The organism is Polaromonas sp. P1_F9 (genome assembly GCF_056405615.1).
In genome coordinates, this window is sequence record NZ_JBFUBT010000009.1 from 7501 (window position 1) to 102649 (window position 95149).

Here is a 95149-nt window from a genome sequence, read left to right on the forward strand (position 1 = left end):
CAACCGGACATCGAGGCCAAAAACGGCCGTGCCATTGACTTTGGCCGGTATATCCAGCCGCGGGGCACTGCGCCCGATCAGTTTCCAGTCCCCACGGCTTTTGAGTGTCACGTCGCCCGGGGGCGTCGCCGCGGCAAATTTCGCCAGCTCGCCGTAATGGGACGAAGGCCCCGAGGGATGCGAAATCACGCCATTTCTGACGCTGAGCTCGTCCACCGGCAACTTCCAGTCCAGCGAGGCCGCTCCCAGAAGGGACGCACGGGCAGTGGCAGCCGCCAGCCGCACCACGTCCCAGGCATCCGCCAGGCTTGAGGAACCCCCTGTCGCGTTAATGCCGAGCTCACGGGCAACCTTGCCCATCATCCACTCGCCGATCCTGACCGGGGTGGGGCGAACCCTGGGGGCGCCTTCTTTGGCAAAGTCATCGACGTCCAGTGGATGAAAAGGCAGGCTGCCCACCAGCATCGCGACATTACCGTAAATGGCGTCGGATCCCGCCTGCGCCACGGTTACCCGCTGCAGCGGCACATCAAGCTCTTCGGCCACCAGCATGGCCAGCGCCGTGTGCACGCCCTGGCCCATCTCGCTGCGCGGCATGGCCAGCACCACGCCGCCGTCCGGCCGGATCTTGATCCAGCCATTGAACACCGCGCCATCCAGCTCGGGAATGCTCGCAGGCCAGGGTTTGGCCGGGCTGCCCAGCCGGGAGCGCGCCGGCAACAGGCTCCAGCCCACCAGCAATGCGCCCGCCGCACCGGTTGCACTGAGCAGCCAGGCCCTTCTTTTCATGAGGACGTGGCCCCCACGCTTTTCGCTTCGCGTAATGCGCTGCCCCTTTTTTGGATATTCCGGGGCTCGTTTCCTTGGGGCGGCCCGGCGGAAAATTGAGCCTTAGGTGTTGGGACCTTGCCGCCGGGCGTCATGCCGGCCGCGCGCTTGATGGCCACCCGGATCCGCTGGTAAGTGCCGCAGCGGCAGATATTGGTCATGGCCGCGTCAATGTCAGCGTCGGTTGGTTTCGGGGTTTTGTCGAGCAGCGCCGCCGCCGCCATCAACATGCCGGACTGGCAATAGCCGCACTGGGGCACCTGCTCCGCGATCCAGGCCAGTTGCAGGGCATGGGGTTTGTCCGCCGTACCCAGCGCCTCGATGGTCTGGATGCGTCTGCCAGCCACAGCGGAAACCGGCACCACGCAGGACCGCACGGCCTGGCCGTCCACCCGCACCGTGCAGGCGCCGCAGGCCGCTACACCGCAGCCGAACTTGGTGCCGGTCATGTTCAGCACATCGCGCAGCAGCCACAGCAGGGGCATGCCGGGGTCAGCGTCAACCTGCACGGTCCGGCCATTGAGGTCCAGCTTGATCGGTGACTCCACGCAACGCTCCCTGAAAGCCAAAGGAGAGGCCACTATAGCGATTTGGCCTGCACCGGGGCGCAAAAGCCTGCGCTCTGCCTTCTTCCAAACCCCGGCAAACCGCACACCAGCGCCGCCACGGGATAATCAGCTACTTATATGGCACTTATTACCCTCCTGGACGCCCAACTCGCTTTTGGGCACGTCGCACTGCTGGACCACGCAGATTTTTCCCTTGAAACCAACCAGCGCATCGGCCTGATCGGCCGCAACGGCACGGGCAAGTCATCCCTGCTGAAGATTCTCGCCGGCCTCGAAAAACCCGATGACGGCACGCTGCAGCTGCAGCAGAACCTGCGCATCGCCTACGTGCCGCAAGAGCCCAGCCTGGATCCGCATGCTACTGTTTTTATAGCTGCCAGCGCAGGACTGGCGCGCACAAGGCACGTGGTTGAGCAATATCTCGCAGCCGACGAAAACACCGACCTGGACGCCCTGCAATCGGAAATCGAGGCGCTGGACGGCTGGACCTGGGAGCAACGGGTGGAAGAAACACTGCACCGCCTGCACCTGGACAAGGACGCCATCGTCGGTTCGCTCTCGGGCGGCACGAAAAAACGCGTGGCGCTGGCCCAGGCGCTGGTCGCCAAACCCGACGTGCTGTTGCTGGATGAGCCGACCAACCACCTGGACCTCGACTCCATCGCATGGCTGGAGGACCTGCTTGTCAATTTCAACGGCAGCATCATCACCATCACGCATGACCGGGCCTTCCTGGATCAGGTCGCCACCGTCATCGTCGAACTCGACCGCGGCAAACTGAACAGCTACCCTGGCAACTTTGCCCAGTACCTGGTGCAAAAAGAAGAACAGATGGCGCAGGAAGCCGTCATCAACGCCAAGGCCGACAAGCTGCTGGCGCAGGAAGAGGTGTGGATCCGCAAGGGCGTGGAGGCGCGCCGCACCCGCAGCGTGGCCCGCATTGGACGCCTCGAAGCCCTGCGCGACAACCGTGCGGCCCGGCGCGATGCGGTCGGCCGCGTCAACCTGGATGTCTCCAGCGGCGAGAAAAGCGGCAAGATCGTGGCCGAGCTGACGGACGTGAGCAAAAGCTTTGGCCACCCCGGGTCGGAAAAAATCATCGTCAACAAATTCACCGGCACGTTGCTGCGCGGCGACAAGGTCGGCCTGCTGGGCCCGAATGGCGCCGGCAAGACCACACTGCTCAAGCTGATTCTGGGTGAGCTGCAGCCCGATGTGACCACGCCGCCCGGCAAGATCCGCCAGGGCGCCAACCTGCAGGTGGCGTACTTTGACCAGATGCGCGACAGCCTGGACCTGGACGCCACGCTGGAAGACTTCATCAGCCCCGGCAGCGAGTGGGTCGAAATCAACGGCCAGAAGAAACACGTCAAGAGCTATTTGACGGACTTCCTGTTCTCGCCCCAGCGCGCGAACTCACCCGTGCGCACCCTGTCAGGCGGCGAGCGCAACCGCCTGCTGCTGGCGCGCCTGTTTGCGCGGCCGGCCAACGTGCTGGTGCTGGACGAGCCCACCAACGACCTGGACATCGACACGCTCGAATTGCTGGAAGACCTGTTGCAAAACTACGAAGGCACGGTGTTCCTGGTCAGCCACGACAGGCGCTTCCTCGACAACGTGGTCACCAGCACCATTGCTTATGAAGGTACACCCGAGAACCCCGGCTTCTGGCGTGAGTACGAAGGCGGCGTGACGGACTGGATCACGCAGTCCAAGCGCGCAGCGCAGATCACCGGTGCCAACAAGCCCGCCAGCAGCCCCACCGGCAGCAAAATTTCGAGCAAAACAAGCCCGCAGCCCAATAAGGACGAGCGCGAGCAGCTATCAAAAAAGAAGCTGAGCTACAAGGAGCAGCGCGAGCTCGACGGCCTGCCGGCGCTGATCCAGCAATTGGAGTCGCAGCAAAAAGCCATCGAGCAGGAGCTCTATGACGGCACGCTCTACACCACGAATGCCAAGCGGGCGGCGGAACTCAACGCGCGCAACAGCAAAATCGAGGAGGAGCTGATGGCCGCACTGCAGCGTTGGGAAACGCTGTCGTCTTGACGCGCCGGCTTCGCGTCTTTCCGGCGCGGTCAGTGTAATCAAGCCTCGCGCCTACAAGAAAAATAGGCGCGAACGCAGGGACCGGCGGCACCAAATACATCTCCTTACGCTAAAGTGACCTGCACCATGCAGACCACTTCCAGTACCCTTTCCGGCACCCGCCTGATCCCGCACACAGGCTGGCGCGCGTTGCAGGGGCTGGCCATGGCCTTCGCCGCTCTTTGGATAGCGGGTTGCGCCTCGCTGCCCAGCGAGGTCGACCGCCCGGTCTCCACCGCGCTGGCCAATCCGGCCGAAACGCGCCTGGGCAGCCTGGTGGCAGCCCGTGCGGCCAAGGCCGGCACGCGAAACGATTCGGGGTTTGCGCTGGTCGGCGACGCAGAACTGGCTTTCACCAGCCGCATGACGCTGATCAAGGCCGCCCAAAAAACGCTGGATATCCAGTATTACGCCATCTTTGCCGACGAAACCACGGAGCGCATGTTTGACGCGCTGCGCGAAGCAGCTGGCCGCGGCGTGCGCATCCGCATCCTGCTGGACGACTTCAACACCTCGGGGAAAAACGCACAGGTGCTGAAGCTGGCTTTTGAAAAAAACATCGAGCTGCGCCTCTTCAACCCCCTGCCGGGCGGCCGTGGCTCGCTGATGTTCCGAATCCTGGGCAACCTCAAGGACACGGCGCGCATGCAGCGGCGCATGCACAACAAGATTTTTGTGGCGGACAACGCCGTGGCGATCACCGGCGGGCGCAACCTGGGCGAAACCTACTTCGGCCAGAGCACCGGTACCAATTTTGTCGACATCGACGTGCTGGCGGCGGGCCGCATCGCGCAGGATTTGTCGCGCAGTTTTGACCAGTACTGGAACAACCCGCTGGCTTACCCGGTGCAGTCGCTGATGACCGAGAAGGAAATCGACGCACTCAAGCGCAAGCCGCCGCCCCCGGAAAACCTTTCTTCTCCCGCAGGCACGGCGCAGGCCGCTACCCTCCAGGCTGGTGACGGCGCCGTACCCTCCCCTACCAAGCCGGAACGTGCCACCACCACACCGCCAGCATTGCCGGATTCGACCGACCTGCGGCTGTTGACCTGGACGTGGGCGCCCTCGGTGCTGCTGGTGGACAAGGCCTCCAAGATCGCCGCCGACGCCGACACCACTGAAGAGTCGCAGGACACCACGGTCGACGGGCTGCTTCAGCTGATGTCGCAGGCCAAAAACAACCTGCTGATCGTTTCGCCCTACTTCGTGCCCGGTGAACGCATGATGAAACAGTTTGCCGACCTGCGGCAACGCGGTATTCGTGTGCGGGTGCTCACCAACTCGCTGGCATCCAACGATGCACCGGCTGCCCACGTCGGCTACGCCCGCTACCGCAAGGCCTTGCTGGAGATGGGTATCGAAATTTACGAGATGCGTGCCGAGCAGGAAGGCTCTTTCAGTAGCTTCGGCTCGGCCGCCATTGCCGGCGGCTCGATCGGGGGATCAACCGGCGGGTCGCGCGCCAGCCTGCATTCCAAGGTCGTTGTCATGGACGACCGGATGCTGGTCGTGGGTTCGATGAACCTGGACCTGCGCTCGCAGCTGCAAAACAGCGAAGTGGCCATCGTCATCCGCAACCGCGCCATCTCGGCCGAAGCCACCCGGCTGATCGAACCCACGCTGGCGTCGGGCGCCTACCGGGTCGAGCTGGAGAACGGTCGGCTGGTCTGGCGTGCGCCGCAAGGTTCGCCACTGAAAGACTCCATGATCGAGCCAGACGCGAGTTGGGGACTGCAACTGATGCTCAAGCTGATCGGGCCCTTTGCACCGGACGAAATGCTTTAAAGACAGGGCCTTTGGCCCCGTCAAGCCGCTGCAGCAGCTTTCTGAATAGCTTCCCGGTGGGCGCCCACCTCGTCCTGAAGACCGGATTGTTGGCTCACATGGCGCCCTTGCCGCGCTGCGCCTTGTCGGCTGGAACGCACGGGTGCAACCGGCTTGGCGGCACCCAGCAAATCGGCCAGGCAATGGGAACGGCCACGTGCGCCGCTGGCCAGATAGTCGGCCAGCAGGGCGCTGCGCACATCTGCGCCGGCCAAACCCCGCACCGATGTGAGGTGCTCAAACAGCAAATCCACCAGTTTCTCAGGTGCGAACTCATGGGTTTTACCGGTGCTGGCCCAGAGCCAGTCGCTGAAATGCAGAAAATGGCCGAATGCCGAGCCCGGTGCCAGGAGCAGCTGGAGCCCCCGTGCAAAACGCCCTGAGTTGGCCAGCATTTCCCAATACCTTGCGAAGCGCTTGATGCGCTGCATGGTGACAAAGTCAATCGTGGAGTTTTGCAGAATCGTGTACGGCGTCTGCGGGTCATACGCCATGGCAAACTCCGCCGTGTGCCGGGTAATCGGAGTGCCGCGCAGGCGCTTGAGGATGCCGAACTGGATTTCATGCGGCGCCAGTTCATGCAGGCGGTCAAAACCCTCAGCGAAGCTCTCCAGCGTCTCGCCGGGCAAACCGAAGATCAGGTCTGCGTGCACATGGGCCTGGCTTTCGTTCACCAGCCAGCGCAGGTTGTCCGCGGTCCTGGCGTTGTCCTGCTTGCGCGAAATGCGCTGCTGCACCTCAGGGTTGAAGCTCTGGATACCGACTTCAAACTGAAGCGAACCTGCCGGGAACTGCGCAATCAGCGCTTTGAGCCGGTCGGGCAGGCTGTCGGGCACCACTTCAAAATGCACAAACAGGTCAGGCGCCATCCGGTCCAGGAAAAACTGCAGGATACGCACCGAGTTCTCGACCTTCAGGTTAAACGTGCGGTCCACAAACTTGAAGTTGCGCGCGCCGCGCCGGTAGAGCGCGTCCATCCCGGCCATAAACGCGTCCAAGTCAAAAGCCCAGGCGGTTTTATCCAGGGAGCTCAGGCAGAACTCGCACTTGAAGGGGCAGCCGCGCGAGGCTTCGACATACAGCAACCGTTTGGCCAGGTCTTCGTCGGTGTATTCGCCATAAGGCAGGGCCAGCGCCTCCAGTGCCGGCTGCTCCCCTGCAACGACCTTCATCAGCGGTTGCGGGCCATCGAGCAAGGCACGGCAGAGCTTGGGAAAACTCACATCGCCCCAGCCGGTGACCACATGGTCGGCCAGGCGGCAGATTTCCTGTTCGCCCGTCTCATAACTGACCTCAGGGCCGCCCAGCACCACCTTGATGCCGGGCCTCAGGGTTTTGAGCAGGCGCACGACCTGGGTTGTTTCCACCACGTTCCATATATAGATGCCGAGGCCGATAACTTCAGGATCGAGCGCCAGCAGTTCCTCAACGATCTGCATGGGCCGTTGCTGGATCACAAATTCGCGCAGCAACGTTTGCGCACGAAGGCCGGGGCCGCCATGCAGGTCCATATTGGCCAGCAGGTAGCGCAGGCCCAGCGAAGCGTGGATGTACTTCGCGTTGAGGGTGGCGAGGACAATGCGCGGCATACCCCTATTATCTGGGCTGGACCTGAAAACGGCTGTAATAAGGCGGCGTGAAAACGGACTAACCATCATCGAGCGATGCCCGCACGCTGTCTTGCCCCCTGGCCTTCCAGGAACTAATCTCTGCACCACCCGCTCACACTTGCACAATGAATTCCCTGCGTTTTCCGTTTGCCAAGCTTGCTGCTACATTTTTGATAGCTGCTTGCGCAATCCCCGTGCCGGCCAGCGCCCAAAAGGCCTTTAGCGACATTCTGGGCAAGGGCACCCCGGGCACAACCGGTGCGGTGGTCACAACGGAGCAGGTCAGTGCCGAACTGCTGGCCTGGGCGCCGCAAGGCGTGGAGCCCGGCAAGCCGGTCTGGGTGGGGCTGCGGCTCACGCACCAGCCCGAATGGCATACCTACTGGAAAAACTCCGGCGACTCTGGGCTGCCGACGCAGCTCGACTGGCAATTGCCCGCCGGCATCACTGCAGGCGATATCGCCTGGCCCACACCGAAAAAAATCCCGATTGGCACGCTGGCCAACTACGGCTATGAAAAGGCGGTGCTGCTGCCTGTGCCTTTGACCGTGGCGCCCGGTTTCGCCGCCAGGCAGCTGGACGTCAAACTCAAGGCGTCCTGGCTGGTGTGCCGCAAGGAATGCATTCCGCAAGAGGGCGACTTTTCACTGAGCATCCCGGCAAGAAGCTCGACCGCTTCCAGTGGCCAGTTGTTTCAGGACACGTTCGCTGCCACGCCCAAAGCACTGGCGGCCGGCGCCAGCAAAGTGGCAGTCGAAGGCAAGGCGATCAGCATCTCCCTGGCCGGCTTGCCCCCCGCCCTGCAGGGAAAAACACTGGCGCTGTACCCCGAAACCGGTAGCGTGATCGAGCCCGCCGCCCCCTGGCAGCAGGCTTGGCATGGCGCGGTATGGACGGCCCAGGTGCCCCTGTCGGGTCAACGCACCGAAAGCCCGGCCAGCATGCCGCTGGTCGTGGCCCTGGAGAACGCTGCCTATCGCATTGACGCGCCGGTCAAAGGCCCCTGGCCCGCGCCGGCAGCTGCCACCGTCGTGCCGCCGGCACTTGAAGCGGCCTTGCGCGCCAATGCGTCGGCCGGCGCAGCGCCCGTGCAAACCAGCGCACCACCGGTCGGCCTCATCGCCGCCATGCTGGGTGCGTTGCTCGGCGGGCTTATCCTCAATCTCATGCCCTGTGTGTTTCCGGTGCTGGCCATCAAGGTGGTGGGTTTTGTGCAGGTGAAGGACCAGGCCACGCGCCTGACCACTGGCCTGGCTTACACCGTGGGCGTTGTGGTGTCTTTCCTGGCGCTGGGTGCGCTGCTGCTGGGCTTGCGCGCAGCGGGCGAGCAGCTCGGCTGGGGCTTTCAGCTGCAAAACCCGGCGGTAGTGGCGCTGCTGGCGGCACTGTTCACCTTGCTGGGGCTGAACCTGGCGGGCCTGTTTGAATTCGGCAACGTCCTGCCGGGCCGGCTCGCCGGCTGGCAGGCGAAAAATCCCACCGTCAACGCATTTTTGTCGGGTGTGCTGGCCACCGCCATTGCATCGCCCTGCACCGCTCCTTTCATGGGCGCCTCGCTGGGCTATGCGGTGGGGCTTCCGGCGCTTGAAGCGCTCGCGATTTTCGCGGCCATCGGCGTGGGGATGGCGTTGCCGTATCTGGCGGCGAGCGCCATACCGGCCGTGGCAAGAATGTTGCCGCGTCCCGGCCCCTGGATGGTGACCTTCAGGCAGCTGATGGCTTTCCCGATGTTTGCCACGGTCGCCTGGCTGGTCTGGGTGCTGGGCCAGCAAAGCGGCATCGACGGCGCAGGTGCGCTGCTGGCCCTGCTGGTGTTGATGGCGCTGGCGATCTGGGCCCTTACGCTACGCGGTACGGCACGCACGTTGCTGGCCACTTTTTCGGTGGCGTTGGGCGCGTTGGGGCTGTGGGCCATTGGCCCGAACATCACCAAACCCGCGGCCCTGGTGTCGGCAACACCGGCAGCAGGCGGTTGGCAAGCCTGGGAGCCGGGCCGGGTTGACCAGCTCACCGCGCAAGGGCAAAGTGTGTTCGTGGATTTCACCGCCGCCTGGTGCGTGACCTGCCAGTACAACAAAAAGACCACCCTCTCGAATGCGTCGGTACTGGCCGACATCGAAACGAAGAACGTGGCGCTGCTGCGCGCCGACTGGACGCGGCGCGACCCGGCAGTGACAGCGGCACTGAAGCAACTGGGCCGCAACGGTGTACCGGTATATGTGATTTACAAGCCCGGCCGCGCGCCGCTCGTGCTGTCGGAGATTCTGTCGGTGGACGACGTGAGGGCCGAACTGGCCAGGCTGTAAGGAACCTGTGGTCGTGTTGTTGTTTTCTTCCTGAAGGAGTTCAAGCCATGTTGAATACCCCTCTGCAGCCCATCCGGGCACTTACCCGCCGCAACTTTTCTGGGGCTCTCGTTGCCGCCCCCTGGCTGGCGTCGGCCGCTTTTTCCGCGCAGGCGGCCACAGCAAGTGTCGGCCAGGCAGCCCCTGACTTTTCGGCCCCCGACACGGCTGGCAAGACCCGCAACCTGGGCGATTACAAGGGCAAGCTGGTGGTGCTGGAATGGACCAATCCGGGCTGCCCTTTTGTGCGCAAGCACTACAGCGGCAACATGCAAGACCTGCAAAAGGAGTTCACCGCCAAAGGCGTGGTGTGGTTGTCCATCAACTCCACGGAGGCCGAAAGCAGCGACTACCTGGCGCCGGCCAAACTGGCCGGCTGGATGGCCGAAAAACAGGGCCAGCCGACTGCGACACTGATGGACGAGTCAGGCAGGATCGGCCAGCTTTACGGCGCCAAGACGACGCCGCACATGTACATCATCAGCCCGCAGGGACAGCTGATTTACGCGGGAGGCATTGACAGCATTCCTTCCGCCCGTGTTGACGATATCAAGACCGCCACCAATTACGTACGCCAGGGCCTGACCGAAGCGCTGGGCGGCAAGCCCTTGAGCGTAGCGACCAGCCGGGCTTATGGCTGCTCCGTCAAATACAAGGCATAAACCCGCTTGAATAGATAAACAGCGCCTGAACCGTGTCCGGCAACGCCGGTCCAAGCCAGGCCAACACAAAGCCCAACCATGAACCCCTTGCCCCCTGCAGAGCGCATGCCGCACATCCTCAACCACTGCCGCACCATCGCGGTAGTGGGCTTGTCGCCCAAGCCTCACCGCGCCAGTTTTGATGTGGCGCGCTACATGCAGGCCAATGGCTACCGCATCATCCCGGTCAACCCGAACGCCGCCGAGGTGCTTGGTGAAAAGGCCTATTCGACGCTGACCGAAGCCGCGCAGCACGAAAAGATCGACCTCGTGAACTGCTTTCGCAACAGCGAAGATATTCCGCCAGTGGTCGACGAAGCCATTGCGATTGGCGCCAAGGCCGTGTGGATGCAGCTCGGAATTTCCAATCCGGCAGCCGCCGCCCAGGCAGAAGCAGCAGGCTTGCTGGTGGTACAGGACCACTGCCTCAAGATTGACCACCGCGTGTTGCTATCTCGCGGACTGTTGCACCCGATTGCCCAAGTGGGCGCGGCCTCCGCCTGAGCTTGCCACTGCGGCCGGCGCCAGCCCGGGAAAGCCATGCTTGCGCGGCGCGACGCAGCCGCTGAAAATGCCCCATGTCCCTGCGCACGGCACCCATCTCCCTTCCCGCACCAGCCATTTCTCCTTCCATTTTTTCATTCTTCCGCCTGCCCTTGCTGCTGGCCCTGGCTGCATTGGCCGGCTGCGCCAGCCAGGCACCCACGCACAAGGGCGAAGCACAGGCCGCCCCGATGGCCGCCAGCGAGGTCGGCCAGTCGGACGTGAACCGCATGGCCACCCTGGGCATGCGCGACAACCTGGAAAGCTTGCTGCGCCTGGCCGACAAGCTGTACCGGCGCAACCCGGCGGAATGGCGGAAAACCAGCACGCTCAGACGCGACGCGGCCCTTGCCCAGCTGCGCGTGGCGGTCGACACCCGCACACCCTGGCCCGAACTGCAGGGCAAGCGCGATATCGCCGCGCTGTCGCTGGCGCTGGGGCCCGACTTCAAGGGCGACCGCGTGGCGGCGTTCATTTATGCCAGCGCCGACATGGTGGTCACGGCCCACGGCGGGAAAACAGCGTATTACCTGACCGACAGCCTGGACGCACAATACATCTACAACGCCGCCCGCAACATTGAAATCGCCGTATGGATGCTGTCCAACCGGCGCAATGCCGCAGGCCAGCCCTTGCTGCTGGCCGATGAAATCACCGAGCGCGAGCGCAACCTGAGCTTTGAGCGCGAGTTCGGCAAAATCATTGGACGGCTGGACCTGCTGGCCTCTGTTCTGACCGAGAAATACCGCCGCGCCGTCATCACTTACGTTCAGAACCTGCTGGGTGGCACCTTCCTCCAGTTCTTACCCGTCAGGTAGCCTCTGTCTTAACCAGGTGACAGCACGGAACCGGCTTCGCCGGGCCGTAGATGTCGCCCCCTGAGGGGGGATCCCGCTACACGAAGTGAGCGGAGAAGGGGGGAAACACGTCTGCGGGCGGAGACAATACGTGTTTCGCCGTTTGTTTTCCGGAAGATGCCATGCCCGACAACTATTTGCCCGAAGTCAGAAACCAGTACGAGGCGCTGCCTTATCCGCCTTGCAATCCGCAGGACGACCACAAGCGCCTGGTGCGGACCTGGCTGGAAGACCTGCCCATGATCAATCACTACTGCTTTGCGGGAAAGCAGTCGTTCCAACATGGCTTTCGTGCGCTGGTGGCGGGCGGTGGCACCGGCGATGCCACCATTTTCCTGGCCGAGCAGTTGCGCCATACCGACGCACAAATCGTTCATCTCGACATGAGCGGAGCCAGCATCGCACTGGCGAAGGAGCGCGCACAGATTCGCGGGCTGGCAAACATCACCTGGGTCCATGATTCATTGCTGAACCTGCCCGCCCTGGCGGCAGAGCTCGGCACCTTCGACTACATCAATTGCAGCGGCGTGCTGCACCATCTGGCCGATCCCGATCTGGGATTCAAGGCGTTGCGCAGCGTACTCAAGGACGACGGCGCCATCGGACTCATGGTGTATGCCACCACGGGCCGCACCGGCGTGTACCAGATGCAGGAACTCATGCGTCTGGTCAACGGCGACGAGGAGGATGCGCAGCGGAAAATCGCCAACACGCGCGACTTGCTGGCCAGCCTGCCCGCCACCAACTGGTTCAAGCGCAGCGAAGACCTGCACCACGACCACAAGATGGGCGACGCAGGCATCTACGACCTGCTGCTGCATTCGCAGGACCGCTCATACAGCGTGGGCGAGCTGTTTGACTGGCTGGGCGACGAAGCGGATGGCGCAAAGAGCGGACACGGCATGCACCTGGAGTTCACCGATGTACAGCGCGGCCTTTCGCCTTATTTACCGCACATGGTGCTGGGAAGCAAGCCGCCGGCCATGGCCGCGGCATTGCGCAGGCTGCCGCGCAGGAAGCAATATGAAATGGCCGAGCTGATGGCCGGCACCCTTATTACCCATTCCCTATACGTCACACGCAACGGCCGTTGCAAGGCCCCCTACGGCGATCCGGAGTACGTGCCTTTCTTCTACCATGAGCCCTTGACCGGCGAACTTGCCGCGCAGGTGTTTGGCAGCAACAAGGGCCAGCCCTTCATGCTCAGGCATCAGCACTCAGGCGCCTCGGTGATGGTGAATCCCGGCAAGTACGGCGCAAAAATTCTCGCGTTGATAGACGGGGAAAAAACCTTTGGCGAAATATTCGACCAGTTCCGCGCGGCCTGGCAGGGCAAAGCGGCTGCGCCTGACAATGCCGTTCTGTTTGGCGACTTTGCCGAGTCGTTCGACGTTCTCAGCGCCCTGGATCGGCTTCTGCTCAGGCATCCCTCGGCCGAAGCCACAGCCGCGAAATAGGAGCCGGAGGATTTTGAGGCTCTCAGGCGAGAGAGCCCCACGCACTCTCAGTTTGGGCCGACCCGGCCACAAGCAGATCCACAACGACCACCAGCTCGCCGCCGAAGCGGCCTATGCCCAGGCCGCTCATGAGCTTTTGCTCTTCCTCGTCGGAAGCCATGCGCAAAAAGCACAGGGCCTGCTGCTTGCCGGCATGGGCGGCCGGCAGGATGTTGAGCTGTGTGACCGAGCCGAAGCGCTCGCACATGTTTTTCAGAGCCTTCCGCAAAGCAGGGATGTCGGGGCATTGCTGAAGCTGGTCGAGTTCGAGTGGGCTCATGGATTCTTGCGTGAAATAGAACAACGGAAACAAATACAAAAAACGCGAGATAGCCGGTGAGTGCTGCAGGATGAAGGGTGACGCAGTAACCCGGCGTGAGGGGCCGCGTGCCTGAAGCGTAGGACAAAATCCTGTACAGGTAAGTGACGGAACGTTTTGCAACGCTTTATGCCCAATGCTTGCAAATCTTGCGTAAAAAAAATGCCGCTATGCGTCAGCATCGTCTACTGAATGTCTGAAAAGCAGGTGTTTGCCCGTGTCCGTTTCCGTTCCCGTCATTGATCCTGCGTTCGCGCTCCATGTCCTGCCCCATTCCGGCGCCGACCGGCTCGCCCGGCTGGCCGCGCGCGCTTGCGACGCCCCCATCGCCATCGTGGTGGCCCTGGAGGGCGGCGAGGCAGCGCTCAGCTCTGGCACCGGCTTTTCACCGCAAGAGCGCGAAGGGCTCGTCGCGCTGTGTGAAGCCACACTGGACACACCACCCCGCCAGCCGCAGTTGCCGGCCCGCAGCGCGCCCGACATTCTGTTTTATCGGGGCTTGCCGCTGACACGGGAAGACGGCACGCTGCTGGGCGCGCTAGCGGTCATGGACAAGGTCGCACGAAGCCTCAGCGCCGACCAGGAAGAGGATCTCGAAACGCTGGCGGGCCTTGCTGCCGGGCAACTTGTCGCGCAGCACAGCCACGCACTGCAGGCCACGCAGCAGACTGAAGAAGATGCCCAGCGGCTGGCCACTCGCCTGGGTATCACCCTGGAGAGCATCACCGAAGGGTTTTATACGCTGGATACGCAATGGCGCTTTACCTACCTCAACCGGGAGGGTGCCCGGCTGCTCCGCCGCCCCAGCAAAGACTTGCTGGGCAAAAGCATCTGGAAGGAGTTTCCGGGCGCCATCAACACCTCGTTTTCCGAGCAGGTCCGGGCCGCGGTTGCGGGCAACTACCAGGTGGAATTTGAAGCCCTCTATGCACCGCTGGACAAATGGTTCGAGATCCGCGCCTACCCGTTCCCCGACGGAGTCGCCATCTACTTTCGTGATATCAGCGAACGACGCAAGGCCAGGGAACAGCTCATGCTGCTGGAGACAAGCATCTCCCGCCTTAACGATATCGTGCTCATCACGGAAGCGGTACCTTCCGGAAAACCGGGCTTGCGCATCATCTTTGTCAACAACGCCTTCGAACAACATACCGGCTATAGCCCGGAAGAGGCCCTCGGCCATTCGCCGCGCCTGCTGTGCGGGCCGTTAACCCAACGCAGCGAACTGGAGCGCATCAGCGCCGCCTTTCAGAAAGGCGAACCCGTCCAGGCCGAACTCATCACCTACAAGAAAAACGGCAGGCATTTCTGGATGGAAGTCGACATCGTGCCGGTCGCCGATGACGCCGGCGTTTTCTTTACCCATTGGGTTGCGGTAGGGCGCGACATCACGCGCCGCAAGGTGGCGGAGAGTGAAATCAAGCACCTGGCCTTCTACGACCCGCTGACGCAGCTGCCCAATCGCCAGCTGCTGATGGACAGGCTGCAAAAAGCACTCACCCACAATTACAGGCATCCGCGCGAAGCCGCGCTGATGTTCATCGACCTGGACAATTTCAAGACGCTCAACGACACCATGGGCCACCAGAAGGGAGACCTGCTGCTGCAACAGGTGGCCAAGCGCCTGGCGGCCTGCCTGGAGCAGCCCGACACGGTGGCACGGCTGGGCGGGGACGAATTTGTGGTCATGCTGGAGGACCTGGGCCAGGATCCTCGCGAAGCGGCCGCAAAAGCTGAAGCGGTGGGCACGCGGATTCTTGCCGCGCTGAGCGAGCCCTATAACCTGGCGGGCTACCAGCACTACAGCACCTGCAGCATCGGCATTACCTCGTTCAACCAGACCCTGGACAACATCGGGGATCTGCTCAAGCAGGCCGACCTGGCCATGTACCAGGCCAAAATGTCGGGGCGCAATACCATCTGCTTTTTCAACCCGGCGATGCAGGCCGCCGTCACCGCCAGTGCCGCGCTGCAGTCGGACTTGCGCCAGGGCCTGCGTGAAAAGCAGTTCCTCCTGTACTACCAGCCGCAGGTGGGGCGTGACGGGCGCATGACAGGCGTCGAGGCGCTGCTGCGCTGGCAGCACGGCAGGCGCGGCCTGGTACAGCCGTCCGAGTTCATTCCGGCGGCTGAGGAGGCCGGGCTGATACTGCCGCTGGGCCAATGGGCGCTCGAGACTGCCTGCCACCAGCTCGCAGCGTGGGCCCATCGCCCTGAAACCGCGGCCTTCAGCGTGGCCGTCAATGTGAGCGTGCGGCAGTTCCGTCATCCGGAGTTCGTAGACCTTGTCATGGCCGCGCTCAAGGAAACGAAAGTCAGCCCGCACAAGCTCAAACTGGAGCTGACCGAAAGCCTGCTCGCCGAAAACATGGATGTCACCATCACAAAAATGGCCCGGCTCAAGAAGATGGGCGTAACCCTTTCCATTGACGATTTCGGCATGGGCTATTCCTCACTCTCATGCCTGAAGCGCTTGCCGCTTGACCAGCTGAAAATCGACAAGTCTTTTGTGGAAGACATCCTGCGCGACCCCAACGACGCGGCCATCGCACGCACCATCATCGGACTTGCGCAAAGCCTTGGGCTGGGTGTGGTGGCAGAAGGCGTTGAGACCGAAGCCCAGCGCGACTTCCTGTCGCGCCACGGTTGCGACTGCTACCAGGGCTATCTGTTCTGCAAGCCCCTGCCCATCGACGAGCTCGAAGCCTTCATCAAGACACTTCGGATTTAAGGGTGACGGCAGGCAAAGGCGCGGCCCTGTGGTGTTCCAGCCGGAAGATCACCTCCTTGACGATGCCGTACATCACCGCGCGGTCACGGCCGGGGTGGTCCGCGAAATGCACCGACGTGGACCCGAGCGTCGCGCCCTCGACGTCATAGCTCACCGTGATGCCGTAGGCCGTCATCAACGGGCCGCAGGCACGCCAATCGCGCGTCCACTGCGGCAAGGCCTGATTGCTGTCCCAGAGGGTGCCTGCGCTTTCGTAGCATTCCTCGATGTGCGCATGGCCCAGCAGTTGCGCAAGGTGCCGCTCCTTGGCGATGCAACTGCGGAAATACTCCTGGTCGTTCATGCGCATGAAACACCTCTTTCGGACCCGGCGGGGCCTATGAGGCCATGGTAAATCCGAACCCGCTCAAGTGCCAGCCCTGCAGATATCCCGCGATGGGAGGGCTCGCCTCACACCTGAGACAATCAGGGCATGTTCGCACCCCTTCAAAACGACACCTTTTTGCGCGCCTGCCTGCGCCAGGCCACCACCCACACTCCCGTCTGGCTGATGCGCCAGGCCGGCCGCTATTTGCCCGAGTACCGCGCCACGCGCGCCCAGGCCGGCAGTTTCATGGGCCTGGCCACCAACACCGACTACGCCACCGAAGTCACGCTGCAGCCTCTTGAGCGTTACCCGCTGGATGCCGCCATCCTGTTCAGCGACATCCTGACCGTGCCCGATGCCATGGGCCTGGGCTTGTCCTTCGCGCTGGGCGAAGGCCCGCGCTTTGCCACGCCGGTGCGCGATGAGGCGGCTGTGGCGAAGCTTGAGGTGCCCGACATGAACAAGCTGCGCTATGTGTTTGACGCCGTGACGTCAATCCGCAAGGCCCTGAACGGCCGCGTGCCGCTGATCGGCTTTTCGGGCAGCCCCTGGACGCTGGCCTGCTACATGGTCGAAGGCGCGGGCTCCGACGACTATCGCCTGGTCAAGACCATGCTGTACCAGCGCCCGGACCTGATGCACAAAATGCTTGCCGTGAACGCCGACGCGGTTGCCTCCTACCTGAACGCACAGATTGAGGCCGGGGCCCAGGCCGTAATGATTTTTGACAGCTGGGGCGGAGTACTGGCCGACGCGGCCTTCAAAACCTTCAGCCTGGCCTACACGGCCCGCGTGCTGGCCCAGCTCAAACGCGAGCACGAGGGCGTCAAAATCCCGCGCCTCGTCTTCACCAAAGGCGGCGGCCAGTGGCTCGAAGCCATGGCGCAGCTCGATTGCGAGGTGCTGGGACTGGACTGGACGGTCAACCTGGCCAGGGCGCGCGCGCTGGTCGGTGAAAACGGACCACATGCCAAAGCCTTGCAGGGCAACCTGGACCCCAACGTGCTATTTGCCAATCCGACCCAGATAGAAGCTGAAGTGAAAAGCGTTCTGGACAGCTTTGGCAAGCCCCATATTGATGCCAGCGAGCCAGGACCGGCCCATATTTTCAACCTGGGGCATGGCATCAGCCAACACACGCCACCCGAAAGTGTGGAAGTGCTGGTGCGCGCAGTACACGCTCACTCTCGCAGCATGCGCGCCGCTGGTACCTAAACTTTCCGCCTACGTCCATAAAAGGCCACGGGATGAATGATTTCAACCATGGCTAGCACAAAACCGGGCGATGGCGCCCGGACTTATGCACAAAATTCGTGTTGCGGTGCCGCAATGGTGAACGCAGGCGGCATGCTTCGCTATCAAAGCAATAGCGGACGTAAGTTGTTGATTTATATAGAGACTTTAAATTGCTTTTTTTCCGGGCAGTTTAAGAAAAGCCTTGATTTACAAGGCTTCGCGACGCGCCACAGCAAGCTATCAACAAAGTTATCCACAGAAAATCTGGAAATCTGTAAAGCGATGGTAAATCAAGGACTTAGCGCACTATCTGGATGTACTTCTCAAGAAGTAAACACATTTAGTTACTCCAAATGAGCTATTGGCTTCAAGTTGCCGTTGCCGCGCCCGCGCACAGTTCCATTGCCGGGCCACTGACCTACCAAAGCGAGTTGCCGCTTGCCGTGGGTGCCCTGGTGCGCGTGCCGCTGGGTAAACGCGAAGTCCTTGGGGTGGTGTGGGAAGTCGTACCTGACAGTGGAACGCTGCTGGAAATACAGACGCGTCATGTCACCGGTGTGCTGGAAGGGCTGCAGCCTCTTTCGGCGACCTGGCAAAAACTGGTGACGTTCACCGCCGCTTATTACCAGCGCTCCCTGGGCGAGGTAGCGCTGGCGGCATTGCCGCCGCAACTGCGCGACCTGAGCAATGTTCAGCTGGCGCGGCGGCTCAAGCGCCCGGTTGCGGACACCAGCGGCCAGCAGGACACCGCGGCGCTGATGCCGCTCAGTGCGCAGCAGGCTCTTGCCCTGGCTGAATTTGACAACGATACCCGGCCCGCGCTGCTGTTCGGCGCCACCGGCAGCGGCAAAACCGAGGTCTACCTGCGCGCCGCGGCCCGCGTGCTGGAGCAGGACCCCACAGCCCAGGTGCTGGTGATGGTGCCCGAGATCAACCTCACGCCCCAGTTGCAATCGCGCTTTGAAGAACGGTTTGCCCACCTGGGCAAAGAGCGCGTGGTGGCCTTGCACAGCGGCCTGACCCCAGCCCAGCGGCTGAAAAGCTGGCTGGCGGCCCACGCCGGCCATGCGCGCCTGGTGCTGGGCACGCGCATGGCGGTGTTTGCCTCCATGCCGAATCTGCGCCTGCTGGTGGTCGACGAGGAGCACGACCCAAGCTACAAGCAACAAGAGGGCGCACGCTATTCCGCCCGCGACCTGGCGGTCTACCGCGCCAAGATAGAGACCGAGGACGCCACGCATGACCATGGTCCTTGCCGCGTGCTGCTGGGCTCGGCAACACCGTCGCTGGAAAGCTGGCAGGCTACCTTGGCTGGCCGTTATCAACGCCTCACGATGAGTGAACGCATCGGTGACGTGGCCCCCACGCTTTTCGCTTCGCGTAATGCGCTGCCCCCCGAGGGGGCCAATTTTCCTAGGGGCGGCCCGTCGGAAATTTCGGCCCCCACGCTTTTCGCTTCGCGTAATGCGCTGCCCCCCGAGGGGGCCAATTTTCCTAGGGGCGGCCCGTCGGAAATTTCGGCCCCCACGCTTTTCGCTTCGCGTAATGCGCTGCCCCCCGAGGGGGCCAATTTTCCTAGGGGCGGCCCGTCGGAAAATTCCTCAGCAACGATCTCCTCAGGAGGCCTGCCCACAGTTCGGCGCGTGGACATGAACCACCAGCCCAAGCACTGCGTGATTGCGCCGCCGCTGCTGGATGCCATCGCACAACGGGTGGCGCGGGGCGAGCAGTCACTGATCTTCCTGAACCGGCGCGGCTATGCACCTGTGCTGGCCTGCCACGACTGCGGCTGGAAAAGCGAGTGCCCGCACTGCAGCGCCTACCGCGTCTTCCACAAGATAGACCGCACCCTGCGCTGCCATCACTGCGGCTTCACCGAACGCGTGCCACGCGCCTGCCCGGCCTGCGGCAACATCGACATCGCACCCGTTGGGCGCGGCACCGAGCGGCTGGAAGAACATTTGGCCGAATTGCTGGCCGCCGTGAAGCGACCGGACGGCGAGCCGCCGCGCATCGCCCGCATCGACGCCGACACGACGCGGCTCAAAGGGGCGCTCGAATCGCAACTGGCCAGCGTGCATGCCGGCGAAGTCGACGTGCTGGTCGGCACGCAGATGATCGCCAAGGGCCACGACTTCCGGCACATCACGTTGGTGGCGGCCATCAACCCTGACGGGGCGCTGTTCTCCAGCGACTTCCGCGCGCCTGAGCGCCTCTTCAGTCTCTTGATGCAAGCCGGCGGCCGCGCCGGCCGCGACGCCCGGCACAGCGACGCCAGCGAGATGTGGGTGCAGACCTTTCACCCCACCCATCCGCTGTTTGAAGCGCTCAAAAAACACGACTACCCGGGTTTTGCCGACCAGCAACTCGCAGAGCGCGAGGCAGCAGGGATGTCACCCTTTGGCTTTTCAGCGCTGGTCCGCGCCGAGGCACGCGCGCAGGATGTGGCGCAAGGATTCCTGAACGCAGCAGCGGCCCAGGCTGAAGCGCAGCAGCTCACAGGCCACGGACAGGTCACCGCTTACCCGGCCGTGCCGATGACAATACAGCGCGTGGCCAATATCGAGCGAGCGCAAATGCTGGTCGAAAGCCCATCACGCGCAGCCCTGCAGCGCTTCCTGGCGGCGTGGCAGCCGGTGCTGTTTGAAACGCGCCAGCAGACGGAATTCAAAAGTCTGATTCGCTGGGCGATTGATGTGGATCCGATCGCGATTTGACGGAGTGGCGGGCAGCGCATGCTTGTCTGCTCGATGGAAGGACTAGGCGGCATCTTTCACGACATGGTGCTCCATGCGTGAGCCCCAAACTTCTGGCCGACCCACCAGGCGACCGCGGCGCAGCCATAGGCCAAGAGGATGAGCGGTGGGCTATCACCCGAAAGACGCGTGGAGGCGATGGCCGGTGCGGCAACGAGGCCAAAGAAGACAGCCAGCCAAACAAGCATGAGGAGCAGGAAGACAATTGCTTCCAAAAGCTTCATTTCGCGCGTGGGGCGTGCCAGGAAGAGGATCAGCCGATTCTTCGTTGTTGGACGGACGCCTTGCAAGACATCTTTGTGCGACGCTGCGGAAAACCCAAGCACCACACCGAGGCAGCCGCCTGCAAAAAATCCGACGAGAGCGACAAGAATGGCGGCGATCATGAGTGAATGATAGCTCTGACGGCTCTTGCGAAGCGCACGGATCCGCACATGTGACGGGTTCAGGCGGCCATGGGCCGCGGCACTTGCCGCGCAGGAAAAGCATCGCCCTCGGTCACCTGCCGCCAGCTCTCCTGCCCCATCCAGCCACGCAGCGCCATCACACCCCTGGGCGTGATCTCCAGCGCGCGCAGGCCCTGGCGGCGCATTAGCCAGCCACTGTCCAGGCAATGCACGCAGATCAGCGTACCCAATTGCCCGGCCACATGAAAACGGCGCTCGCTCCAGTCGAGGCACGGCCGGCAGTAAGGCCGCTTGGTGTTGATGCTGGTTGGCGAAGTCGATAGGTCAATGCCCAGGCGCGCCAGCACGCTACCAGCCTTGGCGGTCACGTGGCCAGCTTCGCCATCAAACGTGATGGCGCCCTCGGCCACCAGATGGTGGGCAATGGCCACGCCGAGGCGGCCGGCGATGTGGTCATAGCAGCTGCGGGCCATGCGCATGGCGGCGTCTTTGGGGCCGGGCACTACGGCGCGGCGTGGCGCGGGCGCGTTTTGTGAGGCGAGCTGCGTGATGCCTTCGAGCACGCGCGCCACCTCCACCGAGGCCAGGCGGTGGTAGCGGTGGCGGCCGTGTTGCTCCACGCGCAGCAGGCCGCCTTCGACCAGCAGCGCGAGGTGGCGGCTGGCGGTTTGCGGCGACACGTTGCCGACGCCGGCCAGTTCGTGGGCGGTGAGCGAGCGGCCGTCCAGCAGCTCCATCAGCATGGCGGTGCGGGCCGGCTCGCCGACCAGCGAAGCGATGTGCGCAATTTGGTTGGTATTCATCATGATGTTTGACGCCTTGTAGGGTCAACCTTAGCAGCATCGCGCGACCCAAGCTTCGCTCCGTGACGAAGCATCACAGTGGGGCATCGCCGCACCATGAAGGCCATGCAGCAGCCGCTGCCTTCTGACAAGGAGAACTTCATGGAACTGCCAATGAACCCAGCCCTTCAGCCGCCGGCGCCACGCGCCTTCTACGGAACCACCGTCGTGCGCGCCGCCTTTGTGCTGGCCATCTTCGGCTGGGGCGTGGGCTTTTACAGCCCGGCGATTTTTCTGCATGCGGTGATCGCGCGCACCGGCTGGGCGTTGCCGCTGGTGTCGGGTGCGGTGACGTTTCACTTTCTCTTTGGCGCGGGGGTGGTGGCCTGCCTGCCGCGCATCCACGCCCGGCTGGGTGTGGCGGCCACTACCGCCGCAGGCTGCGCAGCGCTGGCCGTCGGCCTGTTGGGCTGGGCGCTGGCTGTGCAGCCCTGGCAGCTGTTTGTGGCGGCGGTGCTGACGGGCGGCGGCTGGGTCACCATGGGCGCGGCGGGGATCAACGCCATCATCTCGCCCTGGTTTGTGCGCGGCCGGCCCATGGCCTTAGCCAAGGCCTATAACGGCGCCAGCCTTGGGGGTGTGATTTTCTCGCCGCTGTGGGGCGCGCTGATCGCCGCGATGGGTTTTACCGCCGCCACCTTGCTGGTGGGCGCGGCCATGCTGGCCGTGGTGGTCTGCCTGTGTTTTTACGTCATCACGCAAACGCCGGAACGCATGGGCCAGCAGCCTGACGGTGACGCACCGGGCACACCCTCGCGCACCGTCACCTCTGCGCATGCCAAACCCTTGCCGGGCCGCCTGTTGTGGCGCGACCGGAGCTTTCGCACACTGGCTGCGGCGATGGCGCTGAGCATGTTCGCCCAGGCCGGTTTGATCACTCATTTGTATTCGCTGCTGGTGTCGGCCATGGGGGCTCAAGGCGCGGGTCTGGCGATGGCGTTGGCTACCGCTTGTGCCATCGGCGGCCGTACCATCGTCGCTAAATGTATGCCGACCGGTGCCGACCGGCGCCTGATCGCCAGCATGAGCTACGCGGTGCAGATCACCGGCTCACTGTTACTGGCCTGCGCGGCAGAACACCAGACCACGCTGATCCTGCTGGGCGTTGTGCTGTTTGGCGTCGGCATCGGCAATGCGACCTCGCTGCCGCCGCTGGTGGCACAGGTGGAATTTGTCAAGGAAGACGTGGCGCGCGTGGTGGCACTGATCGTCGCGATGTCGCAAGGGCTGTGGGCACTGGCGCCGGCCACCTTTGCCCTGCTGCTGGTCACCGCCAGTGGGAGTCCGGTGCATCTCGGTGCGGGCACAGGCCTTTACTTCGGCGCAACGGTGCTGCTCCAGCTGTCGGCCATCGCCTGCATGCTGGGCGGCCGCAGACCGGCACCGTAAACACGCGTCAGGAAAGGCGCGGTGTGGAGCCCGGCGCGCAGGCTGCGGCGCGCGCCAGCAGCAGCTCGCGTTCGCGCAGGTTGCGCGTGAGCGACGCGGCGCGTTCGAACTCCGCATGGGCTTCTTCGAGCCGGCCGAGCTTGAACAGAAAGTCGGCACGTACGCTGGGCAGCAGATGGTAGTTTTTCATCAAGGGCTCGGCCAGCAGCGCATCGGCCACCTCCAGCCCCGTCGCAGGGCCGAAAGCCATCGCCAGCGCGACGGCGCGGTTGAGTTCCACCACCGGTGACGGCATGAGCTGCGCCAGCGCGTCGTAGAGCGCGGCAATTCGATACCAGTCGGTGTCGGCGCCGGTGGGCGCGCGCGCATGGCAGGCAGCGATCGCGGCCTGTAGCGCGTACGGCCCCAGCGCGCCGCCCAGTGCCTCTGCACGCGCCAGCGCCGCAAGGCCGCGGCGTATCAGGATGTGGTCCCAGCTTGCGCGGTTTTGTTCCAGCAACAAGATGGGCTCACCCGAAGGCCCGGTGCGCGCCCTGGCGCGCGAGGCCTGGATTTCCATCAGCGCCACCAGGCCATGAACCTCAGGCTCCTGCGTCGCGAGTTCGGCCAGCACGCGCCCCAGCCGCAAGGCCTGGTCGCACAGCGCGGGCCGCATCCAGTCGCCGCCCGAGGTGGCTGAATAGCCCTCATTGAAGATCAGGTAGATAACTTCCAGCACCGAAGCCAGCCGGGCGCCGCGCTCTTCAGGGCCGGGCACTTCAAAGGGCACACGCGCCTCGGCCAGCGTGCGTTTGGCGCGCACGATGCGCTGGGCCACGGTGGGTTCGGGCACGAGGAAGGCACGCGCAATCTCGTCGGTGCTCAGGCCGCCCAACAGCCGCAGCGTGAGCGCGATGCGCGCCTCGGTCGAGAGCACCGGGTGGCAGGCGGTGAAGATCAGGCGCAGCAGATCGTCGCCGTAGTCGTCGGCGCCGTCGTCGCCGGAGCCGGACTCGTCTACGTCGGCGAAAGCCATTTCCTGCTCCAGCTCGAGTTCATGGCCCAGCTCTTCATGCTTGAGCGCCAGCAGCTTGCGCCGCCGCAAGTAATCAATGGCACGGTGCTTGGCCACGGCCATAAGCCAGGCGCCCGGGTTGTCCGGCACGCCCGTCTTGGGCCAGCGCTCCAGCGCCGTGACCAGCGCGTCCTGCGCGATCTCTTCGGCCAGGCCCACCTCTTGCACCATGCGCGCAACCTTGGCGATGACCTTGGCCGATTCGATGCGCCATACGGCGTCGATGGCACGGTGGGTTTCATGCGACGCCATGCGGCTTCAGGCGCCCTTGCTTCCGATTTTTCCGCTCGGCGCTTGCTGCATCTCGGTGAAGCCAGCTGCAGCTTCCTGCACGTCGGGCGGGAAGTCCGACATCTCCTGCACCTGGCGCACTTCGATCATTTCATTTTCACCACCGGGGCAGCGCGAGGCCCACTCGACGGCCTCGGCACGCGAAGCCACATTGATCATCCAGTAGCCCCCCAGCACTTCACGGGCTTCGGCAAAAGGGCCGTCTTTGACATGGGCCTTGCCACCGGGAAAGGTGACGCGAGCACCCATGGAAGGCGGGTGCAGGCCGTCCAGCGCGAGCAGCACGCCGGCTTTTTGCAGTTCTTCGTTGTACTTCATCATCGCGGCGACGGCGTCGGCACTGGGCATGGTGCCTGCAGTGGCGGTTTCGTAGCCTTTGGGGATCATCAGCATCATGAATCGCATTTGAATACTCCTTGAGTGTGGGGCGGGTGAGCCGGGCTTACTTTTCTGCAGCAGCCTTCAGGTCGGCCAGGCCGGCTTCGAAATCCTTGCCCACCATCTTGTCGATGTTGAAGAAGACATGCATGACCCGGGAAATCAGCGGCGCGGGGCCCGCCATCTCCCAGTTCACGACGCTGCCGCCGGCCTGCGGCTGGATGGTGAAGACCACCTTGTTGTGGGCCTCGAAGGGCTTGGTGAAGTTCAGGTCAATCTTGATCAGGGAGGACGGCACGGACTCGGTGACCAGCATGTCGCCGGAGCCGACTTCCTTGCTTTCCCAGGCGTAAGCCGAGCCCTTGCCGGTGGCCGGGCCACTGAAGCTGCGCTTCATGGCCGCGTCTTTCTTCTCCCAGGGCGACCAGGCGCCCCACTGTTTGTAGTCGTTGATCAGCGGGAAGATTTTTTCAGGCAGCGCCTGGATCGTGGTCTGGCGCTGCACGCGGAAGGTGTCGGGCTTGTTGGAGGCAAGCACCAGCACTGTCACGACAAAAAGCACGATAACGACGGCGGCAATGATGGCAATGGTCTTGAACATATAAATCCCTTTTTAGTGTTCGTTCACTTTGATAAATGGCGAGCGCCGGGTTTATCGGGCCGGTCTGGCCCCCAAAAAACGCCTGCTCACCGGTACGACGAACGAAAACCGCGAAATCGACATGCCCAGCCAAAAAAATCAAAAATATTTTTGACCACCGTTCCCGGGCGTCAGGCCTGTGCGAAATCGGCAGCTTCATACAGCAGCCGGATTTCCACCTCAACCTCTTCCGTATCGCGAAACGGGAAGGGATAGGCCAAGGCCCAGTCCACCGCAGCCTGCAGCGAACGCGCCTGGATGATCCAGAAACCGGCCAGCAATTCCTTGGCCTCGGCAAACGGTCCGTCCATCACGCTGGGTTTGCCCCGGGTGAATTTCATGCGGGATGCGCTGGCACTGGGCTTGAGCCCTTCGCCCATGAGCAGCACACCGGCCTTGACGGCGTCGTCGTTGTGTTGGGCCATGCGCCCCAGCCACTGGCTGTCGGGCACGATGCCGGCCTCGGCCCTGTCGTTGGCCTTGAGCAAAATCATGAAGCGGCGCAAACCCTCGGGCAGCGGCGGCGCGCCTTCCCCGGCGACGCCGCGCAGTCCGCCGGGACAACCGCCCTCGCGGATTTCCAGCGAGGTATTGCCATCCGCATCCTCTTGAGGCCAGCGCTTGAGCCATTCCAGTGCTTCATCTCTGGAAGCCGCCTCAATCATGGTGAAACCGGCGATCAGCTCTTTGGCTTCGGTGAAGGGGCCGTCGATGACCGTGGGCTTGCCACCGGAAAACCGGATGAGCGCGCCCTTGGAGCTTGCCTGCAGGCCCTCGCCGCCCAGCAGCATTCCGGCCTTGGCGAGTTCTTCGTTGTAGGCGCCCATGGCGGCCAGCAGTGCGGGGCCGGGCAGCTCGCCGGCTTCAGTGCTCGCGTCGGATTTGCGCAGGATCATGTATTGCATGCGTGGGATCTCCTTGGAACCCGGTTTTTACCTCAAACGCGGGCCCAGAGGATTTCAGCCCCGCGCGCCGGCCTGGGCTTCGACCTGCTGGCGCAGGCGTTCTTCGGCTTCTCGCAGTTCAGGCGTGAACTCGGCGCCGAAGTCTTCGGCCGAGAACACCTGGCGGATTTCGATTTCAGCTTCGCTCTCAGGCGGCAAGGGGCAGCGCTTGATCCACTCAATCGCCTCTTCTTTCGACGACACCTGCAGCATCCAGAAGCCGGCCACCAGTTCCTTGGTTTCAGGGAAGGGCCCGTCCACCACGGTGCGTTTGCCGCCAGAGAATTTGACGCGCGCGCCTTTGGAGCTGGGGTGTAGCCCTTCGCCCGCCAGCATGACGCCGGCCTTGACCAGCGATTCGTTGAACTTGCCCATGTCGGCCAGCAGTTGTTCGGTGGGCATTTCGCCGGCTTCGCTGTGCTTGTCGGCTTTGATGAGAACCATGAATTTCATTTCGGACTCCTTTAGGGTTGCGTTGGGAGCGGAGAGCCCGGACAACCCGGGCAGAAACATCCTGCTCTTACCGGTACGACGAACGGAAAGAGCGGAATCGACAGCGCGGGGCCTTTTTTTTTCAGGCTTTTTGTAACGACAGCCGAAAAGGCCTGGTACCCGGCTCAGGTCAGCAGGGTCACTGCTGCCGAAAAGCTGAAAAAGGCCAGCACCGTCGACAACAGGATGATGCGCGCGATGCGGCCGTTGTCGGCACCGAAACGCTCGGCCAGCAGCGCCACATTGCTGGCGCTGGGCAACGCCGCCACCAGTACAATGACGGTGAGCGCGAAGGGTTGCAGCGGCACGCCCACAGCGATGGCACCCAACCCGACGAGGCCCACCAATACCGGGTGCACCACCAGTTTGATGAGCGCAACCGGCACATACTCCTTCAGGGATGTGGCAGCCATACTGTTCATCTGCGAGCGCGCCAGCACCGCGCCAATGGTGAACAGCGCTACCGGCGAGGCCGCATCGGCCAGCAGCCCGACGGTCTGCATTACCGGCCCTGGCAACATCACACCAAAGCCGGACGACAGCGCGCCCAGCACGATGGCCCACGGCATGGGATTGAGCGCCACGCCCTTGAGCGCATTCTGTGCGGCAACCTCGGCGCCATGAATGTCGGCCGAGTCCAGCCGCGACAGCGCGATGCACAGCGAGCTTGTCACGAGCAAGTCAACCAGGATGGTGACAATGGCCGGGCCTGCCGCCTGCGCGCCCAGCAGCGCCACCAGAAGCGGCACGCCCATGAAGCCGGTATTGGGAAAGGCCGCCACCAGCGCACCGAAAGACGCATCGTTCCATGCAATACGGCCCTTGCGCGTGAGCATCACGGTGAAGGCCACCATCAGCAACGCGCACACCAGGTAGACGGCGACCAGGCTCGCGTCCAGCAGCTGCGCAATCGGCGTGCCGGCGCCAAAACGGTACAGCATGCAGGGCAGTGCGAAATACAGCACGAAGGTGTTCAGCCCGGGAATGGCCAGCTGCGGGAGCAGGCCCCGGCGTGCAGCAAGGTAGCCGCACAGCACCAGGGCGAAAAAAGGGAAAGTGACGAAAAGAATGCGGAGCACGGCGCTGATTGTCGCCCAGCCCTTGCGTGCGAGTGGGCAGCACGGTCCCGTTTGCACGTCGATTGAGCATAAAAAATAGCTGCGGCGCAGGCATCGCCTGCGCGAGCAGCTATGTTTTTTATAGCAAAAGTGGCTGGCCAGCGGGTCCGCGTCAGGTGATCCCGATCTGAACCTGTCAGCCTGCCGCCGAACGCATGGAGCTCGTTCGGCAGCGTTGCCCTTTAAAAGCTGTGCGCAATACCCGCGTAAACGGTTCTTTGCCCCTGGTTGACAGCCGGATTTCCCGAGATTCCCCCGTCCACCCCGAAGTTGGCGCCACTGGAGTTGCTGACGCCACCGAATGACGCGTACAGCAGTGTGCGCTTGGACATGCTGTAGTCCGCACCCACCATGCCCAGCGTGGCCTTGCCGGCCACCCGATCAGATTTGACGTGGAAGACCGAACCGATCAACGTGAGCGCCGGCGTTACATCGTAGCGAACGCCAACCCAGGCATGCTTGAGCTTGGTCGCGGCGGTGAGGGCCGCGTCGGGTGCGGTGATGTAGTCGTAGGCCGCATACAGCTTGGCCGGGCCGAACTTGTAAGTGCCGCCTATGATGGTTTCCTTGGAGGTGCTGAAAACATCCGTGAAGGTGGCGGTAGCATTACGGCGCGCGGAATAGATGGCGCGCAGCATCAGGTCCTGGTTCGCATAGGTCATCGATATGCCTTCGCCGCGGAGGGCCTTGCTGTTGCCAGCCTGTTCGCCGAACGAGATTTGCCCGGTGGCGCTAAAGCCGCCCATATCGGGTGTTGAATACTCCACCACATTGTTGGCTTGGGGCCAGCTGCGGCCCCTGACCAGGGTGGCGCTACCCACCCACTGCTGGCCGGTCGGGTCCAGGTCCCACACGTCATTGCTGATGAACAGGTTCTTGCCGACGCGGAAACTGCCCCAGCTGGCGTTGGACAGACCGACATAGGCGCGGCGGTTGAACAGTGCCCCGCCGGTCGACCCGTTTTTAAGTTCAAAACCGCTTTCGAGAAGGAAGTTGGCCGCCAGGCCGCCCCCCAGGTCTTCTTTGCCCTTCATGCCCCACATGCTGGTGCCCCACTGGTTGCTGGCCACCATGGCTTTAGAGAAGCTGGCATTGGCCACCGGGTCATACACCTTGTCGATATAGGCCAGGCCGGATACGGCACGTCCGTACAAGGTGACGTTGGACTGGGCCGAGGCGAACTGCGGAGCCAGCGCGGCCGCGCAGGCCACACCGACGTACACACTACGGAAAGCAGCTTTCATGATTTGTCTCTCTTTGCTATGGTTAGGTTGAGTCAGTTAAAAAGTCCGGATATGCCCATTCGCCGGCATGGCTGCCCAGAGCGAACCCGGTTCGGGCGGGGAAAATCTTGGCTGCGGGCTTTCATCGTGCTTTTCAGGCCCGGCCGTTTGGGTATCGTGTTCATTGCGATCAGCGGGTCAGCAGGGCCCGGTCCAGATGCACATAACCACCATCAGGATGAATCCACTGGCCGGTGGTATGCGAAGCGCGGTCGGACAGCAGGAACACCACCGTGTCGGCAATTTCGCGGTCGGTCGTCATGCGCTGGCCCAAGGGAATCCGGGCCGTGATGTTGGCCAGCGCCGCTGCAGGGTCGGCAAAGGTCTTGAGCCATGTTTCATAGAGCGGTGTCATGACTTCGGCAGGCAGCACTGCATTGACCCGTACGCCATGCGGCGCCAGCGCGGCAGCCCATTCGCGTGTCAGCCCCAGCTGGGCCGCCTTGGCCGCGACATAGCCGCTGGTGTTGCCCTGCCCGGTGAGCGCCGTCTTGGAGGAAATGTTGACGATGGCGCCGCGCCTGGCCTTGAGCTGGTCCAGGCACAGGTGCGCCATCAGGTAGTAATGCATCAGGTTGGACTGCAGCGATCGCTCGAAAGCCTCGGGGCCGGCGTCCAGGCCGACGCTGTCGTTGACGCCGGCGTTGTTGACCAGCGCATCAATGCCACCGAATTCGGCCACGGCGCCCTGCACCGCGGCCCGGCAGGCCGATTCGCTTTCAAGTTCGAGCTGGAAAAACCCGTGGCGTGCACCGAGCTCCCCCAAGGCCGCGGAAAATTCAGGCAGCAGGGGGCTGCGGCCGAAGATCACCGGCACGGCGCCCTCCCGCGCCAGCTGCAGGCTGATGGCCCCGCCAATTCCGGCGCCCCCGCCGGTGACAATGACAATCTTGTTTTGAAGGTGCAAATTCATCAAGTGCTCCTGTCTCGGATGTTGGTTGTGGTCAGGTTCAGCCAAGAGGGGTTAGCAGCCATCAGCCCTTGAAGGCGTACTGCGCCAGCGATTCGCGCTTCATCTCAATCGAGTAACCTGGCCGCTGCGGAGGCATATAGGCGGCATGGCGAATCACGCAGGGATCCACGAAATGCTCGTGCAGGTGGTCCACGTATTCGATCACCCGGCCTTCCTTGGTACCGGCGATGCAGAGGTAATCGATCATCGACAGGTGCTGCACGTATTCGCACAGGCCAACGCCGCCGGCATGCGGACAAACCTTGAGCCCATATTTGGCCGCCATCAACATCACGGCCAGCACCTCGTTGACGCCGCCCAGGCGGCAGGCGTCGATCTGCACCACGTCAATCGCGCCCTGCATGATGAGCTGCTTGAACATGACGCGGTTCTGGCACATCTCGCCGGTGGCGACCTGCATGTCGCCCCTCACCGCCTCGCGGATGCGGCGGTGACCCTCGATGTCGTCGGGGCTGGTGGGCTCCTCGATGAACCAGGGCTTGGCAAAGCCCAGGTGCCCCAGCCACTCAATCGCCTCATTGACATCCCACACCTGGTTGGCGTCAATCATCAGGGTGCGGTCGGGGCCGAGCACCTCGCGGGCGACGCGCACCCGCCGGATGTCGTCCTGCAGGTCGCGGCCCACCTTGAGCTTGATGTGCGAAAAACCGGCGTCCACCGCCTCCTGGGCCAGGCGCCTGAGCTTTTCGTCGTCATAGCCCAGCCAGCCGGCGGAAGTGGTGTAGCAGGCGTAGCCTTCCTGCTCGAGCGTCTTCATGCGCGCGTCCTTGCCGGCAGCCTGGCGCGTCAACAGCGCCAGCGCTTCGGCCGGCGTGATGCAGTCGGTGATGTAGCGGAAGTCGATCAGCCTGACGATCTCTTCCGGGCTCATGCGGGCCACCAGCTTCCACACCGGCAGGCCCTCCTGCTTGGCCCACAGGTCCCACACCGCATTGACCACGGCGGCAGTCGCCAGGTGGATCGCGCCCTTGTCGGGGCCTATCCATCGCAACTGGCTGTCCGAGGTGATGTAGCGCCAGAAGCGGCCCATGTCTTCGGTCACCCAGTCCATGTCGAGACCGACCACCAGGTGGCGCATGGCTTCGATGGCGGCACGGCAGATTTCATTGCCGCGGCCGATGGTGAAGGTCAGGCCATGGCCTTCAAGCCCCGGCTCGCCGGTTTCCAGCACCACATAGGCGGCCGAATAGTCCGGGTCCGGATTCATCGCGTCCGAGCCGTCGAGATGCCGCGACGTGGGAAAGCGCACGTCGATGACACGCATGGATTGGATGGTGCTCATGAAGGATTGCCTGCCCCGGGATTGCTGTTTGCCTGGTGAGGAAGCGCCTGAGCGCTTGCCAGCTGCATAAAACCCGGTGAGGCCACGTTGAAGAAAATCAGCAAGCCCAGCAAGCTGGCAAAGGCCAACAGCTTTTGACGGGTGTTGCTGCTAAAAGCCGCAGTGGTGAAACCTTGCAGCCCCTTGGAGATAGTCATGGAGGATGGTTCCGGTGCCTGTATGGCGGCGGGCTTGAGGATGAACCCCAAGCTCAGGAAGCGCCGCAGGGTCGCCAGGATCATCATCAGGGTCGACTTGCCGCCGTCGTTCTCGCCCATCAGTGCATGCACTTCGCCCGCAGTGATCTCAAGCCGGGCGTTGTGCAGGGCGCCCCCTCCCGGAAAGGATTTGCACAGGTTGGTGATGACCACAAGAGGTGTCATGAGCGGTTCCGGGCAGTTGCGCTGTCACTCAGATCGTTGCGCCACCGTCGACCCGTAGCGGCTGACCGGCGACAAAGCGAGGCTCGCCGTTGGCCGGTTTGCCCGTTGGCTGGCGTCTACAGGCCGGTAGTCCGGGCGCCGGCGCCAAGACCGATATCGTTTTCTTCTCAAATCGTCCTGGGCGCATAACAAAACCTTTTCTAGCTGACGGGACCATGGGCGAGGGCGCCAAAATCAGGAAACTTATTGTTACAAATAGTTCATTGATGAACAATCTATTCACTTATGGATCGAAGCGGTGTGAATCATAGAAATTTGCTCATCTTTCCAAGCTCCGGACTTTCCCTAGGTCAGGATTTAATTTATTGATGAACATTAAGTGCAAAAGTAAATAAATCGAAAACATGAAGGCGAAAGTCTTCGCGAACGCCGCGTGCCATACCAAGAGCGCCGCTTTACATATCAAAATTGCAATGCCTTTGACTTCACCTACCCTGCCGCCATGACATCAAAATATTCTTTTCCTCCCCTTGCCGACCAGAACCAGAACGACGATGGCGCCACCGCATCCCCGCCACTGGCGGAGGACCGCTACCGCGCACCGGCACTCGACAAGGGTCTGGACATCCTGGAATTGCTGGCCCGCCAGCCGCAGGGCCTGACGCGCGCGGAGATCGTCAAGGAAATGGACCGCAACGCAAGCGAGATCTACCGCATGCTGGAGCGGTTAGTGGCACGGCAATATGTCATGCGTTCGCTCTCGGGCGACCGCTATTCGCTGAGCCTGAAACTTTTCACGCTGGCGCACATGCATCCACCGCTTAACCGGCTGGTGACCCAGGCGATTCCCGTCATGGAGGCCTTCGCACAGAAGGCGGAGCAGGCTTGCCACATGGGCGTTTACGACCACGGCAACGTGCTGATCACCGCGCAGGTCAACGGCCCAGGCACCTGGAGCATGACGATCCGCGTCGGCGTGCACGTCGGACTGGTCGATACCGCCTCGGGCCGGGTGTTGCTGGCTTTCGCGGATGCCAGCCGGGCCCAGCAAATGCTGGCCCAGCACACGGCACTCGAGGGCGAGGTGCCGATCGAGTCCGATGCGCTGGCTGCCGCGCTGGCCGTCATCCGCAAGCAAGGCTATTTCGAGCGCGACAGCCTGCAGTCTTTCGGTGTGGCCGATATTTCCTGCCCCGTCTTCGGGCCAGACCACAGTGCACTCGCTGCGCTGACCTGTCCTTATGTACGGCGCATAGACCGCCATGTCGGCCCCGACCAGAAAACCGTGCGCCTGCTGCTGCAGCAGGCAGCCCAGGCACTGTCATTGACGCAGGGCGGGTTCGCCCCCGCGAGCCGGCAGGCATGAAGCCACGCCAACTCGAATGCTACTAATTTAATAGCTACCCGCGCTGGTGGATATTGCCCTTCAGGCCTTTATTGCCTGAATCCGCAGTTGAGGCCGGTTCCATCCGGCGGCAGTTTTTCACCCGGCCCGACCGACCGGCATGAAACCTGCTGCGCGGCAGAGGCCTGCGCTGCAGGCGCCAAAGAGGGCAGCCGCTATGATTTGCCGTTCACCGGCAGCACCTGACAAGGCCGGTCCCGCGCATTTTTCCCCTGGAATCGATTCTTTTTCATGACCCACGGCCTGAACCTCGCCCAACAAGAAGCCGTGAACTACCTGCATGGTCCCTGCTTGGTACTGGCGGGCGCCGGTTCCGGCAAGACGCGGGTGATCACGCACAAGATAGGCCGGCTGATCCAGTCAGGGCTCAAGCCCGAACAGATTGCCGCGATCACCTTCACCAACAAGGCCGCCGCTGAAATGCGCGAGCGGGCCAAGGCGCTGATCGGCAAAAGCGCCAAAGGCGTGCTGGTCTGCACCTTCCACGCCTTGGGTGTGCGCATGCTGCGCCAGGACGGCGCGGCGCTGGGCCTCAAACCCCAGTTCTCGATTCTGGACAGCGACGATGTGACCAGCATCATCAAGGACGCAGGTGGCAGCACCGATGCGGCCACGGCCCGGCAGTGGCAATGGACCATCAGCCTGTGGAAGAACATGGGCCTCAATGCGGCTGAAGCCCTGGTGCAGGCCAATGGCGACGAAGAGCGCGCCATTGCCCGCGTCATGGCGCACTACGAAGAGCGCCTGACGGCCTACCAGAGCGTCGACTTTGACGACCTGGTGGGCCTGCCGCTCAAGCTGCTGCGCGAGCACGACAGCGTGCGCGAAAAATGGCAGCAGTCGCTGGGCCATGTTCTGGTCGACGAATACCAGGACACGAATGCAACGCAGTACGAGATGCTCAAGCTGCTGGTAGGCCCGCGCGGCCGCTTCACCGCGGTGGGCGACGACGACCAGTCGATTTACGGCTGGCGCGGCGCCACGCTGGACAACCTGAAAAAGCTGCCGCAGGACTACCCCAACCTCAAGGTCGTGAAGCTCGAGCAGAACTACCGCTCCACCAGCGCCATCCTGCGCGCGGCCAACAACGTGATCGGCCCCAACCCCAAACTCTTTCCCAAGACGCTGTTCAGCGAGCTCGGCGAAGGCGAGCCGGTGCGCGTGATCGACTGCGACAGCGAAGAGCACGAAGCCGAACGCGTGGTGGCCCGCATCCAGAGCCTGCGCGCCGAAGGCAGTCTGCAGGCCGAGGGTGGGCAGTTCAAGGAGTGGAAAGATTTTTGCGTGCTGTACCGTGCCAACCACCTGGCCAAGCCTTTCGAGAAGGCCTTTCGCAAAGCCAACATTCCGTACAAAGTCTCGGGCGGCCAAAGTTTTTTCGATCGCGCCGAGATCAAGGACCTGTGCTGCTGGATGCGGCTGCTGGTCAACAACAACGACGACCCGGCGTTCATGCGCGCGGTGACCACACCCAAGCGCGGCATCGGCCACACCACGCTGGGCGCACTCGGCACCTTTGCGAGCCAGTCGAAGCAAAGCCTGTTTGAGGCGCTCTTCAGCAACTCGCTGGGCTCAGTGCTGCCGGCCAAGGCGGTCGGTTCGCTGCATGAGTTCGGCCGCTACCTCAACGACCTCGAATACCGGGCCAAGCGCACCGTGGGCGCGGAGGACGCGCGCGTTTTCCTGAACGACTGGCTCAAGGAGATCGACTACGAGAAGCACCTGTACGACGGCGAAGACAGCGAGAAACTCGCGGCCGCACGCTGGACCAACGTGATGGATTTTTGCGACTGGGTGGCCCAGCGCTGTGGCGGGCAGATCGACGATGCCTCGGGCGCCGTAGTTGCCGCCGAAACCAAGACCATGCTCGAAGTGGTGCAGACCATTGCGCTGCTCTCCACCATCAGCGAACGCGAGGGTGACCAGAACGTGGTGACGCTCTCTACCCTGCATGCCGCCAAGGGCCTGGAGTGGCCACACGTGGTGCTGGCCGGCGTGAACGAGGGCCTGTTGCCCTTCAAGCTGGAAGACGATGACGGCGTCAACACCGACAGCATCGCACTGCGCCTGCAGGAAGAGCGCCGCCTGATGTATGTGGGTATCACCCGCGCGCAGCGCACGCTGGCTGTGAATTGGCTGCGCAAGCGCAAGAAGGGCCGCGACATGATTCCCGGCGCCCCCAGCCGCTTCATCGCCGAGATGGCACTGGACAAAGCCACCGTGAAGGAAGACCCGCGCGAAAAGCTCAAGGCCTTGCGTGCGGAGTTTGCAAAGAAGTCAGCGGACGGGATTGCGGCGGCAGCAGCGGCGGCAGAGACGCGCTAGCGCAGCCCTGTTCCATGGTTAATTCGGCGCGAGATCAGGTGCCGGGCCGCATGAAGGCGTTTTCAGTGACGTGGTTACAAACCGTTTCAGGCCACGGGTTTTTGCCGGTGCTTTACCTGATTGAGATGTATTCATGAGATAGTGCGCAAGCTCCACGGCCTGCGCGTTGCATCAACCCCGCACTCGCGGGCCCGAGTTTTCCGTTTCACCTCCTGCACTGCAGTCTTGGCCGCTCCGTCCGCCTTGCTGCGTTGCTACAGCCCGTACCGCGCGGCCAGGCCGTGCACTCACTTGTTCATGACTTTGCTTTTTCTTCGACCCGCTCTTTTTTTAATCGCCGCTTGCGCAATATCCGCTAGCGCTACGGCCCAACCCAAACCCGACGCCGCGTGCCCCGCCGCTACGGAGATGAAAGCCGCACAACTCCATGGTCTGTGGGCCGTGCGCTTTGACCCCCCACCCGCCGGCCTGCCGGCCCGCGCCACCATGCTGCTGGAACGCCACGCCGAATTCGCCGAAAGCCTGGCCGGCATCGTGAGCCGCGACCTGGGGCCGGCCGCCGGTTCCAAAGCCATTGCCGGACATGCGGCCAAGGCCGCATTGGCCGGTGACCTGGAGGGTGGCATGTTGCTGCTCGACGAATCCTCCGACAATGTCAGCATCACCGGCACCTGGAACGGCGAAATGGTCGAAGGTTCTTGCGGCAAGGCCTTCAAGGGCACCTGGAAAGACACCAGCAGCAGCGCCCCGGACAATGCACCCGATGTGCCCTTCACGCTGACCCGGCTGCCCTGAACAGCGCAATTTTCAAGACCGAGCCATGCCACTGAAATCTCTCCATCCTGCTGCTGCATCGCTTTGCACGGTGCTTCTGGCCTTCCTGGGTCTTGGCGCCGCGGCTGCGGCACATGCACAGGCAGCGCCAGCAAACCGCCCATCCAGCACAGGCTGGCAAACCTGCCAGGCCATGAAGGGCGACCCTGCGGCGCAGCTCACCTGCTTCCAGCAATGGGCCGATGCGCAAACGCCGGCCAACACGCCCGCACCCAGCCTGACCACTGCGCCGGCCAATGCCCAGACCGGCCAGCCGGCTACCCCGGTGCTGCTGCTGCCATCACTGAACACCGAAGCGCCGGACGGCAAGCCGATCGGCTGCAAAAACACCAGGTACTCGGAACTGTCCCGTTTCTGGGAGTTGCAGCGCGGCACCGACTGCGATACGTTCTCGCTGCGCGGCTACCGGCCGATCACGCTGGCCGTCTCCACCGCCGACAGCGTGAACACGCAACCCTCGTCACCCTCCGCAGGGCATACCGCGCTGACCTCTGTGCCCTACATGCGCACTGAAAACAAAATCCAGCTGTCGGTGCGCACCAAGGTCGCCAAAGGCCTGCTGAAAAGCGGCGACAACGATGACGACGACCATGACTCGATATGGTTCGGCTACACACAGCAAAGCTATTGGCAACTGTTCAACGGCAGCATCTCGCGGCCGTTTCGCACCACCGACCACGAGCCCGAGGTGATCTACATCTACCCGCACCAGATCCCTTTGGCCGGTGGCTGGAACTACCGGCTCTCGGGCCTGGGGCTGGTGCACCAGTCCAACGGACAGTCGCTGCCGCTGTCGCGCAGCTGGAACCGCGTCTACCTGATGGGCGCCGCCGAGAAAACACTGGGCCAGGACTCGGGCCTGATCCTGCAGGGGCGTATCTGGGACCGGCTCAAGGAGTCCTCGGGCAATGACGACAACCCCGGTATCGAAAACTATGTGGGCCGCGCGGAAGTCACTGGCAGCTGGCAGATCAACAAAGCCAACACGGTGGGCGTCACGCTGCGCCACTCGCTGCGCAAGGAAGCCCGCGGTTCGGCCCGGTTTGACTGGATGATGGCGCCGGCCTCGTCGCCCAACTACACCGGCCTGCGTTATCACGTGCAGCTGTTCAGCGGCTACGGTGACAGCCTCGTGGACTACAACCGAAAGCGCAATGTTCTGAGCATCGGCCTGAGCCTGGTGGACTGGTAGGCGCTGAAACGGCGTCGCGCATATTTGCTATGCTTTTTATAGCTGCTCGTGCTGGTACTGATTAGCCCCAGAGCGTTTTCGCTTGAGAAATCGGACACAAACGTGTCTGCCGGACGCATCCAGCCACCGCGGCAACGGCGCGTCGGCTGATACCGCAACGCCCCCGCTTGCCGTAAGGTGGGGCGATGACTTTTGCCGAGCCCACCACTTTCACGCTGGCCTGCATCGTGGCCGGTGCGCTGCTGATTGCCATGACACTGGGCGGCTCTTTCATAGCACGGTTGCCTCTGAGTGCCGCCATGCTGTACCTCGGCGTTGGTGTGGCGGTCAGTCCCGTCGGGCTGGGGCTGCTCAAACTCGACGCCCTCAAGAACACGGTGCTGCTGGAGCGCCTCACGGAGGTGGCGGTACTGATCTCGCTGTTCACCGCCGGCATGAAGCTCGAGTTCCGCGTGCGGGATGGCCGCTGGCGCATTCCGGTGCAACTCGCAACCGTGTCGATGGTGGTTACCGTGGCCGCCATCACCGCACTGGGTGTTTATGTGCTGGATCTGCCCGTGGGCGCCGCCGTACTGCTGGGCGCCATCCTCGCACCGACCGACCCGGTGCTGGCCTCCGACGTGCAGGTGGCCAACCCGGGCGACCGCGACCGCCTGCGTTTCGGCCTCACCGGTGAAGGCGGCCTGAACGACGGCACCGCCTTTCCGTTTGTGATGCTCGGGCTGGGCCTGCTGGGCCTGCATGAACTCGGCGAAGGCGGCTGGCGCTGGTGGGCCGTCGACGTGCTGTGGGCCGTGGCTGGCGGTCTGGCCCTGGGCTGGCTGCTTGGCACGCTGGTGGGCCGCGCCATCCTCTACCTGCGCATGCGCCACCGCGAAGCGCTGGGCTCGGACGAATTCATCGCGCTGGGGCTCATCGGGTTGACGTACGGCCTGGCGTTGCTCTTTCACACCTACGGCTTCCTGGCGGTGTTTGCGGCGGGCCTGGCGCTGCGCCGCATCGACGAGCCCGATGCGCGGCCCGCGCCCCCGGCAGCAGCCGCGCCCGACGAAACGCTGAGCCCCGATGACCAGGAAGCCTCGGGCGCGGAAGCCCCCGCCCACATGATGCGTGCAGTAGAACGCTTTAACAGCCAGCTGGAAAGCTTCGTGGAAGTTGCCATCGTGCTGGCCGTGGGCGTGCTGGTGGCCACCACACGCTTTCGCAGCGAAGTGCTGTGGTTTATTCCCGCGCTGTTCCTGGTGATCCGGCCGGCGGCGGTTTTTATCGGGCTGCTGGGAACCCCGGTCAGGGGCTCGCAGCGCCGCCTGATGGCCTGGTTCGGCATTCGCGGCATCGGCTCGCTGTATTACCTGCTCTATGCCATCAACCACCACCTCCCGCCCGCGCTCGCGCAGCGGCTGCTGTCCATCACGCTCGCGGTGGTCGTCGCGTCGGTGATTGCCCACGGCATTTCGGTCACGCCGTTGATGAAGCGCTATGAGGCGCGCAAACCGGGAAAACGCCGCAGGCCCTGAACAAGCGGTCCGGCGGGCGTCCGCACAGCCTCACAGAATGTCACGTTATTGATAACGATAACGATTCTCATTTGTATAATCGCACTTTGACCGATTAACAAAGACACAGGAGTCGTCGTGAAACCAGCCATCAAACCCGCCATCCTTGCCGCCCTGGTGGCCCTGCTTGCCGTGCCGGCCATGGCCCAGCCCGCAGCAACAGCATCGGCCGGTACCGCGCCTGGCACAGTGGCAGCGCCGGCCACCACGGCAGCCGCCGTGGCAAAGCATTACGCCCACCTGGTGCAGTCAAACTATGACGACACGCTGGCCAGCACGCTGATCCTGCAAAAAGCGGTGCAGGCTTTTACCGACGCACCTTCGGACGACGGCCTCAAGGCCGCGCGCAAGGCCTGGCTGGACGCCAGAGAGTTTTACGGCCAGACCGAGGCCTTCCGTTTTTACGGCGGCCCGATCGATGACAAAAACGGGCCCGAAGGCCGCATCAATGCCTGGCCCATGGACGAGTCCTATGTCGACTACGTGAAGGACGCGCCCAACGCCGGCATCATCAACAACCGCAAGGCCGTGATCAACAAAAAACGGCTGGCCAGCCTGAATGAGCGCAACGGCGAAGAAAACATCGCCACCGGCTGGCACGCGATTGAATTTTTGCTGTGGGGCCAGGACCTGAGCACCACCGGCCCGGGCAACCGTTCGTTTGAAGATTTTGTGGACGGCAAGAAATCCAACGCCGACCGCCGCCGCCAATACCTCAAGGTGGTGACCGAACTGCTCGTCGACGACCTCGGCAGCCTCTCAAAAGCCTGGGCGCCCACGTCGACGTCTTACCGAGCGAAGTTCGAACGCGGCGGCCTGGAATCCGTGCGCAAGATGTTTGTCGGCCTGGGCTCGCTCTCGCGCGGCGAGCTCGCCGGTGAACGCCTCGAAGTCGCCCTGGCCAGCCAGGACCAGGAAGACGAGCACTCATGCTTTTCCGACAACACGCACCGCGATGTGGTGAACAACGCCAAAGGCATCCAGAACGCCTGGCTCGGCCAGTACAAACGCGCCGACGGCACGACGCTGGCCGGCCCGTCGCTGCGTGACCTGGTGGCGGTGAAAAACCCGGCACTGGCAGACCGCACCAGCAAACAGATCGCAGCATCCGTCGCCGCCGCCGAAGGCATCCAGGCGCCGTTTGACCGCGAAATCGTTGGCACCAAAGACGCGCCCGGCCGGCTGCGCGTGCAAAAAACCGTCGACAGCCTGGTGCAGCAAAGCAAGGACCTGGTGGAAGCCGCCAACGCCGCCGGCATCACCAAGCTGACCCTGGCCAAACCTTAATGGTCGACGCCGCATTGTCCTGGAGGGTCACGCGCCCTGCGCGTGCAGTGCTTGCCTGCGTGGCCGCAGCGGGACTGGCGGGGCTGGCCTTCTGGGCGTCGGCAGGGCCGGGTGCGCAAGCCGCCGGCCCGGCGCCCGACGACGAAAAAACCGGCGGCGACACCACGGTGTTTGCCACCGGCCACAACGCGTTTTCATTTCCGCTGGCCAACCTGGGCGATGAGGAACGCACGCGGTTTGTCATCGGCAATTCTTTCTTCAAGCGCAACTGGGTACAGGCGCCATCCTCCACCACCGCGCGTGACGGCCTGGGCCCGCACTTCATCGCCCGCTCATGTGGCGGCTGCCATGTGCAGGACGGGCGCGGCGCACCGCCCGACTTCAACCGCGGCCTGGCCGACCAGCCGGTCGGCCTGCTGCTGCGCCTGTCGGTGCCGGGCAAGGGCGCGCACGGCGGGCCGCTGCCGGACCCGGTATACGGTGACCAGTTTTCCAATTTCGCGGTGCAGGGCGTGATGCCCGAGGGGCAGATCTCGCTGCGCTACGACGTGGTGCGCGGCAAGTTTGCCGACGGCACACCCTACCAGCTGCAAAAGCCCCGCTACGGTTTCAGCAAACTCAACTACGGCCCGATGGCCAAAGATGTGATGGTGAGCCCGCGCATCGCGCCGCAGATGGCTGGCGTGGGTTTGCTCGAAGCGATTCCCGAAGCGGAAATCCTGCGCAATGCGCGCGAGCAGGCCGCCTCCGACAGCCCGGTGCGCGGCGTCGTTAACCAGGTGTGGGACGCGCCGACGCAGCAGATGCGCACAGGCCGCTTCGGCTGGAAGGCCAATGTGGCCACCCTGGCGCACCAGACCGCCGGCGCTTTCCTCGGCGACATGGGCATCACCTCGCCAGTCTTTCCGAAAGAGACCTGCACAGCGGCCCAGAAAGACTGCCTGGCGGCGCCGCGCGGCGCACAGGGCAAGGCGAGCGAGATCGACGAAAAAACATTCAACGACGTGGTGTTTTATGAAACCACGCTGGCACCGGCGGCGCGCCGCAATCCGCGCGATGCCCAGGTGGTGCGCGGCCAGAAACTGTTTGCCGAAGCCCAGTGCGCCGCCTGCCACCGCCCGAGCTACGTCACCGGCGAAAGCCCATTTCCGCGGCTGGGCAGCAAGGCCGTGCAGGGCCAGACCATCTGGCCCTACACCGACCTGCTGCTGCACGACATGGGCGAAGGCCTGGCCGACGGCCGGCCCGACTTTCTGGCCAACGGCCGCCAGTGGCGCACGCCGCCGCTGTGGGGAATCGGCCTGGTGCCCGACGTGAACGGCCACAACCGCCTGCTGCACGACGGCCGTGCGCGCGGCGCGCTGGAAGCCGTGCTGTGGCACGACGGCGAAGCCAAGGCCAGCAAGGACAAAGTCCTGCGGATGAATGCGCAGGAGCGCGCTGCGCTGGTGAAATTTCTCGAGTCGTTATGAGCCTCATGAATACGCTTCGCTCTCCATGCCGGCCTGCCCTGCTGGCTGTAGCTGGCGTGCTTTCCCTGCTGGCCTGCGGCGCCCTGCACGCGCAAACCGTCGCGCCCAACGTTGCCGTGCCGTTCTATACGGCGGGTGATTTCATGCGCGGCGTCTATCGCTTTTGGTACGCGCCGCAGGCCGCTGCGTTTGCCGAACAGGCCGGTGCCTTGCCGTCAGCGGTCTCTGCGGTGTGCGATGCGAATGCAGACACTGCCGCTGCCCGACTGGAGCAGGCCCGCGATCGCTGGAAAACCACTGCGCTCGCCTGGGACCGCTTGAGCGGCGTGCAAATCGGCCCGCTGGTGCAGCGGCGCTCCGCGCGGCAGATCGACTTTTCGCCGACGCGGCCCGAGCTCATCAAGCGGGCGATTCAGTCAGCGCCACAAGATGCCGCCGCCATGGAAAGCATAGGCACGCCGGCCAAGGGCTTGCCGGCGCTGGAATGGCTGCTGTGGAGCCAGCCTGTTTCGTCGTCAGTACCCGACACGCCGGCGTGCCGCTACGCCGTGCAGGTGGCTGCCGATATCCAGCGCGAAGCTGACACGCTGGCCAAAGCCTTCGGCGAGCTGGCAGCGCGCCAACCCGGCGAGTCGGAAGAAAGCAATGGGCCGGCGATGAGCGAGCTGGTCAACCAGTGGACCGGCTCGCTGGAACGCCTGCGCTGGGCCGAGATGGAAAAGCCCCGCATGGCCGGGGCGCAAGGTAACCGCAACGCCGCTTATGCGCGCAGCACCAGCGGCCAGACCGCGGCGCGCTGGGCCGCGCAATGGCAGGCGCTGCGCATACTGGGCGCGTCACAGGCGCGTGAAGCACCGCTACCCGGTGCCGGCCTGGCGCCGCTGGAAACCTATTTGCGCGGACTGGGCCGCAACGAGCCGGCCAACCAGCTCGCGCAAGCGGTGAACAAAACCGACAAAGCCATGCAAAGCGCATCGCCCGCCAACAAAGCCGGCATGGGCAGCGCCGGGCGCTCGCTGGCCGACCTGAAAAAACTCGCCGAAGCCGACATCGCGCCCGCGCTGGAAGTGAGCATCGGCTTTTCAGATGCTGACGGCGATTAGGCATTTGCATGAAAGAGGCTGAGGCTCTGACAACACTGCGGCGCCGGCAATGGCTGGCGCTGGCAGCGGCCGGCACCAACGCCTGGCTCAATCCCGCCCTGGCAGCTGCCACCGCTACTAGCCGGCCGCAGCAGCTGGCCGCCGCCTGGGAGGCAACGCACGGCTACCAGGTCGGTGTGCTGGCGTACCACGGCGCCGCGCTCCGGGTCAGCGCCGCACTCGACGTACCGACGCGCGCCCATGGCGTGTGGGTCGAGCGCAGCGGCACGCTGCTGGCGGTGGCCCGCCGGCCAGGCGACTGGCTGCTGCGCTGGAAGCCCGAAAGCAACGGCACCGGCCAGGCCATCGCCTGGGGTTGGGCCGAGCCCGACCGCGCCTTCAACGGCCACGTGATCGCCAGCCCCGACGGCAGAACGCTCTGCACCACCGAAACAAACCTGGAAACCGGCGAAGGGCTCATCGGCCTGCGTCATGCCGCCACGCTGGAGAAATTTGCCGAATGGCCGACCCACGGCATGGACCCGCACGAACTTTTGCTGGACGACGACGGCAGTTTGGTCGTCGCGAACGGCGGCATTCCCGCGCTGCCTGAAACCGGCCGGCTGAAAATTCACATGGACCGCATGGACGCTTCGCTGGTGCGGCTGGACGCACGAAGCGGCGCGCTGCTGGGCCAGTGGCGCCTGGCCGACAAGCGCCTGAGCCTGCGTCATATGGCGTGGGGCCGCGCGCCGGTAGCGGGCGGCGCGCGTGTCTTGGGCATCGCGCTGCAGGCCGAGCATGACGACACCGCGGCCAAAACCGCCGCGCCCGTGTTGGCGCTTTTTGACGGCCGCAAGTTGCAAACCTGCGCTGCAGGCGCCGGACAGGTGCTTGCGGGTTACGGCGGCGACATCGCCTGGGCGGCCGGCGGTTTTGCCGTGGGTTGCCCGCGCGCCAACGGCGTGGCTGTGTGGCAGGCCGATGGACGCTGGACAGGTTTTTTTCCGCTGGAAGAAGCCTGCGCCGTCACGTCGGCCCCCGCGGCGGGCCAGGCTGACGCCATGTTGTGGGCCGGCGGACGGCTCGCCGCACTGACACGCGACGTCGCGGGCCGCACGGCTTTGCCGGCGCTCAAAAATGTGCGGCTGGACAACCACTGGGTGCCGCTGGCGGGTTAGATAACGGTTGGGTTGGCCGAAGGCATCGATGAATCGCTATCTTTTTGATAGCTGCTCGCGCAGGTTCTTATTGGGCTGCCGGCACATTTGGCACATAAAAAGGCCCTGAAACCGCGTCCTGGCAGGGATTTTTGCCGTCCCCGGACAACAAAAAACGGCTATTTTCAAAGCAAAACCGGCTTTGACCCAAGCAGATCCTGCGCAAGCAGCTATTATTTTTATAGCAACCTGACGCCCTGCGGATTCGAACGCAGCTTGTTCGGCGCCCTATTCAGCACCGTTACTCGGCGGACTTCACAGCTTCTTCCACAGCTCACCGTCCCTGGAGCGGTAAGTGCCACCCGTGGCGCAGCAGCCCCCCGCACCGAAGGCGATGCGCCCGAGGGTAACGGTGACGACACCGTTGTCTGCCTGCAGCGACTGCCGCTCGCAATACGTGAAGAAGGGATAGAGATCGGGTTCGAGCACCATCTGCCAGTCGCCCTCGCCGCCCTTTCCGGGCTCCCTGGCCCCCTTGGGCTCCTTTGGTATGGCGCGGTAGACCTTGCAGTCATGCACCGCGAGGTGCACCGGCTTACCCTCCAGCAGTCCCTTGAATACGCGCTCCGGCGGTATCGCTGCCATGGGGTCCGGCTCGGCAGGTGGCGGAGCAGGGAGACTGCCACCGCCTGCCAGCCCCAATCCAATCCCAAGCCCGACAGCCAGCAGGAGCTGGCCCCACAGCATGTTCCGCTCAGGCCTTGTCACCGGCGAAAACGCCTGCCACGCCAGCGCCGCCGCAGCCGCGGCTGACAGCACTGTGGCAACCCAGACCAGCAGCTCCGCGGCGTCGGTGAAGGGACTGATCGCCCAGGCAACAGCCAGCACGGCCGTATTGACCAGCAACAGCACGAGGCTAGCCCATGGCCGCACCCGGGAGAACAAGCCTGCAATCAGCAAGAGCACCGTGCACAGCAGCACGGCGGGCAGCACCACCACGCCTGAAAACAGCAGCTCGAACACTCCCGGCAGCCAGCCACCACTGCCTGCCATCTTGCCAACGGTGTACAGGTAAAGCGCCAGACCCAGGCCCGGCAGGGCCAACAGCTGTGCGGCGACAAAAGCAAAGGCGTAAGGTGTGGTGGAGGTTTTCAAGGTGTCCGGGATTCTAGAGTGCGGCCGGGATACGGCCGTATGCGGACCCGCGTGAATCCCGTACGCCCAAATGCCATCGCCCCGGCAACCTTTGGCTGCCGGGGCGATTGGGCTGTAGCCGGCTGCTACCGGCGCCTTAGCAGGCTTATTGCTGACTGGTCTTCACGAGTTCAGCCGCAGCCTGGGGTGCTGCACCGGCCTTCTCGGCGCGGGGAGCGCCGAGGTTTTGCTGGGCGGTGGCGCCGTTGTAGCTGGAAGCGGAGCCGGCATTTTGGGCGTGCACCACTTCGCTTTTGACTTCAGCGCGGGTTTTGGTCGCAGGTGCCTGCATCTGGTCAAACAGGTAGGAGTTGAAGGTTTGGGCAGAAGCAGCCACGGAAGTCAGGGCGGCAACAGCCACAACGGAAGCGGCGATAAAGTTCGATTTCATGATGAATATCCTCTCAAAGTTAAGTGACGTTCCGGGCATGGCGGGCTCATCTTCCCGTCTGTCCAGCCTCGGTGAGTCGCCTTGTAGTGGGCTTCGGCTCATCGATGTATGAACTTTATTCCATTCAAATAAATCAAAAAATAGCAATTTCAACAATACATTACTGTTAAATCAGCAACAATAATGGCTTAACTTAGGGGTAAACCATGGACCGGCTTCAATCAATGCGCGTTTTTCAGCAAGTGGTGGATGACGGCAGTTTTGCGGCGGCAGCGCGTAAATTCGACATGTCGTCCGCCGTGGTGACCCGGCTGGTCGGCGACCTGGAAGACCACCTGGGCGTACGGCTGCTACAGCGCACCACCCGGCGCCTGGCCCTGACAGACGCCGGCGAGGCCTACCTGGCGCGGGTGCGCCACATCCTCGATGACATCGACGAAGCGCATGCCGCCGCCCAGGCCCATGCGCAGGAAATGTCCGGCGTCATCCGCATTCTGACCCCGCCGGTATTTGCCGTTCACGTGATTGCGCCCCTGGTGGCGGAGTTCGCGCGGCGCTACCCCAAGGTCGTACTGGATATTTATGTGGACTCTCCCTTGATGCCGCCCGTGGAAGACTACGACCTCACTCTGCTGGGCGCTGCCGACACCTTTGACGCTAACATCATCGCCCGGCCTATTGCGTCTTCCGCCGGTATTCTCTGCGCCTCGCCAGACTACCTGCGCCGCCACGGCACACCCGCACAACCTGAAGACCTGCCCCATCATCAATGCATGCGCATCAAGGCACAGGCCAACCGCCACCGCAGCTGGCGCTTGTTCAACCCGAAGGAAAACAATCGGGAAGTGGAGGTGCAGATAGAGCCCAGCATGTTGGTGAACCATTCGGACACGCTGATACGCGCCTGTGTGGATGGTGCGGGCATCATGAGCCAATCCATCGACCTCGTGGCCAACCACCTCAACAGCGGCGCACTGCACCGTATTTTGTCGCCCTGGACCACCGGCACCAACACGCTCTATGCAGCGCTGCCCAGCCGCAAATTCATTCCGGCACGCACCAGTGTGTTTCTGGAATTCATGACCGAGTACACACGCGCTGTGATCAGCAAAATGGAAGCGCGGCAGGACTAAAGCCAGCGCCGGGCGCACGGCAGAAGCACTCACCCGGGCGGCCGGTGTGGAAAAGCGGGCTTACGGCCCCACATAACAGTGGCAGCCTCCCTTGGTGCTGTCGTAGTTCATGGCATTTCACCCTTCGTAAAACACGCCTCACAAATCGCGAAGAAACGTGGGCGAATTTTTTGAACGCCAAAAAGTTCCAGGACTACACGCCGTTATTGTTCCGGTTTCGACAATTGAATGTTCTGCCAATACGCACTTGTGTATCCGCGCCGCGGAACAAGGTTTGATACATCGGTGAGCCACCTGTTCAAAACGCGACTCAGCGATGAAGGCCTCACGGGCACAACGCCCGTCCCGCCTGTTTTCACAATTGTTCTTAAAGGAAATTCACCATGAAATCGACGAAACTTGTTTCCGCATCCGTTCTTGCCCTTGCAGCGCTCGCCTCCGCGAACAGCTTTGCCCAGGACAGCAACTACCCCGGCAATGAAGTGAGCGCCGCCAGCACCTTGAGCCGCGCCGACGTCCGCGCAGAGTTGGCGCAATCGCCGCGCGCGTCATACCAGGTCAACAGCGACAGCAGCTACCCCGGAACCGATGCCACCCCTGTTGCGGGCACCAAGACCCGCGCCGAAGTCCGCGCCGAACTGGAGCAGGCACAACGCGAAGGTTACAAGCTGAACGCCGGCAATGCCTATCCCGAAGGCAGCAGCGTCTCGGCGGCCAGCAGCACAGGTCGCTCCGCAAGCTGAACGAAGACAGCAGCGCCGCCGCCGCGGCGCGAACACCTCTCTTTCAGCAAACACCTTGCGATGATCCAGAAACCCTCCGGGTTTTCTGGATCGTCCGCTTGATGCAGCGCTTTGCTGCGCCTCGATGCGAAGAGGAGTGATCGGTTGATTCATTCATCCGTGGCCGAGAATTTTCGGCATGGATGGCGGCGAGGCGGGCTGCGCTGTCAGGCAGTGCGGCCATCAATTAGCGGTTGGGATTGGTAACCCGAATCCTCTGCGTTTCGTTGTGATGTTTCATTCATTGCGGCTATGCGGCACCGCCGGAGAGCATTGCCGCCTGTCGCATTGCCTGCGTTTGCGAAATGAGGTATGATGATCATCATGCGACATACGAAAATCAATGCCAGAGCAGCCGCCAAAGAGGCCTCCCACGAACGCATCGTGTCCGTCGCTGCACGCGCAATCCGCCGCAGCGGCTACGACGGCACCGGCGTGGCCGACATCATGAAAGAGGCCGGCCTGACGCATGGCGCGTTTTACGCCCACTTCGCGTCGCGCGAGGACATGCTGGCCGAAGCCGCAACGCGGGCCTGTGCCGAATCGGCTGCCGCGGTGGCGGGTGTTGCGGCCGGCTCGCCGCCTGAACAGGCCATGGCGGCCATGCTGCGCGCCTACCTCTCGCCGGAACACCGGGAGCAGGTGGAGATGGGCTGCCCCCTGGCCGCGCTGGGTTCGGAGACGCCGCGCCAGGCGCCTGAAGTGCGCCGCGCAACGACCCGGCACATCAAGGAAATGGTGGATTTTGTCGCCCGCCAGTCGCCCGATTGGGGCCAGCCCGGCGCCCACGAGCGCGCGCTGGCGACGGTTGCCACCATGGTCGGCACCTTGCTGCTGGCGCGCGTGGTCGACGAGCCCGCGCTGGCAGACAGCTTTTGCGAAGCCGCGCTGAAGCAGTTGGTACCGGTCTCCCACTGAATTCATTTTTTTTGAAGCACTCCTGCTTTTTCTTCGCTCTTATATATGACAACCATCATGCCAAATTCACCTCACACTGAAAGAACAACACCATGAACCCCCACTACAAAGTTGCCCTGGTGACAGGCGCCTCCTCAGGCATAGGCGAAGCGGTTGCGCTACGGCTTTCGCAGGCCGGCTACAAGGTCTACGGCACCAGCCGGCGCGGCGGCCGGACGGGCGGGCAGCCCTTCGAGATGCTGGCCCTGGATGTGACCCAGGACGCGTCGGTTGAAGCCGCGGTGCAACAGCTGATTCAGCTTGAAGGCCGCATCGACCTGCTGGTCAACAACGCGGGCTTCGGGGTCGCCCCAGCCGGTGCGGAGGAGAGTTCGATCACGCAGGCCCAGGCTATCTTCGACACCAACTTCTTCGGGATCGTCCGGATGACGCGCGCCGTCGTGCCGCACATGCGCCGACAGGGCGCGGGACGCATCATCAACATCGGCTCGGTGCTTGGTTTCCTGCCAATGCCGTACGGGGCACTGTATGCGGCGACGAAGCATGCGATCGAAGGCTACTCCGAGTCGCTCGACCATGAGCTACGCACCAGGGGTATCCGGGTCTCGGTCATCGAGCCTGCATACACGAAGACGCCGTTCGACGCGAACTTCCTGGAACCCGACACCAAGCTCGAGGAGTACCGCGAGGTTCGCGCCGCCGTGAACCAGCGCGTGAAGGAAGTGATGGCCACTGCGGAACAGCCGGGCGTCGTGGCTGATGTCGTGCTGAAAGCTGCCGGCGCTGCTCGCCCCAAACTCCGATACACAGCCGGCGGACTCGCGAGTCGCCTGCGATTGCTCCGCACATTTGCGCCTGCTGGTCTGGTGGATGCCGGGATTCGAAAAGATCTGCGGCTCGACGTGATGCCAACAGTGAAAACATCATGAAAGCATTCATCGTTGAACGTTATGGAAAAAAGAGCAGTTTGCGGCTGACGGACATGCCGAGCCCGGAGCTGCGCGATGACGAGGTCATGGTCCAGGTGCATGCCGCCGGCGTGAACCAGCTGGACTTCAAAATCCGCGACGGCGAGTTCAAACTCATACTGCCCTATCGCCTGCCTCTCATCCTGGGCCACGACGTTGCCGGAGTGGTCGTCAAGGTCGGCCCGCGGGTGCGGCAGTTCAAGCCGGGCGATGAGGTCTATGCGCGGCCCGATGATTTCCGGATTGGCACGTTTGCGGAATTTGTCCCCGTCAAGGAGGCGTCGCTGGCGCTCAAGCCTGCGGGGCTCACGATGGAAGAAGCCGCGTCCATTCCCCTGGTGGCTTTGACGGCCTGGCAGGCGCTGGTTGAAAAGGCCCAGCTGAAAAAGGGGCAAAAGGTCTTCATTCAGGCGGGCTCCGGCGGCGTAGGCAGTTTTGCCATCCAGTTGGCCAAGCACCTGGGCGCCATCGTCGCCACGACGACCAGCACGGGCAATGTCGCGCTTGTGAAGAGTCTGGGAGCGGACGTCGTGATCGACTACAAGACTCAGGACTTCGAGGCCATCTTGCGCGATTACGACGTGGTCCTGAACAGCCAGGATGGCAAGACGCTTGAAAAATCCCTGCGCATTCTGAAGGCCGGCGGGAAGCTCATCTCCATCTCCGGCCCGCCTGATCCTGAATTCGGCTGTGAGATCGCGGCATCCGGATTCGTGAAACTGGTCATGCGGCTGCTGAGTTCAGGCATCAGGCGCAAGGCAAAAAACCGCGGCGTCAGCTTCTCCTTCCTCTTCATGAAAGCGAACGGGAGCCAGCTGCGCGAGATCACCCGGCTCTTCGATGCCGGCGTCATCCGCCCTGTGATCGACCGGGTCTTTCCGTTTGAATCGACCAACGAGGCCATGGCCTATGTCGAAGCGGGCCGCGCCAAGGGCAAGGTCGTCATCAAGATCAAGTGAGTTTTTTCATGTGAGTTTGTTCATGTCAGTGCGGCTGAAGACTTCAAACCTTAAGGTCCGAAAGCCGGCAACTGAAACCGTTTATTCCCTGCTTTGGAGATTTCCATGAAGATTAAAGATTCTGTTGTCCTCGTCACCGGCGCCAATCGCGGCATTGGCCTGGCCTTCACGCGCGAGTTGCTCGCCCGCGGCGCCCGCAAGGTCTACGCGGCTGCGCGCGACCCCGCTACCCTCACCCTGTCCGGCGTTCAGGCTTTAAAGCTCGACGTCACCAAGCCGGAAGACGTAGCGGCCGCCGCGGCGCTGGCGCCGGATGTCACGCTGGTAATCAACAACGCCGGCATTGCCCAGCCGGGTGGCTTTCTGGCGGCCGACAGTGAAGATATCACCCGGCGCATCTTCGAGACCAACGTCTACGGCGTGTTGCGCATGAGCAAGGCCTTCGCGCCAGTGCTCAAAGGCAACGGCGGCGGCGCCCTGCTCAATGTGTTGTCGGTGGCCTCGTGGGTGAACGGCGGTGAGTTGGCAGCTTACTCGGCCAGCAAGTCGGCGGCCTGGTCGCTCACCAATGCCTTGCGCAGTGAACTGGCGGCGCAAAAGACGCAGGTTCTGGGGCTGCACATGGCCTATGTCGATACCGACCTCACGCGCGGCTTCGAGGTTCCGAAGTCCAGCCCTGAAGACATCGTCAAGCGTGCGCTCGACGGACTCGAATCGGGCGTTGATGAAGTGCTGGCCGATGAAATCACCCAACATGTCAAAGCCGGGATGACAGCGGCCAGACCCAGCTACCTTCCACAGGCATCCTGACTTCGAAGCCTGGCCGGAGCCTCTGCGCCTGCAGGTCGTGGCAGATGCCATCGCCACGCCAACGCGCGGGTGGCGACTCCACTTTCTATGGCTGAAAGTGAGGTGCGAGGCTGTTGTACAGCCCTGCCAGCCGGGCGGCGCGGTTCTGCATTCGCGTGCGCTCGGACGTTCGCACCTCGAATACGTCAGTCACCTCTGGTGCACGAAATATTTCCGCCGCTTCGCCCGGGTCGCAGGCCAGCCAGGCCAGCCGGGCCGCGCCCAGCGAAGGGCCAACCTCGGCATCCGCATGCCGGACTACCTGCAGGCCGGTAGCGTCGGCCAGCATTTGAGCCCAATAGGCATTGCGCGAGCCGCCGCCGATCAGGCTGACGCACGCCAGGCCCGGCTGGACCGACTGCAGCGCGGCAATCCCCTGCGCCATGCCCAGGCACACACCCTCGAGGGTGGCATTCACAATGTCTTCGCGCTGCGTGCCTGCGTGCATGCCGAAGAACACGGCTTTGGCATGCGGATTGTTGTGCGGCGTGCGTTCGCCGTTCAGGTAGGGCAGGAACAGCGGCGTATCTTCACGCAGGCCACGCTGCTCGGCTTGCGCAAGCAGCACGGCCACGTCGCGCTCTCCCAGCAGCCCCGCTGTGAACTCGAGGCACGAGGCGGCCGACAGCATCACGGACATCAGGTGCCAGGCCTCTGGCAACGCGTGGCAAAAGCTGTGCACCGCCTGCTGCGGATTGGCGACAAAAGAGCCAGTGGCCACGAACACCACACCGGACGTTCCCAAGGACAGCATCGCCTCACCCGGGTTCACCACACCAGCGCCCAGGGCACCTGCTGCGTTGTCGCTGGCACCGGCTACCACCGGCACTTCGCGCAAGCCCCAATGCTGCGCGACCTCGGGCAGCAGGGTGCCGGTAACCTCCGGGCCTTCGTGCAACCTGGGCATGTGCGCGGTGGATAGACCGCAAGCGGCCAGGAGTTCGTCACTCCATTGGCGCCTGCCCACATCCAGCCACAGTGTGCCGGATGCGTCGGACAGGTCGGTCGCATAGTCGCCGGTCAGGCGCCAGCGCAGCCAGTCCTTGGGCAGCAGCACTTGCCGGACCCGGTCGAACACGCCGGGCTCGTGTCTGGATACCCAAAGCAGCTTGGGCGCCGTGAAACCCGGCATCATCAGGTTGCCGGTGATCTGACGTGACCGCGGCACCGCCCGCTCCAGTTCCGCGCATTCCGCCGCCGCCCGGCCGTCGTTCCAGAGGATGGCCGGGCGCAGAACTTCACCGCGCGCATCCAGCAGGGTCGCGCCGTGCATCTGCCCGGTCAGGCCGATGGCCTCGATCTCGCTGCCTGTGCGGCCGCCGCGCCGCAACTCCTGCAAAGCGGCACCCACAGCGGCATCGCACGCACGCCACCATTCGGCGGGATGCTGCTCACGCCACAAGGGATGGGGCGCATCCACCGACAGCGGCGCGGAGCCGCTGGCCACCAGGCGATGGCCACGGTCCAGCACAACCGCCTTGACACTGGAGGTGCCCAGATCAATGCCCATGAACATCGGTCAGTCCTCGAACGGCGTCCACTTGGCCGTGCTGGCCGCGGACTGCACCACCTTCTCGATGAACCGCACACCGCGGGCGCCGTCTTCGAGGCGCGGATAGTCGGCGTCCAGCGGATCCGGCGTACTGCCGGATTGCAGCGCGCGGATATGTGCTGCCACCCCCAGATAGACATTGGCAAAGGCTTCGATAAAGGCTTCGGGGTGCCCCGTGGGCAGTCGTGTCGCGCGGCGGGCTGCCTCACCGAGCCACGGCGAGCCCCGCGTCAACATGCGGGCCGGGCCGTCGATGGGAGCATGCAGCAGCCGGTTGGGCTCTTCCTGGCGCCAATCCAGCGTACCGGTGGTGCCGAACACGCGCAGCCGCAGGTCGTTCTCGCAACCCACCTCGATCTGGGACGCGATCAGCACGCCCCTGGCGCCGTTCTTGAACCGCAGCAGGACATTGCCGTCGTCGTCAAGGCGCCGGCCCGGCACGAAGATGGTGAGGTCCGCGCAGATGCTTTCCAGCTCCAGGCCCGTCACCGTCGCCACAAGGTTTTCCGCGTGCGAGCCGATGTCGCCGATGGCGCCGGCCACGCCGCTGCGCGCCGGGTCCGTCCGCCAGTCGGCCTGCTTCTGCCCGCTTGCCTCCAGGTGGGTGGCAAGCCAGCCCTGGTTGTATTCGACGATGACCTTGCGCACCACACCGATCGCGCCGCGCGCAACCATGTCACGCGCCTCGCGCACCATGGGATAGCCCGTGTAGTTGTACGTGACACCGAAGATGGAGCCGCTGCGCTTGACAACCCGAACGAGCTCGGCTGCCTCCTCGCTGGTATGGACCAGCGGCTTGTCACACACCACATGGATGCCCGCCTCGGCGAACGCGCGGGCGACGGGGAAATGCACATGGTTGGGCGTGACGATGGAAACGAAATCGATGCGCTCGTCCTTGCTGCGCCGCAGTTCGCCTTCCAGCAGGTCTTCCCAGCGGCCGTGGTTGCGTTCATCCCGCAGGCCGAGGTCGCGGCCCGATGCGCGAGCGCGCTCAGCATCGGAGGACAGTGCACCGGCCACCAGCTCCATCTGCCCATCCAGCGCCATGGCCTTGCGGTGCACAGCGCCGATGAAAGCACCCTGCCCGCCGCCCACCATCGCATAGCGCAGTTTTCTCATGAGCCCGCCATCCCGCCCTGCTTGGCCTTGTCGAACACGGCGTCGAACGCTCCCGCGGCCGGCTTGAAGTCCAGCCGCTTGCTGTAGGCCGCGCTTTCCGTGGCGCCATGCACCCGGTCCATGCGGCTGTCTTCCCACTCAACGCTCAAGGGCCCGTTGTAGCCCACGTCGTTCAGTGCGACGATGATGGATTCGAAGTCGATCTGTCCCCGCCCGACACTGCGAAAGTCCCAGTGGCGGCGCGCGTCGCCAAAGCTGGTGTGCCCGCCGAAGACCCCGGCGGTGCCGTCGCCCCGGCCCCACCATACGTCCTTCATGTGCACGTGGTAGATGCGATCGCCAAACGTGCGGATGAACTTGACGTAATCCACGCCCTGGTAGCCCAGGTGGCTGGGATCGAAATTGAACCCGAAGCGCCTGTGGCCACCGATGGCCGCGACAGCCCGTTGTGCCGAGGCGGTGTCAAAAGCGATCTCCGTTGGGTGCACTTCCAGCCCAAAGTTGATGTTGTGCTGGTCAAACACGTCAAGGATGGGCTTCCAGCGTTGGGCGAAATCGGTGAAGCCCTTGTCCCAGTATTCCTGCGAGGTGGGCGGGAATGCATAGAGCGAATGCCAGATCGATGAGCCGGTGAAGCCCGTGACGACCTTCACGCCGAGCCTGGCCGCCGCGCGCGCCGTGTCCTGCATTTCGCGCGCGGCGCGCTGGCGCACCCCTTCAGGTTCGCCGTCGCCCCATACGTGCGCCGGAAGAATGGCTTTGTGGCGCTCATCGATGAGGTCACAGACCGCCTGGCCCACCAGATGGCTGCCGATCGCAAAACAGCGCAAGCCGTGCTGTTCCAGCAGATCGCGCCGGTCCTGCACGTAGCGATCGCTCGCCAGGGCCTCCTGCACATCGAAATGGTCGCCCCAACATGCAAGCTCCAGGCCGTCGTAGCCCATGCTGCGTGCCAGGGGTGCCAGCTCCTTGAGAGGCAGGTCCGCCCATTGCCCGGTAAAAAGAGTGACAGGTCTTGCCATGGCTGCCTCAGAACGGGGAATCGGGGAAGTAGTACTGCTTGGCGTTGTCCCTGGTCACCAGCACCGACGGGATGATGGTGGTGGCCGGCAGCTTCTCGCCCTTCACCCGCGCGGCGGCCGTGAGCTTCATCGCGTCGGCAATCATGGCGGGCGAGTAGGTGACGTCGGCCGTCACGATCTTGTCGCCGTCCATGACCTTCTTGATGTAGTCCTTGGAACCTGCGCCGCCCAGCACGAGCTTGACATCGGTTCGCTTGGCCTGCGCGATGGCCTTTTGCACGCCGACCGCCATGTCGTCGTCCGAGGCCCAGACGGCGTCGATCTGCTTGAAGCGGGTCAGGTAGTCCTGCATCACCTTGAAGGCATCGTCACGGTTCCAGTTGCCATGCTTGGCATCCAGAACCTTGATGTCGGGATAGTTCTTCATCACGGCCGTGAACGCGTCCACGCGCTGGTTGTCGATGACCGTGGGAATGCCCCGCAGTACTACGACGTTGCCCTTGCCGCCCAGGGCTTTGGCCATGTACTCGGCCGATACCTTGCCAAAGCCGGGGTTGTCGCCGGCAACGTAGGCGTCCTGCGCACTCACATCCGTCAGGCCACGGTCGACAACCGTGACGTACACGCCTTTGCCCTTGACCTGCGCGACCGGTTGCGTGAGCGGCGCCGACTCGAATGGCAGGATCACGAGAGTGTCGATCTTGTTGGCCGTTTGCAAGTCCTGTACCTGGTTGGCCTGTTCCGAAGCAGACCCGGCCGTCTTGATGGTGACTTTCAGGCCCGGGTACTGCTTTTCCAGTTCGGACTTGGTCCGGTTGGCCCAGTACACGACCCCGCCTGTCCAGCCGTGCGTGGCGGCCGGTATCGAAACGCCGATGTGGGGCTTGGTCTGGGCCATGGCGGAGGGTGCCGCACCCAGCGCCGCGAGAACTGTGGCGCCTGCGGCCATCAGACTTATCAGTGATTTCATGGTTTGTCTCCTTATGTTGTGAGAAACGGCAGCTTTGCCACCTGTGGGGAACCGGTTACTTGCGCCCGCGCTGGAAGAACGCGACGGCGATGATCACGAAGCCCTGCACCGCCGCGTTCAGGTACACACTGATGATGCTGGTCAGGTTGAGGATGTTGCCGATCACCGAGAGAAGTACGGCGCCGATTACGGTGCCGGTGATGCCGCCGGCGCCGCCGCGCAAGGCAGTGCCGCCGACGATGACCGCAGCGATGGCTTCCAGCTCCCACAGCAGCCCGGTGCTCGGCGAGGCCGAACCCAGGCGCGGCACATAGAGCACGGTGGCAATACCCACGCAAATGCCCAGCAACATGTATGTGAGCACCTTGACGCGGTCCACCTCGACGGCCGCGTAGCGCGCAACCTGCTCGTTGGAACCGATGGCCTGAACGTACCGGCCGAAAGCAGTGCGATTGAGAACGAGGCCGCCCAGTAATGCGACGGCGGCGAATACCCACACGGGTACCGGCACCCCCAGCCAGCTGCCGTAATACACCGGGCTGTAGATATCGACCAGTGCACTGTCGAGCGTGATAGCGCCGCCGTTGGAGAAGTAGGTCAGGTAAGCACGGAAAATGCCCAGCGTTCCCAGCGTCACGATGAAAGGCTCGATGCGTCCCTTGCTGATGAGCAGCCCATGGCCCAAGCCGAATAGCGCGCCAAGCACGACGGCAAAGGCCATGCCGGTCACCACGGCCGCCATGGGGTTCCAGCCGGCGCCTGCTGCCGCATTCATCAGCAGGATCGTGCTGCCCGCAATCAGCGCGGCCATGGATCCCACCGAGAGATCGATGCCGCCGGAAATGATGACGAAGCACATCCCCACCGCGATGATTCCGATGAAAGCCGTGCGGGTGAGCACGTTCATCGCATTGTCGAGGCTGGCGAAGTTCTCGTTGAGAATCGCACCCGCGATGCACATAAGTGCCAACCCGGCCAGTGGCCCGGCTCCCGTGAAAGAGGGCCATTTGCGCAGTGCCGGCCTGGCGACAGGCGCTGGAGCGGCGGCGGTATCAGTGGGTTCCAGTTGCATGGGCAATCAACAGTTCTTCGGACAGCTGGTCTTGCGCAAGCTCGGCAACAAGCCTGCCTTGCCGCATCACGAGGACGCGGTGGCAAAGGCCGATAAGTTCAAGCAGTTCGGAAGACACAACGATGATCCCGCGGCCTTCGCTCGCCAACCGCTGGATCAGGAAATAGATATCGCGCTTGGCGCCGACGTCGACCCCTCGCGTCGGCTCGTCCAGCACCACGACTTTGGGATCGGGTTGTAACACCCGCGCGAGCGCCAGTTTCTGCTGGTTGCCGCCGGACAGGGCGGAAGCAGGCATGTCGGAGCGTTGCGTGCGGATGCCAAATGCCGCAGTCGCAGCCGAGAGGGCCGACTGTTCGCGTTGCGGGTCGAGCAGCGGCTTCGCATAACGCTCCAGCGCCATCAGTGTGAGGTTCTGCGCCAGCCCCATGCGCAGGTGCAGGCCGCGCGTCTTGCGGTCCTCGCTGAGATACGTGAGACCCAGCCGTGCGGCCGAACGCGGATTGCGCCGCGTCCAGGTTTTGTCTGCCACCTGCACAGATTCCGCGCTGGAGGGGCGCAACCCCAGGAGCCCTTCGAACAGTTCGGTCCGGCCCGCACCGACCAGCCCTGCAAAGCCAAGCACCTCTCCGGCGCGCACCTTGAAGCTTGCGTCGTGGCACCACCCGGGTACGGTCAGGCCTTTCACGTCCAGCAGGACGGGCGCGCCGGCCGCCACGGGAAGCCTTCCCGGAAAGAGATCGGCCAGTTCGCGCCCCACCATCAGGCTCGCCATCTGCTGGCGCGTCACGCTCTGCGTGGACCGGCGAGCCACGAAGCGCCCGTCGCGCATGACGACCACCTCGTCGGTGATGCGCTCGACTTCGTCCAGCTTGTGGGAAATATAAAGGATGGTGGAGCCTGCCGCTCTCAGTTGCCCGATGAGGGAAAACAGGCGCTCGGTCTCGGAGGGCGTCAATGTGGCGGTGGGCTCGTCCATCACCAGTACGCGCGCGCGCCGGCTGAGCGCGCGAGCGATCTCCACCAGCTGTTTCTCGGCCACGATGAGGTCGCCCACGCGGCGCGAGGGGCTGCAATTCAGGCCAACCTGGCGCAATGCAGCGCCGGCCTCCCTGGCCATCAGGTCCTCGTCCAGCAGCCCGTAGCGCTTGCGCTCATGGCCGAGGAAGATGTTCTGCGCAATGGTGAGGTCATCAGCAAGGTTGAACTCCTGATGGATCATCACCACACCAGCCGCTTCGGCCTCGCGCGGCCCCTTGAAACGCACGACATGCCCGCCCACCTCCACCACGCCTTCGCTGGCGGCCTCGTAGCCGGCCAGGATCTTCATCAGCGTCGACTTGCCGGCGCCATTTTCTCCAAGCACCCCGTACACCCGGCCCGGCGCGAGTTCGAAACTGACTCCATGCAGTACCTGCACGGGGCCGAAGCTCTTGCTCACGTCCTTGAAGCCGACCGTCAAACTCACTGAGTGCTCCTGCGTTCGGTTCTTCAGGCCGCGCCGGCGAAGATAGCGGCATTGACCCGGTTTTCCAGCCACTCCTGACGGCCGCTCACAGGCTTGGGCCGAAGATCGTTGACGAAGGCATGTTCGGCGAGCTGGCTGAGGCTCATGTCGCCCGTGATGATGCGCCGCCCCAGTTCACCGTCCCAGTTCGCATAGCGCTGCTGGCGGAACTGCTCGAGCTCGCGGGACTCCATCAAACGCGCGGCGCTCTTGAGCGCCAGCGCCAGCGCATCGATCGCCCCCACATGCCCGTGCAGAATGTCAACCGGGTCCATGCTCTGGCGCCGCACCTTTGCGTCGAAATTGAACCCGCCGCTGCCGATCCCGCCGGCGCGCAAGACTTCGTAGAGTGCCAGCGTGAGGTCCTCCACGCTGTTGGGAAACTGGTCGGTGTCCCATCCGTTCTGCGGGTCGCCACGGTTGGCATCGATGCTGCCGAAAATTCCGAGGGCAGCAGCAGTTGCAATCTCGTGCTGGAAGCTGTGGCCCGCCAACGTGGCGTGATTGGCCTCGATGTTGAGCTTGATCTCCTTTTCCAGGCCGAACTCCTTCAGGAAGCCATACACAGTGGCGCTGTCGAAGTCGTATTGGTGTTTGGTCGGCTCCAGCGGCTTGGGCTCGATAAGCAGTTGCCCTTTGAAACCGATCTTGTGTTTGTGGTTCACCACCAATTGCATGAACCGGCCCAGCTGCTGGCGCTCGCGCTGCAAATCGGTATTGAGCAGGGTGTCATAGCCTTCGCGCCCGCCCCACATCACGTAGTTGGCGCCGCCAAGCTGCTGCGTGGCATTGAGTGCGCTGAAAACCTGCGTCGCCGCGTACGCGAAGACGTCGGGGTCCGGGTTGCTCGCTGCGCCGGCTGCGTAGCGGGGATGGCTGAACAGGTTGGCAGTCCCCCACAGCAGCGAAATGCCTGTTTCTTTCTGCTTCTGGGCGAGCACATCCACCATCGCCGACAGATTGCTGCGGTACTCGGCCAGGTTCGCGCCTTCCGGCGCCACATCGGTATCATGGAAAGTGTAGAACGGGACATCGAGCCGGGAAATCAGGCCAAAGGCTGCGTCCGCTTTCTTCCGCGCCATCGTCAACTCGTCTCCACCGGCATGCCACGGCCGCGCAAACGTGCCTTGTCCAAAGACATCGCTGCCAGGCCACACGAAGGTGTGCCAGTAGCAGACGGCGAGCCGCAGGTGCTGTGCCATCGGCTTGCCTAGCACGACGGCACTGGCGTCATAGTGACGGTAGGCCAGGGGCGTCGTAGCCTGAGGGCCTTCATAGCGTACGGGTTCGATGGATTCGAGAAAGTTCATGTTTGTGGTGGGTAACAGCTTCCAATGGTCCCATCCTAGAACCGTCGGACTTCGCCCGCGATTGCGAAATTCGCGAGGGTGGCTTGCGAAATTGCTTTCTGCAGCGCAGCAATCTGTCCGATATGCCGGTATCCTCATGGTCAACCGACCCGACCATGAAATCGTCAATACGTCAAAGTGGCCCCACCGTGCTGCGCGTGGCATTGCTCTTCCATGCGAGCAAGGTGTACGACCGCGAGATCATCACGGGCATCGGCGACTATGTGAACCACACGCGTGTCGCCTGGGATCTCTTCCTTGAAGAGGATTTCCGCTTTCGGCTTGACGGCATCCACGACTGGGACGGCGACGGGATCATCGCGGACTACGACGATCCGGCCGTGGCGCACGCTCTCACAGGGGTACGCGTACCTGTCGTCGCCGTCGGGGGCTCCTACGAGGATCCCGCGTGCTACCCCGTCAATGTGCCGTACGTTGCGACGGACAACCGCGAACTGGTCACGCATGCGCTGACCCACCTGGTGGAGTCCGGGCTTTCCCGCTTTGCCTGTTACAGCCTGCCGGAATCGCCGCTCAACCGTTGGGCCCAGGAGCGCGAGAAAGCGTTCACCGCCCGGCTTGCCCGCGATGGGCTGACTGGTGAGATCCACCGAGGCCTGGCAACCAGCGCGCCCACATGGGGCAGCGCGACAAGAAGACTGCTCTCCTGGCTGAAAAGCCTGCCCAAACCCGTTGGCATAGTCGCCGTCACGGACGCACGCGCACGGCAGGTGCTGCAGGCGTGCATCGTCGGCGCAATCGCCGTTCCCGACGAAGTCGCCATCATCGGGATCGATAACGACACACTGGGCCAGCACCTGACGAGAATCCAGCTCAGCTCGGTCAGCCAGGGAACGCATGAAATGGGTCATCGCGCGGCGCACCTGTTGCACCAGGCCCTGGGCGGCTCGCCGGTGAACGATGTGCGTGTGGTCGTGCCCCCGGCCGGCGTGCATTCGCGCGCGTCCACCGCGCGCGATGTCGAACACAGCGCAACCGTGATGCGCGCTCTCCATTACATCCGCCAATACGCCTGCCAGGGCATCAAGACAGAGCAGGTTGCCGAAACGGTGGGGCTTTCTCGCTCATCGCTGGAGATGTACTTTCGCCGCGAGTTGAAACGCTCCGTCCATGACGAAATCCTGCAGCACAAGTTGCAGCGTTGCTTTCAATTGCTCAGCAACACGCAAATGGGCATCGATGACATCGCGCGGGCGAGCGGCTTTCGTTCCGTCCAGTACCTCAATACAGTGTTCAAGCGGGAACTCGGGGCAACGCCGGCTTCATGGCGGGAAAGCCGCCGGAGCTGAGCCGGCAGCTTCTCTGGTCCGCTACGCCTTGTGCCGGCGATAGAACGCGAGGGCGTTCTTGAACATCACGTTGTCGCGCACGCCGGCACCGAACGGGGCCAGATACGCCTCGGCGATGGCGATCTGTGCCTCAAAGGTCCCATGCAGGGTGATTACCGGCCAGTTGCTGCCCCAGATCAGGCGGTCCTTGCCGAACGCGGACATCAGTACGTCGAAGTGCGGCTTGTAGGAAGCGAGGTCAGTGGGAGACGGAAAAACCACGTCGCCGGGAGCGTACATGTCATAGAACGACGAAAACTTCATGTGCAGATTCGGGCACTCGCTGGCGAGGCGGCGAACGTCGGACGCCCAGGTGGGGTCCACCGCCGGCCCGGTTGCGCCGCCCAAATGGTCGATGATGATGCGCAGATTGGGCACCGCGATACAAAGCGCCTGCACCTGGCTCCTCGGGTTCTTGGTCCCCCGGCTGATGATGTCGAGCGTCATACCGCGCGCTGCCAGGTCGCGCAGGCTGGTGAGCTGTGCCGCACTGAGCGTGATGCCCTCGGCCGGGCCGGTGAGATAGCCGCGGATTCCCACAAAGCGCGGGTCCGCTGCGAAACGCGCGAGGTCAGCGGAAAAGTTCGGCGCGCCAATCTCGAGGTTCCCGACGAAGAACGCGTAAAACGGATCGTTCCTGGTGAGGTCGAGGACCCACTGGTTGTCCTGAACGATGCCGCTCGCTTCCACGATCCCGGCCGCCACCACTCCTTGGGACCTGGCAAACGCGCTGTACTCTGGTGGCAGCACGTCGCGAAAGATCGGCCCTTCCGCCGCTGTAGGCCATGGCACACCGCCGGGCCGCGTCATCTGCCAGAAATGAATATGCGTCTCGACGATGGGCCGTTTGCCGGGCGGGGCGTTGCGTTCGGCGGATTCGATCGCAGCCTGCAGCGGCTGATCGACGGCACCACGCCCCCCGTACGCCGCTGCGAGCCACGTCATGCCAGCGGCGCCGCCGCTGCCGCGCAGTGCCTCAGGCCTTTGCTTACTGTCTCCTTCATGGTCTTCTCCTTGTCGGGTTGATGGGTGTTCCGGAACGAACCCTGTCATACGGTAAGTCAGTGATGGCTGACACAGTGTTGACACTGATCGAAGCGCCATTGAACGGTGACACGTCTCCGGCAGGATCACGGATCAGGGTAAGACCAATATTACATATGTGTCAATATTGGCCTGACCAATCAAAATCGCAGACCCGCGAAGCCCGCCAAAAAGCAACGGTGGATCGGAAATAACCGGCACCTTCCAGGCTATCGGTTTTCACTCGGTGCAAGTGCCCGAACGCAGTGTCCCGGAGAGAATCGGGGGTGGCGCGGGCGTCGTAGAGAGCCGCCACCCTCTCTAATCGGTGAAGGCTCGCGCCCGGGGCCAAGTCCATTTTCTTTCCTGCCGGCCTGGCCATGTCGTTTGCAGCAAAGTCTTTCTCCTCTGAAACGCACAGCCAGGAGAACAACTCCGGAATCGATATAGATTGCAACCCATACGAATTCGTGTATGGATCAAACCCAAAACATGATCGCCAAAGCGGGGCCAGCTTGCTATCATCCGCGCCATTCTGAGGGCCCGAATGCAATCAACTTCTTCCGGACTCCTTCTCGTCACGGGTGCCACCGGCAAGGTGGGCCACACGTTCATCCAGCGAGTGCTGGAGGACGCCAGTCTTGAGCGCTTCCGCGTGCGGGCGCTCTGCCACAACCGTGTGTTGCAGCCCCGCGAACGCCTGGAGTGCGTGCGAGGTTCCATTCAGGATCGCGCGGACGTGCAGCACGCGCTCGAAGGCGTGACACACGTGCTGCACCTGGCCACAAGCAAGGAAACGCCGGACGAGGTGATGGATGTCGCCGTCAAGGGCATGTTCTGGTTGCTCGAGGGCTGCCGGACAAGCACCACCTTCCGGCAATTCGTGCTGGTCGGCGGCGACGCCGCTGTCGGGCATTTCCACTACGCGCACCCCGTACCGGTGGTAGAAAACCAGCCGCATACCGCCTACCCTGGATGCTATGCCCTATCCAAAGTACTGGAAGAAGTAATGCTCCAGCAGTACCAGGTCCAATATGACCTGAACGGCTGCTGCCTGCGTGCACCCTGGATCATGGAGAAAGACGATTTCCGCTTCACTTTGTCCTTCGGCGACGACGTGTTCGGAGGCCCGCGCTGGCGGGACCTGGTGACACAGAGCGAAGCGCGCGACCATGTACGCAGCGGCGCCGTCCCGGTGATGCTTGATCCGGATGGGCAACCGGTGAAGCGCAACTTCGTCCATGTGTGCGATCTTGTGGATGCCATCTTGCTGGCCCTGGACGCACCACGCGCCCGGCAGCAGCTGATGAACGTGTGCATGGACGAGCCGCTCGACTATGGCGAGCTTGGCACATACCTGGCACGCACGCGGGGCCTGCCGCTCGTGCCAGTCCGCACACCCTACCGCTCCACGTGGCTGGACAACACCAAGGCGAAGTTCCTGCTGGGCTGGCGCCCCCAGTTCGACATGGCCCGGATGGTCGATTCCGCGTGGACGTACCAACGAGCGCCCGACGATCCTCGCGTGGTCTGGTATCCCGGCTGAGTTCAGCCGCCCGCTACAGCACCGGGCGGTCATTAAGGCAAGAGTGCTGCACCCGATCGAACAGATACGAAGACAGGAGACACAAGATGAACCCGATGAAACGACGCAGCTTTGCCGCCATCATGGCGGCCGCTGGCCTGGCATACGCCTGGGCGACACCGGCCTGGAGCCAGGCGAAAGGCAAGAAGCTGGTGATCGGCTTCGCGCAGACCGGCGCCGAAAGCGAGTGGCGCACAGCCAATACGGACTCCGTCAAGGCCGCCGCCAGCGCGGCCGGCTATGAACTGAAGTTCTCTGACGCGCAGCAGAAGCAGGAGAACCAGATAAAGGCAATCCGGTCCTTCATCGCCCAGAAGGTGGACGTCATCATCCTCGCGCCGCTCGTCACGACCGGCTGGGATACCGTGCTGCGGGAGGCCAAGTCCGCCAAGATTCCCGTCATTCTGGAAAGCCGCAGTGTGGTGGTGAAGGATCCCTCCACCTGGACCACCTTTGTGGGCTCGGACTTCGTCGAGGAGGGCCGGCGCGCCGCGCAATGGTTGCTTGAGCACACCAAGAGCGCCACGGGCGACGTGAACATCGTCGAACTGCAGGGCACCGTGGGCTCCGATCCCGCGATCGAACGGAAGAAAGGCTTCGAGGAAGGGCTCAAAGCCAACCCGCGCTACAAGATCATCCGCTCACAGACCGCCGACTTCACCCGCGCCAAGGGCAAGGAAGTCATGGAGGCCTTCCTCAAGGCTGAAGGCAAGAAGGTCAACGTGCTGTACGCACACAACGACGACATGGCCATCGGCGCGATTCAGGCCATCGAGGAAGCGGGCCTGAAGCCGGGCAAGGATATCCTCGTAATCGGCGTGGATGCGGTCAAGGGCGCCTTCGAGGCGATGATCGCCGGCAAGATGAATGTCAGCGTGGAGTGCAACCCCCTGCTTGGTCCCCAGCTGATGGAAGCGGCGGCCAAAGCCGCCGCCGGTCAGACGCTGCCGCGCTGGATCAAGTCGCTCGAGGGCGTGTTCCCGGCCGAAGTGGCTGCCAAGGAATTCCCGAACCGCAAGTATTGACACTGACAGCCGGGCCCGCTGCAAGCCACGGCGGCGGGCCCAGCTGCAGCCCGTCATTCTCAGAGTCGCCGCGACGTTTTGAGCTACACCAGACTGCGTGCCCAGGCACCAGACGTCGCCAGGTAGCAGGTGTACAGCGACGTCGTGGCCGTGATGAAGAGGCGGTTACCTCGCTGCCCGCCGAACTCTACATTGGCCACCGGCTCGGGAACGAGGATCCGGCCAAGCAGTTCGCCCTGCGGCGAGAAGCAATGCACGCCGTCTCCGGCGCTGGTCCACACATTACCGCGCAGGTCCACGCGAAAGCCGTCCGGTATCCCGGCATCCACGGTGGCGAAGACTTCGCCGCCTCGCAGCCGGCCGCCAGCTGCCGCTTCAAACACCCTAATATGTCGCGGCCCCTGCGGATCATGCGATGCCCCGGAGTCCGCCACATACAACCGCATGCCGTCCGGAGAAAACGCCAACCCATTGGGCTGCACGAAGTCCGTGGCGGCGGCTTCCACCCGCCCGCTCCCGGCGTCGACACGAAACACGTAGCGGCCACCGTACTCAGGCTCGGCCGCATAACCCTCGTAGTCGGAGAGGATCCCGTAGGTCGGGTCGGAGAACCACACGGCGCCATCGGACGCGACAACAGCGTCATTCGGCGAGTTCAGTCGCTTGCCTTCAAAAGCGCTTGCGATCACGGTGCGCCTGCCATCGAGCTCGGTGCGGCTGACGCAGCGCGTGCCATGCTCGCAGCTGATAAGACAGCCTTCGCCATCGCGGGTATGGCCATTGGCGAAGTTGGAAGGCCTGCGAAACTCCACTACGCGGCCCTCGCCTGCGCCGTCGGGCACCCACCGCAGGATGCGGTTGTTGGGGATGTCGCTGAACAGCAGGAAGTCGCCGGCCGGGAAATACACAGGGCCCTCCGCCCATCGCGCGCCGGTGAAAATTTTCTCTACAAAGCCGTTCGGCGGAACCAGTCCTCGAAAACGTGCATCGTGCAGCAGGAAATCGCCCCGGATGCCGTAGCGTTCAGCCACGGTCACCTCACCTTGGCCGAGCGGCCGTAAAGAAGCAACATACACAGGATCAGCGCGCCATAGATGATCTGGCGGCCGGCTTCGGGCATCTGCAGCACCGCGAGCACGCTTTGCAGGAGCACGATGAAGACGACGCCTGCGACAGTGCCCAGATAGCTGCCGCGGCCGCCCAGGATGTTGGTGCCGCCCAGCACGACCGCGGCGATCGCGGGCAGCACATACGGATCGCCCATGGCCTGGTAGGCATTGGCAGAATAGCCGGCAAGCAGGATGCCAGCGAGTGCTGCCAGCGCACCGCAGGCCACGAAGCACAGCACGATGACTTTGCCGGTACGCACGCCGGACAGGTAGGCCGCACGCTCGGTGTTGCCGATGATGTAAACGTAGCGGCCGATGGCCGTGCGCGTCAGTACCAGGTAGAACAGCAATGAGACGGCCACCCAGGTCCACACCGCATTGGGCACGCCCATCGTCCTGCCGACGCCCAGTGCACGCATCAACTCGGTGGCGCCGTGCACCGGTGCATGCCCGCCTGAGTAAAGGACCATCAGGCCCTGCAGCACGGCGTTCGCGCCCAGCGTGAAAATCATCGAAGGGATGCGCAGGATCGCCACCCCCAACCCATTGACCAGGCCGATCAGCGCGCCGCAGGCGATGCCCGCGGGGATCGCCCAGCCGGCGCCATAGGTGGCACCCGCGGCGGCGGCCATCATCGCCCCGGTGGTGATGGTCCAGGGCACCGACAGGTCAATGTGGCCCAACAGGATGACGGCCATGAGCCCGGCGGCTGTGATGCCAAGGAAGGCAGCGATCTGCAGTTGCAACAGCAGGTAGCCCGGCATCAGGAAGTTGCTGTTGACGGCGCTGGCGGCCAGAAGAAGGGCCAGCGAACACAGGGCCACCATGGCCGGCGGATTCAACAGCAGTCGCTGGAACACACGCTTGCTGCTGGCGGCGGGGCGCGGGGCGTCAACGGAGAGGCTGGTCATCAGAACAGGTCCAGACGGTTTCGCAGGCGAAGCACGTGCAGAGCGCCGACGCATACAGCAGCCAGTAGGATGAGTCCTTCGAACAGCGGCTGCCAAAGCGCAGGCGCATTGAATACGAACAGCAGATCGCCAATGGTGCGCAACACGAAGGCACCCAACACCGATCCCACCATACCCCCTGCGCCCCCATAGAGCGAGGTTCCGCCGATCACGACCGCCGCGATGGAATTGAGGGTGTACAGGCCCGCCTGCGGCGAGCTGGCCTCGCCCGACAGGGAGATCAGCGACAGCAGCAACCCGGCAAGCCCGGAAAGCAGTCCCGCGGCGGTGTACGCGATGAATTTGGCTCGCTGCGACGGAACGCCCGAAAGATAAGCCGCCTGCTCGGACGACCCCACGGCATAACAGGCGCGGCCGATGACCGTGCGCCTGAAGGGTATCCAGCCCAGCACGATGACCACGGCCAGCAACACCAGCGTTGTGGGAATCGTGCCGAAGAGACGACCGGTCAGCGCGTCTGACAAGCCCTCGCTGACCTCCCCGCCCGGCGCAGGACGCAGCAGCAAGGCCAGGCCGAAGAACACTGCGCCCGTGGCGAGCGTGACGATGATCGGCTGCAGGCGTCCGAATACGACGATTGCACCATTCAGGGCACCGGCCGCCGCCCCGCAGGCCAATACCAGCACCACCCCAAGTGCCACTTGCCAGGGCGCACCGTTCACCACGACGGAGGCCAGGCAACTGGTGAGCACCATCACCATCCCCACGGAGAGGTCCAGGCCGCGCGTGATGACAGGCAGGGTCTGGGCCATCGCAACGATGGCCAGCAGCGCCGCCTTGTTCGAGGCCGTGGTGACGATGCCGACCGATATCGAACGTGGATGCTCGAGCAGGTACAGCGAAAACATCAGGATGAACACCACCAGCGCACCCAGCGGACCACTGTTGCGGCGCAGCCCTCGCAGCCATTCTTCCCTGTTCATGTGACGGCCTCCGGTTCGGTCGAAGCGAGGGATACGTTGAGGGATGAGGCCACAATCGCCTGCTCGGTGATCTCCTCCGCGACAAGCGTGCGCGCGATGCGTCCTTCGTACATGATCAGGACGCGGTCCGCCAGGCCGATCAGTTCTTCGTAGTCGGTGGAGTAAAGCAGGATGGCCACGCCCTGGGAAGCAAGCTGGCGCAACAGGACATAGATTTCCTGCTTGGTGGCCACATCGATGCCGCGTGTGGGATCGTTCAGCAGGAGCACGCGCGGCTGGGTCATCAGCCACTTGGCGATCACCACCTTCTGCTGGTTGCCCCCGGACAAGGTCTGTACCGGGTCTTCCACGGAACCGATCTTGATGCGCAATTTGTCCACCATCTGCGCCACCGCCGCCTGCTCGGCCCCCGAGCTGAGCAGGCCGTAGCGCGTGAGCGCCTCCAGCCGGGCAAGGCTCGCATTCTCACGGATGCTCATGGGCAAGACCAACCCCTCGGTCTTGCGATCCTCCGGGATGAGGGCGATCCCCAGCCCGGGTTGCTTGCATATGTGTGGTGCCAGATTGGCGACCGGTTGATCAAAAACCTGGATTTCGCCGTGCACACCCTTGAGCACGCCGAAAAGCGCCAGCAGCAATTCGCGCTGCCCCTGTCCGTCCAGCCCTCCCAGGCCGACGATCTCGCCTCGCAGAATCTCCAGCGAAATGTCCCGGAGGCTGGGCTCCCAGCCCAAGGACTTGACCGTGACAGCCGGTCGCGCATCCGTGGCCGGACCGGTCTTGGGCGGGTACGACTTGGCGACGTCACGGCCGATCATGAGTTGCACCACTTCAGCGTCGGACCGCGTACCGTTGGCAAACGTGTCGACGCGGCGACCACTGCGAAAGACCGAACAGGTACCGGCGAGCGCCTTGACCTCGTGCATGCGGTGCGAGATGAACAGCGCCGCGACACCCTGGTCCCGCAGACTGAAGAGAAGGCGGTACAGGCGTTCCACGTCTTCGCTGCTGAGGGCGGAGGTCGCCTCGTCCAGGATGAGCAGGCGCGGCTGCGCGCCTAGCGCTTTGGCAATCTCGACGACCTGCCGGCGGGACAGCGGCAGGTCGCGCACTCGGTCCATGGGGTGAATGTCGCCGCAACCCAACAACGAGAGCAGCTCGGTAGCTCGCTCTTGCTGAGTCTTGGCGTCGATCAGGCCGTACTTCATCGGGGGCCTGGACAGGAAAATGTTGTCGCACACGGACAAGTCCGGGACCAGCGACAGTTCCTGGAACACACAAACGATGCCGCGCTCGCGCGCAGCGTTCGGAGAGTCCAGCCGCAGTTCCTTGCCGTCCAGCAGGATGCGGCCCGCGTCGGGCTGGACCACGCCGGCAATGATCTTGATCAAGGTCGACTTGCCGGCACCGTTCTCGCCCAGCACAGCGTGGATTTCACCTGCCGTACAAGCAAAGTCCGCGCTGTCAAGCGCACATACGCCGCCGTAGTGCTTGGTGATGCCCTGGAGTTCGAGCAAGGGGTTCTGGGTCACGGAAAGAAAAGCCTCCAAACAGGAAAAAAGCCGGGCGCGGCACACAGCCCGGCGTCAAAACTCCAAGGCTGATCTCAGGTATTTCCCTCGCTCTGCTTCATGATGTCCGGCGCCGTCAGGTTGATGTTGCAAGGCGGAAACTCGTTGGCCACGTAAAAGGTGTCGGGCAAATCCGGGTAGAAGTTCTTGCCGGGCGCCATGTCCTGGTACTCCACATAGGGGATGGGCACCGAGATGTACTGCGGCAGCTTTTGGCCTTGCAGTGCGGCGATGGCCGCCTTCAGGGCCACCGAGACCAGGCCAGGCGACTGCGCGGCCGAAGCGCCTTTGAGGCCGTCCTTATGGTACTGATGGACCATCTTGCGAAAGCCATTTTCCCCTTCCGCACCGATGGGCACGAACGGGTGCTTGGCCTCGATCAGCGCACGAATGGTGCCGTTGGATCCGGCCTGCGTGTAGATGCCGTTGAAGCGGCCATGCACGGCAATCGCGTCGGCCGCTACCTTCTGCGACGTGCCGTCGTCCCAGTTGCCCACCACTTCGATGATCTGGACCTGTTTGTGCTTGTCCATGATCTCGCGGAAGCCCAAGTGGCGGTCGCGGTCCACCGAGTTGCCCGGCAGGCCGCGGATCTCCAGCACCTTGCCGCTGGTCACGCCGTTCTTCTCCAGCCAGCGGCCCATCAGGCGGCCCATTTCCAGCTGGTCTTCGTTCACCTGAATCACCTCGTCGGTGTCGAGCACGTTGTCGAACGGGATCAGCACGACGCCAGCCTCCTTGGCACGCTTGATCACCGGCTTGAACGAGGTGGGCGACACCGCGATCGTGAGGATGGCGTCGAAGCCCGCGTTGATGAAGTTGTCGATGGCGCCCAGCTGCGCAGCCACGTCCGTGCCGGTGGACACGACTTTCAGCTCCTTGATGTGCGGCTTCATCTCCGGCGTTGCCGCATAAGCCTTCAGCGACTTGATCATCTGGATGCGCCAGCTGTTGCCGGCATAACCATTGGCCAGAGCGATGCGGTAAGGTCCCTTCTTGGCCGGGTACTGGATCGTCTTCGTGTTGCCGGAGAACGGCTTGAAGCAGGCCGGCTCGTAGGTCTGGGCCAACGCCGGCGCGCCCAGGCCGGCCAGCGTCGCGGCCGCACCCGCAGCCAGAATATCTCGTCTCGTTTGCATGCTTGTCTCCTGTTTAGAGTGTGCCGGTCTGTGAAGCCGGCGAGCTGACAACGGCGCAGGATTGCGCGAAGCATTTGGCCAGGCCAAAACTTGACCAATTCATTTTTGGTCTGGCCATAACGGACCGCATCAGGGCTTTCCCTTGACTTGCGCCGCTTCGAAGGCTGCGTCGCCCCCCAGGACCCAAGGCGCCGCAGGCGGGGCAGCCTGCCTGCGACACCAACACCGGCGGCGAGCTCCAGGAGCGGGGCGACATGACAGTCCGGAAGTCCTCGACCGTTGCGTTGCGGCTGCCAGGTAACGTAACGTGGCTTCGCGCTTGTGGAACTCAGGATCGAAGAGAGTAATGCTGTCGCAGACGACGGAAACGAGGACGCACTTTCCACGTGGGCGAGGAACCGGAACCCGCGTTTTTTCACAGATCACGTCAGCATGATTGGCCTTGTGCTGTGGTCAGACCGGTAACTATATATCTGCTAATTTGGACTGACCACTCTCGGCGGCGAGCTTTCGAACCTCGGAAAACCTGGGGAGACCCCCAGCAGCGGAAGCGGTACTTTCGCAGCCTCTGATATTCCGTTCAAAATTCGTTCCGGCATCTCTCCATCAAACAAGGCCGGCCCGGCCAGGCGGTCGACCCAGTCCAGAAGCTGCATGCCGCAGTACACCACGTGGCGCCCACGAATGGTGATGCGCAGTCCCCGGCGGTGGCGCTGGAAGACGGGCTCCCCCACCGCGTCCTCGAAAGCCTTCAGCCGGTGGCTGGCGCCCGACAGGGACAAGTGGCAGCGGCGCGCAGCTTCCGACAATGAACCGGACTCGGCGCAAAGCACCACGAGCCGGATCGAAGCGAGGTCAAAGCGTTGAAGGTTGATAGATTTGGTCATGCCAATTTTTTGAATGTATCAATTTTGGTCTGACCAGACAAGGTTTTTCCACCACAACTTACTGGCCATGACCACGCAGGGGGCACCGCCCGACGGTATGATCCTTTCGTTACACCTTCCCCGCCATGAGAGTTACCAAGCCTGCCGAACCCCGTCGCCTGTATCAGCAGATCGCCGATCAGATCAGGGAACTGATCGCCAAAGGATCGTTCCAGGTCGGCGACCGTCTGCCGGCCGAGCGCGAGCTGGCATTGCTCCTGGGCGTGTCCCGCCCTTCGCTGCGCGAGGCATTGATCGCCCTGGACGTCCAGGGCAGTGTCGAGATCCGTGGCGGCTCGGGTGTCTACGTCTGCCCGCAGCCCAAACGCACTTCCGGGAAGGCCACACCCGCACTCGGCGAAAGCCCAAGGGAACTGATGCAGACGCGCTCCGCCCTGGAGAGCGCGGTGGTGATCCTTGCCTGCGCGCGCGGCACCCCTGAGCAGCTCAAGCAGCTCAGGACGATCGTCACGAGAATGCGGGCTGAAACGGATCGCAACCGTGCCCCGCTGAATCTTGATCGGCGCTTTCACACGACGCTTACGCAGATGAGTGGTAATTCGGTTATGGCCCGCATCATCGCCGAGTTGTTCGATGAGCGGCACAGCCCGATCTCGGCCAAGCTGTCTTCGAAATACGAAAACCCGCGCACCTGGAAGGCTGCGCTGAAGGAACATGAAGCTATTCTCAGCGCTCTGGATGCACGCGATCCGATAGCCGCACAGGCTGCCATGCTCGCCCATCTGCGCGCCTCCGAGCAGCGTTGGGTGGGGGACTGACCCCGTCCCCGGAGGCGTGCATCCATGAGCGCACGATGCGCAGATTGCTATCGCTCGCGCCGGAAATTGAATTGGTGCCGGGCCCGACTCGGGCCTAGCATCGCGCGTGCACCCCGCCGCTGTACATCGCCATTCAGGAGACGATTCACATGAACATGCAAACCCGCTACCCCAGCCTGAAGGACCGGTCTGTCCTCATCACCGGTGGGTCGACCGGCATCGGTGCCACCCTGGTGCGGCAGTTCGCGGCACAGGATGCGGAGGTCGGGTTCATCGACATCGACGTGGACAACGCGCTCGCCCTTCAGGCAAGCGTGGCGAAGGAGCTCGGCAAGCGCGTGCATTTCATGCGCGGCGACGTCACCGACACTGACGAAATGCGCCAGGCGATCCAAGTGCTTCGCTCCCAGATCGGGCCGATCCGGGTGTTGCTGAACAACGCGGCCAACGACGAGCGACACCTGATCGAGGACACGACACCGCAATCCTGGGACGCGGGTGTCGCGGTGAACCTCAAGCACCAGTTCTTCGCGGCGCAGGAAGTCGCGCCAGACATGAAAGCGCTTGGCGGCGGCTCCATCGTCAACTTCGGCTCGGTCAGCTGGATGCTCAAGCAAGGCGGCATGCCGGTTTACACCACCTGCAAGGCGGCCGTGCAAGGGCTCACCAGGAGCCTGGCGCGAGACTTCGGGCCCTTCCGCATTCGGGTGAACACCCTGGTGCCGGGTTGGACCATGACAGAAAAGCAGCTGCGGCTGTGGGTCACACCCGAGTCCAAGGCGGAACTGGCCCGCGCGCAATGTCTGCCCGGGGATCTCATGCCTGAACATATTGCGAAGGCAGCAATGTTCCTGGCTTCTGATGACAGCGAGATGATGACTGCGCAAGATTTGGTCATCGACGGGGGCTGGACATGAGCGACGGGCCAATCGAAGGCTGTTGAATTCCGTCGAAATCTGACATGGGCGGTCCCACCAGGATGATAGCGACGCCCCAGAACTGAAAAAGCCCCTGAATCCGTTAGGAATCAAGGGCTTGCGCATCTGGTGGCCTGGGGCGGAATCGAACCACCGACACAAGGATTTTCAATCCTCTGCTCTACCGACTGAGCTACCGGGCCTGAGCCTCAGATTATATATCACCCGAAAAGGGGTGTCCGGCCCCCTTGGGTCCTTCAAGGTCAGACGCCGCGTTTGCCGCGGGTCAGATCCACGCCGAGTTGCTTGAGCTTTCGGTAGAGGTGGGTACGCTCAAGGCCGGTTTTCTCCGCCACACGGGTCATGGAACCGCCTTCCTTGGCCAAATGAAATTCGAAGTAGGCTTTTTCAAATTCGTCACGCGCGTCGCGCAATGGTTTTTCCAGCAGAAAACTCTGCGTGGCCTGCGGGCCCAGATCAACAGGCGTCGGCAAGGTCCCGCCGGTCATCACGGCTTCTACAGTGAGGTCGGCTGCGTGTGCCGCAGGGCTGCTGTTCATTACGGCGGGTTTGCGGGGAGCCGCCTTGGTGAGGCCCTGCTCCACGGCCTTCAGGAGCTTTTGCAGCGTGATGGGTTTCTCAAGAAACGCCATGGCGCCGATCTTGGTAGCCTCGACTGCCGTATCGATCGTGGCGTGGCCGCTCATCATGATGACGGGCATGGTCAGCAGGCCACTGGAGGACCACTCCTTGAGCAGCGTCACGCCGTCAGTGTCGGGCATCCAGATGTCCAGCAGCACCAGGTCGGGCCTGGAGCGTCCGCGGGCGGCGCGGGCCTGAGCGGCGTTCTCGGCGAGCTCGACCTGATGCCCTTCGTCATTAAGAATTTCTGAGAGAAGGTCGCGTATGCCCAGCTCATCGTCGACCACCAGAATATTTGCCATGATTGAATTGCTGCCTGCCTGTTATTGCGAATGCCGTGCGGATATCGAAGTGTTACTGAATGTGTTGTTAAGCCACAACTGCAAATGATAACGACACTTGTGCCCCTTGCACCAAACCGTCTGCCACGCGGTTCGAAATATCGATGCGGGCTCCGTGTTCATCTGCGATTTTTTTGACGACCGCGAGCCCCAGCCCCGTACCCTTGACCTTGGTCGTGACGTAGGGCTCGAACGCGCGTTTGAGGATGTGTTCGGGGAAGCCCGTTCCGTTGTCGCGCACCGTCAGACGCACACGCCTGGACGTTTCAGAGTATTCGGTCTTGAGCGTGACCCGTCCGTCCTCCTTGCCTTCCTGCGCATCCTGGGCGTTCTGCAGCAGGTTGTGGATGACCTGGCGCAGTTGCTGATCGTCACCCTGGATTTTCGGGGCCTTGGGGTCCAGCTCGGTGACCACCGGAACCGCGGCACTGCCGCTGCGCAGTTCGCTGTGACCGTCACTGAGGTAGAGCTGCATCACGTCGTTGATCAATGCATTGAGATCAACAGGCTTGAGTTCGGCCGCCGGCAGGCGGGCGTAGTCGCGGAATTCATTCACAAGCCGCTTCATCGCGTCCACCTGGTCGACGATGGTCTTGACGGATTTGGTCAGCAGCAGTTGCTCAGGCTCGCCGACCTTGCCGGTGAGTTTCATTTCGAGGCGCTCAGCCGACAGCTGGATGGGCGTGAGCGGGTTCTTGATCTCGTGGGCCAGGCGGCGTGCCACCTCGCCCCACGCCTGCGCGCGCTGGGCCGACACCATTTCGGAAACATCGTCAAATACCAGCAAAAATTCTTCGGTACCCGGCATCTTGGCACCACGGGCGATCAGCGTGATGGCGTTGTCGGGCGCACCGGGCACGGCCGCGTTGAGCTCAAAAGACTGCTGCCAATGTTCAAGCCCGTGCGGCGCACCGTCGCTGAGGTAATCGGTGAACTGGGCCAGCACATCTTTGGCAAACAGGCCCAGGCCTGGCACTTCGCCCAGCGACTTTCCGTGGTACGCCGCCAGCGGCGCACGCAGGATGCGGGTAGCCCCAGGGTTGCTGGACTGGATGCGGCCATGCACATCCAGCACGATCACACCGGCGGTGAGGTTGTCCAGAATAGTCTGCAGGTTGGCGCGTGCGGCGTCAACCTGGCTCATGCTTTGCTGCACTGCCGAGCGGGCATCGGCCAGCTGCTGGGTCATATCGGCGAAAGAACGCGTGAGCCCGCCCAGCTCGTCCTTGCCCTGCAGGGCGGCCTTGGGTGTCAAGTCGCCCTGAGCCACCTGGCGCACGCCCTCCGCCAGCACCAGCAGCGGCTTGGCCAGCTGGTTGCCCAGCACCACGGCCAGCAGCACCGCGCCGAACACGGCCAGAAATAGGCTGAGCGTGAGCGTACCTATATACATCTTGCGCAGGCCGCCGCGTGCCAGCGCGCGCTCCTGGTATTCGCGGTTGGCCTCCTGGACAGCGACAGCATTGGCCACCAGGCCCTCAGGCAACAGCTGTGTTACCTGCAAAAACCGGGCATCCCCCAACACATTCACGTTGGGGTTGTTCACCACGGCAATCGCTTTGACACGCGCAACGGCCCCCGGCGCGGTGCCGGCAGCCCCACCTGCGGCCAGCTCACCGTTGCCGGCAGACACCACCTCATCGAGGCCTTCAATCTGCGTGACGACGCGCTGCGTGCGTGCTGCACGCAGTTGCTGTACTGAGGGGCGTTCGGGTTTCAGCAGAAATCTCGACTCCCCTGCGCTGGCCATCACTTGGCCCGAGGGGCTCCAGAGCACCACATCGCTGGCCTGGAGCTGGTCGCGCAGGCGTTCAAGTGCGAGGCCGGCCATGGCGTCCGGCGTCTCGGCAATCTGGGTAGCCGCCTGTCGTGTCTTGTTGCCAAGGTCGGCGGCCAGCGTGTCCAGCGTGGCCCGGCCCAGGTTCAACCCGGCCGCCAGCGCCCCCTCCACTTCCACGTCAAACCAGCTTTCAATGGACCGCGACACAAACTGGTAGGACACCACATAAATCATCAGCCCCGGCATCAAGCCGACCAGCGCAAAGATGGCGGCCAGCTTGACGAGCAGCCGGCTGCCGAAGCGGCCGCGGTAAAGCCGCAGGGCAAGGCGCGCCACGATCCATCCGATGACCAGCAGCAGCAAGCCGGCAACGGCCACGTTGAGCACGAAGAGCAGCGCGTAGTTGCGCTCGTACAGCTCGCGATTGCCGGTGGCCTGCGTCAGCAGGAACATCAGTACCAGGCCGAGCGCCGCGATGGCCCCCACGCCGACACCGACCGTCCAGCGAAAAGCCTTGCTGCTCTTGAGGGAGCCGCCGCTGACCTGCAGGTTCACTTGACGCCCTCGGCGCTGGAGACCACGGGCGTGGCGGGCTCCAGTTTCAGCCGCTCCCTGACCTGCGCGGAGATATTCCAGTCTTTTTGCCCGGCCACCCCGATCTGGAAGGGGCGCGGCAGCTGTGTCAGGTCAAGCCTGAAACTGAAATCAAGCTTGTGGGCGGCGTCGGGGTCGACCTCTGCTGCGTCGGCGATTTTCCAGCGCGCCACGCGCTGGATGGCAGAAAGAGCCTCGGGAAGGGTTTCGTAATTCTGGTTCAGTGTGGCGCGCAGGCCCGCCGAACTGGTGATGAGGCCCGAAGCGATGTTGACGCGCCAGCGGCGGGTCAGTGGCTGGTAAGCCAGGCGAACGGTACGGGCCGCACTGGCCACGCGCGGGTCCGTCCAGTACCAGCGGTCGCGGTAAATGTCGGCTTCGACCACAAAGAACATCGGGATACCCTTGAGCAGGGCGTCTTCCACCACCGCCGGAAGCTCAAACCGGACCTGCGCAGACAGGTGAACACCATCGTCACCGCGCTCCACGCGCAGCTGCGTGATCTCGGTGGCCGACGCCGGTCCCGGTGCGGCCATCGCGATGCAAAGGCACAGCCCGGGCAGGAAACGCCTCACGACGCCCACCACACGCCGCCAGCCGTCAGCGGCTGCGCTTTTCAAGGAGGGCGTAATAGAAACCGTCGTGTTCACGCATCAAATTGTCCGGGAAGACCGTCGCTCCAGCGCCACTTTGGGGAAGCAAATGCCCCGGCGAAGGCTTTAATAAGGCGTCGGTGTGGTGCGTAAGAAACGTTTGTATCTGGTTGTCGCCTTCCGCGCGAAAAACTGAACAGGTGCAATACAGCAGGCGCCCGCCGGGCTTGAGCAAAAGCCAGAGCGTTTTCAGCAAATGCGCCTGGATGTCGGCCAATTGAGCGATGTCCGTGGGCCGGCGCAGCCAGCGTACATCCGGGTGGCGCCGCACGATGCCCGAAGCCGTACAGGGCGCGTCCAGCAAGATCGCGTCGAATGCCTGCCCATCCCACCAGGAATCAGGCTGGCCGGCATCGCCGACACGGATGTCAGCCTGCAGACCCAGGCGGTGCAGATTCTGCTTCACGCGTTCGCAGCGGCGCGCGTCGATATCCAGCGCCGTCACATCGCAATCAGCGAATTCAAGCAAGTGGGCGGTTTTGCCTCCGGGTGCAGCGCATGCATCCAGCACTTTCAGCCTTCCGGTTTCCCCGGCCCCGGTACTTAGACCTTCCAGGAGCAAAGGCGCAGCCAGCTGCGCCGCAGCGTCCTGCACAGAAAAATGCCCCTCGGCAAAACCCGGCAACGAGCTCACGGCCTGCGCGCGGGCGAGGATCACCCCCTGCTTGCCAATCGGAGTTGCTTCAATATTGATAGCTGCCAGCGATTGCTGGTATTGGGCTTGAGTCGTTTTTCGTTCATTAATGCGCAAGATCAGCGGTGCCTGGGTATTGTTGGCCTGCAGAATGGCCTGCCAGTCCCCGGGGTGGTCCTTGCGCACCCGGTCTATCCACCACTGGGGATGGTTCCACACGGCCTGCGGGCTTTTTTCGGTACGCGCCACCAGTTCGTCACGCTCGCGCAGAAACCGGCGCAGGCACCCATTGATAAAGCTGGCCTGGTGCTGTGTAGCGTCGCCGCGCTTGGCGGCTTCAACGGCCTGGTCGACCAACGTGTGCGCCGTGTAGGGCGCGTCATGCTCAGCCCAGATCAAGGCCAGCGCGACACACAGCAGCGCATCCGCCTCGGGCGGCGGCGGGCGACGCGCCAGTTGCTGGCGCAAGGCCTCGGCGCGGCCCAGCCAGCGCAGGGTGTGAAAACCCAGCGCCTGAACGCCGGGCCGCAACGCGGCGTCCACATCTTCCAGCGCGGCGGTCATGGACTGGCCGTCGCGCACGGCCATTAAAAGGGAAGCAGCGCCCTGAAGCTGGCGCCACAGGGGGACTTGGGTCGGGTTGTCTTGCATCTGTCTCACGTCTGCCGCCCGGAGCGGGCGGCCACCCTCTATTAGACCAGTGGCTAGGCAGACCACACGAAATGCCAGCATGAGCCCCGGAACCGGCTTTGCCGGGCCGTAGGGCGGGCGGCCCCTCGGGGGGGGTAGGGAGCTACACGAAGTGAGCGACCGTGGGGGCCCTATCCCACCGTGGGGGCTAAACCAGCGTATCTGCCCAGATATTGCTGGCCCAATTCAGCGCGTAGACGCCCTCAAGTTCGGTGGGCCCGGTGCTCACCCCACCGGATCCGGCGACCGCTTTGAAGGTTTTCTCAGCCACCACGTATTCATGCACGCTGGCGACGTGGATCACGTTCTTGTTGTCGACAAAGCTGTAGCAGGTATTGGTCAGCATGGGCGCGGGGTTGACCTCCCAGCCCGAGAGCTGGGCCACGATCGCGGCCGCCGCCACCTTGCCGTGGTTGTTGGCCATGTGGCCGCTCTTGGGCATGGCCGGGGCGACCTGGATGGAGTCGCCCAGCACATGAACGTCCTTGGCTGCAGTGGATTCAAACGTCAGGTAGTTAACGCCGCACCAGCGGTTGTTGGCCTGGTTGTTAAGGCCCGCCTGCACGGCAATCGTGCCGGCGCGCATGGAAGGCAGCACATTCAGCACGTTGGCCTTGACATCGTCCTGCACATCGAACTTGATGATCCCGGCTTTGGCGTCAACCGCGGTGGCCTTGTGCTGGCCGCGGTATTCGATGATGCCTTTGTACTGCTCGGCCCATACTTTCTTGAAGAGCGGCCCTTTGGATGTGACGTCCGGATTGGCATCAAGGATGAGCACCTTGCTGCGCGGTTTGGCGGCCTTGAAATAGCCAGCAATGACGCTGGCGCGTTCGTACGGGCCGGGTGGGCAGCGGTAAGGTGCTTCGGGAATGGTGATGGCATATACACCACCGTTAGGCATGTCCTCCAGCTGCCGGCGCAGCGCGAGGGTTTCCGCACCGGCCTTCCAGGCCTGCAGGACCTGGCCGGAGGCATTGGCGTCTTTCAGGCCTTCGATGCTGCCGAACATCAGTTCCACACCGGGCGAGACCACCAGCTTGTCGTAAGCAACGGTGGCACCGCCAGCCAGCGTAACCGTTTTCTTCGCGGTGTCGATGGCGCTGGCGTAGTCTTTCACCACGGTGATGCCGTGGTTGCGCGACAGGCCTGCATAAGACGTCGTAATGTCGCCGATCTGCTTGCCGCCGCTGAGCACGAGGTTGGAGATGGGGCAGGAGATAAAGGCGTCCTGCGGCTCGATCAGCACCACGTCGATTTTGTTGTCCGAGAGCAGGCGCACGTATTTGGCAGCTGTAGCGCCGCCGTAGCCGCCGCCTATAACAACCACTTTGGCTTTGGAAGGAATCGAGGTGCTGGCGCAGCCGGCCAGACCCAGCAAACCCAGGGCAGCACTGGACTGCAGGAAGGAGCGGCGCTTGAAATCTGCCAGCGAAACAGTGTGAAGAGGCGTGTTCATGGTGTTTGCTCCTTACTTCTTTTGAGCGGCAAAGTAGCTCGCCAGCGACTCGATCTGCGCGTCGTTGAAACCCTTGCTGATCTGGTGCATCACCGTGGCGGGCCGCGTGCCGGCCTTGAAGGCATTCATCTGCGCAACGATGTAACCCTTGTCGAGGCCTGCAAGTGAGGTGACCGCGGAACCCTGAACCACTTTGCCATTGGTACCGTGACAGTTGGCGCAGGTTGCCGCCAGACCCCTGGCGTAAAGCGTTTCTTTGGTGCCGGCGTCTTGCGCCTGCGCCATGTGGCTGAGCGCAAGGCAGAGCAAGGGCAACGCAAGGCGCTTGAGCCTCCTGGGTATTGGAAGACGTAACGTTCTCATAGGTTCTCCTGTCGTTTTAGGCAGCCGTTTTTTTCAACTGAAAATTTAACGCGGCGCTCTCTCTGCACCCTATAGGGAGTATCCAGTACTTCAGCAGCAGCTGGAGCCTTGCCGTTCAACCCAATGGCGATGTGCTTATTGGAAAGTTATTGCTGCCATGGCGAATCTAGAAAATGGCGTCCGGCCGCGTCGGCATTTCATCATCGCGCTGCGTGGGTAGCGCCTCCATTGACCGGCCATAGATGCGGCGAATGCGCTCGGCCAAGGGAGGATGGCTGGCGAACCAGTGGGTGTCTGCGCGAAGGCCCACCAGCAGCATGTGCTGCACGGCCGGGTGCACGCTGCGCGGCATCAGCCCCTGCGCCTGCTGGCCCGCCACCTTGCGCAGCACGCCGCCCAGGCCATCCTTGCTGCGCGTGAATTGCACGGCTCGCGCATCTGCCAGGAACTCTCGCTGGCGCGACACCGCCGCCTTCAGTGCGCGCCCCGCAAGCCATCCGAGCGAGCCTGTGGCCATGATGGCAAAGCCGGGCAAGGCAAGGAAAGACCGCCCGCCGCTGTCATTCTGCGCGCACATGCTGCGTCCGAGGTTGAAGACCATCTCAAGCCCGAACACCATGCCTGCCAGTCGCATGTTCAAGCGCGTATCGCCTTCGCGTATATGGCTGAATTCATGTGCCACCAAGCCCTGCAGCTCGTCGCGTGTCAGGTACTCCAGTGCACCGCGCGTCACCGCGACCACCGAGTCGTCCTCATCCCAGCCGGTGGCAAACGCGTTGATGCCCTCCTCGCGGTCGAGCACCATGGCCTGGGGCGGGCGCATGCTGGAGGCGATGGCCAGTTCACTCACGATGTTGCACAGCTTCTGTTCCGACTCACGGCTGGCCGGCCAGGCTTCGCGGGCACCGGCACGGCGCGCCAGCTTCTCGCCACCGCCCTGGAGCGCGGAGGTTTCCAGCCACCAGCCGCCAAACACGAACAGAAGGGTTACGCCCGTGTTCACCGCAAAAAAGTAGCCGGGGTAGCCACTGAACCCGGGGGCCACCAGGCGCCATGTGAGCGCCAGTGCGGCATTGACGGCCACAACCAGCGCAAGCACCGTCAAGCCGAACAGCACCAACAGCCGCGTGGTCTGCCCGCGCGCTGTCTCCTGGCGCTCAAAAAAGCGCATTCATGCCGCCTGAAGCACGGGCCAACAATTTTCCGACGGGCCGCCCCTAGGGAAATTAGCCCCCTTGGGGGGAAGCGCATTACACGAAGTGAAAAGCGTGGGGGCCATATCTTCAGAACTGGACACGCACAGCCTGGCGCTCAGCCGGCGTCTCGGTGGCGCGCAACATGGCTGAAGGCCCAAAACCGAACGTGCGGGCAATCAGCAGCGCGGGAAACTGCCCCTGCGCATTGTTGTAGTCCAGCACGGCATCGTTATAAGCCTGCCTGGCAAAACCAACCTTGTTTTCGGTGCTGGTGAGCTCTTCGCTGAGTTCACGAATGGTCTGGTCGGCCTTGAGTTCGGGGTAGGCCTCGGCTACGGCAAAAAGCCGCCCCAGGCTGCCGTCCAGCGACTGTTCGGCAGCGGCCAGCGCCACAACGGCGCCGGCATTGGCAGGGCGGCTGCGCACCGCATCGCTGGCCGCGCGTGCCTGGTTGCGCGCAAGCATCACCGCCTCAAGCGTGCTTTGCTCATGCTGCAGGTATTTTTTGGCGGCTTCGACCAGATTGGGAATCAGGTCGTAGCGGCGCTTGAGCTGCACATCGATCTGGGCGAAAGCGTTGGCAATGATGTTTTTCAGCCGAACCAGCCGGTTGTAGGCGCCTACGGCCCAGAAAACCAGCAAGGCAAACACAATGACGAAAACAAGCGTGCTAAGAGGCATGGATATTCCTTGGTGCGACATGAGCTGACACTCACCCGACAGCTCGGCGGGCGACTGCCGCGAGGTTAACTGTTTTTGGGCTCAAACGGCAAGTTGGCAGGCTGCTTTTGAATACCATGAAAACGCTATGATTTTGATAGCTGGTTACGCACACCCGATATGCGCAAAACCCAAATTTCGCTTAAATTCCCGTCTGCATTATTGCCACGTGGCGGCCGTCCTGCCCATAAAAAAAGCCCCACACCCTTGCGGGATGTGGGGCCTTGCGCCTTTTGCGGCGCGGGAGTCAGTCTGGCTTACTCGGTAGCCGCACTGTCGCCACCCGCTTCGGCTGCGGCGGGCATGGCTTCGAGCTCGGCCGCTTCGGCTTCAGCAATGGCACGGCGCTCTGCATCGTCCATCTGGTCCTTGGCTTTGCGTGCCTCGTGGTAGGCCATGCCGGTACCGGCAGGAATCAGGCGGCCGACGATCACGTTTTCTTTCAGGCCACGCAACTCGTCGCGCTTGCCCATGATGGCAGCCTCGGTGAGCACGCGGGTGGTTTCCTGGAAGGAAGCCGCGGAAATGAACGAATCGGTCGACAGCGAAGCCTTGGTGATACCGAGCAGCAAGTTGCTGAACGTTGCCGGAATCTTGCCGTCAGCGCGCAAGGCGTCGTTGGCATCCAGCATGGCAGAACGCTCGACCTGTTCACCAGCGATGTAGCTGGAATCACCCACGTTTTCAACGACCACGCGGCGCAGCATCTGGCGAACAATCACTTCAATGTGCTTGTCGTTGATCTTCACGCCCTGCAGACGGTAAACATCCTGCACTTCGTCGACGATGTAGCGGGCCAGCTCTTCCATACCCAGCAGGCGCAAGATGTCTTGCGGGTCGGCCGGGCCGTCCACAATCGACTCGCCCTTGTTGACCACCTGGCCTTCGTGCACCAGGATGTTCTTCTCCTTGGGCACGAGATCTTCCCAGACCTTGCCTTCAGGGTCGGTGATCTGCAGGCGAACCTTGCCTTTGGTTTCTTTACCGAAGGACACAGTACCGGTCATTTCAGCCAGCGTACCCTTGTCTTTCGGCGTACGGGCTTCGAAGAGCTCAGCAACACGCGGCAGACCGCCGGTAATGTCGCGGGTCTTCTGGCCTTCGATCGGGATACGGGCCAGCACTTCGCCGGGGCCCACGTCCTGGCCGTCGCGCACCTGGACCAGCGCGCCCACCTGGAAGCCAATCGTCACCGAGTGATCGGTGCCGGGGATCTTGACTTCGTGGCCGGAGGCGTCAATCAGCTTGACCTGCGGGCGGATCACCTTCGTGGCGCCGCGGCGTTTCGGATCGATCACCACCAGGGTGGACAGACCCGTCACATCGTCGACCTGCTTGGCAACCGTCACGCCTTCTTCCACATTCTCGAAGGCCACCTTGCCGGCGAACTCGGTAATGATGGGGCGCGTCAGCGGATCCCAGTTGGCCAGAATGGCGCCGGCCTTGATGGTCTGGTCGGCCTTGACGGTCAACGTGGCGCCATAAGGCACCTTGTGGCGCTCACGCTCGCGGCCGTGCTCATCATGGATGATGATCTCGCCGGAACGGGCGATCACGACCAGCTCGCCCTTGCTGTTGGTCACATAGCGCATCGGTGCATTGAAACCGATCACGCCGTTGGACTTGGCTTCGACGCTGGAGGCAATCGCTGCGCGCGATGCGGCACCACCGATGTGGAAGGTCCGCATCGTCAGCTGCGTGCCGGGCTCACCGATCGACTGCGCGGCGATGATACCGACGGCTTCGCCGATGTTGATGAGGCCGCCGCGGCCCAGATCCCGGCCATAGCACTTGGCGCACAGGCCGAAACGGGTTTCGCAGGTCAGCGCAGTACGCACTTTCACTTCGTCCACGCCGGCTGCTTCGAGCTCTTCGATCAGGTCTTCGTCCAGCATAATCCCGGCCTTGGCCAGCACCGAGCGGTTTTCCGGGTGCAGGATGTCTTCGACCGCCGTGCGGCCGAGGATACGGTCGCGCAGCGATTCAATGACTTCACCGCCCTCGACGATGGCGCGCATGAGTGAACCCTCTTGCGTGCCGCAGTCTTCTTCGGTGACCACCAGATCCTGAACCACGTCGCAAAGGCGGCGGGTCAGGTAGCCGGAGTTGGCTGTTTTCAGCGCCGTATCGGCCAGACCCTTACGGGCGCCGTGGGTGGAGATAAAGTACTCCAGCACGTTCAGGCCTTCACGGAAGTTGGCGGTAATCGGCGTTTCGATGATGGAGCCGTCAGGCTTGGCCATCAAACCGCGCATACCGGCGACCTGGCGAATCTGCGCAGCAGAGCCGCGGGCGCCGGAGTCGGCCATCATGTAGATGGAGTTGAAGGACTCCTGCTCGACTTCCTTGCCATTGCGGTCCAGCACTTTTTCTTTCGAAAGCTGGGCCATCATGACCTTGGACACTTCGTCGCCGGACTTGCCCCAGATATCGACCACCTTGTTGTAGCGCTCGCCGGACGTCACGAGACCCGAGACATACTGCTGCTCGATTTCTTTGACTTCCTTTTGTGCGCGCGCAATGATGGCGGGCTTTTCCTTGGGGATCAGCATGTCGTCGATGCAGATCGAGATGCCGGCTTTTGTCGCCAGGCGGAAGCCCGACTGCAGCAGCTTGTCGGCAAACACCACGGTCTCTTTCAATCCGCACTTGCGGAAAGACACGTTGATCAGCTTGGAGATTTCCTTTTTCTTCAACGCCTTGTTGATGTTGGAGAAAGGCAAACCTTTGGGCAGGATCTCGGACAGCAGTGCACGGCCGCCCGTGGTTTCCCACAGCTTGGTCGACGGCACAAATTCGCCTGTGGCCTTGTCTTTGGTGTACTCGGTCAGGCGCACGCTGATGCGGGCGTTCAGGTCAAGCTCACCTGCGTCAAATGCGCGGCGCACTTCGCCAGTGTCGGAGAACACCAGGCCTTCGCCCTTGCCGTTGGTACGGTCGCGGGTCGTGTAGTACAGGCCCAGCACCACGTCTTGCGACGGGACGATGGAGGGCTCACCGTTGGCAGGGAACAGGATGTTGTTCGAAGCCAGCATCAATGTGCGGGCTTCCATCTGTGCTTCCACCGACAGCGGCACGTGGACAGCCATCTGGTCACCGTCGAAGTCGGCATTGAAGGCCGAGCAGACGAGCGGGTGCAGCTGGATGGCCTTGCCTTCGATCAGGATGGGCTCAAAGGCCTGGATGCCAAGACGGTGCAGCGTAGGCGCACGGTTCAACATCACGGGGTGCTCTTTGATCACCTCTTCCAGGATGTCCCACACCACTGGCGTGCCGGATTCGACTTCCTTCTTGGCCGCCTTGATGGTCGTGGCGATGCCGCGCGACTCGAGTTGCGCGAAGATGAAAGGCTTGAACAGTTCCAGCGCCATTAGCTTGGGCAAGCCGCACTGGTGCAACTTGAGCGTTGGGCCCACGGTAATAACAGAACGGCCCGAGTAGTCGACGCGCTTGCCCAGCAAATTCTGGCGGAAGCGGCCTGACTTGCCCTTGATCATGTCGGCCAGAGACTTCAGTGCGCGCTTGTTGGCGCCCGTCATGGCCTTGCCGCGGCGTCCGTTGTCGAGCAACGAGTCCACAGCTTCCTGCAGCATGCGCTTTTCATTGCGGGCAATGATTTCAGGCGCTTTCAGCTCCAGCAAACGACGCAGACGGCTGTTGCGGTTGATCACGCGGCGATACAGGTCGTTCAGGTCGGAGGTCGCAAAACGGCCACCGTCCAGTGGCACCAGCGGACGCAGGTCCGGCGGCAGCACGGGCAGCACGTCGAGCACCATCCAGCCCGGCTTGATGCCGGACTTCTTGAACGCTTCCATCAATTTCAAGCGCTTGGCGTTTTTCTTGATCTTGATTTCGGAGCCGGTCAGGTCATTGCGCAGCTTCTCGATTTCGACGTCGAGGTCCAGCCCTTCGAGCAGGTCCTTGATGCCTTCGGCACCCATCTTGGCGGTGTACTCGTCGCCATATTCCTTGCGCTTGGCGTCATAGTCGTCTTCCGACATGATGCTGAATTTCTTCAGCGGGGTCATGCCAGGATCAGTAACGACATATGCTTCGAAGTACAGCACGCGTTCGATGTCGCGCAGCGTCATGTCGAGCACCAGGCCCAGGCGCGACGGCAACGACTTCAGGAACCAGATGTGCGCACACGGTGCGGCCAGGTCGATGTGCCCCATGCGCTCGCGGCGAACCTTGGTCTGCGTGACTTCAACGCCGCACTTTTCGCAGATGACACCGCGATGCTTCAGGCGCTTGTACTTGCCGCACAGGCATTCGTAGTCCTTGATGGGGCCAAAGATCTTGGCGCAAAAAAGACCGTCGCGCTCCGGCTTGAAGGTACGGTAGTTGATGGTTTCAGGCTTCTTCACTTCGCCGAAAGACCACGAGCGGATCTTTTCGGGCGAAGCCATGCCGATCTTGATGGCATCGAAATGCTCATCCGGCGTGAATTGCTTGAACAGGTCGAGTAATGATTTCATGAGTTAAATCCTTTTCTTTCCTGTTGATTAGCTGCGTTCGAGTTCGATGTCGATACCGAGCGAGCGGATTTCCTTGACCAGCACGTTGAACGACTCGGGCATGCCGGCCGTGATCGCGTGCTCGCCCTTGACGATGCTTTCGTAGACCTTGGTGCGGCCCTGTACGTCGTCGGACTTGACGGTGAGCATTTCCTGCAGCGTGTAGGCGGCGCCGTACGCTTCCAGCGCCCAGACCTCCATCTCGCCGAAACGCTGTCCACCGAACTGCGCCTTGCCGCCCAGCGGCTGCTGGGTAACGAGCGAGTAAGGACCGGTCGAGCGCGCGTGCATCTTGTCGTCCACCAGATGGTGAAGTTTCAGGAAGTGCATGTAGCCCACCGTGGTCGTGCGCTCGAACGCATCGCCCGTGCGGCCGTCATACAGCTGAGCCTGGGTACGTGTCGCCGTCAGGCCCTTGGCCTTGGCAATGTCGTCCGGATAAGCCAGCTGGAGCATGCCCATGATCTCGGCCTCGGAAGCACCGTCAAACACGGGAGTGGCAAAAGGCACGCCGGTGGTCAGGTTGCCGGCCATCTCGATGATGTCGGTATCCGACAACTTCGCCAGGTCCTCTGCGCGGCCTGACTTGTTGTAGATCGTTTCCATGAACTTGCGGATTTCCTGCACCTTGGCTTCGGCTTGCAGCATGTCCCCAATGCGATGGCCCAGGCCCTTGGCGGCCCAGCCCAGATGCACCTCAAGCACCTGGCCCACGTTCATCCGCGAAGGCACGCCCAGCGGGTTCAGCACGATGTCGCACGGTGTGCCATCGGCCATGTGCGGCATATCTTCGACCGGAACGATCTTGGACACGACACCCTTGTTGCCGTGACGGCCAGCCATCTTGTCGCCAGGCTGCAGGCGGCGCTTGACGGCAAGGTAAACCTTGACCATCTTGAGCACGCCCGCTGGCAATTCGTCGCCCTGCGTGAGTTTCTTGCGCTTTTCTTCGAAAGACAGGTCAAAGCTGTGGCGCGTCTGCTCCATCGAGTTCTTGACGCTTTCGAGCTGCGCAGCCACTTCGTCATCGGCAGGACGAATGTCAAACCAGTGGTACTTCTCGACATCGGCCAAATAGGCCTTGTCGATCTTGGTGCCCTTGGCCAGCTTCTTCGGACCGCCATTGGCAACCTTGCCGATCAACAGCTTTTCGATGCGGTCGAAGGCGTCGGCTTCCACAATGCGCAGCTGGTCGTTCAGGTCCAGGCGGAAACGCTTGAGTTCGTCGTCGATGATCTGCTGGGCACGCTTGTCGCGCACAATGCCTTCACGGGTGAAGACCTGCACGTCGATCACGGTGCCTTGCGAGCCCTGGCTCACGCGCAGCGAGGTGTCTTTCACATCGCTGGCCTTTTCGCCGAAGATGGCGCGTAGCAGCTTTTCTTCCGGTGTCAGCGTGGTCTCGCCCTTGGGCGTGACCTTGCCGACCAGCGTGTCGCCCGGCTGGACTTCAGCGCCGACATAAATGATGCCGGATTCGTCGAGGCGGTTCAGCTGTTGCTCGGACAGGTTGGGAATGTCGCGCGTGATTTCTTCGGCACCCAGCTTGGTGTCACGGGCCATCACGACGAGTTCTTCGATGTGAATCGAGGTGTAGCGGTCTTCAGCCACCACGCGCTCGGAAATCAGGATCGAATCCTCGAAGTTGTAGCCGTTCCACGGCATGAACGCGATCAGCATGTTCTGGCCAATGGCGATTTCGCCCAGGTCAGTCGATGCACCGTCGGCAATCACATCACCCTTGGCCAGCTTGTCGCCGATCTTGACGATAGGACGCTGGTGGATGTTGGTGTTCTGGTTGGAACGCTGGTACTTGATCAGATTGTAGATGTCCACACCGACTTCGCCGGCGAGGGCTTCTGCATCATTCACGCGCACCACGATGCGGGTGGCATCAACGTAGTCCACCACACCGCCACGGTTGGCAGTCACCACGGTGCCGGAGTCAACCGCAGCAACCCGCTCAATGCCCGTGCCGACCAGCGGCTTTTCGGGACGAAGTACAGGCACGGCCTGACGGGACATGTTGGCGCCCATCAAAGCGCGGTTGGCGTCATCGTGCTCCAGGAACGGAACCAGGGAAGCCGCCACCGAGACGATCTGTGCAGGAGACACGTCCATGTACTGGACGCGTTCTGCGCCCACCAGGACGGACTCACCGTTTTCCCGGGCAGACACGAGGTCACCGGTCAGCTTGCCTGCATCATCCAGAGCCGCGTTGGCCTGGGCGATGACGTATTTGCCTTCTTCGATGGCCGACAGGTAGTCGATCTGGTCGGTGATCTTGGCGTCCACCACACGGCGATACGGCGTTTCAATGAAACCGTATTCGTTGAGGCGGGCATACAGGGCCAGCGAGTTGATCAGGCCGATGTTCGGACCTTCAGGCGTTTCAATCGGGCAGACGCGTCCGTAATGGGTGACGTGCACGTCACGCACTTCAAAGCCGGCGCGTTCGCGGGTCAAACCGCCCGGGCCAAGGGCCGAAACACGGCGCTTGTGGGTGATTTCGGCCAGCGGGTTGGTCTGGTCCATGAACTGCGAGAGTTGCGATGCACCGAAGAACTCTTTCAGCGCAGCCGAAATCGGCTTGCTGTTGATGAGGTCGTGCGGCATCAGCGGCTCTTGCTCGGCCTGGCCGAGGCGCTCTTTCACGGCCTTTTCGATACGTGCCAGACCAGTACGGTACTGGTTTTCAGCGAGTTCGCCGACACAACGCACGCGGCGGTTGCCGAGGTGGTCAATGTCATCGACTTCGCCGTTGCCGTTGCGCAGATCCACCAGGATTTTGACGACAGCAAGGATGTCCTCGTTGGTCATGACCATGGGGCCGGTGGAAGAATCGCGGCCGACGCGGGCGTTGAACTTCATGCGGCCGACCTTGGACAGATCGTAGGTATCCGGGTTGTAGAACAAGCGCTGGAACAGGGCCTGCACAGCATCTTCGGTGGGCGGCTCGCCGGGACGCATCATGCGGTAGATGGCGACGCGCGCAGCAAACTCGTCTGCGGTTTCGTCGGAGCGCAGGGTCTGGGAAATGTACGAACCCTGGTCGAGTTCATTGGTATACAAAACCTGCAGATCCTGCACGCCGGCAACGCGCAGCTTTTTCAGCAGCACTTCGCTCAGTTCATCATTGGCCTTGGCGATGATTTCACCGGTCTCAGCATCAACGATGTTCTTGGCGACCACACGGCCGATCAGGAAATCTTCGGGAACGCTGATCGTCGTGGTGCCGCTTTGCTCCAGCTCGCGGGTATGGCGAACGGTGATGCGCTTGTCTTTCGCGACCACGACCTTGCCGTTTTTGTCGGTAATGTCGAAACGGGCCACTTCACCGCGCATGCGCTCGGCCACGAATTCCATCTGTGCACCGCTGTCCATCAGGCGGAAATTGTCGAACACAAAGAAATTGGCCAGGATGGATTCCGGATTCAGGCCAATGGCCTTGAGCAGAATCGTGACGGGCATCTTGCGACGACGGTCAACCCGGAAGTACAGGATGTCTTTGGGGTCGAACTCGAAGTCGAGCCACGAACCGCGGTAGGGAATGATACGGGCCGAAAACAGGAGCTTGCCCGAGCTGTGGGTCTTGCCCTTGTCGTGTTCAAAAAACACGCCAGGCGACCGGTGCAACTGGGACACGATCACGCGTTCGGTCCCGTTGATCACAAAAGAGCCCTTGTCGGTCATGAGCGGCACTTCGCCCATATAAACCTCTTGCTCTTTGACTTCCTTGACCACCTTGGACTGCGATGTGGAGGATTCGCGGTCATAAATGATCAGCTGCACCTTGGCGCGCACGGCCGAGGCGAAAGTGAGTCCACGAGTCTGGCATTCACGCACGTCAAACGCCGGCTTGGCCAGGTTGTACTCGATGAATTTCATCTCGACAAAACCATTGTGCGAGACGATGGGGAAAGCGTTTTCAAACGCTGCCTGCAGGCCTTCCACGGTGCGCTTTTGAGGTGCACGGTCGGCTTGCAGGAACGCTGTGTACGCGTCTTTCTGCATTTGCAGCAAATAGGGAACAGTCAACACGCTTTCGCGGTTGCCGAAGCTTTTGCGGATGCGTTTACGTTCGGTGTAGGAATAGGCCATGAGTTCTCCGCGTTGATGGGCTCTGGCGACTCTCGTGCCCGAATACACCACGTATTCAGGCAGCTTGGTGGTTGGCCACTACCAACCATGGCGGACGGTGACGCATTGCACGTCACCCGAACCAAGGCGTTTTCTGCAGTCGGGGTCAGAAAACACTGGAAAGCAGACGGTTTAAGTCTGCTTTCCAGTGTTTCTACAAAACACTGGGCAGGCTGCAGGCCTGCCAGTTTTCGAAGAAAACTGAAAAAAGGACGGCTCGAGTCTGCTTTTCGGTGTGTTCCTTGAAACACGAAAGGCTGGAAGCCCGACTACGGTCTTCCAGCCTTCTCAAACACCAAGAATTACTTGAGTTCGACTTTCGCGCCGGCTTCTTCGAGCTTCTTCTTCGCAGCTTCTGCGTCAGCCTTTGGAGCGCCTTCCTTGACGTTCTTCGGAGCACCGTCAACCAGGTCCTTGGCTTCTTTCAGGCCCAGACCGGTGATTTCGCGAACGGCCTTGATGACCGACACCTTGTTGGCGCCAGCTTCGAGCAGCACGACATTGAAGTCGGTCTTCTCTTCAGCAGCTGCAGCAGCACCGCCGCCACCGCCAGCAGCGGGAGCAGCCATCGCAGCTGCGCTCACGCCAAATTTCTCTTCGATGGATTTCACCAGTTCGTTGAGTTCGAGGACCGTCATGCTATCCAGCGCGGTCAAAAATGCGTCTTTATCGAATGCCATTTTGAATTTCCTAAAAAGTTGGGTACAAATTACGCTGCTACAGCTTCAGCTGCTGCGGGGGCATCGGCTGCGCCGCCGCCCTTTTTGGCCGCCAGGGCGCCCAGCACAACGGCCGTACGCGACATAGGCGACATCAGCAAGCCACACAACTGGGCGAGCAACACTTCCTTGGAAGGAATGTTGGCCAGTTGCTTCACGCCGTTCACGTCCAGGGATTTACCGCCAAATGCACCACCGCGAATTACCAATTTGTCATTGGTTTTTGCGAAGTCAGCGACTACTTTTGCAGCAGCCACGGCATCTGTGGAAAAGCCATAGATCAGCGGACCGGTCATCTGGTCGGACACGACTTCGAATGCACTGCCTGCCACGGCGCGGCGAGCCAGGGTGTTCTTCAGAACACTCAGGTTCACGCCTTTGTCGCGGGCTTGGCTGCGCAGACGGGTCATGTCAGCGACCGTGATACCACGGTATTCCGCCATCACGAGCGTTTGAGCTTTAGCGGCGAGGCCAGTCACTTCATCAATGACGGCTTGTTTCTCACTGCGGTTGAGACTCAAGGTCTACTCCTTAAAAATGTGTGGTCAGGTTCCAGCGGCTTTCACCACCTTCAACCTTCAACACGCTCATGTTCAGCGACCAACTGTTTCAGATTCTTTGCAAAACCATCTGCAGCGGGACCGCCATCTGCGTTGGCTGTCTTTCGATTAAGCGGCAAGCCCAAAAAGCCTGCCACGCCAACGGTCTTTGATGACCTGCCGGAGCGAACACCGGCAGCCCACCACATTGAACAACCCCTGCAGGCTGCTCAAATTTCCGCGATTACGCTGCGATGGTTTGCGTGTCGACGCGAACGCCCACACCCATCGTTGACGAAACCGCAACTTTCTTCAAATACACGCCCTTGCTCGAAGCCGGTTTGGCTTTTTGCAACGCGTCGATCAGTGCAGCCAGATTGCCTTGCAACTTGGCGGTGTCGAACGAGCGGCGGCCAATCGTGCCGTGAACAATACCGGCCTTGTCGACACGGAACTGGACCTGACCGGCTTTGGCATTCTTGACGGCTTGCGCCACGTCAGGCGTCACGGTGCCAACCTTGGGGTTGGGCATCAGGCCGCGGGGGCCGAGCACCTGGCCCAACGTACCTACGATGCGCATCGCATCGGGGGAAGCAATCACCACGTCGAAGTCCATCTTGCCGGCCTTGATTTCGGCAGCCAGATCGTCCATGCCGACAATGTCTGCGCCGGCAGCCTTGGCTTCTTCAGCCTTGGCGCCTTGGGCGAACACGGCCACGCGCTTGGTCTTGCCGGTGCCGTTTGGCAGCACGACAGCGCCGCGAACGACCTGGTCGGATTTCTTGGCATCGATGCCGAGCTGGACAGCCACGTCGATGGATTCATCGAACTTGGCGACTGCGAATTCCTTCACGAGGCCGAGGGCATCGGAAATGGCGTACAGCTTGTTGCTGTCGATTTTGTCGCCAACGGTCTTCTGGCGTTTGGTCAGCTTGCTCATACAACACCCTCCACCGACACGCCCATGGAACGGGCCGTACCGGCAATCGTGCGAACTGCGGCGTCGAGGTCAGCAGCCGTCATGTCTTTCATTTTGGTCTTGGCGATTTCTTCAAGCTGTGCGCGGGAAATCTTGCCAACCTTCACCGTGTGCGGCGTGGACGAACCCTTGTCGAGCTTGATGGCCTTTTTGATCAGGACGCCTGCCGGAGGTGTCTTGATGACGAAGGTAAAACTCTTGTCGGCAAATGCCGTGATCACCACAGGCAGCGGCAGACCCGGCTCAACACCTTGGGTCTGCGCATTGAATGCCTTGCAGAACTCCATGATGTTCAGGCCGCGCTGACCCAAAGCCGGGCCAATCGGGGGGGACGGGTTGGCCTTACCAGCTGGCACTTGCAGCTTGATGAAGCCGACGATTTTTTTCGCCATACTTTTCTCCTTGCGGGTCATAACGCCCGAACGCTGCCAAAGCAGGTCCGGGCTCCCCGGGGGTTACACAACTCAAAAACAATCCGTAAGGACCGTTTCGCGCCGAGTTGCAAGGCGCGAAATTATTTACCAAACCGAAATTACGTCTTTTCGATCTGGCTGAATTCCAGCTCTACCGGTGTAGCACGCCCGAAGATCGTGACCGACACACGCACCTTGTTCTTGTCGTAGTTGACCTCTTCCACCGTACCGTTGAAGTCGGTGAAGGGGCCATCCTTGACGCGGACGTATTCGCCCGTTTCAAACTCGACCTTGTGGCGCGGCTTCTCGGTACCGACCTGCATCTGGCTGACGATCTTCTGAACATCTTCCTCAGAGATCGGGGCCGGGCGATTCTTGGCGCCACCGACAAAACCCGTCACCTTGTTGGTGTGCTTCACCAGATGCCAGGTCTCATCATCCATGACCATTTCAACCAGCACATAGCCCGGAAAAAACCGGCGCTCGGTCGTCTTCTTCTGACCGTTCTTGATCTCAACCACTTCTTCAGTGGGCACCAGGAAACGACCAAACTTGGACTGCATGCCCGCACGGTTGATGCGCTCAACAATGTTGCGCTCGACCGCTTTTTCCATGCCGGAATAGGCATGGACGACATACCACTGCATGCCTGGGGTCGGCGTGAGAGACGTTCCCGCCGCCACTTCGCTGACTACCGTGCCGTTCAGATCGCTCATTATTTTTTCCATCCCAGGATCAGGTCGTAAAACACCCATTCGAGCGTTTTGTCCGTAAGCCACAAGAACAAGGCCATGATCACCACAAAACCGAATACATAGGCCGTCATCTGGATGGCTTCTTTACGAGCCGGCCAGACAACTTTCCGGACCTCGCGCCATGAGTCACGCCCAAAAGCCACAAATTGCCTGCCCGACTCCGAGGTCATGAACACAGCAATCGCCGCCACCAAACCAGCAATCAAGGCACCCCACTGGGCTAATTGACCCTGCTTGGCAAAGAAATAGAAGCCCACCAGCGAGGCCAGCACCAGCGCGACAGCCACAGCCAACTTGGCCTTGTCGGCGTTGGTACTGACGGTTTCAACTTGAGAAGAGGCCATGGTCGCCGATTTCCTGTTCAATCTTCATGCGTCTCTGCAGACGCTTAAGCCCACCTGGAGTTTTTGACTCCTGGCGGGCTTGCTTTTTATCTTTTCAAACCACCCTCAGCATCGACACTCATCAAAGCCGGGTGGCAGGGGCAGTAGGAATCGAACCTACAACCTTCGGTTTTGGAGACCGACGCTCTGCCAATTGAGCTATACCCCTCCATCAAACCTTACAAATTACGCAATGATTTTGGCAACGACGCCGGCGCCGACGGTCTTGCCGCCTTCGCGGATGGCAAAGCGCAGGCCTTCTTCCATGGCGATCGGGTTGATCAGCTTGACGGTGATCGACACGTTATCGCCTGGCATGACCATTTCCTTGCCTTCTGGCAACTCGATCGCACCGGTCACGTCCGTCGTGCGGAAGTAGAACTGGGGGCGGTAGTTGTTGAAGAATGGCGTGTGGCGGCCGCCTTCGTCCTT

General features: G+C 62.6%; 81 protein-coding genes, 2 tRNA genes and 2 pseudogenes (1 of these 85 cut by a window edge). 32 read left to right on the forward strand and 53 right to left on the reverse strand.

Going from position 1 to position 95149, the window contains the following annotated elements:
* Window positions 1-789, reverse strand: the 5' end (the start) of a protein-coding gene (locus tag AC1DYR_RS20795; RefSeq protein WP_477706760.1) for a xanthine dehydrogenase family protein molybdopterin-binding subunit. Its footprint begins 1521 nt before the window's first position; only the first 789 of its 2310 coding nucleotides appear in the window; the start codon lies at window positions 787-789; the stop codon falls past the left edge of the window.
* Window positions 790-926: 137 nt separating this feature from the next.
* Window positions 927-1364, reverse strand: a pseudogene (locus tag AC1DYR_RS20800) ((2Fe-2S)-binding protein); the annotation flags it as partial.
* A gap of 150 nt (window positions 1365-1514) precedes the next feature.
* Here AC1DYR_RS20800 and AC1DYR_RS20805 point away from each other — a divergent pair.
* Both AC1DYR_RS20805 and AC1DYR_RS20810 read left to right on the forward strand, forming a co-directional pair.
* Window positions 1515-3443, forward strand: a complete 1929-nt coding sequence (locus AC1DYR_RS20805) for an ATP-binding cassette domain-containing protein (protein ID WP_477706761.1) — start codon at window positions 1515-1517, stop codon at window positions 3441-3443.
* 126 nt (window positions 3444-3569) lie between these two features.
* Complete coding sequence (locus AC1DYR_RS20810; RefSeq protein WP_477706762.1) at window positions 3570-5267, forward strand: phospholipase D-like domain-containing protein; 1698 nt, start codon at window positions 3570-3572, stop codon at window positions 5265-5267.
* 20 nt (window positions 5268-5287) lie between these two features.
* Here the strand turns inward: AC1DYR_RS20810 and AC1DYR_RS20815 are convergent, their stop codons facing one another.
* Window positions 5288-6895 carry a B12-binding domain-containing radical SAM protein gene (locus tag AC1DYR_RS20815; protein WP_477706763.1) on the reverse strand — a complete coding sequence of 536 codons (1608 nt, stop codon included), beginning with the start codon at window positions 6893-6895 and terminating at the stop codon, window positions 5288-5290.
* Between the two features lie 146 nt (window positions 6896-7041).
* Here AC1DYR_RS20815 and AC1DYR_RS20820 point away from each other — a divergent pair, with 146 nt between their 5' ends.
* The 5 genes from AC1DYR_RS20820 to AC1DYR_RS20840 all read left to right on the forward strand — a co-directional run bounded on the left by AC1DYR_RS20820 (window position 7042) and on the right by AC1DYR_RS20840 (window position 12819).
* A complete protein-coding gene (locus AC1DYR_RS20820; RefSeq protein WP_477706764.1) occupies window positions 7042-9222 on the forward strand; it encodes a protein-disulfide reductase DsbD family protein in 2181 nt (726 codons plus the stop codon).
* Between the two features lie 47 nt (window positions 9223-9269).
* Entirely contained in the window at window positions 9270-9923 is a 654-nt protein-coding gene (locus AC1DYR_RS20825; RefSeq protein WP_477706765.1) for a thioredoxin family protein, read from the forward strand.
* Between the two features lie 78 nt (window positions 9924-10001).
* Window positions 10002-10466, forward strand: coding sequence for a CoA-binding protein (locus tag AC1DYR_RS20830; protein ID WP_477706766.1), 465 nt, complete (start codon window positions 10002-10004; stop codon window positions 10464-10466).
* 74 nt (window positions 10467-10540) lie between these two features.
* Entirely contained in the window at window positions 10541-11323 is a 783-nt protein-coding gene (locus tag AC1DYR_RS20835) for a hypothetical protein (protein ID WP_477706767.1), read from the forward strand.
* A 161-nt stretch (window positions 11324-11484) separates the two neighbouring features.
* Window positions 11485-12819, forward strand: coding sequence for a class I SAM-dependent methyltransferase (locus tag AC1DYR_RS20840; protein ID WP_477706768.1), 1335 nt, complete (start codon window positions 11485-11487; stop codon window positions 12817-12819).
* 22 nt (window positions 12820-12841) lie between these two features.
* On the opposite strand, the gene AC1DYR_RS20845 is transcribed toward AC1DYR_RS20840, so the two are convergent.
* Window positions 12842-13138 (reverse strand): hypothetical protein, encoded by a 297-nt coding sequence (locus tag AC1DYR_RS20845; RefSeq protein WP_477706769.1) that lies wholly within the window; start codon window positions 13136-13138, stop codon window positions 12842-12844.
* A gap of 256 nt (window positions 13139-13394) precedes the next feature.
* Between AC1DYR_RS20845 and AC1DYR_RS20850 the strand changes: the two genes are divergently transcribed.
* A complete protein-coding gene (locus AC1DYR_RS20850; RefSeq protein WP_477706770.1) occupies window positions 13395-15908 on the forward strand; it encodes an EAL domain-containing protein in 2514 nt (837 codons plus the stop codon).
* Here the strand turns inward: AC1DYR_RS20850 and AC1DYR_RS20855 are convergent.
* The gene (locus AC1DYR_RS20855) at window positions 15889-16257 is read right to left on the reverse strand and encodes an aminoacyl-tRNA synthetase (RefSeq protein ID WP_477706771.1); all 369 of its coding nucleotides are present in this window, start codon (window positions 16255-16257) and stop codon (window positions 15889-15891) included. The two genes, AC1DYR_RS20850 and AC1DYR_RS20855, sit on opposite strands and share 20 nt — an antisense overlap.
* A 123-nt stretch (window positions 16258-16380) precedes the next feature.
* On the opposite strand from AC1DYR_RS20855, the gene hemE reads away from it, so the two are divergent.
* Genes hemE through priA form a run of 3 tightly spaced genes read left to right on the forward strand, consistent with a single transcriptional unit; the run spans window position 16381 to window position 20228 of the window.
* The gene (gene hemE, locus AC1DYR_RS20860; protein ID WP_477706772.1) at window positions 16381-17490 is read left to right on the forward strand and encodes a uroporphyrinogen decarboxylase; all 1110 of its coding nucleotides are present in this window, start codon (window positions 16381-16383) and stop codon (window positions 17488-17490) included.
* A 36-nt stretch (window positions 17491-17526) separates the two neighbouring features.
* Complete coding sequence (locus AC1DYR_RS20865) at window positions 17527-17868, forward strand: hypothetical protein (protein ID WP_477706773.1); 342 nt, start codon at window positions 17527-17529, stop codon at window positions 17866-17868.
* Window positions 17865-20228, forward strand: a complete 2364-nt coding sequence (priA, locus tag AC1DYR_RS20870; RefSeq protein ID WP_477706774.1) for a replication restart helicase PriA — start codon at window positions 17865-17867, stop codon at window positions 20226-20228. The genes AC1DYR_RS20865 and priA overlap by 4 nt, the downstream gene beginning before the upstream one ends.
* 56 nt (window positions 20229-20284) lie before the next feature.
* Here priA and AC1DYR_RS20875 read toward each other — a convergent pair whose 3' ends face one another.
* A complete protein-coding gene (locus tag AC1DYR_RS20875) occupies window positions 20285-20653 on the reverse strand; it encodes a hypothetical protein (protein ID WP_477706775.1) in 369 nt (122 codons plus the stop codon).
* Between the two features lie 59 nt (window positions 20654-20712).
* Window positions 20713-21477, reverse strand: a complete 765-nt coding sequence (locus tag AC1DYR_RS20880) for an ArsR/SmtB family transcription factor (protein WP_477706828.1) — start codon at window positions 21475-21477, stop codon at window positions 20713-20715.
* 141 nt (window positions 21478-21618) lie between these two features.
* Here AC1DYR_RS20880 and AC1DYR_RS20885 point away from each other — a divergent pair, with 141 nt between their 5' ends.
* Window positions 21619-22905: an MFS transporter gene (locus AC1DYR_RS20885; protein WP_477706776.1), complete on the forward strand. Its 1287-nt coding sequence runs from the start codon at window positions 21619-21621 to the stop codon at window positions 22903-22905.
* Between the two features lie 7 nt (window positions 22906-22912).
* Here AC1DYR_RS20885 and AC1DYR_RS20890 read toward each other — a convergent pair whose 3' ends face one another.
* The 10 genes from AC1DYR_RS20890 to AC1DYR_RS20935 all read right to left on the reverse strand — a co-directional run bounded on the left by AC1DYR_RS20890 (window position 22913) and on the right by AC1DYR_RS20935 (window position 31782).
* On the reverse strand, window positions 22913-24211 hold the full coding sequence (locus AC1DYR_RS20890; RefSeq protein WP_477706777.1) for an RNA polymerase sigma factor: 1299 nt from the start codon (window positions 24209-24211) through the stop codon (window positions 22913-22915).
* A gap of 6 nt (window positions 24212-24217) precedes the next feature.
* Window positions 24218-24655 carry a YciI family protein gene (locus AC1DYR_RS20895; protein ID WP_477706778.1) on the reverse strand — a complete coding sequence of 146 codons (438 nt, stop codon included), beginning with the start codon at window positions 24653-24655 and terminating at the stop codon, window positions 24218-24220.
* 37 nt (window positions 24656-24692) lie between these two features.
* Complete coding sequence (locus AC1DYR_RS20900) at window positions 24693-25229, reverse strand: SRPBCC family protein (protein ID WP_477706779.1); 537 nt, start codon at window positions 25227-25229, stop codon at window positions 24693-24695.
* Between the two features lie 170 nt (window positions 25230-25399).
* Entirely contained in the window at window positions 25400-26173 is a 774-nt protein-coding gene (locus tag AC1DYR_RS20905) for a YciI family protein (RefSeq protein ID WP_477706780.1), read from the reverse strand.
* 54 nt (window positions 26174-26227) lie between these two features.
* On the reverse strand, window positions 26228-26665 hold the full coding sequence (locus tag AC1DYR_RS20910) for a YciI family protein (RefSeq protein ID WP_477706781.1): 438 nt from the start codon (window positions 26663-26665) through the stop codon (window positions 26228-26230).
* A 164-nt stretch (window positions 26666-26829) separates the two neighbouring features.
* Window positions 26830-27783, reverse strand: coding sequence for an AEC family transporter (locus AC1DYR_RS20915; protein ID WP_477706782.1), 954 nt, complete (start codon window positions 27781-27783; stop codon window positions 26830-26832).
* Window positions 27784-28004: 221 nt separating this feature from the next.
* Window positions 28005-29066 carry a porin gene (locus AC1DYR_RS20920; protein ID WP_477706783.1) on the reverse strand — a complete coding sequence of 354 codons (1062 nt, stop codon included), beginning with the start codon at window positions 29064-29066 and terminating at the stop codon, window positions 28005-28007.
* Between the two features lie 169 nt (window positions 29067-29235).
* A complete protein-coding gene (locus AC1DYR_RS20925; RefSeq protein ID WP_477706784.1) occupies window positions 29236-30018 on the reverse strand; it encodes an L-fucose dehydrogenase in 783 nt (260 codons plus the stop codon).
* 61 nt (window positions 30019-30079) lie between these two features.
* Complete coding sequence (locus tag AC1DYR_RS20930) at window positions 30080-31360, reverse strand: L-fuconate dehydratase (protein ID WP_477706785.1); 1281 nt, start codon at window positions 31358-31360, stop codon at window positions 30080-30082.
* The gene (locus AC1DYR_RS20935) at window positions 31357-31782 is read right to left on the reverse strand and encodes an ATP-binding cassette domain-containing protein (RefSeq protein ID WP_477706786.1); all 426 of its coding nucleotides are present in this window, start codon (window positions 31780-31782) and stop codon (window positions 31357-31359) included. Before AC1DYR_RS20935 ends, AC1DYR_RS20930 begins: the two co-directional genes overlap by 4 nt.
* A 502-nt stretch (window positions 31783-32284) precedes the next feature.
* Between AC1DYR_RS20935 and AC1DYR_RS20940 the strand changes: the two genes are divergently transcribed.
* The 9 genes from AC1DYR_RS20940 (at window position 32285) to AC1DYR_RS20980 (ending at window position 44116) form a co-directional block, all read left to right on the forward strand.
* A complete protein-coding gene (locus AC1DYR_RS20940; RefSeq protein ID WP_477647062.1) occupies window positions 32285-33148 on the forward strand; it encodes an IclR family transcriptional regulator in 864 nt (287 codons plus the stop codon).
* Between the two features lie 270 nt (window positions 33149-33418).
* A complete protein-coding gene (locus AC1DYR_RS20945) occupies window positions 33419-35512 on the forward strand; it encodes an ATP-dependent helicase (protein ID WP_477706787.1) in 2094 nt (697 codons plus the stop codon).
* A gap of 408 nt (window positions 35513-35920) precedes the next feature.
* Window positions 35921-36307, forward strand: a complete 387-nt coding sequence (locus tag AC1DYR_RS20950) for a hypothetical protein (RefSeq protein WP_477706788.1) — start codon at window positions 35921-35923, stop codon at window positions 36305-36307.
* Window positions 36308-36332: 25 nt separating this feature from the next.
* Window positions 36333-37538 (forward strand): phospholipase A, encoded by a 1206-nt coding sequence (locus AC1DYR_RS20955; protein ID WP_477706789.1) that lies wholly within the window; start codon window positions 36333-36335, stop codon window positions 37536-37538.
* Window positions 37539-37723: 185 nt separating this feature from the next.
* Window positions 37724-39055, forward strand: a complete 1332-nt coding sequence (locus tag AC1DYR_RS20960) for a cation:proton antiporter (RefSeq protein WP_477706790.1) — start codon at window positions 37724-37726, stop codon at window positions 39053-39055.
* A gap of 180 nt (window positions 39056-39235) precedes the next feature.
* Window positions 39236-40381 carry an imelysin family protein gene (locus tag AC1DYR_RS20965; RefSeq protein WP_477706829.1) on the forward strand — a complete coding sequence of 382 codons (1146 nt, stop codon included), beginning with the start codon at window positions 39236-39238 and terminating at the stop codon, window positions 40379-40381.
* Entirely contained in the window at window positions 40381-41853 is a 1473-nt protein-coding gene (locus AC1DYR_RS20970; protein ID WP_477706791.1) for a di-heme oxidoreductase family protein, read from the forward strand. Before AC1DYR_RS20965 ends, AC1DYR_RS20970 begins: the two co-directional genes overlap by 1 nt.
* 5 nt (window positions 41854-41858) lie before the next feature.
* Window positions 41859-42956, forward strand: coding sequence for an imelysin family protein (locus AC1DYR_RS20975; RefSeq protein ID WP_477706792.1), 1098 nt, complete (start codon window positions 41859-41861; stop codon window positions 42954-42956).
* An 8-nt stretch (window positions 42957-42964) separates the two neighbouring features.
* Window positions 42965-44116, forward strand: a complete 1152-nt coding sequence (locus AC1DYR_RS20980) for a DUF1513 domain-containing protein (protein WP_477706793.1) — start codon at window positions 42965-42967, stop codon at window positions 44114-44116.
* A gap of 294 nt (window positions 44117-44410) precedes the next feature.
* Here AC1DYR_RS20980 and AC1DYR_RS20985 read toward each other — a convergent pair whose 3' ends face one another.
* A complete protein-coding gene (locus AC1DYR_RS20985) occupies window positions 44411-45250 on the reverse strand; it encodes a hypothetical protein (protein ID WP_477706794.1) in 840 nt (279 codons plus the stop codon).
* Between the two features lie 145 nt (window positions 45251-45395).
* The gene (locus AC1DYR_RS20990) at window positions 45396-45680 is read right to left on the reverse strand and encodes a DUF4148 domain-containing protein (protein ID WP_477706795.1); all 285 of its coding nucleotides are present in this window, start codon (window positions 45678-45680) and stop codon (window positions 45396-45398) included.
* A 206-nt stretch (window positions 45681-45886) separates the two neighbouring features.
* Between AC1DYR_RS20990 and AC1DYR_RS20995 the strand changes: the two genes are divergently transcribed.
* The 6 genes from AC1DYR_RS20995 to AC1DYR_RS21020 all read left to right on the forward strand — a co-directional run bounded on the left by AC1DYR_RS20995 (window position 45887) and on the right by AC1DYR_RS21020 (window position 51250).
* On the forward strand, window positions 45887-46813 hold the full coding sequence (locus AC1DYR_RS20995; RefSeq protein WP_477706796.1) for a LysR family transcriptional regulator: 927 nt from the start codon (window positions 45887-45889) through the stop codon (window positions 46811-46813).
* Window positions 46814-47196: 383 nt separating this feature from the next.
* Window positions 47197-47556 (forward strand): DUF4148 domain-containing protein, encoded by a 360-nt coding sequence (locus tag AC1DYR_RS21000; RefSeq protein WP_477706797.1) that lies wholly within the window; start codon window positions 47197-47199, stop codon window positions 47554-47556.
* 351 nt (window positions 47557-47907) lie between these two features.
* Window positions 47908-48513, forward strand: coding sequence for a TetR/AcrR family transcriptional regulator (locus tag AC1DYR_RS21005; RefSeq protein WP_477706798.1), 606 nt, complete (start codon window positions 47908-47910; stop codon window positions 48511-48513).
* A gap of 92 nt (window positions 48514-48605) precedes the next feature.
* Entirely contained in the window at window positions 48606-49442 is an 837-nt protein-coding gene (locus tag AC1DYR_RS21010; RefSeq protein WP_477706799.1) for an oxidoreductase, read from the forward strand.
* On the forward strand, window positions 49439-50440 hold the full coding sequence (locus tag AC1DYR_RS21015; RefSeq protein WP_477706800.1) for an NADP-dependent oxidoreductase: 1002 nt from the start codon (window positions 49439-49441) through the stop codon (window positions 50438-50440). The genes AC1DYR_RS21010 and AC1DYR_RS21015 overlap by 4 nt, the downstream gene beginning before the upstream one ends.
* 105 nt (window positions 50441-50545) lie before the next feature.
* A complete protein-coding gene (locus AC1DYR_RS21020; RefSeq protein ID WP_477706801.1) occupies window positions 50546-51250 on the forward strand; it encodes an SDR family oxidoreductase in 705 nt (234 codons plus the stop codon).
* A gap of 85 nt (window positions 51251-51335) precedes the next feature.
* Here the strand turns inward: AC1DYR_RS21020 and xylB are convergent, their stop codons facing one another.
* From xylB to xylA, 7 genes are read right to left on the reverse strand one after another with little or no spacing between them, the layout of a single operon-like run.
* Window positions 51336-52805 (reverse strand): xylulokinase, encoded by a 1470-nt coding sequence (xylB, locus tag AC1DYR_RS21025; RefSeq protein WP_477706802.1) that lies wholly within the window; start codon window positions 52803-52805, stop codon window positions 51336-51338.
* Window positions 52806-52808: 3 nt separating this feature from the next.
* Window positions 52809-53963 carry a Gfo/Idh/MocA family protein gene (locus AC1DYR_RS21030; protein WP_477706803.1) on the reverse strand — a complete coding sequence of 385 codons (1155 nt, stop codon included), beginning with the start codon at window positions 53961-53963 and terminating at the stop codon, window positions 52809-52811.
* Window positions 53960-54985 carry a sugar phosphate isomerase/epimerase family protein gene (locus AC1DYR_RS21035; protein ID WP_477706804.1) on the reverse strand — a complete coding sequence of 342 codons (1026 nt, stop codon included), beginning with the start codon at window positions 54983-54985 and terminating at the stop codon, window positions 53960-53962. The genes AC1DYR_RS21030 and AC1DYR_RS21035 overlap by 4 nt, the downstream gene beginning before the upstream one ends.
* Window positions 54986-54992: 7 nt before the next feature.
* The gene (locus tag AC1DYR_RS21040) at window positions 54993-55955 is read right to left on the reverse strand and encodes an ABC transporter substrate-binding protein (RefSeq protein ID WP_477706805.1); all 963 of its coding nucleotides are present in this window, start codon (window positions 55953-55955) and stop codon (window positions 54993-54995) included.
* 55 nt (window positions 55956-56010) lie between these two features.
* Complete coding sequence (locus tag AC1DYR_RS21045) at window positions 56011-57027, reverse strand: ABC transporter permease (protein WP_477706806.1); 1017 nt, start codon at window positions 57025-57027, stop codon at window positions 56011-56013.
* A complete protein-coding gene (locus AC1DYR_RS21050) occupies window positions 57008-58495 on the reverse strand; it encodes a sugar ABC transporter ATP-binding protein (RefSeq protein WP_477706807.1) in 1488 nt (495 codons plus the stop codon). Before AC1DYR_RS21050 ends, AC1DYR_RS21045 begins: the two co-directional genes overlap by 20 nt.
* Window positions 58496-58518: 23 nt before the next feature.
* Complete coding sequence (gene xylA, locus AC1DYR_RS21055; RefSeq protein ID WP_477706808.1) at window positions 58519-59844, reverse strand: xylose isomerase; 1326 nt, start codon at window positions 59842-59844, stop codon at window positions 58519-58521.
* Window positions 59845-59999: 155 nt separating this feature from the next.
* Here xylA and AC1DYR_RS21060 point away from each other — a divergent pair, with 155 nt between their 5' ends.
* A complete protein-coding gene (locus AC1DYR_RS21060; protein WP_477706809.1) occupies window positions 60000-61193 on the forward strand; it encodes a XylR family transcriptional regulator in 1194 nt (397 codons plus the stop codon).
* Window positions 61194-61214: 21 nt separating this feature from the next.
* Here the strand turns inward: AC1DYR_RS21060 and AC1DYR_RS21065 are convergent, their stop codons facing one another.
* Entirely contained in the window at window positions 61215-62285 is a 1071-nt protein-coding gene (locus AC1DYR_RS21065; RefSeq protein WP_477706810.1) for an amidohydrolase family protein, read from the reverse strand.
* A 517-nt stretch (window positions 62286-62802) separates the two neighbouring features.
* Between AC1DYR_RS21065 and AC1DYR_RS21070 the strand changes: the two genes are divergently transcribed.
* Window positions 62803-63801, forward strand: coding sequence for an NAD-dependent epimerase/dehydratase family protein (locus tag AC1DYR_RS21070; protein WP_477706811.1), 999 nt, complete (start codon window positions 62803-62805; stop codon window positions 63799-63801).
* An 86-nt stretch (window positions 63802-63887) separates the two neighbouring features.
* Window positions 63888-64865 (forward strand): ABC transporter substrate-binding protein, encoded by a 978-nt coding sequence (locus tag AC1DYR_RS21075; RefSeq protein WP_477706812.1) that lies wholly within the window; start codon window positions 63888-63890, stop codon window positions 64863-64865.
* 83 nt (window positions 64866-64948) lie between these two features.
* Here AC1DYR_RS21075 and AC1DYR_RS21080 read toward each other — a convergent pair whose 3' ends face one another.
* The 7 genes and pseudogenes from AC1DYR_RS21080 to AC1DYR_RS21110 all read right to left on the reverse strand — a co-directional run bounded on the left by AC1DYR_RS21080 (window position 64949) and on the right by AC1DYR_RS21110 (window position 71465).
* Window positions 64949-65896 (reverse strand): SMP-30/gluconolactonase/LRE family protein, encoded by a 948-nt coding sequence (locus tag AC1DYR_RS21080; protein WP_477706813.1) that lies wholly within the window; start codon window positions 65894-65896, stop codon window positions 64949-64951.
* Between the two features lie 2 nt (window positions 65897-65898).
* Window positions 65899-66885, reverse strand: a complete 987-nt coding sequence (locus AC1DYR_RS21085) for an ABC transporter permease (protein ID WP_477706814.1) — start codon at window positions 66883-66885, stop codon at window positions 65899-65901.
* The gene (locus AC1DYR_RS21090) at window positions 66885-67868 is read right to left on the reverse strand and encodes an ABC transporter permease (RefSeq protein WP_477706815.1); all 984 of its coding nucleotides are present in this window, start codon (window positions 67866-67868) and stop codon (window positions 66885-66887) included. Before AC1DYR_RS21090 ends, AC1DYR_RS21085 begins: the two co-directional genes overlap by 1 nt.
* Window positions 67865-69400, reverse strand: a complete 1536-nt coding sequence (locus tag AC1DYR_RS21095; RefSeq protein ID WP_477706816.1) for a sugar ABC transporter ATP-binding protein — start codon at window positions 69398-69400, stop codon at window positions 67865-67867. The genes AC1DYR_RS21090 and AC1DYR_RS21095 overlap by 4 nt, the downstream gene beginning before the upstream one ends.
* Before the next feature lie 74 nt (window positions 69401-69474).
* The gene (locus AC1DYR_RS21100; RefSeq protein ID WP_477706817.1) at window positions 69475-70578 is read right to left on the reverse strand and encodes a sugar ABC transporter substrate-binding protein; all 1104 of its coding nucleotides are present in this window, start codon (window positions 70576-70578) and stop codon (window positions 69475-69477) included.
* A 253-nt stretch (window positions 70579-70831) separates the two neighbouring features.
* A pseudogene (locus tag AC1DYR_RS21105) lies at window positions 70832-70988 on the reverse strand (dehydrogenase); the annotation flags it as partial.
* A 66-nt stretch (window positions 70989-71054) separates the two neighbouring features.
* Window positions 71055-71465: a helix-turn-helix domain-containing protein gene (locus tag AC1DYR_RS21110; protein WP_477706818.1), complete on the reverse strand. Its 411-nt coding sequence runs from the start codon at window positions 71463-71465 to the stop codon at window positions 71055-71057.
* Window positions 71466-71590: 125 nt separating this feature from the next.
* Here AC1DYR_RS21110 and AC1DYR_RS21115 point away from each other — a divergent pair, with 125 nt between their 5' ends.
* Both AC1DYR_RS21115 and AC1DYR_RS21120 read left to right on the forward strand, forming a co-directional pair.
* A complete protein-coding gene (locus AC1DYR_RS21115) occupies window positions 71591-72283 on the forward strand; it encodes a FadR/GntR family transcriptional regulator (RefSeq protein ID WP_477706819.1) in 693 nt (230 codons plus the stop codon).
* A gap of 149 nt (window positions 72284-72432) precedes the next feature.
* Window positions 72433-73200 carry an SDR family NAD(P)-dependent oxidoreductase gene (locus AC1DYR_RS21120; RefSeq protein ID WP_477706820.1) on the forward strand — a complete coding sequence of 256 codons (768 nt, stop codon included), beginning with the start codon at window positions 72433-72435 and terminating at the stop codon, window positions 73198-73200.
* A 127-nt stretch (window positions 73201-73327) separates the two neighbouring features.
* Here the strand turns inward: AC1DYR_RS21120 and AC1DYR_RS21125 are convergent.
* The 19 genes from AC1DYR_RS21125 to AC1DYR_RS21215 form a co-directional block, all read right to left on the reverse strand.
* Window positions 73328-73403: transfer RNA gene (locus tag AC1DYR_RS21125), tRNA-Phe, on the reverse strand.
* A 60-nt stretch (window positions 73404-73463) separates the two neighbouring features.
* A complete protein-coding gene (locus AC1DYR_RS21130; protein ID WP_457282636.1) occupies window positions 73464-74144 on the reverse strand; it encodes a response regulator in 681 nt (226 codons plus the stop codon).
* 67 nt (window positions 74145-74211) lie between these two features.
* A complete protein-coding gene (locus AC1DYR_RS21135) occupies window positions 74212-76518 on the reverse strand; it encodes a sensor histidine kinase (protein WP_477706821.1) in 2307 nt (768 codons plus the stop codon).
* Complete coding sequence (locus AC1DYR_RS21140; RefSeq protein ID WP_477706822.1) at window positions 76515-77177, reverse strand: DUF4390 domain-containing protein; 663 nt, start codon at window positions 77175-77177, stop codon at window positions 76515-76517. Before AC1DYR_RS21140 ends, AC1DYR_RS21135 begins: the two co-directional genes overlap by 4 nt.
* Entirely contained in the window at window positions 77158-78495 is a 1338-nt protein-coding gene (rsmB, locus tag AC1DYR_RS21145; protein ID WP_477706830.1) for a 16S rRNA (cytosine(967)-C(5))-methyltransferase RsmB, read from the reverse strand. The genes AC1DYR_RS21140 and rsmB overlap by 20 nt, the downstream gene beginning before the upstream one ends.
* A 187-nt stretch (window positions 78496-78682) precedes the next feature.
* The gene (locus AC1DYR_RS21150) at window positions 78683-79993 is read right to left on the reverse strand and encodes an FCSD flavin-binding domain-containing protein (RefSeq protein WP_477706823.1); all 1311 of its coding nucleotides are present in this window, start codon (window positions 79991-79993) and stop codon (window positions 78683-78685) included.
* Window positions 79994-80005: 12 nt separating this feature from the next.
* Window positions 80006-80356 carry a c-type cytochrome gene (locus AC1DYR_RS21155; RefSeq protein ID WP_477706824.1) on the reverse strand — a complete coding sequence of 117 codons (351 nt, stop codon included), beginning with the start codon at window positions 80354-80356 and terminating at the stop codon, window positions 80006-80008.
* 166 nt (window positions 80357-80522) lie between these two features.
* Window positions 80523-81527 carry a M48 family metalloprotease gene (locus AC1DYR_RS21160; RefSeq protein ID WP_477706825.1) on the reverse strand — a complete coding sequence of 335 codons (1005 nt, stop codon included), beginning with the start codon at window positions 81525-81527 and terminating at the stop codon, window positions 80523-80525.
* A 112-nt stretch (window positions 81528-81639) separates the two neighbouring features.
* A complete protein-coding gene (locus AC1DYR_RS21165; RefSeq protein ID WP_477706826.1) occupies window positions 81640-82233 on the reverse strand; it encodes a LemA family protein in 594 nt (197 codons plus the stop codon).
* Between the two features lie 296 nt (window positions 82234-82529).
* Window positions 82530-86750, reverse strand: a complete 4221-nt coding sequence (gene rpoC / locus AC1DYR_RS21170) for a DNA-directed RNA polymerase subunit beta' (RefSeq protein ID WP_477670196.1) — start codon at window positions 86748-86750, stop codon at window positions 82530-82532.
* Window positions 86751-86777: 27 nt separating this feature from the next.
* On the reverse strand, window positions 86778-90890 hold the full coding sequence (rpoB, locus tag AC1DYR_RS21175; RefSeq protein ID WP_457306669.1) for a DNA-directed RNA polymerase subunit beta: 4113 nt from the start codon (window positions 90888-90890) through the stop codon (window positions 86778-86780).
* Window positions 90891-91231: 341 nt separating this feature from the next.
* On the reverse strand, window positions 91232-91609 hold the full coding sequence (gene rplL, locus AC1DYR_RS21180) for a 50S ribosomal protein L7/L12 (RefSeq protein ID WP_431094480.1): 378 nt from the start codon (window positions 91607-91609) through the stop codon (window positions 91232-91234).
* A 29-nt stretch (window positions 91610-91638) separates the two neighbouring features.
* The gene (rplJ, locus tag AC1DYR_RS21185) at window positions 91639-92169 is read right to left on the reverse strand and encodes a 50S ribosomal protein L10 (RefSeq protein WP_457282627.1); all 531 of its coding nucleotides are present in this window, start codon (window positions 92167-92169) and stop codon (window positions 91639-91641) included.
* A gap of 262 nt (window positions 92170-92431) precedes the next feature.
* Entirely contained in the window at window positions 92432-93127 is a 696-nt protein-coding gene (rplA, locus tag AC1DYR_RS21190; RefSeq protein WP_477706827.1) for a 50S ribosomal protein L1, read from the reverse strand.
* The gene (gene rplK, locus AC1DYR_RS21195; protein ID WP_007871338.1) at window positions 93124-93558 is read right to left on the reverse strand and encodes a 50S ribosomal protein L11; all 435 of its coding nucleotides are present in this window, start codon (window positions 93556-93558) and stop codon (window positions 93124-93126) included. Before rplK ends, rplA begins: the two co-directional genes overlap by 4 nt.
* A gap of 140 nt (window positions 93559-93698) precedes the next feature.
* The gene (gene nusG / locus AC1DYR_RS21200) at window positions 93699-94226 is read right to left on the reverse strand and encodes a transcription termination/antitermination protein NusG (protein ID WP_228778638.1); all 528 of its coding nucleotides are present in this window, start codon (window positions 94224-94226) and stop codon (window positions 93699-93701) included.
* 68 nt (window positions 94227-94294) lie between these two features.
* Complete coding sequence (gene secE, locus AC1DYR_RS21205) at window positions 94295-94678, reverse strand: preprotein translocase subunit SecE (protein WP_477670198.1); 384 nt, start codon at window positions 94676-94678, stop codon at window positions 94295-94297.
* Window positions 94679-94810: 132 nt separating this feature from the next.
* Window positions 94811-94886, reverse strand: a tRNA-Trp gene (locus AC1DYR_RS21210).
* Window positions 94887-94903: 17 nt separating this feature from the next.
* Window positions 94904-95149: EF-Tu C-terminal domain-related protein (locus AC1DYR_RS21215; RefSeq protein ID WP_477686924.1), on the reverse strand; the 246-nt coding region annotated here is incomplete at its 5' end.

Bases quoted from the DNA above. Each gene is read 5' to 3' on its own strand.
- AC1DYR_RS20880 (WP_477706828.1), bottom strand. From the start codon at position 21,477: ATGAATACCAACCAAATTGCGCACATCGCTTCGCTGGTCGGCGAGCCG.
- AC1DYR_RS21000 (WP_477706797.1), top strand. From the start codon at position 47,197: ATGAAATCGACGAAACTTGTTTCCGCATCCGTTCTTGCCCTTGCAGCG.
- hemE (WP_477706772.1), top strand. From the start codon at position 16,381: ATGTTCGCACCCCTTCAAAACGACACCTTTTTGCGCGCCTGCCTGCGC.
- AC1DYR_RS21035 (WP_477706804.1), bottom strand. From the start codon at position 54,985: ATGGCAAGACCTGTCACTCTTTTTACCGGGCAATGGGCGGACCTGCCT.
- rsmB (WP_477706830.1), bottom strand. From the start codon at position 78,495: ATGCAAGACAACCCGACCCAAGTCCCCCTGTGGCGCCAGCTTCAGGGC.
- AC1DYR_RS20960 (WP_477706790.1), top strand. From the start codon at position 37,724: ATGACTTTTGCCGAGCCCACCACTTTCACGCTGGCCTGCATCGTGGCC.
- AC1DYR_RS20905 (WP_477706780.1), bottom strand. From the start codon at position 26,173: ATGCAATACATGATCCTGCGCAAATCCGACGCGAGCACTGAAGCCGGC.
- AC1DYR_RS20980 (WP_477706793.1), top strand. From the start codon at position 42,965: ATGAAAGAGGCTGAGGCTCTGACAACACTGCGGCGCCGGCAATGGCTG.
- rplA (WP_477706827.1), bottom strand. From the start codon at position 93,127: ATGAGCAAGCTGACCAAACGCCAGAAGACCGTTGGCGACAAAATCGAC.
- AC1DYR_RS21110 (WP_477706818.1), bottom strand. From the start codon at position 71,465: ATGACCAAATCTATCAACCTTCAACGCTTTGACCTCGCTTCGATCCGG.
- AC1DYR_RS20895 (WP_477706778.1), bottom strand. From the start codon at position 24,655: ATGCGATTCATGATGCTGATGATCCCCAAAGGCTACGAAACCGCCACT.
- AC1DYR_RS20955 (WP_477706789.1), top strand. From the start codon at position 36,333: ATGCCACTGAAATCTCTCCATCCTGCTGCTGCATCGCTTTGCACGGTG.
- AC1DYR_RS21040 (WP_477706805.1), bottom strand. From the start codon at position 55,955: ATGAAATCACTGATAAGTCTGATGGCCGCAGGCGCCACAGTTCTCGCG.
- AC1DYR_RS20890 (WP_477706777.1), bottom strand. From the start codon at position 24,211: ATGGCGTCGCATGAAACCCACCGTGCCATCGACGCCGTATGGCGCATC.
- AC1DYR_RS20990 (WP_477706795.1), bottom strand. From the start codon at position 45,680: ATGAAATCGAACTTTATCGCCGCTTCCGTTGTGGCTGTTGCCGCCCTG.
- AC1DYR_RS20935 (WP_477706786.1), bottom strand. From the start codon at position 31,782: ATGACACCTCTTGTGGTCATCACCAACCTGTGCAAATCCTTTCCGGGA.
- AC1DYR_RS21030 (WP_477706803.1), bottom strand. From the start codon at position 53,963: ATGAGAAAACTGCGCTATGCGATGGTGGGCGGCGGGCAGGGTGCTTTC.
- AC1DYR_RS21090 (WP_477706815.1), bottom strand. From the start codon at position 67,868: ATGAACAGGGAAGAATGGCTGCGAGGGCTGCGCCGCAACAGTGGTCCG.
- AC1DYR_RS20965 (WP_477706829.1), top strand. From the start codon at position 39,236: ATGGCCCAGCCCGCAGCAACAGCATCGGCCGGTACCGCGCCTGGCACA.
- AC1DYR_RS20875 (WP_477706775.1), bottom strand. From the start codon at position 20,653: ATGATCGCCGCCATTCTTGTCGCTCTCGTCGGATTTTTTGCAGGCGGC.
- AC1DYR_RS20995 (WP_477706796.1), top strand. From the start codon at position 45,887: ATGGACCGGCTTCAATCAATGCGCGTTTTTCAGCAAGTGGTGGATGAC.
- AC1DYR_RS20825 (WP_477706765.1), top strand. From the start codon at position 9,270: ATGTTGAATACCCCTCTGCAGCCCATCCGGGCACTTACCCGCCGCAAC.
- AC1DYR_RS20830 (WP_477706766.1), top strand. From the start codon at position 10,002: ATGAACCCCTTGCCCCCTGCAGAGCGCATGCCGCACATCCTCAACCAC.
- AC1DYR_RS20855 (WP_477706771.1), bottom strand. From the start codon at position 16,257: ATGCGCATGAACGACCAGGAGTATTTCCGCAGTTGCATCGCCAAGGAG.
- AC1DYR_RS20910 (WP_477706781.1), bottom strand. From the start codon at position 26,665: ATGAAATTCATGGTTCTCATCAAAGCCGACAAGCACAGCGAAGCCGGC.
- AC1DYR_RS21005 (WP_477706798.1), top strand. From the start codon at position 47,908: ATGATGATCATCATGCGACATACGAAAATCAATGCCAGAGCAGCCGCC.
- AC1DYR_RS20925 (WP_477706784.1), bottom strand. From the start codon at position 30,018: ATGAATTTGCACCTTCAAAACAAGATTGTCATTGTCACCGGCGGGGGC.
- AC1DYR_RS20865 (WP_477706773.1), top strand. From the start codon at position 17,527: ATGATTTCAACCATGGCTAGCACAAAACCGGGCGATGGCGCCCGGACT.
- AC1DYR_RS21060 (WP_477706809.1), top strand. From the start codon at position 60,000: ATGAAATCGTCAATACGTCAAAGTGGCCCCACCGTGCTGCGCGTGGCA.
- AC1DYR_RS21130 (WP_457282636.1), bottom strand. From the start codon at position 74,144: ATGGCAAATATTCTGGTGGTCGACGATGAGCTGGGCATACGCGACCTT.
- AC1DYR_RS20945 (WP_477706787.1), top strand. From the start codon at position 33,419: ATGACCCACGGCCTGAACCTCGCCCAACAAGAAGCCGTGAACTACCTG.
- AC1DYR_RS20845 (WP_477706769.1), bottom strand. From the start codon at position 13,138: ATGAGCCCACTCGAACTCGACCAGCTTCAGCAATGCCCCGACATCCCT.
- AC1DYR_RS20820 (WP_477706764.1), top strand. From the start codon at position 7,042: ATGAATTCCCTGCGTTTTCCGTTTGCCAAGCTTGCTGCTACATTTTTG.
- nusG (WP_228778638.1), bottom strand. From the start codon at position 94,226: ATGCAGTGGTATGTCGTCCATGCCTATTCCGGCATGGAAAAAGCGGTC.
- AC1DYR_RS20970 (WP_477706791.1), top strand. From the start codon at position 40,381: ATGGTCGACGCCGCATTGTCCTGGAGGGTCACGCGCCCTGCGCGTGCA.
- AC1DYR_RS21010 (WP_477706799.1), top strand. From the start codon at position 48,606: ATGAACCCCCACTACAAAGTTGCCCTGGTGACAGGCGCCTCCTCAGGC.
- AC1DYR_RS20975 (WP_477706792.1), top strand. From the start codon at position 41,859: ATGAATACGCTTCGCTCTCCATGCCGGCCTGCCCTGCTGGCTGTAGCT.
- AC1DYR_RS21115 (WP_477706819.1), top strand. From the start codon at position 71,591: ATGAGAGTTACCAAGCCTGCCGAACCCCGTCGCCTGTATCAGCAGATC.
- AC1DYR_RS20810 (WP_477706762.1), top strand. From the start codon at position 3,570: ATGCAGACCACTTCCAGTACCCTTTCCGGCACCCGCCTGATCCCGCAC.
- AC1DYR_RS21085 (WP_477706814.1), bottom strand. From the start codon at position 66,885: ATGACCAGCCTCTCCGTTGACGCCCCGCGCCCCGCCGCCAGCAGCAAG.
- AC1DYR_RS21045 (WP_477706806.1), bottom strand. From the start codon at position 57,027: ATGCAACTGGAACCCACTGATACCGCCGCCGCTCCAGCGCCTGTCGCC.
- rpoC (WP_477670196.1), bottom strand. From the start codon at position 86,750: ATGAAATCATTACTCGACCTGTTCAAGCAATTCACGCCGGATGAGCAT.
- AC1DYR_RS20900 (WP_477706779.1), bottom strand. From the start codon at position 25,229: ATGTTCAAGACCATTGCCATCATTGCCGCCGTCGTTATCGTGCTTTTT.
- AC1DYR_RS21020 (WP_477706801.1), top strand. From the start codon at position 50,546: ATGAAGATTAAAGATTCTGTTGTCCTCGTCACCGGCGCCAATCGCGGC.
- AC1DYR_RS21015 (WP_477706800.1), top strand. From the start codon at position 49,439: ATGAAAGCATTCATCGTTGAACGTTATGGAAAAAAGAGCAGTTTGCGG.
- AC1DYR_RS21160 (WP_477706825.1), bottom strand. From the start codon at position 81,527: ATGCGCTTTTTTGAGCGCCAGGAGACAGCGCGCGGGCAGACCACGCGG.
- AC1DYR_RS21150 (WP_477706823.1), bottom strand. From the start codon at position 79,993: ATGAACACGCCTCTTCACACTGTTTCGCTGGCAGATTTCAAGCGCCGC.
- AC1DYR_RS20805 (WP_477706761.1), top strand. From the start codon at position 1,515: ATGGCACTTATTACCCTCCTGGACGCCCAACTCGCTTTTGGGCACGTC.
- AC1DYR_RS20835 (WP_477706767.1), top strand. From the start codon at position 10,541: ATGTCCCTGCGCACGGCACCCATCTCCCTTCCCGCACCAGCCATTTCT.
- secE (WP_477670198.1), bottom strand. From the start codon at position 94,678: ATGGCCTCTTCTCAAGTTGAAACCGTCAGTACCAACGCCGACAAGGCC.
- AC1DYR_RS20940 (WP_477647062.1), top strand. From the start codon at position 32,285: ATGACATCAAAATATTCTTTTCCTCCCCTTGCCGACCAGAACCAGAAC.
- AC1DYR_RS20950 (WP_477706788.1), top strand. From the start codon at position 35,921: ATGAAAGCCGCACAACTCCATGGTCTGTGGGCCGTGCGCTTTGACCCC.
- rplK (WP_007871338.1), bottom strand. From the start codon at position 93,558: ATGGCGAAAAAAATCGTCGGCTTCATCAAGCTGCAAGTGCCAGCTGGT.
- AC1DYR_RS21165 (WP_477706826.1), bottom strand. From the start codon at position 82,233: ATGCCTCTTAGCACGCTTGTTTTCGTCATTGTGTTTGCCTTGCTGGTT.
- AC1DYR_RS21100 (WP_477706817.1), bottom strand. From the start codon at position 70,578: ATGCAAACGAGACGAGATATTCTGGCTGCGGGTGCGGCCGCGACGCTG.
- xylB (WP_477706802.1), bottom strand. From the start codon at position 52,805: ATGTTCATGGGCATTGATCTGGGCACCTCCAGTGTCAAGGCGGTTGTG.
- AC1DYR_RS20840 (WP_477706768.1), top strand. From the start codon at position 11,485: ATGCCCGACAACTATTTGCCCGAAGTCAGAAACCAGTACGAGGCGCTG.
- AC1DYR_RS21065 (WP_477706810.1), bottom strand. From the start codon at position 62,285: ATGACAGGGTTCGTTCCGGAACACCCATCAACCCGACAAGGAGAAGAC.
- rplL (WP_431094480.1), bottom strand. From the start codon at position 91,609: ATGGCATTCGATAAAGACGCATTTTTGACCGCGCTGGATAGCATGACG.
- AC1DYR_RS21075 (WP_477706812.1), top strand. From the start codon at position 63,888: ATGAACCCGATGAAACGACGCAGCTTTGCCGCCATCATGGCGGCCGCT.
- AC1DYR_RS20930 (WP_477706785.1), bottom strand. From the start codon at position 31,360: ATGAGCACCATCCAATCCATGCGTGTCATCGACGTGCGCTTTCCCACG.
- priA (WP_477706774.1), top strand. From the start codon at position 17,865: ATGAGCTATTGGCTTCAAGTTGCCGTTGCCGCGCCCGCGCACAGTTCC.
- AC1DYR_RS20815 (WP_477706763.1), bottom strand. From the start codon at position 6,895: ATGCCGCGCATTGTCCTCGCCACCCTCAACGCGAAGTACATCCACGCT.
- AC1DYR_RS20885 (WP_477706776.1), top strand. From the start codon at position 21,619: ATGGAACTGCCAATGAACCCAGCCCTTCAGCCGCCGGCGCCACGCGCC.
- rpoB (WP_457306669.1), bottom strand. From the start codon at position 90,890: ATGGCCTATTCCTACACCGAACGTAAACGCATCCGCAAAAGCTTCGGC.
- AC1DYR_RS20920 (WP_477706783.1), bottom strand. From the start codon at position 29,066: ATGAAAGCTGCTTTCCGTAGTGTGTACGTCGGTGTGGCCTGCGCGGCC.
- AC1DYR_RS21070 (WP_477706811.1), top strand. From the start codon at position 62,803: ATGCAATCAACTTCTTCCGGACTCCTTCTCGTCACGGGTGCCACCGGC.
- AC1DYR_RS21155 (WP_477706824.1), bottom strand. From the start codon at position 80,356: ATGAGAACGTTACGTCTTCCAATACCCAGGAGGCTCAAGCGCCTTGCG.
- xylA (WP_477706808.1), bottom strand. From the start codon at position 59,844: ATGAACTTTCTCGAATCCATCGAACCCGTACGCTATGAAGGCCCTCAG.
- AC1DYR_RS21120 (WP_477706820.1), top strand. From the start codon at position 72,433: ATGAACATGCAAACCCGCTACCCCAGCCTGAAGGACCGGTCTGTCCTC.